This window comes from Micromonospora sp. C28ISP2-4, assembly GCF_030519385.1.
In the GTDB taxonomy this organism is placed as follows: Bacteria; Actinomycetota; Actinomycetes; order Mycobacteriales; family Micromonosporaceae; genus Micromonospora; species Micromonospora tulbaghiae.
In genome coordinates this window covers 115344-229332 of the sequence record NZ_JAUMKG010000005.1, presented here as the reverse complement: position 1 = coordinate 229332, position 113989 = coordinate 115344, and the positions used below count along the sequence as shown (strand labels likewise).

The following is a 113989-nucleotide window of genomic DNA, read 5'->3' as shown; positions in this document are numbered from 1 at the left end:
GACGATCACGGCGACGACGGTCACGTCGGTGCTCCTTCCAGGTCGACCGACCCGGACGGGCCGGTGGGTACGGATCGACGGATGAGGCTCAGCTCCTCGGCCGAGCCGACGGCGGCGACGATGCGCTCCTCCAGCTCCAGCACGCTCTGCCGGAAGCGCTCCACCTCGTCGAGGCTGCGGATGCCGATGACGTGCACGTAGAGCGTGCCGGTGCCCCGGTCGGCCTCCAGGATCAGGCTGCCCGGCACCAGCGACAGGGCCTCGGCGTTGAGGGTGAGGTTGAGGTCGGTGTTGACCCGCAGCGGCACCGCGATGATCGCCGACTGCGGGTGCTGGGACCGGACGGCCAGCCAGGCCACCTGCGCGGACGCCACCACCAGGTCGTACAGGAAGCGGACCACGAACCGCAGCAGCGGCACCGGCCGGATCCGGCCGGCGAACGTGACCGGGGGCAGCGGGAAGACCACCAGCAGCACGGTCGCGACCACGAGTCCGCTGAGCACGTTGGCCCAGCTGAAGGTGCCCCACAACAGCACCCAGACGGTGACCAGGCCGGTCACCGCGATGGCCCGGTTGCGCCAGCGGTCACGGCGGGTCAGTGGCGCTTTCGGCTGACTGGTCACGGCGGTCCCTCCGGGAACACGGCCTCGACGTACGGGGCGCGGCGCAACAGGTCGTCGGCGGCGTCGGTGCTGATGTCGAACAGCGGCCCGGCCACCACCGTCAGCGCCAGGCCGAGCACCACGAGGGCGGCGGTGGACACGGTCATCAGCCGGGGCAGCACCGCCCCGGCCGGCGCCGGGCCGTCGTGCGGCTGCTCGGCGCCGTCGGTGCGGGCCGCCTGGTCGGCGTCACCGGGTTCCGGCATGTCCGCGTGCGGGGCCCGCCAGAAGGCGAGGTTCCACACCCGGGCGATGGCGTAGAGCGTGAGCAGGCTGGTGAGCAGTCCCCCGGCGACGAGCGACCAGGCCAGGAACCCGCCGTCGTCGACGCCGGCCTGGACCAGGCCGAGCTTGCCGAGGAACCCGGAGAACGGTGGTATGCCGGCCAGGTTCAGCGCGGGCACGAAGAACAGCACGGCCAGCATCGGCGACAGCCGGGCCAGCCCGCCGAGGCGGTCCAGCGCGGTGCTGCCGCCGCGCCGTTCCACCAGGCCGGCGGCGAGGAACAGCGTGGTCTGGATGGTGATGTGGTGCACCACGTAGAAGATCGCCGCGGACAGGCCGAGCGGGGTGGTCAACCCGACCCCGAACAGCATGTAGCCGATGTGGCTGACCAGCGTGAACGACAGCAGCCGCTTGATGTCCGACTGGGCCACCGCGCCGAGGATGCCCACCACCATGGTCAGGGCCGCCACCACCATGAGCAGGTCGGCGGTGCGGCCCCCGGGGAACAGCAGCGTCTCGGTGCGGATGATTGCGTACACGCCGACCTTGGTGAGCAGGCCGGCGAAGACCGCAGTGACCGGGGCGGGCGCGGTCGGGTAGCTGTCCGGCAGCCACGCCGACAGCGGGAACACCGCCGCCTTGATCCCGAACGCGAGCAGCAGCATGCCCTGCAGCACCAGGCGGATGTCGTCGGGCAACGCGTCGAGGCGATCGGCGAGCTGCGCCAGGTTCAGCGTGCCGGTGGCGGAGTAGACCAGGCCGATCGCCACCAGGAAGATCAGCGACGAGAGCAGGCTGACCACGACGTACGTGGTGCCGGCCCGGATCCGCGTCTCGGTGCTGCCGAGCGTCAGCAGCACGTAGCTCGCCACCAGCAGGATCTCGAAGCCGACGTAGAGGTTGAAGAGGTCGCCGGAGAGGAAGGCGTTGCAGACGCCCGCCGTCAGCACCAGGTAGGTCGGGTGGTAGACCGACAGCGGCGTCTCCTCGTTGCCGTCGGCCATGCCCTGCCCGATGGAGTAGACGAGCACGCAGAGGGTGACCGAGGCGGACACCACGAGCATCAGCGCGGCGAGCTGGTCGGCGACGAGCACGATGCCCATCGGCGCCACCCAGCCGCCCACCTCCACCACGAGCGGGCCGTCCAGCGAGGAGCGGACCAGGAGCATCGCGGCCACCGCGACGGTGGCGGCGAGCACGATGATGCTCACCCACCGCTGGGCGCGGGCCCGGCGGGCGAGCAGCAGGGTGAGGGCGGCGCCGAGCAGCGGCATCACCACCGGCAGTGGAACGAGCCAGGTCATCGGACGGCCTCCGCCTCACCCGCGGCGAGCACCCGGGCCTCGGGGCTGCCGTCGGCGGCGTCGACGGTGTCCGAGTCCGAGGTGCCCGGGCCCTCGTCCCGGTCGGCCAGCTCCATGATCCGGCGGTCCTCGACGTCGTCCTGCACCTCGTCGTGCCCGTTGAGGTGCCAGCTCCGGTAGGCCAGCGCGAGCAGGAACGCGGTCATGCCGAGCGTGATCACGATCGCGGTCAGCACCATCGCCTGCGGCAGCGGGTCGGACATGTCCTCCTGGGCGGTGGTGCCGACGATCGGCGGGCCACCGGCCCGGCCGCCGGTGAGCAGCAGCAGGTTCGCGCCGTTGCCGAGCAGGATGACCCCCATCAGGACACGGGTGAGGCTGCGTTCCAGCAGCAGGGTGACGCCGGTGGCGAACAGGACGCCGATGACCACGACGTAGACCAGGTTGGGGATGTTCGGGCTCATACCAGCTCCTCTTCCCGTACGCCGGCCGGCTCGGTCTCCTGTTCGTCGACCTCCTCCTGGCGGTCCATCTCGGCGCCCAGGCTGCGCAGGATGTCCAGGACGAGGCCGACCACGATGAGGTAGACGCCGACGTCGAAGAAGACCGACGTCACGAAGTGCACGTGGCCCAGCAACGGCAGGTGGAAGTCGAGCGTCGCGCTCTGGAGGAACTCGCCGCCCAGCAGCATCGCGGCCACGCCGGTGCCGACCGCGACGAACAGCCCCGCGCCGAGCACCAGGCCGGCGTCCACGGGCGCGGCGCCGTTGAGTTCGGTACGCCCGCCCGCCAGGTACCGCACGGCGAGCCCCAGCCCGGCGACCAGCCCGGCGGCGAAGCCGCCGCCGGGGGCGTTGTGGCCGGAGAAGAGCAGGTAGATCGAGAACAGCAGGATGGCGTGGAAGAGCAGCCGGGTGACCACCTGGAGGATGACCGACTGCTGCCGGGAGGTCGCGCCGCTGGTCAGCCAGCGCGGACGCGACGAGTTCTGCCGGCCGACCCCGGGGATGCCGCTGCGCAGGTCGAGCGCGCGGGTGCGACGGAAGATCAGGCTGGCCACACCGGTGGCGGCCACCACCAGCACGGCGATCTCGCCCATCGTGTCCCAGGCCCGGATGTCGACGAGCGTCACGTTGACCACGTTCTTGCCGCCGCCGTAGGACACGGCCTCGTCCGGGAAGCCGACCGAGATCGGCGTCGCGGTCCGGCTGCCCGCGGCCACGTACGCCATGCCGGCGGTGACCACGCCGACGGCGACGCCGAGCGCGACGCGGAACCGCCGCGTGGCGCGGATCGGGCGGGCCGAGAACCGGCGCGGCAGCCGGCGCAGCACCAGCACGAACATCACGATCGTTACGGTCTCCACCAGGAACTGGGTGAGCGCGAGGTCGGGCGCGCCGTGCAGGATGAACATCAGCGCCGTGCCGTAGCCGGTCACGCCGACCAGGATCATCGCCGTCAGCCGGCGGCGGGCACGCGCGGCCACCAGCGCCGCGACGACGATGACCGCGCCGGCGACGGCCTGCAACGGGGTGTCCCAGAGCTGGAACCGCCGGGCCCACGGCGCGCCGGCGAGCAGCGCGCCGCCCGGCAGCACGACCAGGACCAGCAGGATGACGCCCAGGTAGAACGGCAGCGAGCCGCGCTGGGTGGCGCCGGTCAGCTCCACCGCCGCGCGGTCGACCGCGCCGGCCAGCCGGTCGTAGCCGCTGGCGCCGTCGAAGGGCAGCCGCGGCAGGTACGGCCGGCGCCGGTGCAGCAGCAGGAACAGCCCGAGGCCACCCGCCACGGCGAGCGCCGACAGGCCGAGCGCCGGGGTCAGCCCGTGCCAGAGGGCCAGGTGGTAGCCGGGGTCGGCGGCCGGGAACTGGTCGGCGTACGGGGCCAGCACCCGGTCCACCGCCGGGGCGAGGACACCGACCGCGAGACCGGCGAGGGCGAGCACCGCCGCGGGGCCGATGAAGGCCGGCTCGATCCGGTGCGGGCGGGTCTCGGCCACGCCGGGCTTCGCGGCGAACGCGCCCCAGAGGAAGCGCGCGGTGTACGCGACGGTCAGCGCCGAGCCGGTCACCACTCCGGCGAGCACCAGCAGTTCGGTCGTGCCGCCGTGCAGGAACGCCTCCAGGGCGGCCTCCTTGGCCACGAAGCCGATCAGCGGCGGCAGGCCCGCCATGGATGCGGCCGCGAGTCCGGCGACCGCCGCCAGCACCGGTGCGCGGCGGCCCAGGCCGCTGAGCTCACGCAGGTCGCGGGTGCCGGTGACGTGGTCGACGACGCCCACGACGAGGAACAGTGTGGCTTTGAACAGGGCGTGTGCGAGCAGCATCGCGGCGCCGGCCAGTGCGGTGTCGCGGGTGCCCGCGCCGAGGACGACCATGAGCAGGCCGAGCTGGCTCACGGTGCCGTACGCCAGCAGCAGCTTCAGGTCGACCTGCCGCAGCGCCGTCCAGCCGCCGAGGAACAGGGTGATCAGGCCGCCGGCCAGCAGGACGCCGCGCCACACGGTGGCCTGGCCCACCGCGGGGCCCATCAGCGCGGCCAGGAACACGCCCGCTTTCACCATGGCCGCGGCGTGCAGGTACGCGCTGACCGGCGTGGGCGCGGCCATGGCGCGCGGCAGCCAGAAGCTGAACGGGAAGATCGCGGACTTGCTGGTCACGCCGAGCAGGACGAGCACCAGCGCGACGGTGAGGTAACCGCCCTCGGGCAGGTTCCCGGCGATCTCCGACCACCGGTACGAGCCGGCGTGCTGGCCGAGCATGACGAAACCGGCGAGCATCGCCAGGCCGCCCAGTGTGGTCACCAGCAGGGCCTGCATCGCCGCGCGGCGGCTGGCCCGTTTGGTCGGGTCGCTGCCGATCAGCAGGTAGGAGAAGACGGTGGTGAGTTCCCAGAACACGTAGAGCAGCAGCAGGTCGTCGGAGACGACCAGGCCGAGCATCGCGCCGGCGAACGCGACGAACACCGCGGCGAACCGGCCGAGGCCGGGATCGTCGGAGCGGAAGTAGCGCGCGCTGTAGGCCAGCACGAGGGCGCCGACCCCACCGACGAGCAGCACCAGCAGCCAGGACAGCGTGCCCATGCGCAGCGCGAGTTCCAGACCGAGCTGCGGCACCCAGGTGACGGTCTCGACGACGGGCTGGCCCGCGCGGACCGGCTCGGTACGGGTCACCGCCCAGATCAGCGCCGCCGCCGGGACGGTCGCCAGCAGATAGAGAGCCCGCCGACCGAGTAGTCGTACCAGCACGGGGGCGGTCAAGGCTGCGAACGCATGGACCGCCACCAGAACCAGCACACACACTCCTCAAGATCGACCTGCGGTACGTCAACCCTAACCGGCGATGTGGCGAGGCGGTATGTCGAGAGAATCACGCGAACGTGTCGTGTCGGCTCCGCTCTGTTTCGGGTAAGGAGTGAGATTCACTCTGCCCGGTACACGATCGGCGTCCGGCGGGCGCCCCGATAGGGTGGTCGGCGTGCTGCCGATGCGAGCCGCCCTGGCGGGCACCACCGGGAACGCGATGCTGATGGGCCTCGCCGAGGTCAGCACGCCGCTCGGCTGGGTGCTGCTGCCCGGCCTGCTCGGCGTCTCGGCCCGGCCCCGGACGGCGGCCCTGGTGTCGGCCTGGGCGGGCGTGCTGGTCGCGCTGTCAGTCGTCGTACCGGTGATCCCCGGCCACCGCAGTGATCCGCAGGCGCTGCTCGCCTCGGCGGCCAGCCTGGCCGCGGTGCCGGTCCTGGCCTGGGCCCGCCGCCGGACGCGGACCGCCACCGTGGCGCGGGCCGCCGCGCCGCCGGACGTCGCGGTGTTCACCGTGCCCGCCGGTCCCCGGAGCGCCGCGCTGGCGATCTGCGGCACCGCCGGGGAGATCGGCGCCGCCGTCCCGGTCCGCGGCGGCGGGCTGCGCGTCCTGCTCGGCACCGTCACCGGCGCCGCGCTGGACACGCCCGCCGCACGCCGGGCGATCGAGCAGGCGTTCCACCGGGCCGCCGCCGGACCGCGGCGCACAGTGCCGCACCTGGTCGACGCGCTGGAGAAGGTGGTCCGCGACCTCGCCCCGGCGGGCCACCTGCGCGCCACGATCCTCGACGTGGACCGAGCCGGGTCGGTACGGGCGGTGCGGTGCGGCTCGCCGGATCTCGTCGTCGCCGCCGAGGGCCGCGCCGAACCTGCCGGAGTGCCCGAGGGACCGGCGATCGGGTCGACGGATCCGGGCGGTCACGCCGCGCCCGGCACGGTCATCGGCCGCCGGATCGCCGTCGTCGGCACCGGCTTCACCGACGCCCACGGGGAGCGCTGGCTGCGCGTACTCGATCAGGTGGCCGCCGGCGACGACCCGGCACGGACGGCGCAGCTGCTGACCCGCGGCGTCCGGGGCGGGCCGCGGACCGGCCCGGCGCTGGTGATCGACGGCGGAACCACAGTCGCGGGGATGACCGGCGGCGCACGCGGGCCGGCCGCCTAGGCTGTTGCGGTGGGCCGGCGTCCGGTGCCGGCCCCGTCCGGGGAGACCGCGATGACCGACAGCGTCCGCCGGCCGGCACCGGTCGCGGGCGGCGAGGACGAGCAGTGGCTGGCCGAGGTGGCCCGCGAGGCGGGCGCCGACGCCGGCGGCGTGCCGGTGGAGCTGCTCGGCGACTACCTGCGGCTGCTGACCGACGCGGCGGTGACCGGCCGCCGCCCGCGCCGCGCCGAACTCGACGCGGTCGGCGCCCTGGGCCGGCGCGCGGCCGAACAGGGGATCTCCGCCGGCCGCGCGGTGCGCCTCTACCTGTCCGCGGCGCGTCGCGTCTGGCGGCAGCTTCCGCACCTGGACCGATCCGACGACAGCGAGGCGGTCCGCGCCGCCGCCGACGCCGTCCTGCACGTCGTCGACACCGCGGTGGCCACGCTCGCCGAGGGGTACGCGGTGGCCCGCCGGGAACTGGTCCGGCGCGAGGAGTCGCTGCGCCGGGAACTCGTCGACGACCTGCTGCGCGGCGACTCCGACCTGGGCGGGCTGGTGGAGCGGGCCGAACCGTTCGGCCTGGACCTGGCCCGGGTGCACCAGGTCGCGCTCGCCGCGCCCGGCCGCCGGCTGCCGGACACGGAGGCGGCGATCAGCGCGCTGGAGCGGGTCATCTTCGACCGGCTCGGTGACCGGGACGTGCTGGTCGCCACCAAGGAGGGGCTGCTCGTGGTGATCGCCCCCGCGGATCCGGTGGCCGCCGGCCTGGGTCGCGGCGCCGGCCCGACCGGCAACCTGGGCACGCTGATGCACGGCGAACTGGACCGGCTGGTGCGGGGCCGGCCGTGGCAGGTGGCGGTGGGCCGCCCGCACCCGGGCGTCTACGGCATCGCCCGCTCGTACGAGGAGGCCCGGGAGGCACTGACCACGGCGCGGCGCCTGCACAGCGAGGCGTCCGTGATCGACGCGCACGACCTGCTGATCTACCGCGTCCTGCTGCGCGACCAGCCCGCCATGGTCGACCTCGTACGGGCGGTGCTGACGCCGCTGGCCCAGGCGCGCGGGGGCGCCGAGCCGCTGCTGGACACGCTGAACGAGTACTTCGCCTGCGGCGAGGTCGCCACCGAGGCCGCCCGCCGCCTGCACGTGTCGGTGCGCACCGTCACCTACCGGCTGGCCCGGATCCGGGCGCTGAGCGGGTACGACCCCGCCGACGCGCGGGACCGGTTCACGCTGCACGCCGCCGTGCTCGGCGCGCGGGCGCTGGACTGGCCCCGCCGGCCGCTCCCGGCGTAGGCCGCCGCCGGTGTGACCGGCGGCTCAGGCCGGTACGGCCACCAGCTCCGGGAAGCCGAGCAGGTTGGCCAGGGCCGACGCCTCGTCCCGGGTGAGGGTGAGCGTGACCATACGGTCCGGGTCGTCCGGGTCGTCGTGGACGACGTCGCGCCGGCCGCCCACCTGGTAGTCGATCACGCCGATCCGGCGGCCCTCCTCCGTGGTCAGCGTGTGCCGGACCCCGATGCCGGGGAGGGTCGTACGTTCGATGATCACGGGGACCTCCTTCGGACGGGTCGCCGAGGGCCCGCCGGAGCCGGCCGGCGTCAGGGCGACGCGATGGGCGTTCGAGCTGAGCTCGCGTTCTCCATGTGTCAACCATAGCCACGGGGTATGGGCGGATCCGGGTTCCGGCCACCGGCAATCATCGCGCCCTTTGTTGGCCGGTGGCGTGCACTGCCGCGCGTGCTGTTCCCGGCGACGCTGGAGGTCCGAGGCGGTACCCGAGCAGCGAGGAGGTGGTGGGCATGACCCGCGCGTCGACGACTCCACCACCGGTGTTCGCCGGACTCGTCGCGTCCCGATCTGCGAGCGGCGACCAGAAGCGCGTCTGAGCCCCCGGCCGCCGGCGTCGTCGAGTGAATCCGACGCCCGCGGCCCCGGCCACGCCCCTTCCCCGCACCGTCCACCGCCCGGTTGGGCACCCTGATCCGAGAGAGGTCGGTATGCCGCACCCCGTCACCGCCGTTCGTCCTCCGGTCCGCACCGGCATGCTGATCGGCCGCTCGCACGGCAGCCGCCCGTCGGTCACCGTCGACGCGGCGCCGATCGCCGTGGACCTCGGCAGCAGCCTGCTGCGGATCTGGCTGGGACCGGGCCGGACGCTGAGCGTCCCGCTCGGCCACGGCCTGCGCAGCCCGGTCGTCCGGCGCGGCCGGATCGTCGACGGTCCGGCCTGCGTCTCCGAGCTACGGCAGATCCTGCGCGACCACCGCACCCCGGTCCCGGTCGGCGCGCTGGTCGTGGCCTGCCGTCCGGTGCTCGCCGCGCCGGCCGAGCAGGAGGCGACGCGCCGCGTGCTCACCGCCGTGCTCGCGCCGTCCCGGCTGCTGTTCCTCGACAGCGTCCGGGCGGGCGCCATCGGCGCCGGGGCCGCCGCCGGCACGCTGCTGGTCGCCGACATCGGCGCCCAGCTCACCGAGGTGGCGCTGCTGGAGGACGGCCGGGTGGTGGCGGCCCGCCGGGCCGACGTCGGCACCCGGGACCTGAACCACGCGACGACCGCCGCCATGCTCGCCGACACCACCGCCCGGCTGGTACGCGAGCTGCGTCAGGACGCGGCGCTGCGGCCACTGGTCCGCGCCGCGCTGGCCCGTGGCCCGATCGTCATCGGTGACGGCGCCACCCGGCCCGACGTGACCGCCCGCCTGGTCGCCACGCTCGGCGCGACCGTGCACCGCGCCGCGTCACCCCGTACCGCCGCGCTGACCGGCGCCGGCATGGCCGCCATCTCGGCCCTGCGACACCCGCACGACACCCAGCGCCGCCCGGAAAGGAGCGCCTGATCATGACGCACGCCCTCAACCGCACCGACACGCTGCGCGAACTGCTGGACCGGCAGTTCGACGAGTACACCGACCAGCTCACCGAGCTGACGCTGCACACGCGGCAGCCCGACCACGGCGGGCACGACCCGGACACGTTGCGCCGGCTGATCGAGACCGCCCGGCAGGGCGTCGCGGACACCGCCGGAGCGCTGAAGCGGATGTCCGAGGGCACGTACGGCGTCTGCGAGCGGTGCGGACAGGACATCCCGACCGCCCGCCTGGAGATCCTGCCCTCGGCCCGCTTCTGCGTGCCGTGCCAGCAACGGCGCTGAGCACCGCACGGGGCTGTCGGGCCGGGCGCCGGCCGGTAGCGTCACCGCCATGGATGTCGATGACGTCGCCGGCCGGCTCGGCGTGCCCGCCGAGGAGGTCGACCGGGTGCACCGGCTCGCCGGTGACCTGCCCTCCGCGCCGCTGCCCGAGAGGGCGGAGGCGCCAGCGCTGCTGGCCCGGCTCGCGGTCCGCCCCGACGACGCCGCCGAGATCCTCGCGGGCTGGCCGGAGCCCGGCTCACCACTGTGGACCCCGGAGCTGCGGTGGCTGCTCGACCGCTCGATCGCCCTGGTCCGCGCCGACCTCGGCGGCCACGCCTGGCTGACACCGGGCCCGGCGCTGCCCCGCGACCGGGGCCCGGCCTGGCGGCACCTCTACGTCTACGCGTACCTCGCTCTGGTCGACGCCGTCCGGGCCTACCACAGCGACCACGGCGTCCCCGACGACGTGTCCTGGGCGACGCTCGCCGACCTGGGCAACAACCTCGCTGTCGACCGGCGGATGAACGGTGACGGCTGGCCCGTCATGCAGAGCTGGCTGACGCTGCACGTGCGCGGCGGCCTCTACGAGCTGGGCCGGCTCCAGCACCAGCGCGGCGACAGCGGCGCGATCGACCTGCACATCCCGGACGCGGGACCGCTGACGCCGGAGGCGGTCGACGCGTCGCTGGAACGGGCCCGCGCGTTCTTCCCGCGCCACTTCCCCGGCGAGCACTACGCCGCGTTCTCCTGCGGCTCCTGGCTGCTCGACCCACAGTTGCGCGAATACCTGCCGGCGGACTCCAACATCATCCGGTTCCAGCGACGGTTCACGCTGGAGCCCCACCAGGAGCAGGACACGCCGGACGGCGACGTCGAGATGCTGCGGTTCGTGTTCCGCAGCCTCAGCACGCCGCTGGACCGGCTGCCGCGGCGTACCGTGCTCCAGCGCGCGGTGATCGACCACCTCCGGGCCGGTCGTCACTGGCAGTGGCGCCGGGGCCGCTTCCCGATGTAGTCACGTCAGCGGCCGCAGGCCGCCCCGGTCCGGCCCGGCATGCGGTGTCACAGGTGCTCCGCGCGCCAGCCAGTCGTCGAGAGCGGCCGGGTCGTCGAACAGCAGCACCCGTGGCCCGGCCGGGTCGGCCGCCCAGGCCCGCATCCGCCGCCGCGCACGGCCGAACCCGGTCAGGTGCCACACCAGCACGGAGTCCCGGGACAGCACGCTGCCCAGCGTCTCCCGGTTGCCGTTGCAGATCTGCTCCCCGCTGGCCAGGCGCCCGAGCGTGCGCCGCAGCAACCGCCGGAACGAGACCCCGCGCGGATAGTCCAGGCCGATCACCAGGTCGGCGCGGCCGAGGACCACGTCCCGCCAGCCGTGGTACGCGCCGTCGACGATCCACCTGTCGCGCCGGCAGATCGCCTCGATCCGGCGGCGCTGCTCGGCCACCGGCACCTCGACCCAACCGGGCTCCCACAGCAGGTCGTCGACCGGATACCAGGGCAGGCGCAACCGCTGCGCCAGATGCGCGGCGAGCGTCGACTTGCCGGAGCCGTGGATGCCCTCGACCAGGATGCGGGCCGGGGCGTTCATGGCAGCAGCGTAGGCACCACGCGCACCCGGCGCGATCCGGGCGGCCCGGTCAGTGCGCGACGGCGACCGCCGGCGCCGCCTCCAGGCCGGCGAGCTGGGACGGCCGGACGACGACCAGCAGCACCACCAGCGCCGCCACCATCCCGCCGGCCACCACCAGGGCCATCGCCACCGCCCCGGTGCCGAGCACGCCGACCAGCGGCGCGGCCACCGCACCCACACCGAACTGCACCGCGCCGAGCAGGGCGGACGCGGTGCCGGCGGCCTCGCCGTGGCGGGACAGCGCCAGCGCCGGAGCGTTCGGCATGGCCAGGCCCGCCGCCGCCAGCACCAGCCACAGCGACACCAGCAGGGCGGGCAGCCCACCGAAGCCGGTCGCGGCGAACACCACCAGTGCCAGCCCAGCCACCGTTCCCGCCGCCAGCGAGGTCACCAGGATCCACTGCGACGGGTAGCGGCGCAGCAGCCGCACGTTGTACTGGGTGGCGCCGATCAGGCCCACCGCGCCCGCGCCGAACGCCAGGCCGAACTCCTGCTCGTCGAGCCCGTAGGTGTCCTGAAGGACGAACGACGAGCCCGCGACGTACGCGAACAGCGCGGCCATGGCCAGGCCGGCGACCAGGACCAGGCCGACGAAGACACGGTCCCGAAGCAGCCCGCCGTAGTTCATCACCGTCGCCACGACTCCGCCGCGCTGGCGGCGCGCGGGCGGCAGCGTCTCGGGCAGGCCGAGCGTGGCCAGCACGACCAGCAGCACCCCAAAGACGGCCAGGACCACGAAGACGCCGCGCCAGTCGGTCCATCGCAGCACGCCGCCGCCCAGCGTCGGGGCGAGGACCGGCGCCGCGCCCATCACCAGCAGCAGCCGGGACAGCATCGTGGCAAACGCGGACCCGCTGAACAGGTCACGCACCACAGCCATCGCCACCACGGCGGTCGCTGCGACACCGAGGCCCTGGACGACGCGCAGGACGCCGAGGACGGCGACGTTCGGGGCGACCACGCACAGCGCCGACGCCAGGATGTGCAACAGGAGACCGGCGATCAGCGGACGGCGCCGCCCGATCGCGTCCGACAGCGGCCCGATCAGCAGCTGCCCGACGGCCAGCCCGGCGAGCGTGCCGGTGAGCGTCAACTGGACCGCAGCCGACGTGGTGCCGAAGTCCGTGACGATGGCGGGCAGCGCGGGCAGGTACATGTCGATGGTCAGCGGACCCACAGCGATCAGCGAGCCCAGGACCAGCACGAGCTTCAGCCGCCGGCCCCGGCTCATCAGGTCACCCGGGGTGGGCGTCGGGGTGGCATCGGTCGTCTGGGGCGTCCCGGCCCGGTCGGCGTGCGACCGGGCGCGAGAGGGTGCGGCACTCACACAGTGAGTCAAATGCGCTCCCGGTGATCACATTCCCGTCTCGGCGAGAGGTAACGCAGGTCACGTGCCCCGGGCGCGAGGTGCGGGAGGCCGATGACGGCCGGCGGGCCCGCCGACGGCACCGGCCGGTGCTACCGTGGGACCTCGGACGATCCGGCCGTGGACGTCCGAGCGTGAGATCGCACAGGGAGACCAGACATGGCGGGTGACGACGACATCTCCGGGTGAGACCGGACATGTGACCGACCGCAGGCAGAAGCCGTGGTCGCTTCGTCGTATCCCCAGCCCGTGTCCCCCGCCGGGCGGCTGAGGTCCGCCCGCCCTCACTCCGAGGTCGTCTTCCCGATGTCCGAATCCTTCATCGTCTGCTCGAACCTGACCTTCTCCTGGCCGGACGACACCCCGGTCTTCCAGAACCTCTCCTTCACCCTCGGCGGCGGCCGGACCGGACTGGTCGCGCCGAACGGCGCCGGCAAGAGCACGCTGCTCAAGCTGATCGCCGGTGAACACCGGCCCACCGCCGGGTCGATCACCGTCAACGGCCTGCTGGGCTACCTCCCGCAGAGCCTGCCGCTGTCCGCCGACCTCACAGTGGCCGGGGTGCTGGAGATCGCCCCGCTCATCACGGCGCTGCACGCCATCGAGGCCGGCGACGCCGACGAGAAGCACTTCACCACCATTGGCAGCGACTGGGACATCGAGGAACGCACCCGCGCCCAGCTCGACCGGCTCGGACTCGGCGACCTCGCCTTCGACCGGCGCCTGGACACGCTCAGCGGCGGGCAGGCGGTCTCCCTCGGCCTGGCGGCGCAACTGCTCAAGCGGCCCGACGTGCTGCTGCTGGACGAGCCGACGAACAATCTCGACCTCGACGCCCGGCACCGGCTCTACGAGGTGCTGGAGCAGTGGCACGGCTGCCTGCTGCTGGTCAGTCACGACCGGGCGCTGCTGGACCGGATGGAGCGCATCGCCGAACTCGACCGCGGTGAGATGCGCTTTCACGGCGGCAACTTCACCTCGTACGAGGCGGCGGTGCGCGCCGCGCAGGACGTGGCGGAGAAGAACGTCCGCAGCGCCGAGCAGGAACTCAAGCGGGAGAAGCGGGAGTTGCAGGAGGCCCGCGAGCGGGCGGCCCGGCGGGCCGGCAACGCCGCCCGCAACCTGAAGAACGCGGGTCTGCCGAGAATCGTCGCCGGCGGCATGAAGCGGGACGCCCAGGTGGCCGCGGGCAAGGCGAACGAGATGCACTCGGGACGGGTCGACGACGCCCGGGCGCGGCTCGACGAGGCCGAGCGGGCGCTGCGCAACGAGCAGACGATCACGGTGGAGCTGCCCGCCACCACAGTGCCGGCCGGACGCACGCTGCTGACCGCCGAACGGGTCCGGGTCCGGCACGGCGAGCGGCACCTGTTCGCCGCCGACGGTGTCGACCTGACGATCCGCGGTCCCGAGCGGATCGCCCTGCTCGGCGCCAACGGCGCGGGCAAGTCCACGCTGCTGCGCCTGATCGACGGCGACCTGGAGCCGGAGAGCGGCCGGATCACCCGCGCCGACGGCCGGATCGCGTACCTGTCGCAGCGGCTGGACCTGCTGGACCTGGACCGTACCGTGGCGGAGAACCTCGCCGTGTTCGCGCCGCAGGCCCCCGATGCGCAGCGGATGAACCTGCTCGCCCGCTTCCTGTTCCGCGGCCCGCGAGCGCACCTGCCGGTGAGGGTGCTCTCCGGCGGTGAGCGGCTGCGCGCCACGCTCGCCTGCGTGCTGGGTGCCGAACCGGCCCCGCAGCTCCTGCTGCTCGACGAGCCGACGAACAACCTCGACCTGGTCAGCGTCGGCCAGTTGGAGAGCGCGCTCAACGCCTACCGGGGCGCGCTGCTCGTGGTCAGCCACGACGAGCGGTTCCTGGCCGCGATCAACGTCGGCCGCTGGCTGCGCCTGGCGGAGGGACGCCTGGTGGAGACCGGTCCCCCGGACGCCGGCTGAGCAGCCCGCCGCGTCCGCCGGCGGCGAGCGGCCCGCCCGGTGAGCCGGGCCGGTGGTCAGACCGCCGGCAGGCGGACGACGAACCGGCACCCGCCGCTGACGTTGTGCGCGTGCACCCGCCCGCCGTGCGCCTCGACCAGGCCGCGCACGATCGCCAGGCCCAGCCCGCCGCCGGCCGGCGCCGCCTCGTCGGCGCCGGCCGGTGCGGGGGTACGGGCCCGGGTGCCCCGGAACGCCACGTCGAACACCCGGGGCAGGTCCGCTTCGGGGATGCCACCGCAGGTGTCGGAGACGGCGAGCCACGCGTCGTCGTCGTCCCGTCCGGCGTCGATGCGCACGGTGCCGTCCGGTGGCGTGTACCGCACCGAGTTGACCAGCAGGTTGGTCACGACGCGGGCGAGTTCGGCCTCGGCGGCCCGGACGGTCGGCCAGCCGCTCTCCGGGGCGAGCACCCGGACCCGCCGGTCGGCGGCCAGCGGCGCGGTGGCGGCGATCGCGTCGGACACGACGTCGCCGAGCGGCACCGGGGACAGCGCGGGCCGCAGCGCTCCGGCGTTGATGCGGGACAGCTCGAACAGGTCGTCGACCAGGCGCGTCATCCGGTCCGTCTCGACCCGGATCCGGCGGTGGTACTCGGCCACCGCCGCCGGCTCGTCGACCACCCGGTCCTCCAGCGCCTCCGCCATCGCCCGCAGGCCGGCCAGCGGCGTACGCAGGTCGTGCGAGACCCACGCGACGAGCTCACGGCGGCCGGCCTCCAGCTGCCGTTCCCGCTGCCTGGCCTGGTCGGCCCAGACCGCCGCCTGCGCCAGCCGGCGGGCGAACGCCACCCCGACGGCCAGGCTGACCGCCGCGGACGCCGCGACCGTCACGAGGACGACCTGGAGGTCGTGCGCGGACAGGAACATGGCCTGGGCGACGGCCGTGACGCCCGCCGTCACCGAGGCGATCGTGACCGCGAGCAGCACCGCGATGTGCGCGAGGATCGACCGGTGGCGCACCAGCCGCAGCGCGCCGACGCCGAGCGCGCCGACGACCGCCCCGGCGAGCAGGGCGTAGAGCCCGATGACCAGCAGCTCGTTCACCGGGGCGGGTCCGACGGCTCGTACCGGTAACCGACGCCCCACACGGTGACGATGCGGCGGGGCTGCGCCGGGTGGTCCTCGATCTTCTCCCGCAGCCGCCGGACGTGGACTGTGACAGTGGACTGGTCGCCGAACCGCCAGCCCCACACGCGGTCCAGCAGCTCGGCTCGCGACCAGGCGTGTCCCGGGTTCGCCAGCAGGAACGCGAGCAGGTCGAACTCCCGTACGGTCAGCGACAGCGGCTGTCCGCCGCGCTCGGCGACGCGCCGGCCGGTGTCCGCGGTGAGGTCGCCGTCGCGCAGCACCCCGGCCGGTCCCCGGTCCTGCGGGGCCGCGCGCCGGAGCACCGACCTGATGCGCAGCACGAGTTCGCGCGGCGAGAACGGCTTGGTCACGTAGTCGTCCGCGCCGACCTCCAGCCCGGCGACCCGGTCGGCCTCGTCGCCGAGCGCGGTGAGCATGACCACCGGCAGGCCGGGCAGCCGGCGACGCAGCCGCCGGCACACCTCGATACCGTCGAGGCCCGGCATCATCAGGTCGAGGACCACCAGGTCGGGCGGCTCCTCCTCGGCCGCGGCGAGCGCGTCCGGCCCGTCGAAGGACAGCCGGACCCGGCAGCCGTCCTGTTCCAGGTAGCGCCGGACGACGTCGCTCACCGTCCGGTCGTCGTCGACGACGAGCACGTAGCGGCCCATGGTCCAGACGCTACCCACCGGCGGCCCGGCGCGGCGGCCCGCGGTCGGCCCGTAAGCGGATGGAAAGATCTTTCCGCCGGGTCCGCCCCTACCGTCGGAGCATGGGCAGAAGACGTGTGGTGTTGTCGGTGCTCGCCGTCGTGGCCGTCACCGGTCTCGGGGTGAGCCTGTACCTGTTCCAGCCGTGGCGGCTGGTGACCGACCGCGAGGTACGCGAGGCGCTGCCCACTGTGGCGGAGCCGCAGCCGGCCGGAACGACCGGCCCGCCGGCTTCCGGCACGACCGGCCCGCCGCCGTCCGGCGCGGCGCCCGCCGACGTGGTTCTCGCCGCCGGTGACTTCGTCACCCACGAGCACGACACGTCCGGCCGGGCGCAGCTGGTCCGCCTCGCCGACGGCCGCCGGCAGCTTCTGCTGCGGGGACTGGACACCTCGGACGGACCCGACCTGCGGGTGTGGCTCACCGACCGGAAGGTGCTGCCCGGCCGTGCCGGCTGGCAGGTGTTCGACGACGGCCGCTGGGTCGAGCTGGGCCGGCTCAAGGGCAACGTCGGCGACCAGGCGTACGACATCCCGGCGTCGGTGGACCTGGACGGGTTGCGCAGCGTGTCGATCTGGTGCAAGCGGTTCGCGGTGTCGTTCGGCGCGGCCCCGCTTGCCGCTGTGACGGGATCGGCGCCGGCCTGACACCTGTGCCGCCGGCCTCGGGCGCTGGGCTACGCTGCGGGAAGCGCTGGTTCACCCGGTCGGCGACGGCCGGGTGTCGTAAGAGGGAACCCGGTGGAAGTCCGGGACTGCCCCGCAGCGGTGAGTGGGAACGACCGCCGTCAACAGCACTGGGCCACGGCCTGGGAAGCGACGGCCAGTAGGCGACCTCGTGTCGGGCCCGCGAGTCCGAAGACCTGCCCGCGTCGCGCGTACCACCGGTGCGCGCCGCCGTCGACCTCGCGGGTGGGTCGGGCGGGTGACACGCCGTACGGTGCGCCGTCGGCGTGCCCTCGACGTGCACACCCCCGCTGGTCGGCGGTCCGCTTCTGCGAGGACGGAACCGCACAGTGCCCGACACCATCACGCTCACCGGCCGACCACCGTCGGCCTCGCACCTGACCCTGTCGCAGATCATGGACCAGCACCACACCAACCTGATGGGCACGGTCCACGGCGGGCGCATCCTCAACCTGATCGACTCCGTCGCCGGGGTGGTCGCCGCCCGCCACTCCGACGGGCCGGCCGTCACCGCCGCCATCGACGAGACCGCGTTCCTGCGCGCGGTACGCGTCGGGGACGTGGTCCACGTGGACGCCCGGATCACCTGGGCCGGCCGCAGCTCGATGGAGGTGGCGGTGAAGGTCAGCGCGGACCGGTGGGACCGCGCGGTGCCGCCGGTGGACGTGGCGACCGCGCACCTGGTGATGGTGGCGGTCGACGACGAGGGGCAGCCCCGGCCGGTGCCGCCGCTGCGTACCGAGACCGACGGCGACCGGCGGCGCTACCGGGAGGCGCAGATCCGGCGCGAACACCGGCTGGCGCTGCGCCGGGCGCTGCTCGACGGCGCCGGGGAGGGCTGAGCGGTGCTCGGACTGTCAGCGGCCACGCTCGCGGGTTACCTGGCCGCGATCGTGGTGCTCATGCTCACCCCGGGGCCGGACATGATGTTCGTGCTCGCGAACGCCACCCGGTACGGGGCACGGGCCGGGGCGGTGGCGGCGCTGGGTGTCGCGGCCGGGGAGGCGGTGCACGTCGCCGCCGTGGTGGCCGGGCTCGCCACCGTCATCGCCGCGTCCCCGGTGCTGTTCACCGCGATCCGGTGGGGCGGTGCGGCGTACCTCATCGTGCTGGGCCTGCGGGCGCTGCGCGGCGCCGGCCGGCCCGGCGCCCCGGCGGACCGGCCGGACGGCGGCGCCGGGCGGGCGTTCCGGCGCGGGCTGCTGACGAACCTGCTCAACCCGAAGATGATCCTGTTCAGCGTGGCGTTCCTGCCGCAGTTCGTCCACCCCGAGGCGGGTCCGGTGGGGGCGCAGCTGGTGCTGCTCGGCGCGCTGTTCGTCGCGGTGCAGCTCACAGTGGACCTGGCGCTCGGGGTGGGCGCCGGTCGGTTCGCGAGCCGGTGGGGCGACAGCCGCTGGTCGCGGCGCGTCGACCGGCTCTGCGCTGTCGCCTTCGTCGCGCTCGGCGTCCGGCTGGCCGCCGGCTGACGGGCGGCCCAGGCTCCGGCTCAGCCGGGGTGCGCGGCCGGCTCCCGGGGCGCCGCCGCGACCGGCGCCCCGGGCGCGGCCGGTCGCTCGCGGTCCAGGTGCAGGCGCAGCAGCACCCAGCCCAGTGACACGCCGCCGATGAACACGTACGCGGGCTGCGTGCCGAACGTGTCCCAGCAGGTGTGCAGCGTGACGGCGGCGGCGAAGGTGAGCAGGAACGCCGCCAGCCTGCGGCCGCCGGGCGCGGCGGCGAACGTGAACAACGCGGCGGCGGTCAGCCCGGTCCACGCCAGGTGCGCGGCGGGCGCGGTGAGACCGCGCACCAGCAGCGTCCGCTCGACCGCGCCGAGGCTGCCCTCCGACCCGACGAACGCGGCGAACGCGTAGCCCATGGTCTCCAGCGCGGCGAACCCGGCGCCGGAGGCGACACCGATCACCAGTCCCTGCGCCGGGGACGGGTGCCGCAGCCACAGCAGCAGGATGCCGGCCGGCACGATCAGCTTGGCGGTCTCCTCGGCCAGGCCGACGAGCGCCATCGGCAGGACGCCGAGGCGGTGCAGCGTGCCGTACTCCAGCCAGCCGGCGGCGACCACGCCGATCACGCCGCCGAGGAGCGCGGCGACGCCGACGACGGAGCCGGGGACCGGGCGGCGGGCCGGCCGCCCCTGGGCGAAGGCCAGGAACGTGGCGGGCGCGACGGAGGCGCCGAGCACGATCAGCGCGGGCACGAACGTGACGGTCCCGGTGCCGGCGAGTGTCTCCAGCACCAGCAGGTGGAGCCCGACGCCGACGAGCAGGACCGCCACCCACGCCCAGCGGCGCCCGGTATTCCCCATACGCCGAGTATCGCGCCCGCCGCGACGCGCCGGAATCGGGGGTGGGCACTGTGGACGGTGAGATCCATCCGACACGCCGACACGACATGTGGTGTTGCCTAATCCCCCGCACCGCCATATATGGTGGTGCCGCAGCTGGTTCGGCCGAGCCCTCCCGGGCGGAGCCGAGGCAAGAGGGAACCCGGTGCAAGTCCGGGACTGCCCCGCAGCGGTGAGTGGGAACGACAGCCGTCAACAGCACTGGGCCACCGGCCTGGGAAGCGACGGCCGGTAGGCGACCGGCGACCCCGGTCTGGCCCGCGAGTCCGAAGACCTGCCAGCGCGCCGTACGCCTCCGCGTACGGCGGTCGGAGGTCGCGCGGGACGACCGACGCCAGCAGCCGGGCCGGCCGTGCGCCGCGCCCGTTGGCGTCTCCCGCCGTCTCCAGACGGTGACAGCGAGGAGAGGTCATGACTGTCGTGCAGGAGAGCCCCCCGCCCGGGGCCGCCGGGTCCGAGGCCCGCCGGCCGGCGATGCGGGTACGCAAGCGGGACGGCGACACCGAGCCGGTGGACGTCGGAAAGATCGTCCGGGCGGTCGAGCGCTGGGTCGCCGACCTGGACGAGGTGGACCCGCTGCGGGTGGCCACCAAGACGATAAGCGGGCTCTACGACGGGGCGAGCACCGCCGAGCTGGACCGGTTGTCGATCCAGACCGCGGCGGAGCTGATCGGCGAGGAGCCGCAGTACTCGAAGCTGGCAGCGCGGCTGCTGGCCGCATACGTGGACAAGGAGGTCCGCGGTCAGGGCGTCGCGAGCTTCAGCCAGTCGATCGCGTACGCGCACGGGCTGGGGCTGATCGGCGACGAGACGGCTGCCTTCGTGGCCCGGCACGCCCGCAAGCTCGACGACGCCGTGGACCCGGGCGGCGACAGGCGGTTCGAGTACTTCGGACTGCGTACGGTCGCGGACCGCTACCTGCTGCGGCACCCGCAGTCGCGGCTGGTGGTGGAGACGCCCCAGTACTGGCTGCTGCGGGTGGCCTGCGGGCTGTCCCGCACCCCGGGCGAGGCGGTCGGCTTCTACCGGCTGATGTCCAGCCTGGCCTACCTGCCCAGCTCCCCCACGCTGTTCAACTCCGGCACCCGGCACACCCAGATGTCGTCGTGCTTCCTGGTCGACTCGCCGCGCGACGAGCTGGACTCGATCTACGAGCGGTACCACCAGGTGGCGAAGCTGTCCAAGTTCTCCGGCGGCATCGGCATCTCCTGGTCGCGGGTGCGCGGCCGGGGCGCGCTGATCCGCGGCACCAACGGCCGGTCCAACGGCATCGTGCCGTTCCTCAAGACGCTCGACGCCGGGGTCGCGGCGGTCAACCAGGGCGGCCGGCGCAAGGGCGCGGCCTGCGTCTACCTGGAGCCGTGGCACCCGGACGTCGAGGAGTTCCTGGAGCTGCGGGACAACACCGGCGAGGAGTCGCGGCGTACGCACAACCTCAACCTGGCCAACTGGATCCCGGACGAGTTCATGCGCCGGGTCGAGGCCGACGGCGAGTGGTCGCTGATCGACCCGTCGGACGCCCCGGAGCTGCCCGACCTGTACGGCGAGGCGTTCGACGCCGCGTACCGGGCGGCGGAGAAGAACGCGGTGCGCACGGTGAAGGCCCGGGACCTGTACGGGCGGATGATGCGCACGCTCGCGCAGACCGGCAACGGCTGGATGACGTTCAAGGACGCCGCGAACCGGCTGTCCAACCAGACCGGTGAGCCGGGCAACGTGATCCACCTGTCCAACCTGTGCACCGAGATCCTGGAGGTCAACGACGACGCCGAGACGGCGGTGTGCAACCTCGGGTCGGTGAACCTCGGCGCGCACGTCACCGCCGACGGCGTGGACTGGGAGCGGCTGCGCGACACCGTCCGCACGGCTGTGGCGTTCCTCGACCGGGTGATCGACATCAACTACTACCCGGCCGAGCAGGCGGCGGCGTCCAATCCGCGCTGGCGGCCGGTCGGGCTCGGGCTGATGGGGTTGCAGGACGCGTTCTTCACGCTGCGCCTGCCGTTCGACTCCGCCGAGGCGAAGGAGCTGTCCACCCGCGTGCAGGAGGAGATCCTGCTGACCGCGCTGGAGACCTCCGCCGGGCTGGCCGAACGGTTCGGGCCGCATCCGGCGTACCCGCAGACCCGGGCCGCCAAGGGTGACCTGCACCCGGACCTGTGGGGCGCGGAGCCGGCGCAGACCGGGCGGTGGGCGGCGCTGCGCGAGCGGATCGCCGCCCACGGGCTGCGCAACTCGCTGCTGGTGGCGATCGCGCCGACCGCCACCATCGCCTCCATCGCCGGCTGCTACGAGTGCGTCGAGCCGCAGGTGTCCAACCTGTTCAAGCGCGAGACCATGTCCGGGGAGTTCCTCCAGGTCAACACGTACCTGGTGCGGGAGCTGAAGGCGCGCGGGCTGTGGACGCCGCAGGTCCGCGACCGGATCAAGCGGGCCGAGGGCTCGGTGCAGGACATCACCGAACTGCCGGCGCCGGTGCGGGAGCTGTTCCGCACCGCCTGGGAGCTGCCGCAACGGGCGCTGATCGACCTGGCCGCCGCACGGGCGCCGTTCGTCGACCAGTCCCAGTCGCTGAACCTGTTCCTGAGCGCGCCGACCATCGGCAAGCTCTCCTCGATGTACCTGTACGCCTGGAAGGCCGGGCTGAAGACCACCTACTACCTGCGTTCCCGTCCCGCCACCCGCATCCAGCAGGCCACCGTCGCGCCGGTGCTCGCCCCGGTCTCCGGTGTGGTCTCCGCCGTGAGCGACGACGAGGCGCTGGCCTGTTCCCTGGAGAACCCCGAGAGCTGCGAGGCATGCCAGTGACCACCACCGCACCGACCCGGCACATGCTGCTCGACCCCGGCATGGACCTGACCCTGCGGCCGATGCGCTACCCGCGCTTCTTCGACCGGTTCAAGGACGCCATCAAGAACACCTGGACGGTCGAGGAGGTGGACCTGCACTCCGACCTGGCCGACCTGGCCGAGTTGTCGGCGGCCGAGCGGCACCTGGTGTCGCGGCTGGTGGCGTTCTTCGCCACCGGCGACACCATCGTCGCCAACAACCTGGTGCTCAACCTCTACCAGCACGTCAACTCCCCCGAGGGCCGGCTCTACCTGTCCCGGCAGCTGTTCGAGGAGGCGGTGCACGTCCAGTTCTACCTGAACCTGCTCGACACGTACGTGCCGGACGAGAAGGAGCGGTTCGCCGCGTTCGCCGCGGTGGAGAACATCCCGTCGATCGCCCGTAAGGCCGAGTTCTGCTTCCGGTGGATCGACTCGATCTTCGAGCTGCGGGAACTGCGGACCCGGGCGGACCGGCGCGCGTTCCTGCTCAACCTGATCTGCTTCGCCGCGTGCATCGAGGGCCTGTTCTTCTACGGCGCGTTCGCCTACGTCTACTTCCTGCGGTCCCGGGGCCTGCTCAACGGGCTGGCCTCCGGCACCAACTGGGTGTTCCGGGACGAGTCGATGCACATGGCGTTCGCCTTCGACGTGGTGGAGACCGTACGCGCCGAGGAACCGGACCTGTTCGACGACGAGATGGAGCGGCAGGTGAAGGAGATGCTGGCCGAGGCGGTGGAGTGCGAGGTGAGCTTCGCCGAGGACCTGCTCGGGCAGGGCGTACCGGGGATGTCGCTGGCCGACATGCGCGAGTACCTCCAGCACGTGGCCGACCGGCGCCTCGCCGTGCTCGGCATCGCGCCGATGTACGGCAGCGGCAACCCGTTAGCGTTCATGGAGTTGCAGGACGTGCAGGAGCTGTCCAACTTCTTCGAGCGCCGGGTGTCGGCGTACCAGGTCGGGGTGACCGGCTCGGTCACCTTCGACGACGACTTCTGACCGGCGCCCCCGCCCCGGCCGTCACGGCCGGGGCGGGACCGGGCTCTCACCGGGCAGCGCCGTCGCCCGGACCCGCCCGATCAACGCCACCACGGCGATCGCCATCACGGCCACCACCACGAACGCGCTGCGCAGGTCCAGCGCGCCGGCGAGCAGGCCGATCACCGGCGCCGCGAGCAACGCGCCCGGCCACTGGCCCATCGCCACCACCGAGACGCCCTCACCCGAGGTGAGGCCCGGCTGCTCGCCGGCGAAGCCGAGCACCGTCGGGGTCACGCACGCCAGGCCGAAGCCGAGCAGGCCGAAGCCGGCCATCACCGCGGCCGGATGGGGGTACGCCACCGGCAGCGCCACGCCGACCGTGGCGACGAGCGCGGACAGCCGGACGAAGCGGATCCGCCCGAACCGGCCGGCCAGCCGGTCGCCGACCAGCCGGGCGACGGTGGCGGCCAGCGACAGGCAGGTGTACGTGGCCGCTGCGAGCACCGCGGCGGCGCCGGCCACCTCGGTCGCGTACAGCGCGCTCCACTGTGCGCCGGCCATCTCGATGAACGAGGCGAGGAAGGCGATCACCGCGAGCAGCAGCAACTGCGGGGTGAACCGGTCGCGCAGGCGCCGCCGGTCCTCGCCGTCCTTAGTCTCCTGCCGGGGCGTGTCGGGCAGCCAGCGGTGCGTGCCGACCAGCAGCGCGCCCAGCAGGACGCTGGTGACGGCCATCTGCGCCGACGGGGACATGCCGATCGCCGCGGCGCCGGTGCCGCAGAGTCCACCGACCAGCATGCCGATGCTGAATCCGGCGTGGAAGGTGGACAGGATGGGCCGCCCGTACCGCTTCTGCACCTCGACCGACTGGGCGTTCATCGGCGTGGCCAGCAGGTTCGCCGCGAAGCCCCAGACCGCGAGCCCGCCGACCAGCGCCACCACGGTGGTGGACGCGGCCAGCAGCGGCGCGTTGACCAGGATCAGCGCGGCCCCGGCCAGCGCCAGCCGGCGGGTGTTGATCCGGCTGATCAGCACCGCCACCACGACCAGCGAGACCAGCTCCCCGGCGTTCGTGGCGATGTTGGCCAGGCCCCAGCCGGTGTTGCCGACGCCCACCGCGTCCCGCACCTCCGGCACGCGTGCCGACCACCCGCCGATGGCCAGGCCCATGATGACGAAGAGCAGCGCCACCGACCAGCGGGCCCGCACGGCCGAGCGTGGCACCGGCGGCGCGGGCTGCTCCGTCGTGTGCTGGTTCGTCGAGGTGTCCGTCATGGTCGTCGTACCTCTCTCGATCGGTCCGTCGGAACTCCTACCCGATCGCGTGGTCGAGGAAGCACGCACCGTCAGGAAGGCGTACCCGTTCCGGGGTGGTGCCCGGGTCGGTGACGAGCGCCGAGACCACGGCGACGTAGTCGTCGATCAGCCCGCGTACCAGGTCGTCGCCGAAGACGCCCCGGTTGCGGATCACCACGCCGCCGGCCCGGTCGTCGTCCACCACGACGATCGGTGAGCCCCGCTTGACCCAGACGGGCAGGCACTCGGGCGGCACGTCGGCGGCGACCACCGGCGGCGGCGTGCCGGGCGCGGCCCGCGCGGTGATGTCGACCGGCTCCACCCGCAGCTGCGGGCAGTGCAGCACCGGCGACGCCGACGCGGCGGACTGGAACCAGGCGTCGAACAGGTGGTTGTCCGGCCAGGGGCGGATCGCCGCGAAGTCGGGCCGGACCGCCCGGGCCAGCCGGTGGAACGCGGTGGCGTGCGCGACGGCCCCGGCCAGCGAGGCGTGCGCGGCGTCGACCACGGCGCTCATCGGCGCGTCCGGCGCGACGTCGACCGGCAGGTAGACGTTGTTCGTGAACTGACCGACGAGCTGCCGGGACAGCCGGCTCTCCCGGCCCAGCGTGGTGGTGCCGAGCACCACCCGGGACCGGCCGGCCCGCCGCGACAGCAGCACCAGGTACGCGGCGAGCAGCAGCACGTACGGGCTGGTGCGGGCCCGCCGGGCGGCCGGGCGCAGCCGCGCGGTGATCTCGGGTGGGAACGCGAAGCGGGTGGCCACCTCGGCGCTGAGCGCGACGTCCGGCGCCGGCGGCGACGCCGGGAAGAGCTGGTACGGCTCCACCGGGCGCAGCCGGTGCCGCCAGTACGCGGCCCGGGCGGCGGCGTCGACGCCGTTGCCGGCCTGCTCCGCCTCCTGCAGCGCGGCGAGCGCGGTGGGGTCCACGCCCAGCGGCGGCTGCGGATCGGCCGCGCCGAGCCGGGCCGCGTACGCGTGGCACAGGTCCTCCACCACGACGCGGCACGACCAGCCGTCGGAGACCATGTGGAAGAAGCACAGCGCGAGCACGTGCTCGGTCTCGGAGAGCCGGACCAGCGCGGCCCGCCACAGCGGCGCCCGGCCGGGGTCGAACGCGTCGTTGCGGTGCGCGTACGCGATCCGCTCGACGCGGGCCTGCTGCTCGACCGGCGGCAGTCCGGACAGGTCGACGTACTCCAGCGGCGACTCCACGTGCGGCAGGATCCGCACCTCGGGCTCCACGCCGATACGGTCGAACCGCATCCGCAGCGCGTCGTGCCGGTCCACCACGTCCTGCATCGCCTGCCGCAGCACGTCGACCCGCAGGGTGCCCCGCAACCGGCGGAACTCCACCACCACGAGCCGTGAGGCGCCGGGGTGAGCCGGGTCGAGCGCGGTCATGAACTCCCACATCATCTGCTGGCCGGGGGCCAGCGGGAACGTCGTCGGCACTGCCACTCCCCCCGTCAGGCCGCCACCGGCGGCGCGGCCACCGGCGGGACCGGTCGACGGTCCACCTCGTCCGGTCGGTGGTCCGCCGCGTCCGGCTGGTAGTCCGCCTCGTCCGGCGCGCGGAAGCCGGTGAAGAGCAGGTCGGGGCGGCCGAGCCGGAGCGAGGTGACGAACGCGGCACCGTCGAAGAGCGTCTCGACGGCCGCGCAGGCCATCGACTCGGCCACCGCGCGCGGCCCCCGGTCGCCGCCGAGCCGGCCGGGTGTCTTCGCGGCGATCACCGCGGCCGCGACGGCCGGCACCGCGAGCAGGCTGCGCCCCCCGCTGCGCCGTGCGGTCAGCAGCCCGGCCAGGGCGGTCACGGCGAGCGTGCTGGCGGTGTTGAGCACGAACCGGCGCCGGTGCGGGTGGGCGAGGCAGAGCCACTGCTCGGAGCGCCCGTACGTGGTGAACCGGTAGGCGACCGCGCGGAACGTGTCGGCCACGCCGGTGTCGTGGGTGACCACCCCGTCCGGGTCGGCGAGCAGCGCGTAGCCGGCGTCGGTGAGGAGCAGACCGAGGTGCAGGTCCTCCCCGCCCAGCGGCATCGGGGAGTCCTCCGGGAATCCGCCGACCGCCTCGAAGACGGAGCGCTTCACCGCCAGGTTCGCGCTGGCGCCCCAGGACACGCGCTCGTAGTGCAGCGGCCGCGTCAGGTCGCCGAGCAGCAGGTAGGAGCGGCGCATCACGCGGAAGAACGCACTGTCGCCGGGCTCGACGATCACCGGGCCGGTGACGCCGGCGACCTCCTGGCCGGAGGCGCGCAGCCGGGCCGCGTACCGGGTGATCAGGTCGGCCGGCACGCGGCAGTCGGAGTCGGTGAACAGCAGCAGGTCGTAGCGGGCCTGCCGGGCGCCCAGGTTCCGTTTGGCCCCGACGTGCCGGGGCCCGCGCAGGTAGCGGGCGCCGTACTCGGCGCAGGCGGCGCGGTGCGCGGCGGCCGCCGCGGGCGCCGAGTCGTCGACTACCACCACCTCCACCGGCTCGGGGCAGTTCGGGGCGGCGTCGCGCAGACTGCGGAGCTGGCGGCGCATCTCCGCCACCCGGTCCTTGACCGGGATGACGACGGAGACGCCACGCGCGACGGCGCGAGGTTCGGTCGGTTCGCCCACAGGCGATGCGGATCGGCTCATGCCCCGAGGTTCGACCACCGGGATACAACACCGATACACGGCGCCGGCCGTGCCGGCTATCGCGTGTGTACCGCCGATGTATCGATGGGCATCAAGGTCGAAGGCATGACGACCTCCATCCCCCTCGACCGGCGGCTCGCCGTGGACGGTGGCCGGCCGGTCCGCCCACCGGACCGCCCGTGGCCACGCTGGCCGATCCCCGCGCCGGACGCCGCCGGCAATCTCTCCGCGGTGCTGACCGGCGGCCGGTGGGCGATCAGCAGCCCGTCCGTCGGCGACACCGCCCTGTTCGAGCGACGCTTCGCCGCCGACTTCGCCCGTTACGTCGGCACCCGCCACTGCGTACCCGTCGACCACGGGTCGAGCGCCCTGGTGGTGGCCCTGGAGTCACTCGGCCTCGGCTACGGCGAGACGGTGCTCGTACCGGCGCTGACCTGGACCGCCTCCGCGACCGCCGCGCTGCGCGCCGGCCTGGTCCCGGTGCTCGTCGACGTCGACCGGGACACCGGCTGCGTCGGGCCGGACGACCTCGACCTGTCGGTGGGCCCGCGTGCCGTGGTCGCCGTGCACTGGGCCTCCAACATGGCCGACGTGCCGGCGCTCGACGCGGTCACGAAGCCGCGCGGCATCTCCGTCGTGGAGGACTGCGCGCAGGCCCACGGCGCCACCTGGGAGGGCCGTCAGGCCGGCTCGCTCGGCCGGCTCGGCTGCTTCAGCTTCCAGCACGGCAAGGTGCTCACCTGCGGTGAGGGCGGGGCCGTGGTCACCGACGACGACACGCTCGCGCCGGTGCTCCAGGAGCTGCGGGCCGACTCGCGCCGCTACCGCGGCGACCGGACGCCGGCCGGCGAGCTGGACCTGGAGGAGAGCGCCGGCGTGCAGGGCGCCAACTTCTGCCTGAACGAGTTCTCCGCGGCGGTGGCGTGCGCGCAACTGACCACGCTGGACGAGCAGCACGGCATCCGCAACCACAACTACCGCCTGCTCGGCGAGATGCTGACCGACGTCGACGGCGTCCGGCTGCTGCGACCGGCGGCGGGTCAGACCCGCATCTCGATCTACGAGGGCACGATCGTCTTCGACGAGTTGCCGGCCGGCATGGACAACGCCGCCGTGGCCGCCGCGCTCACCGCCGAGCTGGGCCGGCGCTTCTACTGCACCGACGAGCCGCTGCACCGCAGCCGGCTGCTCCAGCCGTGGACGAAGCCGCTGCTCGCGCCGCTGGCCGAACGCTTCGCGGCGATCCACCGGGAGCGCACGTACCCGAACACCGAATGGCTCGCCGCCCACACCGTCCAGACGCACCACAGCACCTTCCTCGGCACCGAACAGGACATGGAGGACATCGCCGCCGCCGTGGCCAAGGTGCTCGCCCGCTGATCCGCGCCGCCACCGGCGCACCCAGAGAAGGAGTCTTCCCGTGACCGTCACCCATCGCGAGACCTCGCACGCCCCGACCTCGTCCCCCGAGACGGACGCGCCCGTCGGCGTGTGGCTCAACGGCGCCCGCGGTTCGGTCGCCACCACCGCGATCACCGGTCTGCTGGCGCTGCGCGCCGGCATGGCCGACTCGACCGGCTGCGTCACCGACACCGGCATGCTGCGCGACGCGCCGCTGGCGAGCTGGAACGACCTGGTCGTCGGCGGGCACGACATCGTCGACACGCCGCTGGAGAAGAAGGCCGAGTCGCTCGTCGACTCCGGGGTCATCCCGGCGCCCGTGCTGGCCGCCGTGCGGGGCAGCCTGCCCGAGGTCGAGCAGAACCTGCGCACCGGTTACGACGCGCGTACCGAGACCGCGCCGCTGGCCGAGGTGGTCGACCGGCTGGCCGGCGACATCGAGGAGTTCCGCGACCGCCACGGGCTGTCCCGGGTCGTCGTCATCAACGTGTCCTCGACCGAGCCGCCGGCCGACCACCGGCCCGAGCACGACGACCTGGACGCGCTGACCCGCGCCATGGCCGACCCGGACGACAAGGCGCTGCCGGCGAGCTCCGTGGTCGCGTACGCGGCGTTCCAGGCCGGTTGCGGCTTCGTCGACTTCACCCCGTCCACCGGTGCCCGGCTGCCCGCGCTGGAGATGATGGCGCAGCGGGAGCGCGTGCCGTTCGCCGGCTCCGACGGCAAGACCGGGGAGACGCTGCTGCGTACCGCCCTGGCGCCGATGTTCACCTCCCGCGCCCTGCACGTGCTCTCCTGGGCCGGGGTCAACCTGCTCGGCGGCGGCGACGGCGCGACGCTGGAGGATCCGCGCAACGCCCGCAGCAAGCTCAGCTCGAAGTCGGGCGTGCTGCCCGCGCTGCTCGGTGAGGACGTCACGGCCCCGCTGCACATCGACAACGTGCCGGACCTCGGCGACCACAAGACCGCGTGGGACCACGTCTCGTTCGAGGGGTTCCTCGGCGTCCGGATGTCCATGCAGCTGACCTGGAGCGGGGTGGACTCGACGCTGGCCGCGCCGCTGGTGCTCGACCTGGCCCGGCTGACCGCCGCCGCGCACCGCGCGGGGCACGTCGGCCCGATCGAGGAGCTGGGGTTCTTCTTCAAGGACCCGATCGGCACCGACGAGCACGCGCTGACCGAGCAGGCGCAGGCGCTCGCCGCCTGGGCCAACGGGCTGGACGGCCGCGGCGACAGCTGACCTTCGCACCGGCCGCCGGCGCGGCACCGTCCGCGCCGGCGGCCCCGCCCCACGTATCCGCATCGAGGAGTCCCCATGTCCCACCACGTCCCGAACGCGCCGGACCGGCCGAGCACGGATCCGGTGTGGACACCGATCCTGACCGGTCTGCACGCGACCGCGCTGGACTGTCTCCAGACGAGCTTCGCCCTGCTGGCCGACCACGCGAACGGATCCGGCAGCCACCTCGCCCTCGGCGCCCGCTACGGGTTCCGCACCCGGGACCAGGACGGCCTGGTCACCGTCGAGGCGACCTCGGACGACCGGGCCACCGAGGCGGTCGACCTGCTCGGCCTGCGGGTCGAGGGCCGGTGGATGCAGCTCGACGGCCCGCAGGTGCGCCGGCTGTGCGCGCCGGGCCAGCCGCTCTACGTCACCGCCGACGCGTACGACCTGCCGTGGTGCCCCTACCACGAGCACGAGCACATGCGGCACAGCTTCCTCGTCGCGGCCGCCGGGCCGGACGAGGTCACAGTGGTCGACGCGTACCACAACGACACCGCCTGGGGACCCGCGCGGCCCGGCGTGTGGCGGCTGCCCGACGCCGCGTTCGACGCGGCGCTGGCCGGCGGCGCGCACACGCTCGCGGTGACGGCGCACCCGGCCCCGGCGATCGACGTGCCCGCCATGCTCGCCGGCAACGCCGCCCGGGCCGGACGGGCCCGCCCGGAGATCGACAGCTACCTGGCCCGCACCGCCGCCGCAGTGGACACGGTGGCCGGGCTGCACCGCTTCGTGCTCGACGTCTGGCTGCTGGCCCGTGCCCGCGACCTGCACGAACGCTGGCTCGCCGCGGTCGCGCCGGAGGCCGCCGCCGCGCTGGCCGGGCAGGCCGCGCGCTGGCAGCAGCTCGCCACGCGCAGCTACGTGGCGCTGCGGCGGGCCCAGGCGGGCCGGCCGGCCGCGCCGGAACTGGCGGACGCGCTCGGCGCGCTGATCGCCGAGCACCTGGCCGCGCTGGAGTCGATCGCCGGACCGGCCGCCGCGCCCTGCGACGACGCCGCGCCGTGCGCGCCGGACAAGGCCGGTGACGACGGTGTACGCGCGGCGGTGCTCGGTGCGCTCGGCGACACCCTGGACCTGGACGGCTCGACCCTGCGCACCACCGACGTGCTCCGCGAGCTGCCCGGCTTCGACTCGTTCCGGCTGGTCGACGTGATCGACCGGGTCGAACGGCGGCTCGGCGTCGAGGTTCCGGCCACCGCGCTGTCCGCGGCCGACCTGCGCGACGTCGGCTCCCTGTGCGCCATGTTCGGCGCCGCCACCGGAGGTGCCCGATGAGTACCGAACTGCTGCACGACCTGCTGGACCGCACCGCCGACGCGCGCCCCGACGCGCCCGCCGCCGGGGACGGGACCGTCGAGCGCACGTACCGTCAGGTGCGGGCCGACAGCCTGCGCCTGGCCGGCTGGCTGCGCGGGCAGGGCGTCCGGCGCGGCGACCGGGTGCTGGTGGCGCTGCCCACCGACGCGACCCTGCCGGCGCTGCTGTACGCGGTCGCCCGCACCGGCGGTGTCTTCGTCGTCCTGCGCACGCCGGCCCCCGAGGTCGCCCTCGCCCACGTGCTCGACGACGCCGAGCCCGGCCTGGTCCTCACCGACGACCCGGTCCTGGCCGGCCTGTCCCGCGCCCGCGGGGTCCCGGTGCGCGGCGCGGCCGAGGCACGCCGCGCCGCGTCCGCCGCGGCGATCGGCGCCGCCGCCGACGGCCCGGCCCCGCTCGCTGTCGACCCGGTCTGCCTGATCTACACCTCCGGCAGCACCGGCATGCCCAAGGCCGTGGTCTCCACGCACGCCCAGGTCACGTTCGCCGTCCGGGCGATCCAGTCGGAACTGCGCTACCGGCCCGACGACGTGGTGCACGTCCTGCTGCCGCCCTCGTTCGACTACGGCCTCTACCAGATCTTCCTCAGCACCGTCGCCGGTGCCCGGCTGCGCCTGGGCGACGCCGGGGACACCGGTGGCCGCCTGCTGGCGACACTTGTCGAGTCCGGCGCCACGGTGCTGCCCTGCGTACCGTCGCTCGCGATCAACCTGCTGCGGCTGCTCGGCCGGACGGGCGCGCCGCGCCCGCCGCTGCGCCTGCTCACCAACACCGGGGCCGCCATGCCGCCGGAGGTGCTGGCGGGCCTGCGCCGGCTGCTGCCCGGCCTGAGCGTCCAGCTGATGTTCGGCCTCACCGAGTGCAAGCGTGCCGCGATCATGCCGCCGGACGCCGACCTGCGCCGCCCCGGCGCCTGCGGCCGGGCGCTGCCCGGCACCGAGATCTTCACAGTCGACGCCGAGGGGCGGCGTCAGCCACCGGGCGTCCGCGGCGAGCTGGTGGTCCGCGGCCCGCACGTGATGGCGGGCTACTGGCGGCGGCCCGAGCTGACCGCGCAGCGGTTCCGCCGCGCGCACGGGCTGTTCCCGCAGCTGCACACCGGCGACCACGGTCACGTGGACGCCGACGGGTACGTCCACTTCGCCGGCCGGCGCGACGACGTCTACAAGGAGAAGGGCACCCGGGTCAGCGCCACCGAGGTGGAGGCCGCCGCGTACCGGGTCGACGGCGTGGACGCGGCCGGGGTGCTGCCGCCGGCCGACGGCCGCGACGGCGCGACGCTGTTCGTGGTGGCCGAGCTGACCCCCGCCGACGTGCTGCGCCGGCTGCGGGAACAGCTGGAGGAGATGAAGGTGCCGGCGCGCTGCGTCGTGCTGCCCGACCTGCCACTGACCGGCAACGGCAAGGTGGACCGGCGGGCGCTGGCCCGGCTGGCGGGTGAGCACAATGGCTGACCTGCCCTTCGACACCCCGGCGTACCGCTACGACCTGGCCCGGGTACGCGCCAACCACGCCACCCTGGTCGCGGCGCTGCCCGCACCGAGCCGGCTGTTCTACTCGCTCAAGGCCAACCCGCACCCCGCGCTGGTGGCGGCGCTGCACACGGCCGGCTGCGACGCGGAGATCTGCTCCGAGGGCGAGCTGGCCGCGGCGCTGCGGGCCGGCGTGCCGGGCGACCGGATGCTCTACACCGGACCGGGCAAGCGCGACGCCGAGGTGGCCGAGGCGGTACGCGCCGGTGTCCGCTGGTTCTCCGTCGACTCGCCCGAGGGCCTGGACCAGGCCGACCGGATCGCCGCCGCACACGGCGTGGAACTGCGGTGCCTGCTGCGGGTCAACGACCGGGTGCCCAACCCGGGCCAGGGGCTCACCATGACCGGCGTCGCCTCCCAGTTCGGCGCCGACGCCGACTGGATCGAGCGGGAACCCCAGCGGTTCCGCTCCCGCCCGTCGGCCCCGGTACGCGGATTCCACCTCTACACCGGCAGCAACGTCGACTCGGTGGACGCGCTGGTGGCCCAGTTCACCGCCGCGGCGCGTACCGCCCGGCGGCTGCGGGACCTGCTCGGCATCGACCTGGCCCTGCTCGACCTCGGCGGCGGCTTCGGCGCGCCGTTCGCCCGGCCCGGCCACAACGCGGACCTGACCGGTCTCGCCGACCGGGTCGCCACTGCGCTGGACGACCTCTTCCCCGGCTGGCGCGACGGCGCGCCCGCTGTGGCCTTCGAGTCGGGGCGTTTCCTCACCGCCACCGCCGGCACGCTGCTGACGCGCGTGCTGGACGTCAAGCGGTCGCAGGGCACGCCGGTAGTGGTGCTGGAGTCCGGCATCAACCACCTCGGCGGGATGTCCGGCCTGCGCCGGCTGCCGCCGCTCGTACCCGCCCTGCACGCCGCCGACGGCCGCGACGGCGCGCCGCTGGAGGCCGCGATAGTCGCCGGGCCGCTGTGCACGCCGCTGGACACCTGGGCCCGCGCCGCGAACCTGCCCGCCGTACGCCCGGGCGACGTGCTCGCCGTGCCGAACGTCGGGGCGTACGGCCTCTCGGCGAGCCTGCTGGCCTTCCTCGGCCACCCGGCGCCGGTCGAGGTCGTCTGCGACGGCGACCGCGTCGTCGAGACGTCCCGGCTGACCCTGACGCGGCACCCGGTCGACACGCCGGGCGCCACTGCCGAACCCCGAGAAGAAAGGTGACGTCATGAACGCCGAATTCACCGAGTTGCTCCGCCCGTTCCTCAAGTTCGCCGGCCCGGACGAGATCACCGAGGAGTCCCGCCTGCGCGATCTCGGCCTGGACTCCATGCGCGAGATCGAGCTGCTGTTCGCCATCGAGGACACCTTCGGGGTCGCCGTTCCCGACGACAAGCTGGTCGACTCCACCTTCGCCACGGCCGGCGGGCTGTGGGGCGTGGTCGAGGAGCTGCGCGCCCCGGTCGGCGGTGGTTCCCGATGACCGCGCCCGCCGGGTACGCCCCGGCCGTCGAGACCGTCGCCGACGTGGCGGCGGAGCACGCCCGCGAGGCCGACGAGAACGCCGCCTTCCCGACCGAGGCGCTGGCCGCCATGCGCCGTACCGGGCTGCTGGGGCTGCTGGTCCCGGCCGCCGAGGGTGGCGCCGGCGGCACGCTGCCGGACCTGGTCGACGTCACGCTGACGCTGGGCCGGGTGGACATGTCGGTGGCGATGGTCTTCGCCATGCACTGCCAGCAGGTCGCCGCGATCACCGCGTACGGCGGGGAGAAGCTGCGCGCCGAGGTGCTGCCCGCGGTGGCCCGGGGCGAGCGGTACCTCGGCTCGGTCACCACCGAGGCCGGCAAGGGCGGTCACCTGATGACCGCCGAGTCGACGCTGGAGCACGACGGCGAGATGCTGCGCGTCGACCGGCAGGCGCCGATCGTCACCGGCGGCCCGTACGCCGACGCCTTCCTGATCACCACCCGCGCCCCGGGGGCCGACTCGGCCGCCCAGGTGGACCTGGTCTACGCCGACCGGGACCAGGTGGAGATCGAGGTGACCGGCGGGTGGCGCCCGCTGGGCATGCGGGCCACGCACAGCGTGCCGATGCGGCTGCGCGGCGCGGTGCCGCAGTGGCAGGTGGTCGGCGAGCACGGCGGGTTCCGGGAGATCGCCACCACCGTCTTCGCGCCGCTGGCGCACGTCGGCTGGGCGGCGGCCTGGATCGGGGCGGCGGCCGGCGCGTACGGCCGGGTGCTGCGGCACGCCCGCAGCGAGGCGGGACGGCGGCAGTTCGCCCCCTCCTCCGAGCTGGTGCTGCTGCGGCTGGCCGGCGTCCGGGCCCGGCTGGACGCGGCGCACGCGCTGCTGCGCCACACCGTCTCCGTCGTCACCGGCGCGCCGGACATGTCGGCCGCACCTGTGCAACTGCTGCTCAACACGCTGAAGATCCGTGCGGCCGAGGAGTCCTTCGCCGCCGCGCACGAACTGGTCGAGCTGGCGGGCCTGCGTCACGGCTACCTGACCGACTCGCCGCTGACGCTGGAGCGCACGTTCCGGGATCTGCGCTCGGCCTCGCTGAACTACGCGAACGACCGGCTGCGCCTGGCCAACGGGGCGCTGTCGCTGCGCGACCCGGGGGTGCGTCTTGCCTGAGCCGACCCCGACCCCGACGCCGACCGGCGGGGACCGGGCCGCCTCCGTGCGGGCTGCCCTGTCCGGAGTGGACAGGGCCGACCCCGGCGCCGTGTGGCGCGCGCTGGGCGCCGCCGGGATCGTCGAGGCGCTCTACCCGGACGGCGCGCAGCCGGACCCCCGGCGGCTGTCGGCGCTGCTCACCGAACTGGACGCCCGGTGCCCGCTCGGCGTGACGCTGTCGGTCTGCGTCCAGGTCGCCACGGTGCTGCCGCTGCTGGCCGGCGCGACCGGGCCGGCGGAGCGCGTGCGGCGCGGGATGCTGCGCGGCGAGACGGTGGTGGCGCTGGCCGTCACCGACGCCGCCGGGTCCGGCTCGGACCTGCTCGACGCCGCGACCCGGGTGAAGCTGGGCGACGACGGCGCCGTCCTGGACGGCGGAAAGGACTGGATCACCAACGCGACGAGCTGCGACGCGGCGCTGGTGCTGGCCCGGCACCGCGAGGCGCGGCACTTCACCAGCTTCTGCTGGCTGCTGGTGCCGGCCGACGCGCCGGGCGTGACAGCCGGGTCCGCCGGCCGGGCGTTCGCCGGATCCGGTGTCGGCCACCTGCGCTTCACCGGCGTGGAGCTGGGCCCGGATGCCGTGCTGGGCCGCCCCGGCCGGGCGCTGGCCGGGTTCGCCCGGCAGGTCGGCGTCGAACGGGTCGCCGGTGCGCTGTGGGCCCGGGCGATGTGCCACCGGATGCTGGCGGGCCTGCGGGACTGGCTGCGGCGGCGACCGGCCGGGGCGGGCACGCTGTGGGACCGCCCGGCGGTCCGCGAGCGGTACGCCCGATGCCTGGTCGCCACGCACCAGCTCGACGCGCTGTGCGCGCCGCTGCTGGACGCGCCCGCCGCCGTCCCGTCCGCGGTCACCGGGATGCTGCTCAAGGTCAGCGCCGCCGAGACCGTGGACCGGGTCGCCGCCGAGGCGGTGCGGCTGCGCGGCGCGGACGCGTTCCGCGACGGCGGCGAGGCGCAGCTGCGCACCGAGGCGGCCATGTTCGGCATCGCCGGTGGCGCCACCGGCGCGATGCTCGCCGGCATCGCCGACCACGCCGACGAACTGGCGGGCGCGGTGACCTGAGCGTCCCGTGCCGGCGGTGCCGGAAGACCGATCGACGACAGCACAGTGAAGGGAGCAACGCCGTGAGTCTCTACTCCTGGTTCGAGCGGACCGTGGCACGCGTGCCCGAAGCGGTCGCGCTGGAGGTCGGCGGGGAGCCGGTGACGTACCGCCGGCTGCGCGACCTCGCCGACGGCCTCGCCGGGCGGATCCACGCCGAGGTGGGCCGGCGCCCCCGTGCGGTCGGCCTGCTGGCCGCCCGCGGCCTGCCCGCGTACGCCGGTTATCTGGCCGCGCTGCGCGCCGGAGCGGTGGTGGTGCCGCTCAACCCGGCGTTCCCGCCGGCCCGCACCGCCCGGCTGTGCCGGGACGCGGGCGTGGACGCGCTCGTGGTCGACGACGCGGGCGCCGCGACGGCGGCGCAGGTCGCGGGCGACGCCGTGACGGTACGCCTCGACGGCGCGCCGGCCGTCCCGCCTCCGGCCGCCCCGGTGGCGCCGGACGACGTGGCGTACCTGCTGTTCACCTCCGGCTCGACCGGGCGGCCCAAGGGCGTGCCGATCCGCCACCGCAACGTGGACGCGTTCCTCACGCACTGCCGGGAGCGCTACCCGGTCGGCCCGGGCGACCGCCTGTCGCAGACCTTCGACCTGACCTTCGACCCGTCCGTGTTCGACATGTTCGTCGCCTGGGGCGGCGGCGCCACGCTCGTGGTGCCGCAGCCGGACGAGGTGCTGACGCCGGTGCGGTTCGTCAACGAGCGGCGGATCACGCACTGGTTCTCGGTGCCCTCGGTGGTCTCGCTGGCCCGCCGGATGCGGATGCTCTCCCCCGGCGCCATGCCCGGCCTGCGGCACAGCCTCTTCGCCGGTGAGGCGCTGACGCTGGAGCAGGCGCGGGCGTGGGCCGCGGCGGCGCCGGGCAGCGTGGTGGAGAACCTCTACGGTCCCACCGAGCTGACAGTGACCTGCACCGGTCACCGGCTGCCGGCGGATCCGGCGGCCTGGCCGGTGACCTCGAACGGCACCGTGCCGATCGGCGACACGCACCCCCGGCTCGACGCGATCCTGCGCGCCGAGGACGGCACGGTCGGCGGTGACGACGGCGAGCTGTGCGTGCACGGACCGCAGCGGTTCGACGGCTACCTCGACCCGGCCGACGACGAGGACCGGTTCGTCACGTACGCCGGCCGCCGGTACTACCGCACCGGTGACCGGGTCCGCCGCGAGCACGGCACGCTCGTGCACCACGGGCGCCTGGACGACCAGGTGAAGCTGCGCGGCTACCGGATCGAGCTGGGCGAGATCGAGATGGTCCTGCGCGGCCACCCGGGCGTGCAGGACGCGGTGGTGCTGGCGTTCGGCGCGGGCGACGACGTCTCCCTGCGGGCGGTCTACACCGGCGCCGACGGGATCACCGACGAGCTGACCCGCCGGTGCGCCGACCGCCTGCCCGGCTACATGGTGCCGGCCCGAATCCACCACGTGGCCGCCCTGCCCACGAACGCCAACGGCAAGACCGACCGGCGCCGGACCGCCGACCTGGTCGGCAGCGCGACGAGAGGAGCACGGTGATGACCAGCACAGGGAACGGACAGGACCAGGAACGGGCGTTCCGCTCGGTGGCCGGGCGCTTCGCCACCGGCGTGGCCGTGGCGACAGCCGTCGGACCCGACGGCCCGGTGGGGATGACTGTCAACTCCTTCACCACCGTGTCGCTGTCCCCACGGATGCTGCTGGTCTGCCTCCGGCGGGACTGCCGGCTGCTCGGTGCGGTGCGGCGTACCGGCCGGTTCGCGGTGACGGTGCTCGGCGACGACCAGCGCGAGGAGGCGGCCTGGTTCGCCAGCCGGGGCCGGCCGGCGGGCGCCGACGGATTCGCGGGTGTGGCCTACGACCACGAGCGGGCGACCGGCTGCCCGCGCCTGACCGACGGGGTGGCGTACTTCGGCTGCGAGGCGGTCTCCGCCGACCCGGCCGGCGACCACGCGGTGCTGATGGGCGCGGTCCGCTCCGCGGGCCTGCTGCGGCCGACCCCGCCACTGCTGTTCGTCGACGGCGACTACGCGCGGGTCGCCGCGCCGCGGGAAGCGCAGGTGGCGCGATGAGCATCGGCGCCGCTCCCGGCGACCTGCGCCACCTGAGCCTGCGCGCGGCGCGGGCCGGTGCGGACGCGATCCGCGAGGCGCGGGGCCGGGGCTTCCAGACCGAACACAAGGGCGGAGCGGCCCAGGACCCGGTGACCACCGCCGACCACGCCAGCGAGCGGGCCATCCTCGACCTGCTCGCCCGGGACCGGCCGCAGGACGCCGTCCTGGCCGAGGAGTCCGGGGCCAGCGCCGGCTGCTCCGGCCTGCGCTGGATCGTCGACCCGCTCGACGGCACGCTGAACTTCAGCCACGGCGCGAGCCGGTACGCGGTCAGCATCGCGGTGGCGACCGGCTGCGACGTGGGCGACGGGCAGGTGGTCGCGGCCACCGTCCTGCAACCGGCCACCGGCGCCTGCCTGGTGCTCGACGACGGCGGCGCGCTCGACGGCGACGCGCCGGTCGCGGTCAACCAGGTGGCCGAGCCGGGCCACGCCCTGGTGGCGTTCGCGGTACCGAACGCGCCCGGTCCGCGACGGCGGGCGTACCAGGCGCTCGTCGGCGTCGCGCCCCGCGTCGCCGACCTGCGCAACACCGGCTCCACCGTCTGTGACCTGGCAGCGGTGGCCCGCGGGGAACTGGACGCGTTCGTCAGCTTCGACCCCGCACCGTGGGACATCGCGGCCGGCGCCGCGCTGGTCGAGGCCGCCGGCGGTGTGAGCCGGCGGTGGCGCCACGACGGGTTCGAGGTCTTCGGCACCGGCGCGCCGGCCGTGGTGGCCGCGCTGGCCGGCTGGCTGGGCGACAGCGACACGGACGGCCGCGACGGCCGCTACCGCACCGACGGCCGCGACGGGAGCGACGGCAGCGACGAGGAGAGGGGAGCCGACGATGACCGGCAGCGATGAGTTCCGGCTGGCGCTGGTGGGAGCGGGCCGGATGGGCCACCACCACCTGCGGGCCCTGGCCGACCACCCGACGGTCCGGATCCGGCACGTGGTCGACCCGGTCCCGGCGGCACGGGAGGCGGTCGCCGCGGTCGGGCTGCCGGCGTACCCGAGCGTGGAGGACCTGCTCGCGGACGCCGTGCCGGACGGTCTGCTGGTGACGGCGCCCACCGGGCGGCACGGCGCGCTGGTCGCGGCCGCCGCCAAGGCCGGCCTGCCGGTGCTGTGCGAGAAGCCGGCCGGGCTCGACCCGGCCGGCGCGGCCGAGGCGGGGCGGGTGGCCGCCGCCGCCGGGATCCCGTTCCAGGTCGCCTACTGGCGCCGGTTCGTCCCGCGGTTGCGACAGCTGCGGGAGCGGATCGCCGGCGGCGAACTCGGCGACGTGCTGTTCGTGGCCTCGGCGCAGTGGGACGGCGAGCCTCCGGCGGCGGCGTTCCGCACCGGCAGCGGCGGGATCTTCGTGGACATGGGTGTGCACGAGTTCGACCAGATCCGGTGGCTGACCGGGCAGGAGGTCGACCGGGTCGCGGTGCAGCCGGCCGGGCCGGTCACCGACCCGGCGGTACGCGGCTGGGACGTGGACAGCGCCCAGGCGTTGCTCGGCCTGTCCGGCGGCGGCACCGCGCTGGTCTCGCTCGGCCGGCACCACCGGGGCGGCGACATGGCGACGGTGGAGGTCTTCGGCACCCGGGACCACGAGCGGGTGACCTTCCTCGACCCGGCCGACGGCGACGCCACCATGTACGCGGCCCTGGCCCGCCAGGCGAAGGACTTCGCCGGGCTGGTCCGGAAAGGACAGTCGGCGGGTGCCGGGGTGGCGGACGCGGTGGCGGTGCTCGACGCGGCGCGGCGGGCGACAGCGCAACTCACCCGGGGTCACGAAGTACACACCGATCGGTGACTACTTGCACCATCTGGGAGCGCGGTATTCCCCAGCCGAAGGTGGGAAATTCAGCCCTACACCACACTGTGGACGGTAATTCGGAGCGGGGGAATGCATCGATGCAGTTCAGTGTTCTCGGCCCGCTGACCGTTCATGTGGACGACCGCCCGGTCACGCTCACCGGCACCAAGCCCCGCCTCCTGCTCGCCGTGCTGCTGCTGAGCCCGGGGCGCACGGTCGCCACGTCCCGGCTGGTCGACGGCCTGTGGCCGGAGTCGCCGCCCGCGTCGGCGGTACGCAACCTGCGCACGTACGTGCACCGGCTGCGGCAGACGCTGGACCGCGGCGGTGACTCGGCCGGCCGGCTGGTCCACGACGGCACCGGCTACCACCTGCGGGTCGACGAGGACGAGCTGGACCTGTTGCGGTTCCGTCGTCTCGCCGACGAGGCCCGCCGGGCCGCACGGGGGGACCGGCCGGAGGCCGCCGCCGACCTGTTCGACCGGGCGGCCGAGCTGTGGGGCGGGCATCCGCTGGAGGACCTGACGGATCTGGGCACCGACCTGGGCGCGACCGTGACGGCGCTGCGGGAGCAGCACCGGGAGATGACGACCGAGCTGGTCGACCTGCGCCTGCGGCTGGGCCAGCCGGCCCGGGTCATCCCGTCACTGCGCCGGATGGTGGCCGAGGAGCCGCTCGACGAACGCCGGCAGGCGCAGCTTGTGACCGCGCTGACGCAGGAGGGACGCGTGGCCGAGGCGCTGGCCGTCTACCAGCAGGCCCGGCGGGGCATCGTCGACGAGCTGGGCGTCGACCCCGGTCCCACGCTCCAGGGCGCCCTCCAGACGGCGCTGGACGCGGACTCCGCCGAGGTCCGCCCACCGTCCGGCCGGCCGGCGAGCGTCGGCGCCGGGCCCGCGTCGCCGCCCGGCCCGCCGACGAGCCCGCAGGCCCTGCCGATGAAGCCGCCGTCCCTGGTGGGCCGGGACACCACTGCGGGCCAGCTGCGCGCCATCGCCGAGGGGATCGCCGACCCGGCCGACGCCGACGAGCACGCCGGGGTCGTGCTCGTCTCCGGCGCGCCGGGCGTCGGCAAGTCCTCGTTCTCCGTGGCCAGCGGGTACGACCTGGCCGACCTCTTTCCCGACGGTCAGCTCTTCGTCAGCTTCGACAGCGGCGACGAGCCGCCGCGCGGCAGCGGCGAGCTGATCCGGGAGCTGCTGGTCGAGCTGGGCGTGCCCCTGACCGACGTGTCCGAGGACATCCGGGAGCGCTCCGCCGTGCTGCGCTGCGCGCTCGCCGGCCGGCGGCTGCTGCTCATCATCGACGACGTCGACTGCGCGCAGCAGGTGCGTCCGCTGCTGCCCGGGGCGGGCCGCAGCCTGGTGCTGATCAACAGCCGGCAGCGCCTGCTGGACCTGGACGTGGGCTGGCGGTTGACGCTCGGCTCGCTCGACCGGGCCGACGCGGTGGAGCTGCTGGCCACGATCGCGGGCGAGCGCCGGGTACGCGAGCAGCCCGAGGTGTTCGGCCGGATCGCGGCGGCCTGCGACCAGCTGCCGCTGGCCCTGCGGATCGTCGGCAGCCGGCTCGCCACGCAGCCCGACGTCGCCCTGCCGGGCTTCGCCGCGCATCTGGAGGACGAGGAGAACCGGCTGTCGGAGCTGTCCGTCGGGGACATCTCGGTGCGCGACAGCCTCTCGGTCAGCTACCAGGCGCTGGACGTGGACGCCCGCCGGGCGCTGCACGCGCTGGCCCGCGCCGACTCGTTCATCACCGCGTCGAGCGCGGTGGAGATCCTGCGCCTGCCCCGGCGGCAGGCCGACCGGATGGTGGAGCACCTGATCCAGCACAACCTGCTGGTGCCTGCCGACTCCGGCGCCCCGGGCGAGCGTTTCCACCTGCCGGAACTGCTGCGGATCTTCGCGCGTGAGTGCGTGGACGCGCACGGCCGGCCGCTGCCAGCGGCCTGAGCCGCCGTCCGCGGTGCGCGGGCCAGGCCGACCCGCGCACCGCGATCCGGGTGTCGCTACTTGAGGAAGCGGTCCAGCGCGGCCTCGATGGTGCCGCTGTCCGGCGAGGCGTACGACTTCATCGTCACCTTGTTGTAGGAGATGAAGCTCGGGCACCGGGCGGCGGGCGCGGTCACCGTGCCGCCGTCGCCGACCTTCTCGCCGGTCTTGGCGGCGTGGAAGGTCAGGGTGTAGCGCGAGGAGATGTAGTCGACCGTGACGACCTTGTCCTCGCTGTTCTTGTACTGGCACTTCTTCGGCGTGCCCTCGCTGCCCTCGACCATCTTGAGGCAGCCGATGACGGACACCGTGGCGAAGTCAGCCGACTTCGCGTAGTACGGCTTGGCCGAGCTGATCGTCTTCTGCGACCAGAACGACGGCCGGTCCGGGGAGTTGGAGAAGACGTACGCCTTCGAGCCCGCCGGCGCGGTGTACGGCGCGGCGTTGAGGATCGCTCCCCCGTCGCAGACCGCCGACATCTCGCTGGCGTAACGCGCGGTCAGCGAGTTGTTGTTGGACCCGTCCGGCCCGCTCGACTCCGGCCCGCCCGCGCTGGGGGTCGCGGACGGACTGTTGTCCGGCCCGGGGGTGGCGCTGCCCGACGCCGCCGGCTTCGGGTCCTCCTCGTCGCCGTTGAAGGCGACGTAGGCGAGGCCGCCGCCGCAGCACAGCAGCGTCAGCGTCACCGCGCCGGCGGCGAGGCCGACGATGAGGCCCTTGCTCTTGCCGCCGCTCGGGGGCGGGGTGGGCGCGTACGGCGCCGGCTGCCCGGGGTAGCCGGGCTGGCCGGGGAACGGCGCAGCGGGCTGCGCGCCGTAGGGGGCGCCCGACGCGGGCTGCGCGCCGTACGGCGCACCCGACGCGGGCTGGGCACCGTAGGGAGCGCCCGACCCGGGCTGGGCGCCGTAGGGGGCGCCCGACGCCGGCTGCGAACCGTAGGGCGCACCGGAGGCCGGCTGCGCGCCGTACGGGGCGTTCGGGTCGGGCTGGTTGCCCCACGCTCCGGCGTTCGGGTCCGGATAGCCTCCGTAGGGAGGGTGATTGTCACTCATCTGAGGTTCTTCCACCTGTCGTCCGTGGTTCCGGCGATCAACCACCCCGCAGCGTAATGACGCCTGCAAATTCACGATCGCCGACGCTCGATACGTCCTTCACCAGCCGTGCCGGGGTCACTCCGGTGCGTGCGTGCCCGGATCCGGCATTCGGCCGCCTATCAGGCGTGACGCACCGGGGACCGTTGTGACGCAAGGGATCGACCGTTCGGCGCCCGACCTGTACCCGACATCGGCGACGCCGAAAAGTGTGACGTACGCGACACCTTTGATCGTCCGGCCGGACGGCGGTGGACCACATCCCGGACCGTCATTTAGTGAGGTTCATCGATATTGACGCACACCACGGGCGCGGACAGAATCCCAGCACCACCACCAGGACCCCTCCGGGAGGGCCCCATGAACCGTCCCCGCCTGCCGCTCCTGCGGACCGCCGGCCGGATGACCGCGCTCGTCGCGGCCGTCGCCGGCGTGCTGCTCGCCGCCGCCGCACCCGCCGTCGCCGCCGCACCCGCTGGGCGCTACGTAGCGCTCGGCGACTCCTACACCTCCGCCCCGCTCGTGCCCACCCAGGTCGACCTGAACTGCCTGCGCTCCAACCGCAACTACCCGGCCCTGGTCGCGGCGTCCGCCGGGTCGGCGTCGTTCGCCGACGTGAGCTGCTCCGGCGCCACCACCGAGGACATCCTGTACGGCGGCGACGGCGCGCTGGGCATCGCGCTGCCGCCGCAGGTGAACGCCGTCACCTCGGCGACCGCGCTGGTGACCGTCCAGATCGGCGGCAACGACATCGGCTTCGCCGGCATCATCGGCGACTGCGCCGAGGCGAGCGTGAGCAGCCCGCTCGGGTCGCCCTGCAAGGACCGGTTCACGGCGGGCGGCACCGACCAGTTGCGGGCCCGGATCGCCGCCACCGCGCCGAAGGTGACGGCGGTGCTGCGGGCGGTCCGCCAGGCCGCGCCGAACGCGCGCGTGGTGGTGCTCGGTTACCCGGCGATCCTGCCCGACAGCGGATACGGCTGCTGGCCGGTGGTGCCGATCGCCTACCAGGACGTGCCGTACCTGCGCGGCGTCCAGAAGGCCCTCAACACGATGCTCGCCGACACCGCGGCGGCGGGCGGCGCCAGCTACGCCGACGTCTACACGCCGTCGATCGGCCGGGACGCGTGCAAGAGCAGCGGCACCCGCTGGGTGGAGGGGTTGGTGCCGCAGAACGCGGCCGCGCCGTTCCACCCGAACGCCCGGGGCGAGCAGGGCATGGCCACCGCCCTGCTGGCGCACCTGAACTGAGCCGGCCGGGGTGAGCCGGTTCCGCCGCGGCGGAACCGGCTCACCGCCGGTAGGGCGACGGGTCGGCGAACCGGTCGGTGGTCGTGACGAACCCCCAGCACTGCTTGGCGTTGAACACGACCGCGTCCTTGCAGTACGCCGGGCTGGACGTCGCGGTGGCGTCGGCGACCAGGACCGGGTTGTAGTCGCGGAAGTAGGCGCTCTCGATCGTGGTGCTGACGCACTGGTCGACGTTGACGCCGCAGACGAACAGCGTGTGGATGCCCTGGGTGCGCAGCACCTGGTCGAGGTGGGTGCCGTAGAAGCCGCTCATCCGCACCTTCTCGATCATGACGTCGTCGTCGCGGATCAGCGGCTTCAGCTCGTCCACCATCTCGGCGCCCCACTCCCCGGCGGTGAGCACCCGCCCGTGGTCCAGCCGCTGGCCGATGCCGGCCTGGTCGGGCGTGTGCTTGAACGAGTGCAGCGTCGGCGCGCCCAGGTTGCGCAGGTCGGGACGGTTGTGCCAGTACACCCAGATGACGAACATGTCGTGGCGGCGGGCGGCCTCGACCGCGCGTACCACCCCCGGGATGGCCTCCCGGCACGCCTGGTAGTCCAGCCCTGAGCGGTGGGTCCAGCCGCCCTCGGCGCAGAAGTCGTTCTGCATGTCCACCACCACGAGCGCGCCCCGCCGCGGGTTGTCGGCGAACGGCATCAGCTCCGCGTCGAAGCGGAGCAGATCCTCCGGCGGATCGTCCGGGGCGAGCAGGACGTGATCCGGATAGAGGTGCCACCTGTCGGTGCTGGCGGCGAGCTGCACGCCGCCGTCGCCGGTGTCGCCGTAGATCGCCCGTCGCCCCGCCATACCGTCCGTTCTAGCCGCCCGGCGGACCGGCCGGGCGGCGACGGCCGACAGTGCATCCGTACGGGTGCGGGCATCAGACCCGGGTGATGCGGACCGCGTCGGCGACCACGTAGCCGGTGCCGGCGCTCCAGCGGCTCACCCCGACCTTGTCCCCGGTCCCGGCGGCCAGCGTGAACACGCCGAGCGAGACCCAGCGTCCGCCGCCGGTGCGCTGGTCGACAGCCACCGACCGGTTTCCGGTCGTGGTGGCCACCAGGTACGGGGTGCGGTCGTTGTAGCCGGGGTCGGCCGGGTACCACACCGAGACCTCGTAGGAGCCGGTCGCGGGCAGGGTCGTCCGGAACCAGGCCACGTCGCTGGCCGCCACCGGCGCGGCGAAGCGGTAGTCGGTGCCGTGGCGCTGCCCGGAGTACGCGGAGGTGCCCCAGGCCGCGCCGGCGGTGAATCCGCCCGCGGTGGCGTTGTCGACTGTGACGCTCCACGACGCGGGCGGCGTACCGGCGCGTACGTCCAGGTAGTTGCGGTCGATCTTCATGGTCACGCCGCCCCACGTCTCGGTGACGTCGCCGGCGTACTGGTGCAGGCGCTGCTGGTCGGCGTAGCGGTCGTCGGCGCAGTACGTGCCCGCGTCGGTGTCCGCGACGCCGTTCCACCAGGCGATCCAGATCTGGTCCAGCCGCAGGTACCGGGTGTCGTGGTAGGCGTCGCAGACGTCCCTGATGCCGGACGAGCCGCTGGAGTACATGCCGGCGAGGTAGCCGCGCGCGTGCAGGCGCTCGACCCAGCCGGAGAGGAACGAGAGCACCGCGGCCCGGCAGGCGGTGGTCGTCGGGTACTGCTCGATGTCGTTGTAGAGCGTGCTGCCGGCGCCGATGCCGAGGGCCGCCGCCGCCCCGGCCGCGCTGTCCGCCGCGGTCCTCCCCTGCCCGCGTGCGGTGGCCGGGTCGGCGGACATCTTCGGCGTCCGGGTGCCGCACGGCGCCTGGTAGCCCAGCTCGATGGGGATGAGCCGCCAGCCCTTGCGGGTCTGGTCGGCGACCCAGGTGGCGGTCAGGTTGGGCTGGGAGCACGTCCGGCTGCCGCCGCTGATGTAGACGCCGACCGCGCGGTACGGCGAGGCGGCGAGCCAGGCGTCCATCGCGGCCTGCGACGGAGCGGTGCAGGTGTCGAAGCCCTTGCCGGTGAACGTGCCGGGCTGCGGGCCGACCGCGGCCAGGGCGGACTGCGGCTCGGCGGCGGGCTGCGACTCGGCGGCGGGCTGCGACTCGGCGGCAGCCGGTGTCCCGGCGGCGGCCGGTGTGCCGGTCCGGGCCGGGACGGCCGATGCCGTCGCCGGGACGGCCGTGGCCGCGACCACGGTGAGAAACGTCAGGGCCGTGGCGATCGCTCTCATCGGCGCCCCTCCTGTGCGGGATTCCTCGCCCGACGGCGAGACATGGGCAGGATTTCTACCACGCATCGACGGATGACGACAGATGATCGTGGCGAAAGTTTTCACCGAAGAAACGATCAATGAAGGGTATCGACAAGACGCCGGAAGCCGGTATAGCGTTCCCGCACTCACATCTGTCGATCGGTGAAGCGCCGTCACCCGAGGAGCGCCATGCCCACGTCACGATCCCCCCGTCTGCGACGCCGAGGTCTGCTCGGCGTACCCGCCCTGGTGGCCGCTGCCCTCGCCGTGGCCGTCCGGCCCGGCACGGCGCTCGCGGCGCCGAAGGCCGAGTGCCTCGCCGACCTGCTCCGGGAGCAGTGATGGCCACCATCCCCTGGCTCGTGGACGTGCTGCGGGCCGCCGGCGTGCAGGTCGTGGTCGAGGGCGACTGGCTCAACCGGATGCGCCCCGGCTCGTTCGACCCGATCGGTGTGCTCTGGCACCACACCGCGGCCACCTCCAGCGCCACCAACCCGCACCCGGCGCTGAACATCTGCATCAACGGCCGTTCCGACCTGCCCGGCCCGCTCTGCCAGGCGCTCGTGGACTACAACGGCGTGTTCCACGTGATCTCCGCCGGCCGGTGCAACCACGCCGGCACCAGCGGCGGCAGCGGCCCGATCCCGGCCGGGGACGGGAACACGCTGATGATCGGGTGGGAGATCGACTACAACGGCGTCGACCAGCGGATGACCACCGCCCAGTACAACGCCAGCATCGCTGCCACCGCCGCCGTGCTCAAGCGGCTCGGCCGGGACTCCAGCTATGCCCGCGGGCACCGGGAGACCAGCACCACCGGCAAGATCGACCCGTCCTTCATCGACCTGAACACCATGCGTGCCGACGTGGCCGCCAAGATGGCCGGCGGCGGCACCGGCTGGACGTCGATCGTGGACAACGCCACCGCGGGCCGGTTCACCGCGAGCGCCAGCTGGGGCACCTCGACGTACTCCGGGCAGCGCTACGGCGCCGACTACCGCTACGCCGACCCGGTCGCCGCGAGCGACGCGGCCTGGTACAAGTTCAACGTCCCGCGTACCGGCAACTACCGGGTCGAGGCGTGGTGGCCGGCGAACGCCGGCTACAACGCGGCCACGCCGTACATCGTCGCCACGACCACCGGCAACCGGACGGTCGTGGTCGACCAGCGGGCGACCGGCGGGCAGTGGCGCTCGCTCGGCACGTTCACGCTGCCGGCCGGGGACGCCAACCGCGTCGCGGTCAGCCGGTGGAGCTCCGCCGCCGGCCTGGTCATCGCCGACGCGGTCCGGCTGACCGAGGTCTGACCCCGGACGCACCGATGCGGCCGGGTGGCATCCCACCCGGCCGCATCCGTCCGGAGTCAGCGCAGCGGCCGGAAGGCCGCCCGCATCTCCTGGGCGAACAACTGCGGCTGCTCCCAGGCGGCGAAGTGCCCGCCCCGCTCCACCTTGTTGTAGTGGATCAGGTTCGGGTACGCCCGCTCGGCCCAGCTGCGCGGCGCGAGCAGGATCTCGTCCGGGAACTGGCTCACCGCGGCCGGCACTCCGACGCCCTTGGCGGCGAAGAACGACAGCGCGTTCTGCGCGTACAGCCGGGCCGAGGAGACCCCCGTGTTGGTCAGCCAGTAGAGCGTGACGTTGTCCAGGATGTCGTCGCGGCTCAGCCCGCCGGGCCGGCCGGCGAACGCGGCGCAGATCAGGTCCAGGCTCGCCGCGTCGTGGTCGAGCATGAACGTCGCCAGCCCGACCGGCGAGTCGGCGAGCGCCGTCAGCGTCTCCGGGCGGGTCGTCATGATCAGCGCGTACGCGGAGTGCTTCCAGAAGAAGTCGATCCGCTCGCAGGCGGCCCGCTCCTCGGCGGAGAGCCCGGCCGGCAGCTCCGCGAGCGGGTTGTTGACACCGGTGATGCCGCGCTGCAGCAGCGCGTCGATCTCCGGCGGCACCACGCAGGGCATGTTCGTGTGGATGCCGGCCAGCTCGGGCGGCGCCTGCACGCCGAGCATGTCGGTGATCAGCGCGCCCCAGTCGCCGCCCTGGGCCACGAACCGGGTGTAACCCAGCCGCCGCATCAGCTCCGTCCAGGCGCGGGCGATGTGCTGCGGATCCCAGCCCGGCCGGTCCGGCTGACCGGAGAAGCCGTAGCCGGGCATCGACGGGATCACCAGGTGGAACGCGTCCGAGGCGCTGCCGCCGTGCGCCGTCGGGTCGGTGAGCGGACCGATGATCTTCAACTGCTCGATCACCGACCCCGGCCACCCGTGCGTGACGATCAGCGGCAGCGCGTCGGCGTGCGGCGACCGTACGTGGATGAAGTGGATGTCCAGGCCGTCGATCTCGGTGACGAAGTTCGGCAGGTCGTTGAGCCGCGCCTCGACCCGGCGCCAGTCGTACTCGGTCGCCCAGTAGCGGGCGAGCGCCTGACTGGTCTCCAGCGGCACGCCCTGCGACTGGTCGTCCACGGTCTGACGCTCCGGCCAGCGGGTGGCAGCGATCCGGGCCCGCAGGTCCTCCAGGTCCGCCTCCGGCACGTCGACGCGGAACTCGCGGATGCCGGCGCCGGTACGCGTCGGCGTCATGGTCTTGACGGCCACGGGTTGTCCTCCTCGGGTCGGGTCAGGGACCGAACGTGAAGACGTACGCGCGGAAGCCGGGCCGCTCGGCGCGCAGAGTGAGCCGGTGCTCCCCCGGCGTCGCGCCGTCGACCAGCCGGATCATGGCCGCCCGGTCGACGAGGGTCCGGCCGTCCGGGCCCACGTCGGCGCCGCGCGCGTCAGCGGCCGGTTTCCCGTCCAGCAGCACCCGAATCCCGGCCGGTCCCTCCGGTCCCGGGTCGGCCACCAGGTTCACCTCACCCGCGGTGAACGGCAGGACCAGCTCGGCGGCGGCGTCGCCGGCCTCGACGTACTCGCCCTCGACCCGCCAGTCGCCGGTCAGCGCGTACGTGCCGGGCACACCGCGGTCGGCGCCGAGGTAGGTCTCCGGGGTGATCCCGGCGTACGTGGGCTGCGGGCTCGTCACGAACGCGCTCACCTCCGGGGTGACCGGCGGCAGCGCGGTCGCGGGCGCGGCGGCCTCGACCAGCCGCCGGATCAGTGCCTCGGTGCGGTCGTAGTCGCCCTCGCCGACCCAGCGGTCGGCCAGCCGCCCGTCGGCGTCGAAGAGGTACTTCGCCGGCCAGGCGTCGTTGCGCAGGGCACGCCAGAACGTGTAGTCGTCGTCGATCGCGATCGGGTAGGTCAGCCCGTGGTCGCGGATCGCCCGGTCGATGTTCTCCGGCAGCCGGCCGAACGCGAACTCCGGCGTGTGCGCGCCGATCACCGTCAGCCCCAGGTCGCGGTAGTCGCGGTGCCACGCCCGCACGAACGGGGCGGTGCGGATCCAGTTCACGCACGTGTACTCCCAGACGTCGACCAGTACCACGCGTCCGCGCAGATCCCGCGGCGTCAACGGCGCGGAGTTCACCCAGCGCCGGACGTCGATCGGCGGCAGCCGGGGCTCGGCCCCGTCCACGTGGCCGGTCATACGGGTTCCCTTCGTCGACGTCCGCCGGCGGTTACCCGGAGGGCGCGGCTTCGAACTGGCCGCCCGGCCGGGCCGCGGCGTTTGCCCCCGGCCCGGCCGGGTAGGACCGTGCGCCACCCGAGGGCGGGCCGTGCCGGGCGGCGTGGGCAGCCGGGACGTCGCGGAGGGTCGATGACGGCTGGACCAGGGCGGGCACAGGCGCCCTCGGGCGAGGTGGTGGAGCTGCGGGTGCACGGCGTATCCGCGGCCGGCGCCGCCCAGGTGCTGGGCCGGCCGCTGGTCCGGCAGGTCGCGGGCGACCGCAGCGCCGGCTTCTACCGGCCCCGCCCCGGACATGCCGACGAGTACGGGGCGAGCGGGGTGACGCTGGAGGCGTACCGGTGGAACGACCTGCCGTCCGGCACCGCGCTGCGTACCCTGTCGCTGCTGTTCCTGATGCCCTTCATGCTGATCAACGTGGCCGTATGGATGCGGCCGGGGGACGCGGTCGGCGGCGCGGTGGTGCGGGCGCTGTGCCGGGTGCTCGGGTTGAGCCTGACCGCGCTGTACGTGCTCGCCGGTGCCGGGGTCGCACTGGATCTGGTGGCCTGGCAGTGCCTGTCGGTCCCGGCCTGCATCTCCGACCGCGAGTGGCTGTCCTGGATGGGCGGGCGGCCGGTGGGTCTGCGGCTCGTGGTGCTGGCGCTGGTCCCGGCCGCCGCGGTGAGCCTGGTCTGGTGGGGTGCGCGGCGTCCGGGACGCTCGTTCACCGCGTTCCGGGCGCCGGAGCGGGCATCCGCCGGGCCCCCGCTGAGCACGATCGGCCAGTGGGACACCGAACCGCTGATGGGCCGGCTGCGTTCGATCCACATCGCGGCGGCCTTCGCCACCCTCGACGCCTGCCTTCTCGCCGCCCGCGCCGCGCAGGGCGTCCCGCCCACTGTGGCGGCGCTGCTGGCGGTCACCGGCGCGGTCCTGCTCGCCTGCGTGGTCCTGGTCTGCGTGCCGCCGCTCGTCGACCGGGCGCCCACCGATCCGCGACGCGACCGGGTCGCCCGGGTGCTGCGCGCCACCGCTGTCGGGCTCACCGTCGTGGTGGCCGGGTACCTGCTGTTCGCCCCGGTCCGCTGGCGTACCGGCGGGGGCCTGCCCGGCTACGGTTCCATCCTGACCTGGCTGCTGGTGACGCACGCGGTCCTGCTGGGCGGCCTGGCCGCCGTGCTGCTCTGGCACCGGCTGCGGGTACGTGGCCACCAGCCGCCGAACGGGCTCGGCGCGCTCGTGGTCGCGGCGGCGGCGGGCGGGCTCGCGGTGGCGTACTCCGCCGAGCTGGTCCAGCGCATCGCCGACCTGCTGGACCGGGGCATGTCCCCGGCGGACGAGATACCGGGTCCGGCGCGCGCGTACACCTGGGCGATCTACGGCTTCTTCCGCGCGTTGCTGGTCACGCTGGCCGCCGCCGCCGTGGTGGCGCTGGTGTCCCGGCGTGGCCGCATCCGGGCCGCCCAGGCGATCGTCGAGCGCGACTTCCCGGCGCCGCCGGCCGAGGCGGCGCCCCGGCTGCGGCAGGTCCGGACGATGATCGTCCGGGCCCGGTTCACCGACCTGCTGGTGCCCCTGGCGGTGTTGTTCGCCGTCATGGCCGGCGCGGGCGCAGCGACCACCGCGATGGCGCTGGTCCGCCCCGAGCCGGGTGAGGCCCTGGAACGGCGCACGCACGTCCCGGCCGAGCTGGTCATGTTCGGCATCGAGGTGGGCGGGGTGGTGATCTCGGCGGCGGTGCTGGCCCTGGTCGTGGCCGGGATCTTCGCCTACCGCAGTCCGGGGTTCCGCCACCACGTCGGCGTGCTCTTCGACCTCGCCACGTTCTGGCCACGGGCCGCGCACCCGTTCGCGCCGCCCTGTTACGCCGAGCGGGCCGTGCCGGAGCTGGCCCGGCGCATCACGTACCTGGTGCGCAGCGGCAACGGGGTGCTGCTCTCCGGCTACAGCCACGGCTCGGTGCTCGTCGCCGCCACCGTCCTGCAACTGCCGGCGGAGGTCAGCGAGCGGGTCGCCCTGCTCACCTACAGCTCGCCGCTGCGCCGGCTCTACGCCCGGCTGTTCCCCGCCTACGTCGGCGACGAGATGCTGCGCGGGATCGGCGGCCGGGTCGGCTGGCGGTGGCGCAACCTGTGGCGGGACACCGACGCGCTGGGCGGATGGATCTTCTCCCCGCACCGCGCGGACGAGCCGGCCCGCGTCACCGGCCCGGAGGCGACTGTGGACCGCCGTCTCCGGGACCCGGACGGCCTGGTGGCACCGCCCTGGGACAGCGTCCCGCCGCCGATAAACGGTCACCTCCCGTCCGAGGACGACCCGGCGTACGCCGAGACGGTGCGGGACCTGGCCGGGCGGCTGCGCGCCCCGGGCCGGGACGCCGTCGAGCCGTGACGCGGGCGGGGCGTCACGCCGCCGGGTGGTCCGCCTCGAACCGCTCGCGGGTCAGGAACGCCAGCCGGGCCCGCTTGTCCGGCATGTCGACCTCGTCGCCGAACGTGAACCCCTCGATCCGCAGCCGGTGCAGCATGGCCTCGTTGCGCACGTCCGGCTCGACCACCACCCGGCGCGCGGCCGGGTCGCGCAGCAGGAACCGGACCAGGGCCGGGAAGACCGCACTGGTCACGCCGCGCGGGTACCGCCGGGGCGCGTCCAGCAGCAGGTGCGTCCCCACGTCGCCGGGCAGCACCGGGTAGCGCTCGCCGACCGGGTCCGCCTCCGGCTGGTAGGTCTGGAACAGCCCGATCGGCTCACCGTCGAGCCGGATGAGGTACGCGTGGTGGGTGTCCAGCCCGTCGACGAACGCGTAGATCTCGCGCACCTCGTCGACCGTGTGCGAGCCCATGCCCCAGAACCGGTTGCGGGGCCGGACCACCCAGCCGTGCAGCAGTTCGGCGTCCCGGTCGGGGCGTACCGGCTCCAGCGCCAGCTCGCCGAGGCCGGGGATCCGTTCCAGGTGGATCACGTCGTCTCGTCTCCCGTCAGTGGGCCGGCGGGCACCGGGACCAGCGTCCCGGCGGCCCAGTGGGTGAGTTGGTCGGCGAAGTGCGCGTCGCCGGGGCGCCCGGAGGCGCCGAACGGGACGATCCAGCGGCTGGCCGCCCGGTCGGTCAGGTCCCACACATAGCGGGCCACCGGGCCGCGCCAGCAGGCGTCGGAGACGCCCGGCACGCTGGACGTGGCCAGCACGCAGTCGGTGTCACCGGCCAGCGCCACCCGCTGCCGCATCGCCGCGACCGCGTCGGTGACCGCCGGGGCGACACCGAGGTGCACCGGGTGCAGCAGGTGCCGGCTGCCCCACCCGCCGGGCGCCGGGCCGGCGGCCACCTCGGCAAGCGCCTCGGCCGCCGGTGCCGCGAGGTCGGCGCCGAACTCGGCGGCGAGGTGGTCCAGCGCCAGGCCGATCCGGGCGGCCGGGTCGGTCCAGGGGGTGAACAGCTCGTCGAAACCGCACGGCTCGTCGAGGGCACGCAATCTCGGGTGTACGCGCAACCGCCGGGCGAGCGCCGCCCGCCACGCCGCATACGCGCCGGCCTCGGCCGAGCCGGCCGCCATCGCGCGGTCCCATCCGCGCAGCCGCAGCAGCAGCGCGCGGGCGGGTTCGTCGAGCCGGCCCGGGTCGAGCCGGTCGAGCAGCCGGTAGAGCGGGCCGGCCGGGAGCCGGTCGTCGGTGTGCACACCGGACGGCTCGGTGCCGTCGGCGAGCAGGGTCCGGATCCGGCGGGCCCGGTGCGGTGGGGCGAAGTCGGCGCCGTGCGCGGCCACGTCGTCGCGGCGGTCGTTCGCGCACACCGCCACGCCGTCGACCGGCTCGTCGACGAGCGGCAGGTAGTCCCCCCGCCACCGGTACCGCGGCTCCCAGGCCGGCACGGGTTCCCGGCGGCACCGCTCGTCGCGTACCGGGACCAGGCCGGCGACCAGGCGGCGGACACTGCCCCCGGTGTCGGCGGCGAGCACGCTGTTGACCGGCTCGACCCAGTGGCGCAGCGCGTCGGCGACGTCGCTCGCGCGCCGGGCGCGCAGCAGTGGCAGCAACGCCTCGAAGCCGAGGCGGGCCTCGACCCGGCTCGGGGTGCGCAGCGCGATCGCCTCGCCGGTGACCCGGTCGTGGTCGATCACCGGGCCGCGCGGCGTCTCGATCACCTCGACCGTCTCGGTGGCGGCGCCGTGGACCTCGACCTCCTCGACGTGGCGCGTGGCGGGCGTCCAGCCGTCGGCGTCACGCACCAGCACCCGGTCGCCGTCGCGGCGCAGCCGTTCGCGGTAGAGGTCCTGGTAGTCGGCCATCGCGTTGGTGACGGCCCAGGCCACATGGCCGGTGTGGCCGAAGTGCGGCAGGCCGGGTACGCCGGGGAAGGCGAGGCCGATCACGTCGAACTCCGGGCAGGCGAGCCGGACCTGCTGGTAGACGCCGGGTAGTTCGAGCAGCCGGTGCGGGTCGCCGGCGATCACCGGGCCGCGCCCGGTGGCCGGGTCGGCGGGCAGCGCCCAGGCGTTGCTGCCCGCCGACGCCGGTCCCTCGACCGCGAACAGCCCGGCCGACTCGGGGCCGAGCGTGCGGGCCACGTGCGCGTGCCAGAGCTTGTTCGGGAACGTGGAGAAGAGCACGTGCTGGACGAGGAAGACGCCGAGCGGCGACCAGGGGCGCCAGGGTTCGGGCGCCGCGCCGGTGGCGGCGAACTCGGGCGCGTCGGCGGCGCCCTCGGCGAGTCCGGAGTTGACCCCGTCCACGTACGCCTCGACCCACCGCCGGGTGTCCGCGTCCAGCCGTTCGTAGCAGCGCCGGGCGGTGTCGTCCAGCCGTACGCGCCTGGCGAAGCGGTCCCACGCCAGCTCGGCCGGGCCCACGTGGGCGGCCAGCCGACCCTCGGCGCGCCACCGTTCCACGCTGATCTGCCAGGCCCGGTCCAGCGCGGCGACACGCCCCTGCAGACGCGCGAGCGCGTCGACGTCGGCGGCCCACAACCGGGGCACACCCCACTCGTCGCGATCGACGTACGTCATCGTCGCGCACCGCCTCGGCGCGCCCGGCGCCGGTTCCGTTCGACAGTCAACTTAGGATAACCTCCCCTAACCGAGGGCGACCTTACCGCGACGCGGGCGGAGTGCCAACGGCGGTACATGCGGGACAAAGCACCCCGAGTCGTGCTTGATAGTTAGGCGAGCCTAACCTAACCTGATCGCCGCGGCTGCCGCCGCGCGTCCTGTCCGTACGACCGCTGGGAAGTCGCATGAGTTCGATCGGGAGCCCGACCGGCGCCGCGCCCACCGACACCGGCCGCGCCGCCGCCACGGCACGCGACCACCTGTTCAACGCCGGCTCGCTCGGGCGGTACCGGGACGTGCTGGCGCGCGGCGTCGACCGGGTCGCCCGCCGGGTGGGCGAGGCGGACCGGCCGTTCACCGGCGTCACGCCCGACGAGCTGGCGCCACTCATCGGCGCCGTCGACCTGGACCGGCCGCTCGGCGACACCGACGCCGCCCTTGACGAACTGCACGACGTGTGGCTTCGCGACGCGGTCTACTTCCACCACCCGCGCTACCTGGCCCACCTGAACTGCCCGGTGGTCATCCCGGCGCTGCTCGGCGAGGCGGTGCTCAGCGCGGTCAACTCCTCGCTGGACACCTGGGACCAGAGCGCCGGCGCGACGCTGATGGAGCGACGGCTGATCGAGTGGACGGCCGGGCGCATCGGGCTGGGGTCCACCGCCGACGGGGTCTTCACCAGCGGCGGCACCCAGTCGAACCTCCAGGCGATGCTGCTGGCGCGCGAGGAGGCGTACCGCACGGTGGTGGGCGGCTCCGCCACCCGGCCGGACCGGCCGCAGGTGCTCTCCCGGCTGCGCATCCTCACCTCCGCGGCCGGACACTTCAGCGTGCAGAAGGCCGCCAAGCTGCTCGGCCTGGCCGCCGACGCGGTGCTCACCGTGCCCACCGACGCGACCCGCCGGATGCGCACCGACGAGCTGGCCCGCGCGATCGACCGCTGCCACCGCGACGGCCAGGTGGTGATGGCCGTCGTCGCCACCGCCGGCACCACCGACTTCGGCACCATCGACCCGCTTCCGGAGATCGCCGACATCTGCGCCACCGCGGGCGTCTGGCTGCACGTCGACGCCGCGTACGGCTGCGGGCTGCTGGTCTCCCCCACCCGTCGGCACCTGCTCGACGGCATCGAACGGGCCGCGTCGGTGACTGTGGACTACCACAAGTCGTTCTTCCAGCCGGTCAGTTCCAGCGCGCTGCTGGTCCGCGACGGCCGCACGCTGCGCCACGCCACCTGGCACGCCGACTACCTCAACCCGGCCCGCGCCCTGGAGCAGGGCATCCCGAACCAGGTCGACAAGAGCATCCAGACCACGCGCCGGTTCGACGCGTGCAAGCTCTGGCTGACCCTGCGGATCATGGGGCCGGACGCGATCGGCGCGCTGTTCGACCAGGTCGTCGACCTCGCGGCGCAGGCGTGGCGACGGCTCGACGCCGACCCGCGCTTCGAGGTGGCCGCGCCGTCGCAGCTGAGCACAGTGGTCTTCCGGTACCGGCCGCCCGGCCTCGCCCCCGACCTGGTCGACGAAGCCAACCTGCACGCCCGCGACGCGCTGGCCGCCTCCGGCGCGGCCCTGGTCGCCGGCACCAAGGTCGACGGCGCCCACCACCTGAAGCTCACCCTGCTCAACCCCGAGACCACAGTGGACGACGTCGCCCACGTGCTGGACCTCATCGCCGACCACGCCGCCTGGTACGCCCGGACCGCGGCCACCGCCGAGCTTTCCTGCCCGGTCTGACCCCCGTCGAGGAGAACGAGAACGCATGTCGACCCACGACTTCATCGCCGTCGGGCTGGGCCCCTACAACCTCGGCCTGGCCTGCCTCACCGCGCCGATCGACGACCTCGACGGACTGTTCCTGGAGGCCCGCGACAGCTTCGACTGGCACCCCGGCATGCTGCTGGAGTCCACCCGGCTCCAGACGCCGTTCATCGCCGACCTGGTCACGCTCGCGGACCCCACCTCGCCGTACTCGTTCCTGAGCTACCTGAAGGAGACCGGCCGGCTCTACCCGTTCTACATCCGGGAGAGCTTCTTCCCACTGCGTGCCGAGTACAACGACTACTGCCGCTGGGCGGCCGGGAAGCTGCCGAACCTGCGCTTCCGGCACGCCGTCACCGCTGTGGAGTACGACGAGGCCGACGACCGGTACGTGGTGCACGCGGACACGCCGGACGGGCCGGTCACGCACCGGGCCCGGCACCTCGTGCTCGGCACCGGCACCCCGCCGTACCTGCCGCCGGCCTGCGCCGGGCTGGGCGGTGACATGATCCACAACTCGCGCTACCTGGAGCACCGGGAGGCGCTGCGGGCCAAGGACAGCATCACGATCGTCGGCAGCGGGCAGAGCGCCGCGGAGATCTACCACGACCTGCTCGGCGACATCGACACGTACGGCTACCAGCTCACCTGGGTGACCCGCTCGCCCCGGTTCTTCCCGCTGGAGTACACCAAGCTCACGCTGGAGATGACCTCGCCGGACTACGTGGACTACTTCCACGCGCTGCCCGAGCCGACCCGCTACGCGCTGGAGGCCGCGCAGAAGCCCCTGTTCAAGGGCATCAACGCCGACCTGATCAACGACATCTACGACCTGCTGTACGCCAAGAGCCTGCACGGGCCGGCGCCGACGCGGCTGCTGACCAACACCGAGCTGGTCGAGGCGGCGTACGCCGACGGCCGCTACCGCCTCGGGCTGCGCCACACCGAGCAGGACCGCGCGTTCACACTCGACACCGCGGGACTGGTGCTCGCCACCGGCTACCACTACCGGGTGCCGGAGTTCCTCGCGCCGGTGCGCGACCGGCTGTGCTTCGACGCGCACGGCCGCTTCGACGTGGCCCGCAACTACAGCATCGACCACACCGGCCGGGGCGTGTTCCTGCAGAACGGCGGCACCCACACGCACAGCATCACCTCGCCCGACCTGGGCATGGGTCCGTACCGCAACTCGTGGCTGATCCGGGAGATGACCGGCCGGGAGCACTACCCGGTGGAGAAGGCCATCGCGTTCCAGGAGTTCGGCGCACCCGCCGGAGCGCCGGCATGAGCGAGCGCACCGAGCGGAGCGAGGGCCGCGAGCGCATGCCCAGCCGGCCCGGCATGAGCGAGCGCACCGAGCGGAGCGAGGGCCGCGAGCGCATGCCCAAACAGCCCAGCATGAGCGTGTTCAGCCGCGTCGACGACGCACTCGGCGAGTTCACGCTGCGCCCGCTGGACCCGGACGCCGACGCCGCGCTGCTGCACCGCTGGGTCACCCACCCCAAGTCCGCGTTCTGGCTCATGCAGGACGCCGACGTGGACGCCGTCGCCGCGGAGTACCGGCGCATCGCCGCCCACCCGCACCACGACGCGTACCTGGGATCGTGGCGCGGCACCCCGGCGTTCCTGGCCGAGCGGTACGACCCGGCCCGCGTCGAGCTGGTCGGCCTCTACGACCCGCAGCCCGGCGACGTGGGCATGCACTTCCTCTGCGCACCGGCCGACACGCCGGTGCACGGGTTCACCCGCGCCGTCATCACCACGGTGATGGCCTGGCTGTTCGCCGACCCGGCGACGCGCCGGGTGGTGGTGGAGCCGGACGTGCGCAACACCGCGGTGCACGCACTGAACGCGGCAGTCGGCTTCACAGTCGTCGGCCCGATCCGCAAGCCCGAGAAGGAGGCGCTGCTCAGCGTCTGCACCCGGGACCAGTTCCGGGCCGCCACCGGCGCGCTCATCAGCGAGGAAGGGGCACCGGCGTGAACGCCAGCGCATCCGTGGACCACCTGACCCCCGAGGCGTGGGCGACGGCCAACCGGCTGCTGGTGCGCAAGGCGCTCGCCGAGTTCGCCCACGAACGCCTGATCGCCCCCGAGCCCACCGGCCCTAACCGGTGGCTGGTGCGCAGCGACGACGGCGCCGTCGAGTACCGGTTCGCCGCGCAGCGGCTGGCACTGGACCACTGGCAGGTCGACGCGGACAGCATCGTGCGCCGCCGCGACGGTGCGGAACTGCCGCCCGACGCCGTGGACCTGTGCGTGGAGCTGCGCGGCGCGCTGGGCCTCACCGACGCGATCCTGCCGGTCTACCTGGAGGAGATCACCTCCACGCTGGCCGGGACCGCGTACAAGCTCGCCAAGCCCGCGCTGACCGCCGCCGAGCTGGCCGCCGCCGACTTCCAGGCGATCGAGACCGGCATGACCGAGGGACATCCCTGCTTCGTGGCGAACAACGGCCGCATCGGCTTCGGCGTGCACGAGTATCACGCGTACGCCCCGGAGGCCGCCGCGCCGGTACGGCTGCTCTGGCTCGCCGCGCACCGCGACCACACCACGTTCACGTGCGCCGACGACCTGGACTACGACACGCTGGTGCGGGCCGAGCTGGGCAAGGAGACGCTGGCCGGGTTCACCGCCACGCTCACCGACCTGGGCCTGGACCCGGCCGACTACCTGTTCGTCCCGGTGCACCCGTGGCAGTGGTGGAACAAGCTGGCCGTCACGTTCGCCGGTGAGGTGGCCCGGCGCCGGCTGGTCTGCCTCGGCGAAGGACCGGACGAATACCTGGCGCAGCAGTCGATCCGCACCTTCTTCAACATCAGCGACCCGGCCAAGCACTACGTGAAGACCGCGCTGTCGGTGCTGAACATGGGCTTCATGCGCGGGCTGTCGGCCGCGTACATGGAGGCGACGCCGGCCATCAACGACTGGCTGGCCGGGCTGATCGAGGGCGACCCGGTGCTCAAGCGCACCGGCCTGTCGATCATCCGGGAGCGCGCCGCGATCGGTTACCGGCACCGGCAGTACGAGGCGGCGACCGACAGGTACTCCCCGTACCGGAAGATGCTGGCGGCGCTGTGGCGGGAGAGCCCGGTCCCCGGGCTGGAACCCGGGCGGCGGCTGGCCACCATGGCCTCGCTGCTGCACCTGGACCGCGACGGGCGGTCGCTCGCCGCGGCGCTGATCGACGAGTCGGGGCTGGCCCCGGCCGACTGGCTGCGCCGCTACCTGGACGCCTACCTGGTGCCGCTGCTGCACAGCCTGTACGCCTACGACCTGGCGTTCATGCCGCACGGCGAGAACGTCATCCTGGTGCTGGACGGCGGCGTGGTGGAGCGGGTCGTGTTCAAGGACATCGCCGAGGAGATCGTGGTGATGGACCCGGACGCGGACCTGCCCGAGCGGGTCCGGCGGATCCGGGCCGCCATCCCGGAGGACGAGAAGATCCTGTCCATCTTCACCGACGTGTTCGACTGCTTCCTGCGGCACCTGAGCGCCGCCCTGCACACGCAGGGCGTGCTGGACCAGGACGGGTTCTGGCGCACAGTCGCCGAGTGCGCCGCCGGCTACGCCGCCACGGTGCCGCACCTGGCCGACCGGATGCGCCGGCACGACCTGTTCGCGCCGGAGTTCACGCTGTCCTGCCTCAACCGGCTCCAGCTGCGCAACAACCAGCAGATGGTGGACCTGTCCGACCCGTCGGCCGCGTTGCAGTTCGCCGGCACCCTGGTCAACCCGCTCGCCCCGTACGCGCCGCGCGACTGACGGAATGACGAAGAAGCGGGCCGGCGCAGCGCGCCGGCCCGCTTCTTCGGCGGTGCGGACGATCAGTTCTCCGCGCGACCGGCCCGCCAGTAGCCCATGAACGCCACCGCGCGCCGGTCCATGCCCCGCTCGGTCACCAGGTGGCGGCGCAGGCCGCGGATCATCGCCGCCTCCCCGGCCAGCCAGGCGTACAGCGCCGCGCCGTCGGGCCGCTCCGGCACCTCCCAGAGGATGTCCCGGTCCACGTCCACCTCGGCCAGCGGCGCGGCGCCCGCCGCGACCGGTGCCGGCACCAGCCGGCCGGCCACGCTCGTCACGGCCGGGGCGAGCCGGCTGCCGTGCGGGGCGCCGTCGCGGGGCAGCCAGGTCACAGTGACGCCGGCCGGCGCCGCGCAGGGCAGCTCGTCGCCGCTCTGCGGCACCTCCACCAGCGCGTGCCCGCGCGCGTCGGCGGGCAGCCGCTCCAGGATCGCGCAGATCGCCGGCGCGGCGGTCTCGTCGCCGGCCAGCAGCAGCGTCGCCCCGGCGGGCGGCTGGAACTCGACGCCGCCGTGCGGCCCGTCCCAGCCGGCATCCGGGCCGACCACTGCGATCCGGTCGCCGAGGCGGGCGCGCCGCGCCCACCGGGTGGCCGGGCCGCCGTCGCCGTGCAGCGCCATGTCCACGTCCACCTCGTACGCCTCCGGCCGGACGGCGCGGACCGTGTAGGTGCGGATCGGGCTGCGCAGCCCGTCCGGCAGCTCCCGCCACCGCGGGAACCAGTCCGGCCCGTCGGGCAGCTCCCCCGGCGCGCCGTCGACCGGCGGCAGGGCCAGCTTGATCCGCTGGTCGTACCCGTTGTCGGCGAACCGGTCCAGGTCCGGGCCGGTGAGCGTCACCCGCAGGAAGGACGGGCCGAGCCGGCGCAGGGCGCGGACCTCAACGGTGAAGACTCGCCAGGGCGCGACGGCCAGGGTGCTGGTCATGCGTCATTCCTCTCACGGCCGGTGGGCGGTGCGTCGGTGAACGGGCTAACGGGCGGCTGCCGCGGCGCGGGAACGCCACAGCAGCCAGACGAAGTACGGGGTGCCGATCAGAGCGGTGACCAGACCGGCGGGGACCTGGGCGGGTGCGATCACGCTGCGGCCGAGCGTGTCCGCGAGGCTGACCAGGGTGGCGCCGAGCAGCACCGCGACCGGCAGGACGCGGGTGTGCCGACCGCCGACCAGCGCGCGGGCCGCGTGCGGCGCGACCAGGCCCACGAAGCCGATCACGCCGACCGCCGACACGGCGGTGGCGGTGAGCAGCGCCGCCAGGCCGAGCGCGATCAGCCGGGCGCGTTCCAGCCGGACGCCGAGCACCCGGGGCGTGTCGTCGTCGAGCGCGAGCAGGTCCAGCTCGCGACGCACGGCGGCCACCACCGGCAGCGCGATCAGCAGCGCGATCGCCACCGGCAGCACCTGCGGGGCGGTACGCCCGTACGTGGAACCGGACAGCCAGGTCAGCGCCTTGCCGGTGTTCCACGGGTCGGACGAGACCACGATGAACGTGATGATCGCCGTACCGCCCTGCCAGACCGCGAACCCGATCAGCACCAGCCGGTCGGAGTTGAGGCCGTGCCGCCGCGCCAGGCCGTAGACCAGCGCGAACGCGGCGACCGCGCCGAGACCGGCGGCGCCGGACAGGGCGAGCACGCCGGCCATCGGCGCGAACGTCAGCAGCGACACCGCGCCGATGCCGGCGCCGCCGGTGATGCCGAGGATGCCCGGTTCGGCGAGCGGGTTGCGGCACACCGCCTGCACAGTGGTGCCGGCCAGGGCCAGCGCCGCGCCGGCCAGCAGCGCCGCGGCGACGCGCGGCCAGCGGGCGTCCAGCACGAAGGTGTACGCCGGTCCGGTGCGGCCCTGCACCCAGTTGACGACGTCGCCGAGCAGCACCCACGTGTCACCGGCGAGCATGCCGAGCACCAGCGCGGCGGTGACGACGACCGCGCAGGCCGCGACGACGACGGCGACGAAGCCGCGGGAGCGGACCGCGGCGTGACCGCCGGGCGCCTGCCGGGTCGGTCCGGCGTCGCGGTGGCGGCGGGCCAGCCAGACCAGCAGCACCGCGCCGAAGAGCGTGGTGACCACGCCGGTCGGCACGTCGACACCGGCCTGCCCGCCGAGCACGGCGCGCAGCAGCACGTCGGAGCCGAGCACGATGACGACGCCGACGATGCCGGCCAGCGGCATCAGGACGCGGTGCCGGTGCACCTCGGGCACCCAGCGGCCGAGCAGCCGTACGATCACCGGCGCGCCGAGGCCGACGAAGCCGATCGGCCCGGCCAGGGTGACCGCCGCGGCGGAGAGCAGCACGGCGAGCAGCACCACCGTCAGCCGGGTACGGCGCACGTTGAGCCCGAGCACGGTGGCGGTGTCGTCGCCGAGGGCGAGCAGGTCCAGCCGGTGCCCGAGCGTCACGAGCAGCAGCGCGGCGACCCCGATCACGGGGGCGAGCTGGGTGAACGCGACCAGGTCGCCCTGCACGAGCGAGCCGTTGCCCCAGGCGAACAGGCCGATGGTGGACTGCTCGAAGAGCAGCAGGAGCAGCATGGTCAGCGAGGCCAGCGCCATCGCGGTGGCCGAGCCGGCGAGGATCAGCCGGGTGGTGGCGGCCTGGCCGCCGGCCGAGAGCAGCATGACCAGGGAGGCGGCGGCGAGGCCGCCGCAGAACGCCAGCCCGCCCGAGGGCAGCGCGGGCAGCGCGATCCCGAAGGCCGCGGTGGCGACGATCGCCAGGTGCGCGCCCGCGTTCACCGCGAGCGTGTCCGGCGAGGCGAGCGGGTTGCGGGTGGTCGACTGCAACGCCGCGCCGGCGAAACCGAGCGCGACGCCGACGGCCAGGCCGGTGAGCAGCCGGGGCAGACGGGAGGCGACCAGCACCCGGGCGGTCTCGTCGTCACCGCCGGTGAGCAGCCGGAGCAGGTCCAGCGCCCCCACGGACGACGTGCCCTGGGTGAGGTGCACCGCGGTGATCGCGAGGAGCAGCGCGGCGGCGAGAGCGAACGCGCCGGCGACCCGGCTGCGCCGGGCGGGCGGCGGCCCGACCGGGGCCGGCCGGGTGGCCGGCCCCGGCGGGGCGGGGGCGGTCATCGCGCTCAAGCCGTGTAGACCTTGACGAGCTCGTCGATGTACTGCTTGCCGGACAGCGGGCCGCCGAAGGTCCAGATGCCGTTGGGCATCTTGTGCAGCTTGTTCTGCTGCACGAACGGCAGGGCGCGCCAGATCGCGTTGCCGGCGAGGCCGTCGGCGAACACGTCGTCGCCGTCGGAGGCGTTGTAGAAGAAGTGCAGGTCCTGGCTCTTGAGGACGTTCATGCCCTCGACGTCGGTCTGGCCCAGGCCCCACATCTCGTCGGTCTTGCCGGTCCAGGCGTTCTTGAGGCCGAGCTGGATGCCGAGCTGGGAGACGTACGCGCCCTGGCCGAACATCCGGATCGAGACGGTGCTGCCCTCCTTCCAGCCGTCGGCGATGGCGAACTGCTTGCCGGCCGCCCCGGCGTCGGCGATCTTCTTCTTGCCGTCGGCGATCGCGGCGTCGAAGTCGGCGAGCAGCTTGTCCGCCTGCGCGGTACGACCGGTGGCGGTGGCGATCATCTTCAGGTCCGCGCGCATCCGGCCGATGTTGTCGGAGGCGTCGCTGCCCTTGGTGACCAGCACCGGGACGTACTTCTCCAGCTGGGTGACGACGGCGGAGCCGCGCTCGGCCTCCATCACCACCAGGTCCGGCTGGAGGGCGACGATGGAGTCGACGCTCGGCTCACCCCGGGTGCCGACGTCCTTGACGCCCGCGTCGAGCGGGGCGGCGGTCACCCAGGTGGCGTACCCCTTCGGGTCGGCCACACCGACCGGCATCACGCCGAGGCCGACGAGCATCTCGACCTCGCCCCACTCCAGGCCGACGACCTTGGTGGCGGGGCTCTTGAGGGTGATGGTCTTGCCCCGGCTGTCGGTGACGGTGACCGGGCCGGTGGAGGCGGCGTCGGAGGGGGACGGCGCGGCGGCGGGCTCCTCGGTGGTGCCGCAGCCGGTGATCAGCAGCGCGCTCGCCGCGGCGGCGGCGAGCAGGGTCAGGCGGGTACGCAACATCGGTTTCTCTTCTGTGGGCAGGAGTCGGTCAGGCGGAGACGCGGGTCGTGTGCCGGCCGACGGGACGAGTGGAGAGCAGGTTGGTGACCGGGTCGACGCTCACCTCGACGCGGATGCCGTACGCCTCGGTGAGCGCCGCCTCGGTGAACACCTCGTGCGGCGTGCCGGCACCGCGGACCCGGCCTTCGTGCAGGAGCACCACCTGGTCGGCGACGGCCGCGGCCTGGTTGAGGTCGTGCAGCACCACACCGACGGCGACGCCGGCGGTGTCGGCGAGTTCGCGCATCAGGTCGAGGATCTCCACCTGGTAGCGCAGGTCCAGGAACGTGGTGGGCTCGTCCAGCAGCAGGATCGCGGTGTCCTGGGCCAGGCAGGTGGCCAGCCAGACCCGTTGCAGTTCGCCGCCGGACAGCTCGTCGACCGGCCGGCCGGCCATGCCGTCGACGCCCGTGACCCGCATGGCCCGGTCGATCGCGGCCGGTCCGTCGAGGTCGTTCGCGCGCCACCGCTGCCGGTACGGGTGCCGGCCGTACCCGACCACGTCGCGCACCGTCACCCCGCTGGGGGTGGGGCGGCTCTGCGCGAGCAGCGTGATCCGGCGGGCGAAGTCCCGGGCGGACAGCGCCCGGGCGGGCGTGCCGTCGGCCAGCACGATCTCGCCGTGCTCCAGCGGGTGCAGGCGGGCCAGCCCGCGCAGCAGCGTCGACTTGCCGCTGCCGTTCGGGCCGACCAACGCGGTCACGGCCGCGGGCCGAAGCGTGATGGCGGCGTCGTGCACCACCGTCGTGCCGTGGTAGCCCAGCCGCAGGTCGCTGCCGCTCAAGCCGTCGGCTCGCACCGTTCTGCTCGTCACGGAGGTTAGGCTAACCTAAGCGCTGATCACGCTGTCAAGCCGGTCCTTCGGTCGGAATCCGCGGCCCGCCGCACATTGACACCTCCCGCGTGACGCGCCGTCGCCTCGCGGTAGGCCGCGGCGACCCCGGCCAGCCCCCGTCCCAGCCCGGCGCCGCGCACCCCGGCGTACCCGATGACCAGCGCCGGTGGCCGGTCGTCGGCGCGCAGGGCGTAGAACCGGCCGCCGCGCACCAGCACGGACCGGCGCCGCGCGGCGGCCACCACGGACTCCTCCGCGCACCAGCGGGGCAGCACCAGGTACGTCTGGAGGCCGCCACTGGCGTCGAGCGGCGCCACGCCGGGCAGATGGCGTGCCACGTGCTGGCGTACCGCCTGGCCGCGGCGCTGGAACTCGGCGCGCAGCCGGCGCAGGTGCCGGTCGAACGCGCCGGTGTCCACGAGCCGGGCGAAGGCGAGCTGGTCCAGTCCGGAGCAGCCGATGTCCCAGCCGGCCCGCACCCGCTCGATCGAGGCGGCCAGCCCGGTCGGCGCGGCCAGCCAGCCGAGCCGCAGCGCCGGGGCGAGGACCTTGCTGGCGCTGCCCGCGTACACCACCCGGTCCGGCGCGACGCTCTGCAACGCGGGCATCCGCTGCGCCGGCGCCACGAACGCGGCGTCGAAGTCGTCCTCGACGACGTACCCGTCCACCGCCCGCGCCCAGTCGAGCAGTTGCTCCCGGCGCCGCCGGCTCAGCGGAGCGCCGGTGGGGAACTGACTGGCCGGGGTGGTGAGCACGGCGCGTACGCCGGTCGCGGCCAGATCGTCGACGCGGATGCCCTCCCGGTCCACCGGCACACTTACCGGCCGCAGCCCGGCGTCGGCGATGAACGCCCACTCCCCCGGGTGCCCGGGGTCCTCCACGCCGATCGCCTCGTGCCCCTGGTCGCGCAGCACCCGGCAGAGCAGCGCCAGCCCCTGGGCGAAGCCGGAGGTGATCATCAGGTGCTCGGGCCGGACGCGGACGCCCCGGACCCGGCCGAGATAGCCGGCGAGCGTGCGGCGGACCGGCGGCAGGCCGGACGGCGGCGCGTAGCCCAGTTCCCGGGGCCCGGCCGAGCGGAGCACCGAGCTGACGCAGCGGATCCAGTCCTGGCGCGGGAACGTCGACACGTCGGTGCCGCCGGCGCGCAGGTCCCACACCTCGGGCGCGGGCGTCTCGTCCGCGGTGAGCGCGGAGGCGACGCCGGCGTGCGCGGAGTCCGCCACCGAGGTGCCGGACCCGCGCTGCGAGGTCAGGTAGCCCTCGGCGCAGAGCTGCTCGTACGCCTCGACGACCACGGTGCGGGACACGCCGAGGTCCGTCGCGAGCTGCCGGGTCGACGGCACGCGCGTCCCGGGGCGCAGCGTGCCGTCGGTGATCCGGCCGCGCAGAGCGTTGCGGAGCTGCGCCGACAACGTTTCACGCGCGTCGCCGTCAATTGACAGATTCAGATGCCACACCGATTGGTCCTCTCCCCGGTCTCCGAAGTGGTATGGACAGCGGGAACGCACTTGGTGAAAGTGTTTCCCGGGACCGCAACCCATTCCCGGCCGAACCCGGGGGGGTGCCGCGCGTCCTTTTCAACGGGGGAAGTCCGATCTGTCACCGAACGCGGCCAAGCCGGTCCGCGTCGGGGCATCCGGGCTGCTCAAAGGGGGGTTCCACAGTGTCCTCATGGTCGACCACGGTGGGCGCGAAAACCGCAGACCGCCGTTCGGAGACGCCGGGACGCACGACGCCGGCCGACCGCATTCCGATTTCCGTGACCTCAATCACACTGCCGTCGATCAATCCGCTCGCGTTGTACAGCGCATTGACACAAAGCCATGCCGCGCACGACGCGTACCTCTTCGAAAGCCTGGACGGGCCGGTCGCCGACCGGCAGGCCGCGGCGGTGGGCTGGGGCCGCCTCGCCGAGCTGCGGTTCCTGGCCGACAGGTGCGAGCTGACCGCCGCCGGGCCGCTCGGCGACGCGCTGCGCGCGGTGGTCACCGCCGTCCTCGGCGCGCCGGCCGGGCAGCGCGGCACCACGTCCGCCTGGCACGTGCCCGGCCCGGCGCAGCTGTGGTCGGTGGTCCGCGCCGTGCAGCGCGCCTTCACCGTCGAGACGCCAGTGCCGGCCGACCGGTTCGCCTTCGGTTTCCTCACCACCCTGGCCTACGAGGCCGCCCGCGACATGGACGAGCTGACCCTCGGCCGGGTCGACGACGACCTCCCCCGGTGCGCGCTGACACTGTTCCGGCACACCGTCTGGTGGGACCTGCGCGCCGGGACGGCACACCAGCTGCACGCCACCGGCCCGCACCTGCCGCCGCAGCCGGCGCCACAGGTGACGCGGCTGCTCACCGGCACGCCCGGCGACCAGCCGCCGCCACCCGCGCCCACGCCGTCCCGGATACGTGACACAGTCGACGAGGAGACGTTCGCCGAGCGGGTGCGGCGCTGCCTGCGGCACATCCGGGTCGGCGACAGCTACCAGGTGCAGATCGGCCACCGCATCGAGGTGGAGACCGCCCTCACCCCGCTGGACGTCTACCGGCGCCTGCGGCACCGCAGCCCGTCGCCGTACATGTACCTGGCGCCCTGGGCCGGGCGCACCGTGATCGGCGCCAGCCCGGAGCTGTTCCTGCGCCTGGACGGCGACCGGCTGTCGATGCGCCCGATCGCCGGCACCGCGACCCGCTCGGCCGACCCGTTGACCGACCGCCGCCGGGTGGCCGAGCTGCGGGCCAGCGAGAAGGAGCGCGCCGAGCACGTCATGCTCGTCGACCTGTGCCGCAACGACATCGGCCGCGTCTGCGAGCCGGGCACGCTGTCGGTCGACGCGATGCTCGACGTCGAGCCGTTCGCGTACGTGCACCACCTGGTCTCCACCGTCTCCGGTCGCCTCGACGACGGCGCCGACGTGTGGGCGGCGATCCGCGCGGCGTTCCCGGCCGGCACCATGACCGGCGCGCCGAAGCTGCGGTCGATGGAGATCATCGACGGGCTGGAGGCGGACCCCCGGGGCATCTACGCGGGCGCGATCGGCCTGGTCGACGTCCGCGGGTTCGCGGTGCTCGCCCTCTGCATCCGCACCGTCGTGCACGACGGCCGGCGCTACCACACCCAGGCGTCCGCCGGCGTGGTCGCCGACTCCACGCCGGCCGCCGAGTGGCGGGAGACGCTGGCCAAGATGAGCGCCGCCTACTGGGCGCTGACCGGCGAGGAGCTGCTGCCGTGAAGGTCCTGCTCGTCGACGCGTACGACAGCTTCACCCACATCATCGACCAGTACCTGCGCACGCTCGGCGCCCGGACGGTGGTGATCCGGTCCCGGGTACGCAGCCCCCGGCAGCTCGCCGCGTTGCGCCCGGACGCGGTGGTGCTCGGGCCCGGGCCCGGGCACCCCGGCGACTCCGGTCACGTCGAGCTGGTGCACGCCTTCGCCGGCCGGGTGCCACTGCTCGGCGTCTGCCTCGGTCACCAGGCGATCGGCCTGGCGTACGGCGGCACGATCGCTGTGGCCCGGCACCTGATGCACGGCAAGACCAGCGAGGTCACGCACGACGGCCGGGGCGTCTACGCGGGTGCCCCGGCGCCGCTGACCGTCACCCGGTACCACTCGCTCGTCGTCGCCGACCCGGTGCCGCCCCCGCTGGAGGTGACCGCCCGCTCCGGCGACGACGGCTACGTGATGGGCCTGCGCCACCGCACGCTCGCCGTCGAGGGGGTGCAGTTCCATCCGGAGAGCGTGACGACTCAGGACGGGCTGCGGTTGTTCGACAACTTCCTGCGCGGCGTACCGGCGGCGCTGCCGGTCGCCGGCTGAGCGGCGGGGACGGATCATGTCCGATCCCGTACCCCGGCTGGCCGTGGTCACCGGCGGTGCCGGCGGCATCGGCCGGGCCGTCACCGCGGCCCTGACCCGGGCCGGGCACCGGGTGCTCAGCGTCGACCGCGAGCCGGCCGCCGACCCGTCCGCGTACGCGGCGCTCGTCGCCGACCTGGCCGTGCCGGAACAGGCGCAGCGGCTGCTGGACGACGTGCACGAGCGGCACGGCCTGCCCGCCGTGCTGGTCAACAACGCCGGCGTCTACCCGGCCCGGGACTTCCTCGACTACGACCCGCGCACGTACGCCGAGGTGCTGGACACCAACCTCGGCGCGACGTTCTTCGGCACGCTCGCGTACGCCCGGGCGCTGGTGGCCGCCGGACGTCCCGGCACCGTGGTCAACGTCGCCTCGATCAGCGGGCGGATCGGCAGCCCGGACGCCGCGTACGGCGCCTCGAAGGGCGCTGTCGTCGCGCTCACCCGCAGCCTCGGCCGGGCGCTGGCCACGCACCGCATCCGGGTCAACGCGGTCGCCCCCGGGCTGGTCGAGACGCCGATGGCCGACCGGATCCCGGCGGCCCGCCGGGACGACTACCGGGCCCGCATCCCGGCCGGCCGCTTCGGCGCCCCGGACGAGATCGCCGCCGCCGTCGCCTGGCTGGCCGGCCCGGACAGCAGCTACGTCACCGCCTCCGTGCTGGACGTCGACGGCGGCCTGCACTGACGCACACCGAGAGGACCCCGATCCATGTGGCTTCCCACCACCGGCCCGGCGGCCGGCTTCGCCGCCGACTACCTGCGCCTGCACCGCGCGTTCTACGACCGCACGCTCACCGGGGCACAGCTCGGTGACTGGCGGGACCGGCAACTGCGGCGGGTGCTCGACCAGGTCAGCACCGGCTCGCCGTTCTACGCCCGGCAGCTCGCCGGGATCGACCTGACCACGATCACCCCGGCCACGCTCGACCGGCTGCCCTTCACCACGAAGGCGCACCTGCGCGAGGAGATGCTCGACGTGCTCAGCCGGCCGCTGGCCGAGGCCGTCTTCTTCTACGAGACCACAGGCACGACCGGACCCGCCACGCCGTGCCCCCGCGACGGCCGCGAGGTGGTGGCCAGCAACGCCCACGTCACCGAGTCCTGGGCGTCGATCTTCCGCCACCACTTCGGCGACCACGCGCCCCGGATCGGGCTGATGGGCCCGACGGAGGTGCACTCGTTCGGCGACACGCTCGGCGACGTGGCCCGCAACACCGGCGCGATGAACGCCAAGATCTGGCCGTACTCGCCGGTGATCGGGTTCGCCAAGGCCCTCCAGCTGATGCGGGACCTGGACCTGGAGGTGATCTGCTGCACGCCGGGCGTGGCGCTGATGCTGGCCAAGGCCGCCGAGCACCACGGCTACCGGCTGCGCGAGGACTTCGGGGTCAGGCTGCTGTTCGTCACCGGCGAGATGTGCACGCCGGCGCTGGCGCGCAACCTGGAGTCGGTCTGGGGCGCCGACGTCTACAACATCCTGTACGGCTCGCAGGAGGCGTTCGTGATCGCCACCGCCTGCCGCAACAAGCGGATGCACCTGTCGCAGACCAACTACCTGATCGAGGTGGTCGACCCGGAGACCGGCGCGTCGCACGGCCCGCGCGGCACCGGCGAGCTCACGGTGACCATGCTGGTCGACGGCGTGAAGCCGCTGATCCGCTACCGCACCGGCGACGCCGTGGTGGTCGGCGCGTCGGACTGCGACTGCGAGATGCCCGGCGACCTGGTGCAGATCGTCGGGCGGACGCTCGACCGCATCGACCTGGGCGGGCAGCGGCGTACCGCCGGGCAGATCGAGAGCGCGGTGCTCACCGGCGTCACCGGCTCGGCCGGCTACCAGGTGGTGATCGACAACGACCCGGGCGGCGGCGACCGGCTCACCGTCCGGCTGGAGCTGCTGAAGGACCTGGTGGACGACCCGGCCGCGGTGGCCGACGGGGTACGCCGGCGGGCCTCCGCCGCGCTCGGCGTGCCGGTGGAGGTCGAGCTGAGCGACGGGCTGGACCCGATCGTCAGCACCGGGGCGTTCGTGAGCTGGAAGGCCGCGCGGATCGTGGACCGGCGGGTCGCCGACGACCACGAGACCCGGGTGGCCCGGCGGATGGCGGGCAGGCGTGGCTACGACACCTGACACCACAGCCGCCGAGCCGGTGCCCGCGCTGCCCGGGCCGCTCGCGGGCGCGTACGGGCGGCGGTGGCGGGCGGTGGTGGACCGGTGGTCGAGCCACCCCGGCACGGCGGTGGCGACGCTCGGCCCGGCCGGCACGTCCAGCCACCTGACCGCCACGTTCCTGGCCGAGCGGCACGGGCTGCGCATCGAGCTGTGCGACACGTTCGACGCGGTGCTCGGCGCGGTCGTGGAACGCCGCGTGGACCAGGCCCTGGTGCCGAGCGCGTACCAGGGCGCCACCCGCTTCCACTGGCACCGCGACCTGCGCCTGGACGCCTACTTCGCGCAGGCCACACCGGAGTACGGCATCGCGACACGGGAGCGGGACGCGCCCCCCGGTGACGGTGAGGTGACTGTGGCCGCGCTCTGGGAGGTCCGGCGGATCTTCGCCGACCTCGCCCCGCCCGCGCTGCGCGACCGCCCGATGCGGTGGCTCGACGCCGAATCCACCCAGCACGCCGCCGAGCTGCTCGCCGCCGGGGCCGCCGACCTCGCGGTGACGAACGCCCCGGGGGTACGCCGGTACGCGCTGCGCTGGGTGGTCCGCCGCCCCGGCGCGGAGATCGTCTGGCTGCTCTTCGGCCACCGCCGCCCGCACCTTCGACCAGAACCGGAGTGACAGTCGTGTCCCGACGAACGTTGCTGCACCGCGCCACCGTCCAGGAAGGGCTGGGGGTGGCGTCCCGGCCGCACCACAGCGTGCTGCTCGACGGGGAGCGGATCGTCGCGGTGCTGCCCGAGGCGCAGGCGCCGCTGCACGACCCGGACGTCGACGTGCTGGACCTGGACGGGCGGACCGTGATGCCGGGCATGACGCTCGGCCACACCCACATCGCCTACCTGAACGTGCTCGACGGCCGGGAGACGCTGTTCAAGTACTCGATCCCGGAGGTGACGCTGGGCGCGGCGGCGAACGCGGCGGAGATGCTCCGGCTGGGCTACACCGCGTTCGTCGGCGCCGGCTCGGTGGCCGGCATCGACATGGCGCTGCGCCGGGCGATCGACGCCGGGCGGCTGCCCGGACCGCGGATCACGCCGTGCAGCCGGGACCTGATGGTCTCCGGGCCGCCGCAGCGGCGCAACCCGGCGGTCAAGCAGCGCATCCCCACCGACCTGATGCGGCTGGCCGACACCCCGGAGGAGCTGGTCGAGTACGTCGACACCGAGGTCGCCCAGGGCGCGGAGATCATCAAGGTGTTCTCCACCGGCGACGACACGTTCCCCAACGGCCGCTCCCACGAGCTGCTGTTCACCGCCGAGGAGCTGGTGGTCGCGGCGCGCGCCGCACACGAGCGGGGGGTACGGATCCGGGCGCACTCGCGCGGGCTGGGCGGCATCCGCAACGCCATCGCCGCCGGGGTGGACGTGATCGACCACGCCACGTACGCCGACGACGCGGCGCTGGAGGCGATCGCCGAGCGCGGCATCTTCGTGGTGCCGAGCCTGCACCAGCCGCACCGGCTGCTCACCACGGGCACCGCGCACGGCAAGACCCCGGAATACCTGGAGACGCTGGAGTTCCGGGCCGAGGTGGAGAACACGCTGCGGATCCTGCCGCTGATGGTGGAGATGGGCATCCCGATCGTGGCCGGTGACGACTTCGGGTTCGCCTGGACCCCGCACGGCCGGTACGCCGAGGAGCTGGAGACGTACGTGAGCATGGCCGGCATCCCCGCGCCCACGGTGCTGACCTGGGCCACCGCCAACGGCGCGCGGCTGGCCGGGCGCGGCGACGAGGCCGGGACGGTGCAGCCGGGCCGGCTGGCGGACCTGGTGGTCACCGACGGCGACCCGGCGCGGGACATCACCGTGCTGGGGCGGCCGGAGGCGATCGAGATGGTGCTGCTGGGCGGACGGGTGGTCGCCGGGGACGCCGCCGCCTACCGGGACCGCCGGCCGGCCGGGGTGGCCTGATGCCGCCGGCGGCGCGGACCGGGGTGCGGGGCCGGATTGGCCTCACCGGATCGGCGGGGATTGGCCACAACCGGTGGCCGCGCCGCTTCGTACGGTCGGGGCGACCGTGTGAACCGAACCGACGGGGATGACGATGACCCAGCTCAGCGACGGCGCCGACCGGCTGTCCGTCCGGATCGACGACCGGGTGACGGCGAGCGTGCCGGACTACGTCCTCGGCCTGCTCGCCGCGCCGGCGATCGAGGTCGGGCCGGCCCACCCGGCCGTCGCGCAGCGGCTGACCGCCGTCGAGGACGCGCTGCACCGGGCCGGCCTGGACAAGGCCGGGGTGTCCGAGCTGCCGGGCATCGCCGGGTGGCGGGCGGCGTACCGGGCGGTGGGGGTGAACCCGAACCGGTTCCCGTGCGCCGCCGAGTCGATCTCCCGGCGGGTCGCCCGGGGCGACCGGCTGCCCCGGATCAACGCGCTCGTGGACCTCTGCAACGCCGTCTCGCTGGACTCGGCGCTGCCGGTGGCCTCGTGCGCGGTTGACGACATCGCCGCGCTCGTCGTCCGGCCGGCCGACGGCACGGAGACGTACCTGCCGCTGGGCGCGCCCGACGCGCCGGAGCGTCCCGAACCGGGCGAGGTCGTCTACGCCGACGACCACGGGCGGGCCCACTCCCGGCGCTGGAACTGGCGCCAGGGCCACCTGGTCCGCACCGACCTGGGCCGGCGGCGACTGCTGCTCACCGTCGAGGCGGCCCACCCGGACGGCCGGGCGCAGGTGGAGGCGGCGCTGGACCGCCTCGACGCCGTGCTCGGCGAGCTGACCGCCGCGCCCCGGCACCGGGCGGTGCTGGACCGGCACACCGGCGACGCCGTGTTCGCCGTCGAGGCGCCGCTGCGCCCCGCCGGCACCCCGGGGGGCCGCTCGTGAACCGCGCGATCCTGATCGTCTACCGGCCCGCGGCCGGCCGCTACGCCGCCCAGTTCCGCAGCGTGGTCGCCGCCGCCACCGACCTCGGCGTGGACAGCGTGGTGCTGCTGCCCACCGGCCAGCCGGCTCCGGAGACCGCCGGGCTGTCCTACCACCGGGCCGACCTGGACGACCCGGACGCGGTCCGGGCGGCGGTCGCGGCGATCGTCGCCGGCCGCCCGATCGAGCGGATCTTCCCGCTGTTCGAGGGCGACGTGCTGACCGCCGCGCGGTGCCGGCGCGACCACGGCATCCCCGGCCTGGACCCGGAGCAGGCCCTCGCCTTCCGGGACAAGAACGTGATGCACCGCCGCGCCGTCGAGCTGGGCGTGCCGGTGGCCCGCTCCTGCCGCCCGGACACCGTCGGCGCGGTGGCCGAGTTCGCCGCCGAGGTGGGCTGGCCGGTCGTGGTCAAGCCGTACGCCGGCTGGGCCTGCGGCGACACCCACCGGGTGGACTCGGCCGACGACCTGGCCCGGGTGTGGCCGTTGGTCGCCGACGCACGCCACGACTACCGGGTCGAGGAGTACGTCCGCGGCGCGGAGTACCACGTCGACTCGCTGCTGCGCGACGGCGAGGTGGTCTTCGAGCAGCTCTCCCGTTACACGTACTCGGTGCTGGAGTTCCGCGACGAGCCCGGCGGCACGATCTCCCGCAAGCACGACCTGAGCCCCGCGGAGCGGCGCATCCTCACCGCCAACGCCGGGCTCCTGCGCGGCTTCGGCATGCGTACCGGGGTCGCGCACGTGGAGTTCTTCCTCCGCGACGACGGCGAGGTGGTGTTCGGCGAGGCGGCGGCCCGGGCCGGCGGCGGGTCGATCGTCCCGGCCATCGAGGCCGGGCGCGGCATCAACCTGGCCGGCGAGTGGTGCCGGCTGGAACTGGATCCCGGGCACCGGCCCGCCGCCGTGCTGGGCGCGGAGACGGGCACCGAATACCTCTGCTCCGACCGGTACGGCCGCATCACCGCGATCACCACCGCCGAGGAGTTGCGGGCGCTGGACTCGGTCCTCGACGCCGACGTGTGGAAGGGCGTCGGCGACGTGCTCGCCCCGCCGACCGCCTCCAACGACGTGCTCGGCTGGTACGTCTGCGAGGGCCGGGACTTCGACGACGTACGCGCCCGGTTCAAGACCATCCGGGACGCCTTCCAGGTGCGTACCGAACCGGCCGGGGAGGCGTCATGTGGCTGAGCCGGTTCCGGGCGCTGCCGCGCCCGCTGCGGATGCTGGTGCTCGCCTCGTTCATCAACCGCGCGGGCATGTTCGTCTTTCCGCTGCTCGCTGTCTACCTGGTGCGCAGCCGTGGCCTGAGCACCGGCGAGGCGGGTGTGCTGATCTCGGTCGGCAGCACCGGCCTGCTCGCCGGGAGCCTGCTCAGCGGCCCGGTCTGCGCCCGCGCCGGCCGGCGGGCCGCGCTGGTGTCCAGCCTGCTGCTCAACGCGGCCGGCTACCTCGGGCTGGCGGTGCTGGACGGCCCGCCGTGGACGTACGCGGCGCTGCTGTTCGTCGCGCTCGTCGGCATGGGCATGTTCGCGCCCGCCGCCAACACGCTGATCGCCGACCTGGCCGAGCCGGAGCAGCGGCCGTTCGCGTACACGGTCAGCTACATCGCCAACAACCTCGGCATGGGCGTCGGGCCGCTGCTGGGCGGCCTGGCCGCGGCGTACTCGTACGGGCTGATGTTCGCCGGGAACATCCTGCTCGGGCTGCTCGCGGCGCTCACCATCCGGCTCAGCGTACCCGCCGACACCCGCCGCGACGCGGCCGGGACACCGGCGACGGCCGGGCTGCGCCGGGCGGCCCTGCGGCGCGACCTGGACGTCGCGGTGCTGGTGGTGCTCTCGTTCTGCTACGTCGCGCCGCTGATCGGCCTGGAGTACACGCTGCCGCTGGCGGTCACCGGGGTGCTGAACTCGTCGGTGGCGGTGGTCGGCGCGGTCTACACCATCAACAGCATCGTCGTGGTGGGCGCCGGAATGCTCATCGAGAAGCGGATCAAGGCGTACCCGACCCGCACGCTGCTCGTCGTCGCCGGCCTGCTCTGGTCGGCCGGGATGGCGGTGCTGGTGTTCGCGTTCTCGCTGCCCGCGGTGCTGCTGTCCACTGTCGTCTGGACGCTCGGCGAGATCATCGCCTCGGTGGTGGTGCCCACCTACATCGCCGACCACGTCGAGCCGCGCCGGGTCGGCGCGTTCATGGCGCTCAACGGTTTCGTGCTCAGCTCCGCCCGGCTGGTGGTGCCGATGGGGCTGGGCTTCGTCTGGCAGGCGCACGGGCACCGGCCCGTGCTGCTCCTGCTGCTGCTGACCCCGCTCGCAGGCGTCCTCGCGTTCGCAGCGCTGCGAATCCGACCCGAGGCCCGGCCGGTGCCGGAGCCCGCCGCGCCGGCCCCCGCCCGTCCCTGACCCGCCCGACCCCTCACCGGAAGAGGCCCATGACCGCCACGAAGTTCGTCCTGCCCGAGAGTGACATCCCGACGACCTGGTACAACGTCGTTCCCGACCTGCCCAAGGGGCTGCCGCCGATGCTGCACCCCGGCACCCGGGAGCCGATCACACCGGCCGACCTGGCGCCGCTGTTCGCGTCCGAGCTGATCGCGCAGGAGTTCTCCACCGAACGGGACGTGGACATCCCCGGCCCGGTGCTCGACATCTACCGGCAGTGGCGGCCCAGCCCGCTGATCCGGGCCCGCCGGCTGGAACGCGACCTGGACACCCCGGCGCGGATCTACTTCAAGTACGAGGGGGTCAGTCCGGCCGGCAGCCACAAGCCGAACACCGCCGTCCCGCAGGCGTACTACAGCAAGCTCGACGGCGTACGGCGGCTGACCACCGAGACCGGCGCCGGCCAGTGGGGCAGCTCGCTGTCGATGGCGTGCGCCTACTTCGACCTCGAGTGCGAGGTCTTCATGGTGCGGGTCAGCTACGACCAGAAGCCGTACCGGCGCGGCCTGATGGAGACGTTCGGCGCCTCGGTCACCGCCAGCCCCAGCGACCGTACCGAGGCCGGCCGGGCGGTGCTGGCCACCGACCCGGACTCCACCGGCAGCCTCGGCCTGGCCATCTCCGAGGCGGTGGAGGCCGCGCTGCACAGCGGCGGCGCCGCCCGGTACGCGCTCGGCTCGGTGCTGAACCTGGTGCTGATGCACCAGACGATCATCGGCCAGGAGGCGCTGGCCCAGATGGGGCTGGCCGGCGACTACCCGGACGTGGTGGTCGGCGCGGCCGGCGGCGGCTCCAACTTCGCCGGCCTCGCCCTGCCGTTCCTGCGCCGCCAGCTCGACGGCGGTCCCACCGTGCGGTTCCTGGCCGCCGAACCGTCGTCCTGCCCGTCGCTGACCCGGGGCAGCTACGACTACGACTTCGGCGACACCGCCGGGCTCACCCCGCTGGCCAAGATGCACACGCTCGGCCACGACTTCCGGCCGCCCGCGATCCACGCCGGCGGGCTGCGCTACCACGGCATGGCGCCGATCGTGAGCGCGCTGCGCGAGGTGGACCTGATCGAGGCGCGGGCGGTGCCGCAGACCGCCTGCTTCGAGGCGGGCGTGCGGTTCGCCCGCAGCGAGGGGATCGTGCCGGCGCCGGAGTCCAGCCACGCGGTTCGGGTCGCCGTGGACGAGGCGCTGCGCTGCCGGGAGACCGGCGAGGAGAAGGCGATCCTGTTCTCCCTGTCCGGGCACGGCCACTTCGACATGCAGGCGTACATCGACTACTTCGCCGGAAAGCTGACGGACTGACACCGGGCCGGGACGCGGCGCGGTGCGGCGCCGCGCCCCGCCGACGAGCCCTCGGGGGTGCGATTGCCCAGCGAAGCAGCCACCATCCTGGCCATCAACGGATCCGAACGGGCGGGCGGCAACACCGATCTCGCGGTCGCGCACGCCGGACGCCTGATCGCCGAGCGCGGGGCCGTCCTGCGCACCATCCGGCTGCGCGAGCACCGGATCTCGCCGTGCAGCCCGTGCGGCGACTGCAACAGCCGTACGCTGCCGTGCACAGTGGACGACGACGTCCCCGCCCTGGTGGAGCAGATGGTCGGCGCCGACGGCCTGATCTATGCCGCGCCGGTGCACGGCTTCGGCCTGGCCCACCTGATGCAGATCTTCATCGAGCGCGCCGGGGTCGGCTACCTGCGCTTCACCCGCCCCCTGGCCGACAAGGTCGGCGGCATCATCGTCACCGGCCGCCGCTACAGCGACTCGTCGGTGCACAACCAGATCGTCAACAACCTGCTGCTCAACCGCATGATCCTGGTTGGCAGCGGCTTCCCGGTCCTGCTGCGCAACACCACCGGCACGCCCGGCCTGACCGACCCCGAGGGCGTGGACGCGCTGGAACGCATGGTGCACCGGATGGTCGACATGGTGCAGCTGCTCAAACGCCACCAGCGGGTCACCGGCGGCCCGGTCCTGCCCCGGCGGGACCGCAACGAACGCGTACCGCAGCCCCGCCGCGCCGAAGCCCTACCGACCAGAGGAGACACCGAGAATGTCCACTGAGCAGGCGACCGTCCCGGTCGGCATCGACTTCCCCGCCACCGAGTGGGAGAAGTGGGACAAGCCCGGCGCCGAGGGCCGGGTCAAGATCGCGTACGTCGGGGGGCAGCGGCTGCGCCTGCTGGAGCTGCCCGCCGGGTTCGACGAGCACCACTGGTGCCTGCGCGGGCACACCGGCTACGTGCTGCGGGGCGAGTTCACCATCCACTTCCGCGACCGCTCGGTGCCCTGCCGCCCCGGCATGGGCTTCGTCATCCCGGACGACGAGGAGCACCGCTCGCAGGGCAGCGCGGACGAGCCCACAGTCGTGTTCGTGGTCGACCGGGTCGACCAGCCGTGAGCGACGCGCCCGCCGGGTCCGACGGCGCCGCCCGCATCACCGAGCTGCGGGCCGCCGTGGACCGGCTCGACCAGCGGATCGTCGAGTTGCTGGCGGTCCGTACCCGGGTGGTCCGGGAGCTGACCGCGCACAAGTCCGACGAGGCGGCCGTACGGTCGCCGGACCGGGTCCGGCAGGTGCTCGACCGGGTCGCCGAGCTGGCCGGCCGGCACGGCATGCCACCGGAGGTCGCGGTGGCCACGTACCGCACGCTGATCGAGGAGCTGACCCGGATGCAGCAGGAGATGCTGGCGGACCGCCGTGCCGCCGGGGCGGCGCCGGCCGCCCCGGCGGCGCCGGAGCGGCGATGACCGGCGGCCGAGCGCACGTCGACCTACGGCACGCGCTCGCCACGCTCGACCCGCTGCCCGGCGAGCTGGTCCGCGTCGCCGAGGAGCTGCCCGCCCGCTACGGCGTCTCCGCGCACTACGCCCGCTGGGCCGGCGCGCCCGCCGCGCCACCCACCGGGCCCGGCCCGGCGGTGCTGTTCGACCGGGTACGCCCCGAGCACGGCCCCACCCGCGCCGTGCTGATGGGCCTCTACGGCACCAGGCGCCGCGCCGCCGGACTGCTCGGTGTCACCCCGGCCGAGCTGCCGCACCGGCTGCTCGACGCGGTGGCCGCGCCCCGGCCCCCGGTGCCCGCCGCCGACCCGGCGCGCTGGCCCCGGCACCGGCTGCCGCCGGACCTCACCGCGCTGCCGGTGCCGGTGCTCACCGACGAGGACGCCGGCCCCTACCTGACGCTCGGGGCGGTGCTCGCCACCGACCCGGACACCGGGGTCCGCAACCTGTCCGTGCACCGGATGTGCGTGCAGGGCCCGGACACGCTGACCATCTGGATGGTCCCCGGCCGCGACCTGGAACTGGCCCACCAGGCCGCGTTGCGCCGGGGCACGGCACTGCCGGTGGCGATCCACCTCGGGCTCGGCCCGGCGGTGCTGCTGTCGTCCTGCTGCCCCACCTCGCTCGTGCCGCCGGACCTGGACGAGCTGGCGGTGGCCGGGGCGCTCGCCGGCCGGCCGGTCGAGCTGCTGCCCTGCGCCACTGTGGACGCCGAGTTCGTCGCGCACGCCGAGTACGTCATCGAGGGCGAACTGCTGGCCGAGCACGCTCCGGAGAGCCGGCACGGCGCGGTCGCCACCCCGGAGTTCCTCGGTTACCAGGGTCGCGCGCACCCGTCGCTGCCACTGATCCGGGTCACGGCGATCACCGCGCGGGAGAGCCCGATCCTGCAGGCCGTCTCCGGCCCCGGGCACGAGCAGTCGGTGCTGCTCGGCTTCGGGATGGAGGCCGCGGTGCTGGACCTGCTGCGCCGCCGGGGCACGCCGGCGCTGGCCGCGCACTGCCACACCGCCGGCGGCGGCCAGCTCATGGTGGTGCTCCAGTGGCCGGCCAAGCGCGGCCCGGCCGACGACGACGCGGTACGGGACGCGGCGGAGGCGGTGCTGGACGGCTTCCGGATGGCCAAGCTGGTGCTGTGCGTGGACGAGGACGTCGACATGGAGTCCGACCAGGACCTGTGGTGGGCCATGGTGACCCGGTTCCAGGCGGACCAGGACCTGCGTGTGCTGGCCGACCGGGAGGGCTTCCCGCTGGACCCGAGCCAGCACACCGGCTACTCCCGGTCGCTGTCCGCCGACGGGCGCACCGCGAAGGCGGTGTTCGACTGCACGGTGCCGTACGCCCAGCGGGACCGGTTCCGCCGGCCCCGGTTCACCGAGCCGTCGCTTCCCGTGCCGCGCCGGCCAGCAGCGCCACTCCCTCGCTGATCCGGTTGGTGGGCAGCGCCGCGTACCCGATCAGGAACGTCGGCTCCGACGGCGGGTGGGTGACGAAGTAGCCGGAGGCGGGGTAGACCCGGACGCCGCGCGCGGCGGCGGCTCGCACGATCGCCGCCTCGCCGGCGCCGGGCGCGCCGCCGAGCGTGACCAGCACGTGCAGCCCGGCGGCGGCGCCGGACACGCGTACCCCGGCGCCGAAGTGCTCGTAGAGCGCCTCCAGCAGCCGGGCCCGTCGCTGCCGGTAGAGACGGTCCATCCGGGCGATGTGCCGGGCGTACGCGCCGGAGTCGATGAACTCGGCGAGCGCCTCCTGGGTCAGCGTCGGGGTCAGCCGGTCGGTGATCCACTTGATGCCGAGGAACGGCCGGACCAGGTGCGGGGGCAGCACCGCGTAGCCGATGCGCAGCGACGGGAACAGCGTCTTGCTGAAGCTGCCCACGTACGCCACGTCCGCGCCCTGCGGGTCGGCCGCCAGTGACGGCAGACGCTCGGCGGCGAAGGTGAACTCGTTGTGGTAGTCGTCCTCCAGCACCGTGACGGCGTGCTCGCGCGCCCAGCGCAGCAGCGCCCGCCGCCGCCGCTCGGACATGACGAAACCGGTCGGGAACTGGTGCGACGGCGTGACGTACACCAGCCGGACCCGGGCCGGGTCCAGGCCGTGGCCGCGTACCCGGTCCTCGATCTCGCCGACGCGCAGCCCTTCCTCGTCGACCGGCACCGGCACCACGGCGGCCCGCGAGTAGCCGAAGATCTGCCGCAGCACTGTGTGGCTGGGGTCCTCGATCACCACCACGTCGTCCGGGCCGACGAGCAGCCGGACCAGGATGTCCATGGCCTGGGTGGCGCCGCTGGTGACGATGGTGTGCTCGCGGGCGACGTCGAGCGCCCGGCTGCGGCGCAGCAGCGCGGCGATCTGGGCGCGCAGCGCCGGGGAGCCCTCGGCCGGGCCGTAGCCAAGCGCCACCGCGTCGGCGCGGCTCACCGCCGCGGCGAGCGACTGCCGCCAGCGCGCCACCGGGAAACTCGCCAGCGCCGGGGTGCCGTGCCGGAAGTCGTACGCCCCGTCCGGCCGGTGCATGGGCGCCGGCTCCCACGGTCGCCACAGCGGGCTGCCGGCGTCGGTGGGCAGCGGCGGTTCCGGTCGCAGCGGGGTGCGGGCCGGCGGGTCGCGGTGCGGCAGGTCGGGCAGGGCGTCGCTGACCCGGGTGCCGGAGCCGCGCCGGGAGGTGAGGACGCCGTTGGCGCGCAGCAGCTCGTACGCGCGGGTGACAACGGTGCGGGAGACGCCGAGCTGGTGGGCCAGTTCCCGGCTGGGCGGCACCGGGTCGCCGGGGCGCAGCCGGCCGGCGCGGACGGAGCCGCTGATCTGGTCGCAGAGCTGCTGCTGCAACGGCACCGGGCTGTCCCGGTCGAGCACCACGAGCAGCTGCGACGACCCCACCCGCGACGCTCCCCCACCTAGCCGCCCCTGCCCGCGATCCTAGTCCCACCCCACCCCCGCACCCCGCCGATCATGAAGTTGACGGCGTTGTCGATCTCCGATTCGGCCGCCAACTTCATGATCAACCGGGTGGGTGCGGGGTCAGAGGGAGACCGGGCGGCCTCCCAGGGTCACCGTCAGGCGGCCGTCGGTGGTGAAGGACCAGGCCAGTGCGCCGGAGTACGTGGCGCAGCGGGAGCCGTTAGTGCCGGACCAGAACTGGTTCGAGCCGTCCACGTTGCCGACCGTCTTGTCGTTGGAGCCGCTGCCGGCGAAGCGGCAGGAGGTGTTGCTCCGGAACACCGAGGTGCCGGCGTCGAACGAGAAGTTGCGTTCGGTGTTGTCGATGCTCAGGTTGTTCGAGATCGTCATGGTGCCCGGGTTGCGGTTGTACGTGAACCCGTGCTTGCCGTTGCGGTACGCGATGGTGCGCCGGACGGTGTGGTCGACCGCGATGTCCTCGCCGCCGAGCTTGAAGCCGTTGCGGTCGCCGTTGCCGTTCTGCGTGCCGTTGCTCAGCGTGCCGTTGCTGTACGCGAGCGAGTCCTCGATGGTCACCGCGCCGATCGCTCCGGTGTCGGACTTGGTGTAGAGGTCCCACCCGTCGTCGATGTTGTGGTGCGACACCGCGTACCGGAAGACGTTGCCGCCGCCGACGGTGAGCTTGGCCGCGAAGCCGTCGGCGTCCTCGCCGTCGGAGTCGGCGTTGTCGTGCGACTCCACGCTGACCATCAGGTTGTTCGCGGGCCACTGGTCGCGCGGCGTGCTGGAGGCGATCCGGGACAGTTGCAGCCCGGTGTCGCGGTTGAAGCGGGTCACCGTCCGCTCGATGATGTTGTTGCTGCCGCCGACGAAGATGCCGTTGTCACCGGCGCGCTCCACCACGAGCCCGCGCACGTGCCAGTACGAGGCGTTGAGCGCCAGTCCCCGGTCGGCCGGGTCCTCGCTCATCGCCGAGAAGTTCAGGATCGGCGTCTCGCCCGGGTAGGCGTACAGGTTCTTGCGGGCGCTCGACGTGCCGTTGTTCCCGGCGGCGACGGTGACCGTCTGGGACAGGTTGTACGTGCCGCCGCGCAGGTAGATCGTGCCGCCCGCGCCGACCCGGGTGATCGCCGCGGCGATCGTGGTGGGGCTGGCCTGGGTGCCGGCCGCCCCGGCGGTGCCGTTCGGCGCGGCGTAGATCGCGCCGCCGGACGGCGGAGGCGTGCTGGGCGGAGGCGTGCTCGGGGGCGGGCTGCTGGGCGGAGGCGTACTCGGCGGCGGGGCGCTGGTGGGCGGCGTGCCGGTGGTGGGGGTGACGCCGCCGGTGCAGGTGACGCCGTTGACCGCGAACGCGGACGGGACCGGGTTGCTGCTGTTGTTCCAGGTGCCGTTGAAGCCGAACGACGTGCTCGCGTTGGTTCCCAGGCTGCCGTTGTAGCTGACGTTGGCGGCCCGCACCGAGGCGCCGCTGGCGGTGATCTCGGCGCCCCAGGCATGGGCGACGCTCTGCCCGGCGCCGAAGGTCCAGGTGACGACCCAGCCGGTGAGCGGGTCGCCGAGGTTCGTCAGGTTGACGTTGGCGGTGAAGCCGCCGCCCCACTGCGCCGTGACGGCGTAGTCGACGCGGCAGCCGGCGGCCGCCTGGGCGGCGGTCGCGCCGACGGCCAGGCCGGACGCGGCGAGCGCGGCCGTCGCCGCGGCGGACGTCCACAACACCGTACGGCGGTGTCGGTTGATCATTCTGGTCTCCTGCGGGTGGTGGTGCCGTGCCCACGCCGGCACCGATGCCCGGTCGGTGTCGGGGGTGGGCCTTGATACCCGGACGCCAGTGCCATGCCGAACGCTCACGTCTCCCGCGCAGTAAGCGCTTTCAGCGCAGCCTAACGACGGACATCGATGCGGTCAAACCTCCGCACGCGCTGAACGATCCGGCGGTCGCGGCGCGCATCCCGCCGGGCCGCGACCGCTGTCACAGCGGGCCGAACACGTCGCCCGGTTCGGCGTCCAGCGAGAGCGTCTCCAGCACCGTCAGAAGCTGCCGTTCCTCGTACCGGAAGTGCGACTCCATGATCGCCCACACGCCCTCCAGGTGCCGGGCCAGCTCCCCCGGTGCGGCGTCGCGGGCCACCGCCGCGCTCAGCCCGGACAGCAGGTACCCGATCATCGAGTGGTCCTGCCGCAGCCGGTCCAGCGTGTCGCGCAGCCCGGGATGCCGCGCCGCGATCGCCGGAAAGAGACTGTGGTCCTCGCCCTCGTGATGCGCGGTCAGCGCCGCGCAGAACCCGTGGCAGAACAACAGCAGGTCACGCGTCACGGGACGCGCCGGCTCACCCTCGGCCAGCGCCCGCCGGGTCACCTCCAGCGCCTCGCGCAAGCGCTCGTGGACGGCGCGCATCTCGCGGCTCCAGGCCACCAGCCTGGTCTGTCCGCCCTCAGCCATGAGGCGAGGGCGAAGGGACGACGAGTGTCATCGTCGTGCTCCCTTCGATCCGGCGCCTCCATGCCTGACACGGTCTGCCACCGGCACGCGACGCTGGGCGGAGCCTAACCGGCGGCACCGACGCCATCAAGTAGTGCCAGCGCTACCCCGGTCCGGCAGCTGGCGGGATGGAGCGCGGGGCCCGGTTCCGACGAGGCTTGAAGCCGTACCCGTTCACCTCCGTCGAGGAGTTCCCATGACCCGCCGTACCTTCCCGTTCGCCGTCGGCGCCACGGCCCTGCTCACCGTCACCGCGCTGGGTGTGCCCGCCGCGTCCGCCGCGACCACCGACGCCCGGCGTCCCGCCGCCGACGCCGTCCAGCAGCGACTGGACGGCCTGGTCGCCGAGCAGGGCTTCCCCGGGGCGCTGGCCTCGGTACGCCGCGACGGCCGGGTGCGCGACTACACCGCCGGCGTCGGTGACCTGCGCACCGGCGCGGGTGTCCCCCGCGACGCCCGGGTGCGTATCGGCAGCAACACCAAGACGTTCACCGCCGTGGTCGTCCTCCAGCTCGTCGGCGAGGGCCGGATCGACCTGGACGCCCCGGTCGAGCGCTACCTGCCCGGCATGGTGCGCGCCAACGGCAACGACGGACGGCGGATCACCGTACGCCAACTGCTGCAGCAGACCAGCGGCCTGCCCGACTACGACGACGTGGTGTTCAGCAAGGCGCAGGACCTGGTGGACCGCCGCAGCGACTACTTCGACCCGCGCCGGCTGGTGGACGAGGCGCTCACCCAGTCCCGCCGCTTCCCGCCGGGCGAGAGGTGGGAGTACAGCAACACCAACTTCGTCCTGGCCGGACTGATCGTCGAGCGGGTCACCCAGCGCCCGGTCGGTGAGGAGATCACCCGGCGGATCATCGAGCCGCTGCGGCTGCGCGACACGTACTGGCCGCAGACCGGCGAGCAGGACCTGCCCGGCCGGCTGCCGCGCGGGTACGTGGCGGTGGAGCCGGGCGCGCCGTGGGTCGACGTGACCCGGATGGACCCGTCCCTGGGCTGGGCCGCCGGCCAGCTCGTCTCGACCCCGTCGGACCTGCGGACGTTCTTCGAGGCGCTGCTGGCGGGCAAGCTGCTCAAGCCGGCCCAGCAGGCCGCCCTGACGCGCACGGTGCCGGCGCCCGACTTCGAGCCCACCGGCGTCTGGGAGTACGGCCTGGGCATCGCCCGACACGAGCTGCCCTGCGGCGGTCACGCCTGGGGACACGGCGGTGACATCCAGGGCTTCGAGACGCGCAACCTGTCCACCGCCGACGGGCGCAGCGCTGTGGTCGCGGTGACCGGGCTGCCGACGAGCACGGAGATGCTGGAGGCGGTGACCAGCACGGTCGACGCGGCGCTGTGCGGCACCCGCCGCTGATCCGGGTCACCGGTACGCGCGCCGCCTCCCCGCGAGGCGGCGCGTGTCTGCGTGGGTCTACCGCCGGCCGTCGAGGTAGCGCAGCACGGCCGTGACCCGGCGGTCGGCGCGGTCGTCAGGCGGCAGGCCCAGCTTCGCGAAGATGTTGCGGATGTGCTTGTGCACCGCGCCCTCGGTGACGAACATCCGTTCCGCGATCGCGCTGTTGCCGAGCCCTTCGGCCATCAGGGCCAGCACCTCGTGCTCACGCGGCGACAGCTCGGACAGGGCGGTGTCCGGCCGCCGGTTGCGGGCGAGCAGCTGCCCGACCACCTCGGGGTCGATCACGCTGCCGCCGTCGGCGACGCGGTGCAGCGCGGCGAGGAACTCCTCGACCCGGCCCACCCGCTCCTTGAGCAGGTAGCCGAGCCCGGAGGCGCCGACCGAGAACAGCTCGGTGGCGAACGCCTGCTCGACGTACGCGGACAGCACCAGCACCGCGAGGCCGGGCCGGCGGCGGCGGGCCTCGACCGCGGCGACGATGCCCTCGTCGGTGTGGGTGGGCGGCATCCGCACGTCGACGATCGCCACGTCCGGCCGGTGCTCGTCCACAGCGGTCAGGAACTCGCCAGGTGTGCCGGCGGTGGCTACCACGTCCAGGTCCTCGGCGCGCAGCAGCAGCGCCAGCCCTTCGCGCAGCAGCGCGTCGTCCTCGGCGATCACGATCCGCATGGCAGCTCCACGTGCATCCTCGTCGGTCCTCCCGGTGGGCTGGTCAGCGTCATCCGCCCGTCGTACGCCTCGACCCGCCGGCGAATGCCGGTCAGACCCGAGCCGCGCGTCTCGTCGGCGTCTCCGCGCCCGTCGTCGGTGACGGTCACCAGCAGCCGGTCCCGCTCCCGGCGCACGGCGACGTCCGCGGTGCTCGCGCCGCTGTGCCGGACCACGTTCGTCAGCGCCTCGGCCACCACGAAGTACACGGTGGCCTCGACCGCCGCCGCGCAGCGTACGTCGACGTCCACCGACAGGCGGCACGGCACCGCGCACTCCGCGGCGAGCCCGGCGAGCGCCCCGGCCAGGCCGCGGTCGCCGAGCACCGGCGGCAGGATGCCGCGCACCACCGTACGCAGCTCCCCGAGCGCCTGCTCGGCCGCGTTCTGCGCGCGTTCCAGGATCTCGTCGGCGCGGGCCGGGTCGCGGCGCACCGCCCGCCGCGCGGCGCCGAGCAGCACGTTCACCGCGACCAGCCGGTTCTGGGTGCCGTCGTGCAGCGAGCGTTCGATGCGGCGCAGCTCCACCGCGTGGGCGTCGAGAGCCGCGGCCCGGGTGGCGGTGAGTTCGGCGACCCGCAGCGACAGGTCGACCCCGGGTGGCGGGGGCAGCAGCCGGCGGCCCGGCCGGGCCTGGATCCGCGCCAGCGCCGGGCCGGTGGTGACCGCGAGGACCAGCCAGCCCACACCGAGCAGGCCGACAGTCAGCGCGTCGCCCAGCCCGTCGATGTGCCACCAGCCGAGGCCGGGCGCGCCGGCTTCCGGCGGCACCAGCCGGTACCAGAGCGGGAACGTCATGTCCTGCACGGCGTAGAGCGGAAGCACCAGCGCGAGCAGCCCGGCACCGAAGCCGAGCGTCCCGTGGGCGGCCACCCAGCGCAGCTCCCGCCGCACGACCGGGTCGCGCAGCGCCGGGCACAGACCGGCCGGCACCGGGCCGGGCGACGGGATCGGCGTTCCCCACCGGGACAGCCGGGCGCGTTCGCGGTCGGCCACCGACCGCACGGCCTGGAGCATCCCGGGTACGAGCAGCAGTCCGACCCCGCCGACGCAGGCCGCCGCCACGACGACCGTCCCGAGCAGCACGCCCAGGGCCAGCACGGCGGTGCCGAGCCCGCCGACGAGGTGCTCCAGCGCGTCCACCGCGGCGCGCAACCGCCTGCGCACGTACTCCATCCCGGCCCACCCCCGGGCGAAACGATAGGTCACCGCGGGCGCCGCCCGGCAGGGCCGGGCGCGGAAAGTACAGCCTGCTGTACCCCGGCCGTCGTGCTGACGGGATCGTCCCCGGCGGGCCGCGCGCCTAGCGTCGGTCGTGGAACGAGAACCCGAGGAGGCAGCCGTGAACGACCTGGACCGTACCGCCGAGCACACCGCCGCGACGACGACCGTCACCCGGATGCGCCCGCTGCTCTGGCTGGTGCTCATCGTCAGCGTGGTGGCGAACGTGACGCTGTCGGGAGTCCTGGACAACCCGTGGGCCGGTTCGGCCTTCGGCGCGCTGGCGCTGGCGTGCGGGGTGATCCTGGCCCGGAACCACTACCGCAACCGCTGACCAGCAGCGGGGCGGGCCGTGACGACGATCGGCCCGCCCTGCCGCGTTCGCCCGCGCGACCCCGTGCCCGGCTGGTACGACTGGTGTCGTCGACGGCGGGTACGGAAGGGACCGGATGGCGAGTGGGCTGCGAGGTCACCTGCTGCGGCCACGTGCGGCCTCCCACCGGGCGTCGTTCCTGGAGCTCTTCTTCGACCTGGCGTTCCTTCTCGCGCTGAACCGGCTGTCCCTGACACTGGAGCACGATCTCAGCCTCGGCGGGGCCTTCCGGGCCGCCCTGCTGCTGGCGCCGATCTGGTGGGTGTGGTTCGTGACCGCGTGGTCGACGGACTGGTTCGACCCGCGCTCCCCGGTGATCGTCGCGCTGCTGATCTGGGTGATGTTCGGCGGCCTGCTGATGGCGGCCTCGGCGCCCACCGCGTACACCGGGCACGCGCTCGTGTTCGCCGGCGCGTACGTGGCGATCCACCTCGGCCGGCCCGCCCTGCTGCTGCCGGCGCTGCGCGGGCATCCGCTGCGGCTGCGGAGCCTGCGGGTGGCGGTCTGGTTCGCGGTCTCCGGGGTGCTCTGGGTGACCGGCGCGCTCGCCGGTCCGGCGCAGGTGGCGTTCTGGACCGCGGCGGTCGTGCTGGATCTCGCGCTGGCCCGGCTGCGCTGGCCGACGCCCGGGCTTGGCCGCGCGACGTGGAGCGACCTCCAGATCGTCGGCGAGCACCTGGCCGAGCGCTACCAGCAGATCTACATCATCGCGCTGGGTGAGCTGATCCTGTCCGCCGGGATCGTCTACAGCGCCACCGGCTTCGACAGCTACCGGACGATCGCGTTCGCGCTGGTGTTCGTCAACGCGGTCAGCATCGGCGCGCTCTACCTGGTGCCGGGCGGCATGCGGCTGGGTACGGCGATCGACGCGCTCGGGCCCGCCGGGAGCCGGCTGGGCCTGCTGGCCGGCTACCTGCACCTGCTGATGGTGGCGGGCGTGGTGGCCGCCGCCGTCGGCGCGAAGGTGATGATCGCCGAGCCGCTGTCCCGCGACCCGGCCGCGTTCCTGGTGACGCTCAGCGGCCCGGCGCTGTTCCTGATCGGCTGGATCCTGCTCGCGGCGGCAGTGCATCACCGGGTGTCCTGGCACCGGCCGGCCGGGCTGGTGGCGCTTGTGACGTTGGGACTGCTGGCCCACCGGCTGCCGCTGCTGGCCGGCTCCGCGCTGATGGCCGCGCTGCTGATCGCCGTCGTGGTCGCCGAGACCGTCGCCGTCCGGCGGACGGGCCGGCCGCGTTAACGCTGCGAATTGATTGACAGCTAGCTATGTAAACGCCAGGCTGGAGGGCGTTGTTAGCGTTAACGCGGCCGACACCGTCTTCCGTCGCACCGCCGGCCTGGCCGGCGCCACGTTCCGGGTCACCGCGTAACCGTCCCCACCACCACCGTCCCCACCCACCGTCCCCCGCCACGGAGGCCGCCATGCCCGCTCCCCTGGTGAACCGCCGCTTCGTCCTGCGCACCACCGCCGCCACAGCCGTCGCGGCCACCGCCGGCGCCGCCGCCGGTTCCCTCGCCGCAGGCGGTACGGCGCGCGCCGCGCTGCCACCCGCCCGCCCCGACATCGGCGTGTCCGCGTACGCGTTCGACAGCGGCCAGGTGCGGCTGACCGCCGGCCGCTGGCAGGACAACCAGAACCGTACGGTCGCCTACCTGCGCTTCGTCGACGTGAACCGGCTGCTCTACAACTTCCGGGCCAACCACCGCCTGTCCACCGGCGGCGCCGCCGCCAACGGCGGCTGGGACGCGCCCACCTTCCCGTTCCGCACCCACGTGCAGGGGCACTTCCTGACCGCCTGGGCGCAGGCGTGGGCGGTCCTGGGCGACACCACCTGCCGGGACAAGGCGCTCACCATGGTCGCCGAACTGGCCCGCTGCCAGGCGAACAACGGCGCGGCCGGGTTCAGCGCCGGCTACCTGTCCGGCTTCCCCGAGTCCGACTTCACCGCGCTGGAGGCCCGGACGCTCAGCAACGGCAACGTCCCCTACTACTGCATCCACAAGACGCTCGCCGGGCTGCTGGACGTGTGGCGGCTGATCGGCAGCACCCAGGCCCGGGACGTGCTGCTGGCGCTGGCCGGCTGGGTCGACCAGCGCACCGGCCGGCTCACCTCGGCCCAGATGCAGGCGATGCTCGGCACCGAGTTCGGCGGCATGAACGCGGTGCTGACCGACCTCTACCAGCAGACCGGCGACGGGCGGTGGCTCACCGTCGCCCAGCGGTTCGACCACGCCGCCGTGTTCAACCCGCTGGCCGCGAACTCCGACCAGCTCAACGGCCTGCACGCCAACACCCAGGTGCCCAAGTGGATCGGCGCGGCCCGGGAGTACAAGGCCACCGGTGCCACCCGCTACCGCGACATCGCCGTGAACGCGTGGGCCATCACCGTCGGCGCGCACACGTACGCCATCGGCGGCAACAGCCAGGCCGAGCACTTCCGCGCACCGAACGCGATCGCCGGCTACCTGCGCAACGACACGTGCGAGGCGTGCAACACGTACAACATGCTCAAGCTGACCCGGGAGCTGTGGCAGCTCGACCCGGACCGGGTCGCGTACGCCGACTTCTACGAACGCGCGCTGCTCAATCACATGATCGGCCAGCAGAACCCGGCCGACTCGCACGGCCACGTCACGTACTTCACCCCGCTCAACCCGGGTGGCCGGCGCGGTGTCGGCCCGGCGTGGGGCGGCGGCACGTGGAGCACCGACTACAACTCCTTCTGGTGCTGCCAGGGCACCGGGCTGGAGACGAACACGACGCTGGCGGACGCGATCTACTTCCACAACGACACGACGTTGACGGTCAACCTGTTCGTCCCCTCGGTGCTCACCTGGAGCCAGCGCGGCATCACCGTCACGCAGGCCACCTCGTACCCGATCGGCGACACCACGACGCTCACCGTCACCGGCTCGGTGGGCGGCTCGTGGACCATGCGGATCCGGATCCCGGCGTGGACCAGCGGGGCGAGTGTCAGCGTCAACGGCGTCGCGGCGGGTATCGCCACCACGCCGGGCACCTACGCTGTCCTGACCCGCGCCTGGACCTCCGGCGACACGGTCACGGTACGGCTGCCGATGCGGGTGACCGCAGTCGCCGCCAACGACGACGCCGCGGTGCAGGCCGTCACGTACGGGCCGGTGGTGCTCTCCGGCAACTACGGCAACACCACGTTGAGCGGCCTGCCGACGCTGGACCTCGGCTCGGTCACCCGTACCGGCACCGGCAGTCTCGCGTTCACCGCGCGGGCCGACGGCGCCACCGTGAACCTCGGCCCGTTCTACGACGCCCACGGGCACAACTACACGGTCTACTGGCGGGTCGGCGCGGGCGGTGGCGGCGGTGAGGCGAGCTTCCGGCTCGCGAACGCGGCCAGCGGCCTGGTGCTCGGTATCCAGAACATGTCCACCGCCGACGGCGGGCTCGCGCTGCAGTGGGGCGACACCGGCACCGCCGACCACGACTGGCAGCTGGTGACCGACGGGTCGGCGCTGCGGCTGCGCAACGTCAACAGCGGCAAGGTGCTGGGGGTGGAGAACATGTCCACAGCCGACGGCGCCCGGATCCTCCAGTGGGCGGACAACGGCACCGCCGACCACCTGTGGACAGTTGTCGACGTCGGCGACGGCAGCCACAAGCTGCGCAACGTGCACACCGGCAAGCTGCTCGGCATCTCCGGCGGTTCGACCGCCCAGGGCGCGTTCGCCGTACAGGACCCGGACAACGGCAGCCTGGACAACCAGTGGCGGTTCCTGCCCAACGGGGCGCGGCGGATCCAGAACCTCGGCAGCGGGCTGGTGCTCGGCGTGCAGAACATGTCCACCGCCGACGGCGGGCTGGTGATCCAGTGGGGCGACACCGGCACCGCCGACCACCTCTGGACCGCCCTGGTGGACACCGGCGGCTACCTGCGTCTGCGCAACGGCAACAGCGGCAAGGTGCTGGGCGTCGAGGGCGGCTCGACGGCGGCGGGTGCCCGGATCGTGCAGTGGGCCGACAACGGCACCGCCGACCACAGGTGGCGGCTGCGGCACGGTGGGAGTGGCTGGTTCCGCATCCAGTGCGCGAACGGGGGCCGGGTGCTCGGGCTCAGCGGCGGCTCCGGCGCCCAGGGCGCGCAGGCGGTCCTCGCCGACGACACCGGGGCGGCGCACCAGCGCTGGCGGTTCCTGTAGATCAGGCGGTGACGGTGGGAGCGGCCCGCCCGCTCCCACCGTCACCGGGTCGTTCCCGGGGTCAGGGCGCCAGGGCGTCCAGGGCGGGCGTCCAGGTCGCCTCGTCCCGCACGTCGTCGGCGACGGTGATCCCCTCGGCGATCCGCAGCAGCTCGGCCTGGGGCAGCCGGCCGCCGACGCCCTCGGAGCTGACCTGGACGACGACGGTGCCGTCGGCGCTCCAGATGTTGCAGAACCCGCCTCCGCGGGCCGCCCCCGGATAGCACTTCGTCGCACCGGGCTCCGGTGACTGGTTGGAGCTGGTGCTCGGCGTGACGAAGATGTGGAACCCGTCCCTGATCCCGCCCTCGACCGAGTCGAACGGCGCGGTCAGGCCCGAGGTACGCAGGGGCGGCCTGGTGTACGTCGCGCCGCCGTAGTCACCGGCGCGGGCGGTGGCGATGCCGCTGAGGCCCGGCATGGCGTGCGTGCCGATCTGCAGCGGCACGTAGCCCTTCGGCACGTAGCCCACAGTGAACGGCAGCGGAGCCGGCGTCGGCCCGGCCGGCTTGAGGCCCGCGACCAGCCGGCCCAGGTCCTCGAAACTCGGCGTCGCCGCGTCGCGGGAGATCGACGTGACGGCCGCCCAGGCGTTGTGGGCGTACTCCCAGGCGAACAGCTTGTTGCCCGGGTGCACCGGGTTGCGCGGGTCGAGCCCGAACGGCAGCGTCGCCCGCACCGCCCTGCGGCCGGCCACCGTGACGCTGCGTCCGTCCTTGATCCCGGCCGGATCGAAGGCGCCGGGCCGGTAGACGGTCAGGTAGGCCCACAGCGTCGGCTTCGCCCCGGCGGGCGGATTGTTCTGCTCGCCCGTGGCGCCCGGCGCCTCGGCCTCGTCCGCGCTCACCGGTTTGTCGTTCGAGGTGTGGCGATCGGAGTAGACGGGGGCGATCTGGTACGCGGTCGACACGACGATCGGGTCCTGCACGTGCAGCGTGCCGGCGTCGTACCCGGTGAAGGTGAAGGTGAAGGGCGAGGCGTCGGGCCAGGGGCTGACGCCCGGACGCGGCGCCCCGGACAGCGCCGAGGTGTCCCCGGCGGCGCGCTTCGCGCTCAGGGTCGGCACCGCCACCGCGCCGGCGACAGCGACCGCGACGAGGCCCGCGGCGCCGACGGTGGCGAACCGGGTCCGGCGTCGCCGTTCCGCGCGCCGCCCGGCCGCGACGATGTCGTCGACGGTACGGCCCATCGGCGGCTCGTCGCCGGTCACGGCGTCCACCAGTTCACGCAACTGCATGTGTCCACTCCCCTATCGGCCTGCCGGTGAGATTGAGATGTTCGCCGCCGAGTGCCTCGCGCAGCTTCGCCAGCCCACGGGAGACCTGGCTCTTGGCCGTGCCCACCGTGCAGTCGAGGACGGCGGCCGTGTCCTCCAGACTCAGGTCCAGGTAGTGCCGCAGCACCACGGCGGCGCGCTGCCGCGCCGGCACGGTTTCGAGCGCCGCCCACAGGCGCATCCGCTCGTCCGTCGTCGCAGCCGTGTCCCGCACCGTGACGTCCGGCATGGCGTCGCCGGCCGACCGTTCGCGCCGCCAGGGCCGGCGGGTCTCGTCGACAGCGGCCCGGTAGACCATGGTCTTGACGTAGAGGTCGGGCCGCTCCAGCTTGCGCCAGCGCGGATAGAGCTTCACCAGCGCGTTGGCCACGGCGTCCTCCGCGGTGTGCCAGTCGCCGCAGGTCATGTACGCGAGCTTCCGCAGCGACGCCATCTGTGACGTCACGAACTCGCGGAACGCTTGCTCGTCTTCGGCTTTCAATCGACTGCCTCCTCGTGACGGAGGTAGAACGGTGACGCCCGCCCGGGATGTTGCACGGGCGGGCGGACGATTACGCCGCGCGTCCCCCGATCCGGGTCAGTACCGTCCCGGCGGCGGCGGGGACCACGAGCGGATCATGGTCGCCACCAGCGCCGGATGGTCGGTCGTGCCGCGCATGTCCACCGCGCGGCGGCAGCAGATCGTCACGCCGCTCGACGCCACGATCTGCTGCCGGGCGCCGTCGTCGATCCGCCGGTAGCCGGGCGGAACGCACGATCGCACGTCCGGCGTGCCACCGGCGCGCAGGTTGAGGTCACCGCCGACGACGGCCGGCGCGCTCGCGGCGTCGCCCCGGACGCCCGGCACCACCGCACCGAGCAGATGCCCGCACTGGGCGAGCGCGACCTGGGCGCTGGTGTTCGCCAGATGCGTGGTGCACGCGTGCAGGCCGGCGGCCCGTACGCACAGCCACACCCGTTCCTCCGGGTCGGCGAGGTCCTGTGCCGGATAGGTCCCCCGGTGCACCGACGGCCGGGCGTCACGGCCGTCGAGGCGGGTCAGCAGCCCGATGCCGTACGGCTCGCCGTTGTTGCACCGGGTGGAACCGCGGGAGGGGCGGTCACCGGCGGCCTGGAACGCGGACACCACAGTGCCGCCGGCACGGGCGGCGCGCAGCGCCCGCTCCAGCGTCACCACGTCGTCGCGGCAGATCTCGTTGAGCGTGACCACGTCGGGCGCCTCGGCGCTGATCACGTCGGCGGCCTGGCGGACGGCCCGGCCGGTGTAGCAGCCGGCCCGGCCGCTGTTGCAGAGGTTCATCTGGAGCACCCGCAGCGTTGCCGTGCCGGTGTCGCCGGCACTCGACGACCCGGCGGGCAGCCCGGCGACGAGGAGCAGGCACACCGTGGCCAGCACCCGGCGGACCCGGCGGACACGCCGGGCGGGGTGGGTGGCCGGCTGCGCTGACAGCTGGGCTCCAACGGGTGCGGGCGGCGGCGGGCGCCGGTGATCCTATCGCCGCGACGCTCCCGTCGCCGCCCGGCGCGGCCTACCTCGGTACGGCCCGGAACCACGCCTCCCGGTCGGCCGGGTCGGGTCCGCGCCGGGGCAGCCTCGGCGGCTCCTCGCCGGTGACCGGCGCGTAGTGGTCGAACGTGGTGGTCAGGACCGCCTCGCCGCCGGTGAGGTCGGGCAGGGCGGCGACTACCCGCGGCACCCGGGCGGACGGCAGGATGCCGCTCACCTCCAGGTAGCCGCCCGCGACGGCGGTGTCGTGGACGACCGCCCCGAGCCGGCCGAGCAGCGCCAGCACCGTCTCCACAGCGTGCCGGGGCAGGTTGACGTCGAACCGCTCGATCGGCTGGCACACCCGCGTACCTGCCTGCCGCAGCGCGGCGGCGACCACGACCGGGGCGAGGTTGCGGAAGTCCGCCGCCACCGTAGAGATGGACTTGTCGAACTTCTGGTGCGGCCGGCTCTGCCGGGGCCAGTACCGGGACGCCGTCATGGTGACGGTGCAGTCGGTGACCGGCCAGCCGTGCCGGCCCTGCCGCAGCGCCGCCCGCACGCCCTCCTCGGTGGCGGCGACGAACGCGGGCGGCAGCCGGCCCGGCTCGATGCCGGGACGGAACTCGATGCCGTGCCCGGCCGGGGCGGCCTCGATCCGCAACCCCAGCCCGGCCAGGTACGGGTTGCCGCGCTCCCGTACCCGCTCCTCGGCGCTGCCGGTGCCGGCGACCCGTTCGATGCAGGCGGTGAGCGTGCCGGAGAACCGCACCCGGACGCCGTACCGGTCCTCCATCAGTGCGGCCAGCACCTCCTTCTGGACCTCGCCGTGCAGGCGGATCACCGCCTCGGCCTGCTGCTCGTCGAGGCGAAGGTCCACGAGCGGGTCCTCGTCGGCCAGCTCGGCCAGGCCGGCGAACATCGCCAGGCGCTGCGCCGGGTCGACCGGCTCGACGACCGCCTGCCGGGTCGGTGGCGGGAACCGGTAGCCGTGCCGCCGCGGCGGGTCGCCGATGTGCTGACCGATCCGGGCCGACACCCCGCGTACCGCCGCGATCTGCCCGGCGGAGACCGACCGGCGTACCAGCACACCCTCGGGCTCGATCACAGCGATCTCGGTCACCGGCTCCGGGGGGCCGCCGCTGAGCCGCACCCGGTCCCGCACCCGCAGTCGCCCGGACCACAGCCGCAGCCAGACGCGCCGGCCGTGCCCGTCCCGGTCGACGGCGAAGACAGTGCCCGCCGGCGGGCCGTCGGGCGTCTCGCCGTACGGCAGCAGGTCGGCCAGGACGTCGCACAGCTGACGCACCCCGGCGCCGGTGATCGCCGAGCCGCACACCGCGGGGACCAGCTCGGCGCGGCGGACCGCGCGGCGCAGCGCCCGCCGGACGTCACGGGCGCGTACCGGCCGGTCGGTCAGCCAGCGCGCCGCCACCGCGTCGTCGACCTCCGCCACCTCCGCCACCACGGGCTCGGCGTCGAGGTCCAGGGCCTGCACCTGGGCCTCGCGACGGCCCTGGCCGGTGACAGTGGTGAGCGGGACCGGACGCGCGCCGAGCCGCTGCCGCACCTGCGCCGTCACCCGGTCGACGTCGGCGCCGCCGCGGTCGACCTTGTTGAAGAAGAACACGGTCGGTACGCCGATGCGGCGCAGCGCCCGCCAGATGGCGACGGTCTGCGGCTGGACGCCCTCCACGCTGGACACCACGAGCACTGCGGCGTCGAGGACGGCAAGGGAGCGCTCGACCTCCGCGATGAAGTCGGGGTGGCCGGGGGTGTCCAGCAGGTTGATGCTCAGGTCGCCGATGGTGATCGACGTGACGGCCGCCCGGATGGTGATGCCACGGCGGCGTTCCAGCTCCATCGAGTCGGTCCGCGTCGTGCCGGCGTCGACGCTGCCGGGCTCGGCCACGGCGCCCGCCTCGTAGACCAGGCGTTCGGTCAGGCTGGTCTTTCCGGCGTCAACATGGGCGACGATTCCGAGGTTCAACGAGGCCAAGGCGGAGCTCCACGGTAGGACGGGCAAGGGTCCGAAGCGTGGAAGCTGCTCGCATCGTCTCTCCTGGTGGTAGTCGTCGCGGCGGCGCTCGCCGCCGGTGTGCAGTCCCACCTTGCACCCCGGCCGCGACCGCCACCACCGAATTCTGGGCCGGCTACCTCGTGCGGGCCGCCACGGCGGGGTGCTGCCGGGACCGGACGGGGAACCGCACGCCGGTGAGGTCCTCGGACACGGCCCAGAGCCGCTGCTGGACGGCGACCTCGTACGACTGCGGGCTGGAGGTGACCAGCCGCGGGTGGCCCTTGATCTCGTGGCGTCCGCCGGGACCGTAGTACTGGCCGCCGAGCACGGCGGGGTCGGTGGCGGCGCGCAGGGTCGGCAGCGCGCCCATCGCCGGCGTCTGGGTGATCAGCGGCGCGAGCCAGGTGAGCGGAAGCCGCAGGGCCGCCGGGGTGTTGCGGGCGAGTTCGGTGCTGGACATGCCGGGGTGCGCGGCCACCGCGACTGTGGTGCCGTGCGGGGTGAGCCGGCGTTGCAGCTCGTACGTGAACATCAGGTTGGCCAGCTTGGACTGACCGTAGGCGGCGGCCCGGCCGTACGAGCGCTCGAAGTGCAGGTCGTCGAAGTGGATCGCGGCCCGGATGCGGTGGCCGGTGCTGCTGACGGTCACCACACGCGAGCCGGGCACCGGCAGCATCAGGTCCAGCAGCAGCCCGGTGAGCGCGAAGTGGCCGAGGTGGTTGGTGCCGAACTGCAGCTCGAAGCCGTCCCGGGTGGTCCGCTTCGGTGTGTACATCACGCCGGCGTTGTTGATCAGCAGGTCGATCCGGTCGAGGCGGGACCGCAGCGCCGCCGCGGCGGCGCGGACGGAGTCGAGCGAGGTCAGGTCGAGCGCCTGCACCGTCACGTCGCCGGGCATGTCGGCCGCGGCCCGCTCCCCCTTCCCGACGTCGCGGACGGCGAGCACGACCGAGGCGCCGCGCTCGGCGAGCGCCCTGGCGGTCTCGTACCCCAGTCCGGTGTTCGCCCCGGTCACCACCGCCACCCGCCCGCGCTGATCCGGGATGTTCGTAGTCGTCCATTTCTCGCCCATGTCACGCCTCCAACTAAAGTACCGGAAGTATCTTGTACTCACGACGGTAAAGTACCCCCGGTACGTTGTCAACGTACCGGGGGTACTTAAGTTAGGCTGGCGAGGTGACATTCCAGCGGGCGCGAACCGAGGAGCAGCGGGAGGTCCGTCGGCGGGCGATCCTCGACGCGGCGTCGGCGATGCTCGACGAGATGCCGGTGGCCGCCGTCACCCTGAACGAACTCAGCCGCCGGGTCGGCCTGGCGAAGCCGAACGTGCTGCGCTACTTCGAGTCCCGCGAGGCGGTGCTGCTGGAGCTGCTGGACCGCTACCTGCGGGAGTGGCTGACCGAGCTGGCGGACGAGCTGGCCGACGGCGTCGACGCGAACCTGCCGATGGCCGAGCGGGCGACGGCCGTGGCCGGGATCCTCAGCCGCTCGCTCGCCCGCCGGTCGGTGATGTGCGACCTCTTCGGGGCGCAGGGCAGCGTCCTGGAGCACAACGTCTCCGTCGAGGTCGTGGCCCGCTACAAGCGCGCCTCCCTGGACCGCCTGGCGGCCATGACCGCCCTGGTGCGCAAGCACCTGCCGGAGCTGGGCGAGAACGCGACGCTGTTCAGCCTCCAGACCATGGTGCTGGCGGGCGCGCTGTCGGCGTACAGCACGCCCCCGCCGAGCCTTGCGGCGGCCTACCGGGCCGAGCCCGACCTGGCCCGCCTGTACCTGGAGATGGCGGACTCCCTGACCATGGCCCTGACCGCGACGCTTCTGGGCGTGCTGCCCCGCGACTGACCGGCTGCCCCGCGGACCACACGCCCCGCAGGCCACACGCCCCGCGGGGCCGCCGGATCGTCAGCACCAGGTCAGCGTCGAGTTGACCCGCGTGACGTTGCTGATCGTGTTGTTCGCCCCGCCGCACGGGCTCTGGGTGATGTTCGTGTCGGTGACAGTCAGATTCTGGAAACGGATGCCGGAGGAGATCGGGAACTCGGTCCGCGAGGCGATCCGCACCTCGCCGCCGCCCGTCACCGTGCCGGACACCCCGGCGATGGTGACGTTGTAGCAGTTCTCCACGAGGATCGAGTTGTTCCCGGTGTTCGAGATGGTCACCCGGTCGATGACCGCGCCGCCGGACTCCGACACGCAGAAGATCCCCCGCCCGCCACCGGACGCGATCACGGTGCCGACCCGGATGTTCGTCGGGTACGAGCTCCCGATCCGGCCGTTGCGGTTGGCCATCCGGAACGCCGCGTACCCGGTTCCGGTGCCGGCGCCCTGCGCGTCGACGGTGCCGACTGTGGCGTTGATCGTGTCGTTGAGCAGCAGACCGGAGTAGCCGGTGTTGCGCGCGGTGACGGTGCCGATGGTCAGGCCGTCCACACCGTACGTCTCCACGCCGTGCGCGCCCGTGCCTGACACGTACACGGTGTCGATGCGCACGTTGCGCACCTTGACCGCCCGGTCGCCGCCGTGGTTGTCGATGCGCACGCCCAGGCCCCCGGACAGCCGCATGTCGATCTGCCCGAGGGTCAGGTTGTTGACGTTGCGCATGAAGATCCCGTACAGCGGCGCGCCGGTGAGCGTCAGGTTCTGCACCTCGACGTCGGTGGTGCCGCGCGAGTAGACCGGCGCGTAGTCGCCGGATCCCGAGCCGGTCACGTTGATCGTGCCGCAGACCGCCAGCGTCGTGTACGACGGCAGCGACAACCGCGAGCCGGCGCTCATCGACCCGGAGCCGCGGACCACCACCCGCTGCTTGGCGGTCCGTCCGGCCGGCAGCGAATTCACCGCGGCCTGCATCGCCGACAGCATGTCCGAGCCCGAGTACACGGTCGACGATCCGTTGCGGGCCGTCCAGGTGCCGCCGTTCAGCACCGCCTCGGCCTGGTAGGAGCCGCTGCCACACCCGGTGGACGGCGGCGGCGTGGTCGGTGTGCCGCCGGTGCCCACGCGGACCATCTGCCACTGCTGGTTGGTGCCGTTGAGGTCGGCGTACTGGCTGACCCGGGCACCGTCGGCGGTCGACCTCTCCCAGACCTCCAGTGCCTTGCCGGAGTGCCTGTTGATCAGCCGGATGTAGCCGCCGTCCGAGTCGCGCACCTGGAACTGCTGGTTGGCGGCGTTGAGGTCGGGCCACTGCCGGTACTCCGCGCCGTCGGCGACGTTCCACTCCCACAGGTCCACCACCTTGCCGCTGTGGCGGGCCCGCAGCCGGTAGTAGCCGCTGCCGGAGGACACGAACTGGAACTGCTGCCACTCGCCGTCGTTGCGGGACCACTGCTGGATCGCCGCGCCGTCGCTGGTCGAGGTGTCCCGGACGTCGAGGACCTTGCCGCTGTTGCGGTTGACGAGGACGTACCAGGCGCTGGTGTCGATGGTGGCCGCCTGCGCCGAGGGCGCGGCCACCACTGCGGCGCCGGCCACGGCGGCCAGCGCCGCCACCAGGACAAGCGCCAGGCCGGCCCGGCGCCGGCCCCGGCCTCGGGCGGGCGACGTCACTGCGGGGTTGAGCATCGTTCGACCTCCGGGAAGGGGGTACGCCGGGTCCGGCGCAGCGGTTGTCGGGGCGCCTACTCCAGGTGGAAGGTGGCCGCGGCCCGGTCGGCACTCGTGCTCACCGTTTCGAGCTGGAGCAGTCCGTCGCGGTGGCGGACGTACCGGCCCGGGTAGTTGTGCGATTCGAGCGAGATCGCCTCGGCTGCGGCCAGGCCGGAGCGACGCTGGAAGCTCGCGTCGTTGTCGAACAGGGCCGAGCCGTCGTCGCGTTCGACGTAGAGCGCGAAGGCCCGGTGCCGCAGGTAGTAGCCGGGGAAGTTCGTCGACTCCAGGGACACCGATCCGGCGCCGGCGAGGCCGGGGACGATGCGGAACTGCGAGTCGGCCAGGTTCGTCACGTTCGGCTCGACCCGGGCCCGGTAGTCGTAGTGCCGGACGTAGCTCGCGGTCAGGTCGTGCGACCGCAGCCGGACCGGGGTGGCCCCGTCGGGTACGGGGATGCCGAGGTTCGGCGTGCCGTCGGCGTTCCAGTACAGCTTCTGGATCCTGGTCCGCCGGTTCGGGTCGTCGAGCGGGTCGCCGCTGATGTCCCGGTAGTTGCGGTCGTGGTAGACCAGGATGTCGCTCTGCCCGTCCTCGGAGACGGTGAAGGAGTTGTGCCCGGGGCCGTACTGGCCGGTGGCAGCGTTACTGGCGAACACCGGGACCGGGCTCTTGCTCCAGGAGGCGGCGTCGAGCAGGTTCGCGCCGGCCGAAGCGGTGAGCATGCCGAGGCAGTAGTTCGCGTCGGTGGCGCTGGCCGAGTACGTGAGGAAGACCCGGCCGTTGCGCTGGATCACCGCCGGACCCTCGGCGACCCGGTAGCCGCGGGTCTCCCAGTCGTACGCCGGCACGACCAGCCGGGCCACCGGGCCGGTGATCTGCCACGGCTCGGCGCCCATCCGGGCGAGGTAGACGTTGGAGTTGGTGGAGATGCCCGGCTCCTGCTGGGCCCAGGTCAGGTACCGCACCCCGTTCACCACGAACGTCGAGGCATCCAGGCTGAACGTGTCCCACGGCGTGGTGATCCGGCCGCGTTCGGTCCAGGACCCGGTCAGCGGGTTGGCGCTCGCGTTCTCCAGCACGTACATCCGGATCCGCCACACGTCGTCGGTCCGCCCGGCGGCGAAGTAGACGTACCATCTGCCGTTCATGAAGTGGATCTCCGGAGCCCAGATGTGGGCGCCCATCTCGCCGCTCGTGTGCCGGCGCCAGATCGTCGTCTCGGTGGCGGTGGCCAGCCCCTGCAGCGTGGTGGCCCGCCGCAGCACGATCCGGTCGTACTGCGGCACCGTCGCGGTCATGTAGTAGTAGCCGTCGGTGTGCCGGACGATGTGCGGGTCGGCCCGCTGGTTCACCAGTGGGTTGGTGTGGTTCACGGCCGGCGCCGCCTGTGCGGGGCCGGGCACGGCGAGGCCGGCCGAGGTGGTGAGCAGCGCGAGCGCCGCGGCCAGGATCGGCCGCAGACGCCGGCGGGCCGGTTCGCCGGTACGGCGGCGGGCCGGGTGGAGGAAGTGCCGAGGCGACATGTGCGCCCTCCCAGGTGGGCGGTTCAGTACACGTAGGGCCAGGCAGCGACGTCGTAGCCGATGCGGTTGACGCCGAGCAGCGACGCGCCGTCGTCGGCGTAGTAGTGGTAGAAGAGGACGTCGCCGTCGGTGTCCGCGAGGACGGCCTGGTGGCCGGGGCCGTGCACGCTGCCGTGCGAGGCCAGGATCTGCGTGCCGCCCCCGGCGAGCATGTCCCGGCCCGCGCGGTCCACGAACGGCCCGGTGGGGCTCGCCGAACGACCGACCATGATCCGGTACGTGCTGGCGGCGCCCTGGCAGCACCTGTCGAACGAGACGTACAGGTAGTACCAGGAGCCGCGCTTGACCAGGACCGGCGCCTCGATGCCGGGACCGTAGTTCGCGAGCGCGTACATGGCGGTGCCGAGCCGGCGCCCGGTGGCCGGGTCGATCGGGATCATCTTGACGCCGGACCAGAACGAGCCGAAGCTGAGCCACCAGCGGCCCTGGTCGTCGACGGTGAGGTTCGGGTCGATGGCGTTGAAGTCGTCGGTGGTCCGCGACTCGACGACCAGCCCTTCGTGGGTCCAGCTCCCGGCGTTCCCGGTGGTGCTGGTGGCCAGGAAGATCGCCGAGCGGTTGGAGCCGAACGTCGACGCCGAGTAGTACAGGTGGTAGCGCCCGTTGCGGTACGACAGGTCCGGGGCCCACAGGTTGCGGGCTCCCCCGGTGTACGTGGTGGTCCACGGCGCGCCACCGGGGAAGACGGCACCCGCGTTGCGGAAGGTGACCCGGTCGGCGGAGGTCTTCAGCGCGACGTTGTCACCGGTGTGCGCGACGAGGTAGGTGCCGTCGGGCCGCTTGACCACGGTCGGGTCGTGGACGCCGATGTCGCCGGACACCCGGCCGGGCTGCGGGTAGGCCGGTGCCGGGGTGGTCGGCGCCGGGGTGGGCGTGCCGCCGCCCAGCCGGATCAGCTGCCACTGCTGGTTGGCGGCGTCGAGATCGGCGTAGCCGGCCAGCCGGCCACCGTCGGCGGTCGACCACTGCCACACGTCGACGACCTTGTTCCACTGCCGGTTGACGAACCGCACGAACCCGCCCGCGGAGTCCTGCAACCGGAACTGCTGGGTGGCAGACGAGCGGTCGGTGCTCTGCACGAGCTGGGTGCCGTCGCCGCCGGCCGGCAACTCCAGCACCTTCCCGCTGTGCCGGGACCGCACCTTGTAGAACCCGCCGCCGGCGTCCACGAACTGCCACTGCTGCACCGCGAGGTCGTTGCGCGTCCACTGGTTCACCGGCGCGTTCTCCGCCGTCGACCAGTCGTACAGGTCCATCGCCTTGCCGCTGTGCCGGTTCACGAACACGTACGCCGCGGACGTGTCGACCGTCGCCGCCGACGCCGGGGGCGTCCCGGCCACCACCCCCGCGGCGAGGGCCAGCGCCGCCGACACCACGACCGCCGCCGTACGCGTTCTCCGAGCGCTCCCTGTCACCGAGAACCTCCTGCGCCTGGTCGTCACCGGCCGGCCGCGGCGGCTCGCCTCACCCGTGACACTCGTGGCAACGGCATTACCTGAAAGTTACGGCAATGTTCTCGTTAACATCGACGAGTGTCAAGGTATTCACTCCGGGGCGGCCGTCGCGTCCACGATGGAGACGGGCGTGCCCAGCTCAACCGTCCGGGACACGGTGCAGAGCCGGTCGTGCGACTGCCGCAGGGAACGTGGCAGCATCTCCCGGGCCCGGTCACCGTCCGCACCGTCCGGGAACGTCACCGCGAACGTGACGGTGAGGTTCTCCATCCGGTTCCCGCTCTCCGGGTCGCGGATCTTGTCGCCGCTCACCGTGACGGCGAACCGGGTCGGCTCGGCGCGCCGGCTGGTCACGTGGTCGACGTCCACGGCGGTGCAGCCGCCGAGGGCCGCCAGCAGCAGCTCCACCGGCGTGAAGGTCGCGTCCTCCCCCGTACCCATCGCAAGCTCGCCGCCGCGGGCGTTGCGCGCCACGTATCTGCCCACGCTAGTGCGCTCGATCTCCACCGACCGGAAGGTGTCGTCACTCATGCGACGAACCTACCGAAAAGCGTTCCGCGAACGTGCGGTACACCGGACACCGACAAGCGCTCCGGGCCCGAGGCGGCGGGCGGCCCGCGACCTCGGCTCGTACGTCACCTCCACGTCGGCGGCGATCCAGTGCGGAGGGCCGTCGCCGCTCCCGGGGGCGGGTCGCGCGACCCGTCCGACACAGGGCATAGTGGCCCGCGGCTCCATCGACCGATGTTGCCCGCTCTCGGCGAAGGTGGTGGGAAGTGACGACGCGCTCACGTTTCCGACGGGCCCGGGCGGCCGTACCGGCCGTGCTGGCCGTGCTGGCCGTGCTGGCCGGAGGGACGCTCGCGGTGGCGGCGACACCGGCGACGGCCGCGCCGGAGACGGTGAGCATCCTGAGCGTGTCGGCGGAGAACGTGAAGCCCCGCGAGACGGTACGCGTGCAGTTCCGCGTCACCAACAGCGGACGCCGGGCCGAGACGGCGATCGTGGTGGTGGGCGGCGGCCTGCAGTGCGCCACCGGCTGCCGGGTCGAGCCGAAGCTCGGTCCCGGCCAGAGCCAGACCTTCGGCGCGACACTCGTCGCCCCGGATGCCCACCCGGGCGAGACCACCGGCCTCAACATCTCGGTCGGCGTGCGGCTCGCCGGGCAGAACAGCTACGCCTACAAGATGGTCTACGTCCACGGGCCGGGCGCCTCGCCCACCGGCGGGGCCGCACCGGCGGCCGGGGTGAGCGGGGTCACCGGCCGGGTCCGCGACGCCGACGGAAAGGCGATCGGCGGCGCGGAGCTGACCATCCGGGACAGCGCCGGTCACGAGTACCGGACGACCAGCAACCGCAGCGGCCAGTTCTCGATCACCTCGAAGGCCGGCCGGACGATCGCCGAGGGATCCATCACGGTCCGTGCGGCCATGGACGGCTACCGCACCGCCCGCGCGACCGTACGGGGCAGGGCCGGTGACGTCGCCACCGTACGGCTGACCCTTGCCGCGGTGGCCACGCCGGCCACGACGTCGCCGTCGCCCACCGCGGAGGCGAGCCCTCTCGCCGCGGCGGCCGAGGACGACGTCCCCGCGACGACGCCGCCCACGTTCAAGGCCGCCGGCGAGGAGAGCGGCAGTACGTCGATGTTCCTCCTGGGCGGCCTGCTGGTCGCTGCGGGCCTGGGCGCGCTCGCGCTGGTGCTGGTGCGGCGGAGGAACGCGGCCGGCGCGGTGGCGGATGCGGCGGCTCCCCCGGCGGCCTGGCTGCCGGCGCCGCCCGCTGGAAGCATGGCCGATGCTCCGACGGCGATCCTGCACATCGGTCCGGCCGCCGACGGCTCCCCGCACTCGTACTCCCCGCATTCGTACGGCACGCCCCCGCAGGGCGCCGGCCACCAGCACGGCTACCGAGGCTGAAGACCGTCGCCGGCCGGGGGGCTCGCTCCGGTGGCGGCCACTGTACCGGTCGAGTAGGCTCGGGCTATACCGGTCCAGGAGCCTGCCCAATTCTCGTTGAGAAGTCTCCTCCGATGAGCCCTCTCGCGGAGCCGTCGCAACATCGATCCCAGCGACGGCCAACCTCCAATAATGGCGATCCGCGATTCCGCGCGCTGCCTGGTCACATCGCTCTCCGCCAATTTCGCGACCTCCTGAAGCGCCGAGGATCGTTTACGCAGTTTTAACCGAGCGCCCCGACGGACCGCCCTTTCCGAGCCGTTCGGCACCGCCCGACAGCGCGTCTCCTCGTCGGCCTGATGCCTGTTCAGGGCCGCTTCGGCCGCCCATACGACAGAAGACGTAAAACCGGTTTCGGATCTGTTAACAGCTCGCGTTCACGCCGCTGGTTCACATCCCTGAAGATCAGCATGCGCCGATGAAATGTTGCAGGCCCTCCGGCCACATGCTCTACTGAGCGCAGCCTCAGTGCGAAATCCTGTCAACGAATGCCTTCTTATCGGAAGGATTTTGCTTTGACGTCTATCTATCTCGACTCCGGCGACTCCGAGCAGATACGGGCCGCCGCCGAGGACTGCCTCATCAGAGGTTTCACGACCAATCCCACACTGCTGCGGCAGGTGACCGACGATCCGCTCCGTCACTGCTCCGAGCTTCTCGGCAAGTACGACCGGCTGGAGGTCTTCTACCAGCCGACCGGGGCGTACGGAGACCTCGAGGCGGAGAGCTGGGCGGCCTGGCGGCTGGACCCGCACGGATGACGCTGAAGCTGATGTCGACACCCACCGGCATCGCGCTGGCCCGCCGGCCGGGCCGACGACGCCGGCCGGGCCGACGACGCCGGGCAGGACGACGGCACCGGGCGGACCGACGACCGGCCCGTCGCCGGTCCGGCGGTGCGCTGACCAGGACCGCCCGACGACAGCGGCAACGGCCCAGCGGCCCGCGCTCACGTACCGGCTCCGAGTTGCCGCATCCGACGGTGCCCGATCCACGCGGTCCTGCCCGTCAGGCCCGGCGATCGTGTCATGGGAAGGCGCACGGTGAAGCGGGCTCCCCGCCCCGTCCGGCCCTCGGCCTCGATCGTGCCGTGGTGACTCGTCACGACCTCCTGGAGCAGGGCCAGTCCCAGGCCGAATCGGCGGTCGCCGGCGCCCGCGCCCCTGTGGAACCGGTCGAAGATCCGGCGGGCGTCCGCCTGGTCGAAACCCTTCCCGGTGTCGGCGATCACGATCTCGGCGACGTTCTCGACGGCACGGAGCGTCACGTCGATCCGGCCGCCCGCGGGGGTGTGGGCCAGCGCGTTCGCGAGCAGTTCGCCGACGACCCGGCGCAGGGCCGATTCGACACCCGGCACCGGCAGCGGAGCGGCGGGGGTGTCCAGGGTGAGTGTCACCGCGCGCTCGGCCGCGCGTTCGGCCTCGGCGGCGAGCGTCGCGCCGATCAGCGAGGTGAGGTCGACCGGCGGGTCCGGTTCCCGGTCGGCGGGAGCGGCGGCGAGACGGGCCGAGAGCAGCAGGTCGTCGACGATCTCGCCGAGCCGGCGGGTGGTGCCGATCAGTCGCTCCAGGTCGTCCAGGTTCGTGGCGGCGCCGTCGTGGCGCGCCCGCCGCGCGATCAGCTGGGCCCGGGTGTGCACCTGGGCGATCGGGGTCCGCAGCTCGTGGCTGGCGTCCGCGACGAAGCGGCGCTGCCGAGTCAGGGCCTCCGCGAGTGGCGCGACGGCACGCCGGCCGACGACCATGCCGGTCAGCACGGCGGCGAGCAGCCCGACCACAGCCGCGAGGCTGAAGGCGAGCAGGAGGTGCCGGCGGTCGGACAGCTGGAAGCGGGCGTCGAACACCGCCTGGACCACACCGTCGCCGCGGGCCTCGGTGCGCACGTGGTAGGTCGTCCCGTTACGCGTGACAGTGGTGATCTCGGTGGCCCCGGTGGCCGCCACCGTGGCCAGCGCGTCGTGCAGCGGGAAGCCCGGTGGTGGCGGGTTCGCGCCGGTGTGCACGGTGGCGCCCTCGTACTCGAAGATCCAGCTACAGGCGGGCGGGCCGGCGATGGTGCCGTGTTCGGTGCCCCACGCCAGCTCACGCTGGATCTGCGCGTCCTGGCCGCGGACCAGGACCGCGTAGGAGATGCCGCCCGCCAGCAACAGCAGGGCGCCGATAGTGAGGCCGACGAACAGGCCGATCCGGAGCCGGGTCCGCCGCACGATCGTCTGCTCGACCGCCTCCATCAGAGCGTTCCGAGGCGGTAGCCGAGGCCGTGCACGGTGCGTACCGCCGCACGGCCGAGTTTGCGCCGCAGGTAGTAGACGTAGGTGTCGACTATCGACGCCGCCGCGGCCTCCTCGAAGACCTTGCGGCGCAGCACCGCGCGGGGATGCACCGTGTTCGGCCGGGCCGCCAGCACACGCAGCAGCTCGAACTCACGGGTGGACAGGGCCACCCGGGTGCCGTCGGGCAGCACCGCTTCGCGTGGCCCCAGGTCGAGCACCCCGGCGCCGATGCGCAGCACGTCGGTCGGCTCGGGCGTACGCCGGCACAGCGCCCGCACCCGCGCGCTCAGTTCGTCGAGGTCGAAGGGCTTGACCAGGTAGTCGTCGGCGCCCGCGTCGAGCCCGGCGATCCGGTCGTCGACGGTGCCGAGCGCCGTGAGCATCAGCGTCCGGGACGGCACCGCCCGGGCGCGTAGCCGGGCGACCAGGTCGAGGCCGTCGAGCGCCGGCAGCATCCGGTCGATGACCATCACGTCGTACGAGCGGGTCAGCCCGAGATGCAACCCGCGCTGGCCGTCGAAGGCCCGGTCCACCAGGTAGCCTTCATGACCCAGTGTCTCGGTGAGCATCTCGGTCAGATCCGCGTCGTCCTCGACCAGCAGCAGCCGGTTCGATCTTCCGCCCCGCATATGTTAACGATCCCATAGATGAGGACCGATGGAAGCGTCGGTATTTGCATCTTCAACTATCTGAAACCGCCAGCGCGGGGGTGCGGACGCTGTCGGGCCGTTGCGCCTCCCGGCGCTCGATCCAGCTCAGCGCCGGCGTCGTCATCAGCGTCGTGACCAACGCGACCAGCACCAGCACCGTGAACAGGGACGGGTTCACGATTCCCGCCTCCAGTCCCACGTTCAGCGCGATGAGCTGCATCAGGCCGCGGGCGTTCATCAGCGCGCCGACCCGCAGCGCGACACCCTGCGGCTCACCGCGGAACCGGGCCGCCGCCCAGCAGGCACCGAACTTGCCGGCGATCGCCGCCGTCACGCAGGCCAGCGCGAACAGCAGCACCGGCAGGGAACCGAGCAGCCCGAACTCCGTGCGCAGACCCGAGTACGTGAAGAACAACGGCAGGAAGAGCGTCGCGGCGACCGGAGTGAGCGTGCCCACCACCTTGTCGGTGTTGTCGGTGCGGGGCATCACCACGCCGACCGCGAACGCGCCGAAGACCGCGTACAGCCCGATCTCGTCGGTGTACCAGGCGACCAGGAACAGCAGGGCGACGGTGCCGAGCAGCCGGGCGCGGTCGTTGAGGGCGCGGTGGGTCATCAGCGTCGAGGTGACCGCACGCCCGCCGAGCCAGAGCACCAGTCCGAAGAGGAGCGCCCCGCCCGCGGTGACGATGGCGGGGCCGGCCTCGCCGGAGGCGAAGGCCAGGACGGCGGCCAGCATGATCCAGGCGGCCATGTCGTCGATCGCGCCGCTGGCCAGGGAGAGCGTGCCGTGCCGGGTGCCGGCGTGCCCGTGCTCGGTGATGATGCGGGCCAGCATCGGGAACGCGGTGATGGCCAGCGCGACGCCGACGAACGCGGCCGAGACCCCGAGCGACGTGCCGTCGGCCCGGATCGGCACGGCGCCCGCCGTCACCAGGACCAGCAGCACCCCCAGCACGAGCGGCGCGGTGACCCCGGCAAGTGAGATCACTCCGGCGGTGCCGGCCAGTCCGGTGACCCGGTGGGCGCTGAACGCGTACCCGGCCTGGAACATGAACAGCACCAGGCCGACCTGACCCACCACGTAGAGGACCGGCAGCAGCGGGGCGGGGAAAAGGGCGTTCTGCACGTCCGGCAGGAGAAGCCCGAGCAGCGACGGGCCGAGCAGCACGCCGGCGAGCATCTCGCTGACCACGGCGGGCTGGCCCGCCTTGCCGAGAAGCCAGGCGACCCCCTTGCAGAAGATCAGGATCACGGTGACCGCGATGAAGAACCGCGGCGCCAGCTCCGTTGGTGTCATCGGGCAGCCCTCTCGAAGTAGTCGGTGCACAACCGTTGCCGGCGGGCGTCGATCACCATCCAGGTGCCGAACACCAGTTGCCGCACACTGCGGCCCGCGTCTGCCCACCGGTCCCGTGACCGCATCGCGGCCAGCCGCAGCCGCCCCGGACCGGTGCACCCGGCCGGAGTCAGATACGCCGGACCGCGGCTGGGCAGCGAGCGGGTGTGCGAGGCCGAGGAGGTCAGGACGTACCGGCGCAGCACCTCGCGGGTCGCGGCGCGCAGCATCACCGGCGCGACGCCGCGGGCCGGGCAGGCCCGGTTCGCGGTGACCCCGTACGGGATGAAGTGCGCGTCGCCGCGCTTGAGCGTCAGCCACCGGTCCGGGTCGAACCGGTCGTCCCCGGCGGCTCCGCCGCGGTGGAACGCCAGGTAGTTGAAGAGCAGCACCGTTCCGGCGGGCAGGGAAACGCCGGTGGGCAGCGTGATCGGCGCCGACGTGATCCGGTGCGCCACGCCGAAGAGCGGGTGCACCCGCAACGTCTCGTCGATCACCCGGTCCAGCGCCTCGTCGTCGTCGAGTCCCCGCTGGAGATCGGGATGTGTGGCGAGGGCGAGCAGCACGTGCGCCATCGCCTCGGACATCTGCACCACAGCGGTGTTGAAGAAGGCGCCCTGGAGATACCAGGCCGTCTCCTGGGCGGTGAACGGCGGCGGCAGCGTCACCGGGCAGGTACCCGCCTCGATCCGGTCGTGCAGATAGGCGGTCAGCCGGTCGCGCCGCCGCATGTGCCGCAGGCCGGTGCACTTGAGCCCGTTGACCACGTCGTCGGCGTTGGCGACGATCAGCGCCCGCGCGTCATCGGGGCACGCCTCACCGAAGACGAGTTCGTAGTAGACCTCGGCCCAGACCGGCATCATCAGGTCGCGCAGCCGTACGTGGCTGGTCCGGCCGGCCGGCAACCGGTCGAGCACCCGCCGGGTGGCGGCGGTCGCGAGGTCGTCGCAGCGCCCGCGGCGTACCGCCAGCACCCGCCGGGTCGTCGCGGCCACGGTCCGGTAGCGCTCCCCCGGCTCCAGATGTTCCTGGTGCATGTGCGGTCCGGGCGCCAGCCAGTACCAGAACAGGTCCGACAACCCGGCCCCCCGGCTACGCCCGTCCGCCGCCGGATCGGAGTACACCCGCTCGAAGTGCTCCACCCCGACTGCGGGGCCCGGCACCGGTACGCCCTCGACGCCGTTGACCTTGACGAACACCCACTCCCGCAGCCGGACCACGGTCCGGGGCAGCCAGTACGGGACGGTCCACGCGATCCCCGCCAGGACCAGCAGGACGATCAGGGCGCTCATCCGCACGCCACCGTGGCGACCAGATCACCGCGCAGGTCGGCCGGACCGGTGGCGCCGGCCAGCGCCAGCGCCCGGTCGAGGTCGGCGTGCAGCAGGTCGAGCACGTGGCGTACCCCGGCGGCGCCGCCCACCGCGAGCCCCCACAGCACCGGGCGTCCGACCAGCACCGCGCTCGCGCCGAGCGCCAGCGCCACCAGGACGTCGGCTCCCCGGCGGACACCGCCGTCGAGCAGCACCGGCAACCGCCCGCCGACCGCCTCGACGACCGCCGGCAACGCGTCCAGGGTGGCGAGCGCCCCGTCGAGCTGCCGGCCGCCGTGGTTGGAGACCAGCAGACCGTCGAGACCGTACGAGACGGCCAGCGCCGCGTCAGCGGGATGCAGCACCCCTTTCAGCAGGATCGGCAGCGTGGTGACCTCGCGCAGCCAGGCGATCCGGGCCCAGTCCAGCCCGGCGTCCATCCCGATGTCGCGTACCCGGCCGCTCGCGTCGCGCATGTTCTCGCAGACCAGCCCGGGCGGCAGGTCGACGAAGCCGTGCCGCAGGTCGCGTTCCCGCCGGCCGAACACGGGCGAGTCGACGGTGACGACCAGGGCCGAGCAGCCGGCCGCCTCCGCCCGCCGCACCACCGACGCGGTGAAGTCGAGGTCCGCCTGCGGGTAGAGCTGGAACCACAGCGGCCCGCCGGCGGCGGCGATCTCCTCGACCGGCCGGGTGGCCGCCATGCTGACCACCATGATCGTGTCCGCCTCGGCGGCGGCGCGCGCGGTGGCCACCTCGCCCTCGGGGTGGGCCAGCCGGTGGAACGCGGTCGGCGCGATCAGCACCGGCATCGAGATCCGCGTGCCGAGCAGCGAGGTCCGCAGGTCGCGCCGGCCCGCGCCGCGCAGGACGCGGGGCACCAGGTAGCGCCGCGCGAACGCCGCCTCGTTGGCGCGGACGGTGCGTTCCTCGCCGGACCCACCCGCGAAGAAGTCCCAGTGCACCGGGTCCAGGCGGCCCCGCGCGTCGGCGGCCAGCTCGGCCAGGTTCAGCGCCGGGCCGTCCAGCGCGGTGCCGTCCAGCGGACGCATCTCAGCCCTCGACGCCGCTCAGGCAGCGGTCGACGAACGCGACCAGCGGCGCGACGTGGGTCTCCGGCCGATCCCATCGGTTCTCCAGGTTCTCCGCCAGGTGGTGGGTGGCGACGACCCGGCCCGCCCGGTGGTGGCGGACGACCGGGTGCAGGTAGGCCGCGTCGTGGGCCTGGCCGGGGACGTCCTGGGCGACCCGGCTGACCGTGACGTCGAACGGATCCACCCGGTCGTGCTCGGGGCCGTACTCCAGGGTGACCACGAAGGCGTCCGTGTAGTCGTGGTCGGGGGTGCGCAGGCCGGTGCCGGTGAAGTACTCGACCGGCACCTCGTCGTGGTAGCGCGCGTCGGTCCCGGCCACCGTGACCACGTCGCCGAGGAAGCCGAACTGCTGCCACAGGGCGGAGGTGCGGTTGACCCGCGCGACGACGGCGTCGGCGATCGACTCG

The 113989-nt window shown here is 73.8% G+C and carries 99 protein-coding genes and 2 riboswitches (2 of these 101 only partly in view); of the genes, 53 read left to right on the top strand and 46 right to left on the bottom strand.

Annotated elements, in window-relative coordinates; genetic code table 11:
• The 5 genes in view from Q3W68_RS19885 to Q3W68_RS19865 are tightly spaced (each overlapping or abutting the next) and all read right to left on the bottom strand, a layout consistent with a single transcriptional unit that may run on beyond the window.
• Positions 1-24, bottom strand: the start of a protein-coding gene (locus Q3W68_RS19885; RefSeq protein WP_302906873.1) for a monovalent cation/H+ antiporter complex subunit F. Its footprint begins 240 nt before the window's first position; 24 of the gene's 264 nt are visible here — the first part of the coding sequence; it begins with the start codon at positions 22-24; its stop codon lies beyond the left edge, outside the window.
• Positions 21-623 carry a Na+/H+ antiporter subunit E gene (locus tag Q3W68_RS19880; RefSeq protein WP_302906872.1) on the bottom strand — a complete coding sequence of 201 codons (603 nt, stop codon included), beginning with the start codon at positions 621-623 and terminating at the stop codon, positions 21-23. Before Q3W68_RS19880 ends, Q3W68_RS19885 begins: the two co-directional genes overlap by 4 nt.
• Entirely contained in the window at positions 620-2191 is a 1572-nt protein-coding gene (locus Q3W68_RS19875; RefSeq protein ID WP_302906871.1) for a Na+/H+ antiporter subunit D, read from the bottom strand. Before Q3W68_RS19875 ends, Q3W68_RS19880 begins: the two co-directional genes overlap by 4 nt.
• A complete protein-coding gene (locus Q3W68_RS19870) occupies positions 2188-2655 on the bottom strand; it encodes a Na(+)/H(+) antiporter subunit C (protein WP_302906870.1) in 468 nt (155 codons plus the stop codon). The genes Q3W68_RS19875 and Q3W68_RS19870 overlap by 4 nt, the downstream gene beginning before the upstream one ends.
• Positions 2652-5486, bottom strand: a complete 2835-nt coding sequence (locus Q3W68_RS19865; RefSeq protein WP_302906869.1) for a Na+/H+ antiporter subunit A — start codon at positions 5484-5486, stop codon at positions 2652-2654. Before Q3W68_RS19865 ends, Q3W68_RS19870 begins: the two co-directional genes overlap by 4 nt.
• A gap of 181 nt (positions 5487-5667) precedes the next feature.
• Here Q3W68_RS19865 and Q3W68_RS19860 point away from each other — a divergent pair, with 181 nt between their 5' ends.
• Both Q3W68_RS19860 and Q3W68_RS19855 read left to right on the top strand, forming a co-directional pair.
• The gene (locus tag Q3W68_RS19860) at positions 5668-6657 is read left to right on the top strand and encodes a hypothetical protein (RefSeq protein WP_302906868.1); all 990 of its coding nucleotides are present in this window, start codon (positions 5668-5670) and stop codon (positions 6655-6657) included.
• A gap of 51 nt (positions 6658-6708) precedes the next feature.
• Entirely contained in the window at positions 6709-7935 is a 1227-nt protein-coding gene (locus tag Q3W68_RS19855; protein ID WP_302906867.1) for a CdaR family transcriptional regulator, read from the top strand.
• A 24-nt stretch (positions 7936-7959) separates the two neighbouring features.
• Here Q3W68_RS19855 and Q3W68_RS19850 read toward each other — a convergent pair whose 3' ends face one another.
• On the bottom strand, positions 7960-8190 hold the full coding sequence (locus Q3W68_RS19850; protein ID WP_013285820.1) for a hypothetical protein: 231 nt from the start codon (positions 8188-8190) through the stop codon (positions 7960-7962).
• Between the two features lie 449 nt (positions 8191-8639).
• Between Q3W68_RS19850 and Q3W68_RS19845 the strand changes: the two genes are divergently transcribed.
• Genes Q3W68_RS19845 through Q3W68_RS19835 form a run of 3 tightly spaced genes read left to right on the top strand, consistent with a single transcriptional unit; the run spans position 8640 to position 10790 of the window.
• On the top strand, positions 8640-9479 hold the full coding sequence (locus tag Q3W68_RS19845; RefSeq protein WP_302906866.1) for a rod shape-determining protein: 840 nt from the start codon (positions 8640-8642) through the stop codon (positions 9477-9479).
• A 2-nt stretch (positions 9480-9481) separates the two neighbouring features.
• Positions 9482-9793 (top strand): TraR/DksA C4-type zinc finger protein, encoded by a 312-nt coding sequence (locus Q3W68_RS19840; protein WP_302906865.1) that lies wholly within the window; start codon positions 9482-9484, stop codon positions 9791-9793.
• 49 nt (positions 9794-9842) lie between these two features.
• Positions 9843-10790: an acyltransferase domain-containing protein gene (locus Q3W68_RS19835; protein WP_302906864.1), complete on the top strand. Its 948-nt coding sequence runs from the start codon at positions 9843-9845 to the stop codon at positions 10788-10790.
• On the opposite strand, the gene Q3W68_RS19830 is transcribed toward Q3W68_RS19835, so the two are convergent.
• Entirely contained in the window at positions 10791-11366 is a 576-nt protein-coding gene (locus Q3W68_RS19830; protein ID WP_302906863.1) for an adenylate kinase, read from the bottom strand. It lies immediately after the preceding gene.
• A 49-nt stretch (positions 11367-11415) separates the two neighbouring features.
• Positions 11416-12639, bottom strand: a complete 1224-nt coding sequence (locus Q3W68_RS19825) for a multidrug effflux MFS transporter (protein ID WP_302907149.1) — start codon at positions 12637-12639, stop codon at positions 11416-11418.
• Between the two features lie 441 nt (positions 12640-13080).
• Between Q3W68_RS19825 and Q3W68_RS19820 the strand changes: the two genes are divergently transcribed.
• Positions 13081-14718: an ABC-F family ATP-binding cassette domain-containing protein gene (locus Q3W68_RS19820; RefSeq protein ID WP_302906862.1), complete on the top strand. Its 1638-nt coding sequence runs from the start codon at positions 13081-13083 to the stop codon at positions 14716-14718.
• 56 nt (positions 14719-14774) lie between these two features.
• On the opposite strand, the gene Q3W68_RS19815 is transcribed toward Q3W68_RS19820, so the two are convergent.
• Together Q3W68_RS19815 and Q3W68_RS19810 are read right to left on the bottom strand one after the other, a co-directional pair.
• Positions 14775-15803, bottom strand: coding sequence for a sensor histidine kinase KdpD (locus Q3W68_RS19815; RefSeq protein ID WP_302906861.1), 1029 nt, complete (start codon positions 15801-15803; stop codon positions 14775-14777).
• A complete protein-coding gene (locus tag Q3W68_RS19810; protein ID WP_302906860.1) occupies positions 15800-16498 on the bottom strand; it encodes a response regulator transcription factor in 699 nt (232 codons plus the stop codon). Before Q3W68_RS19810 ends, Q3W68_RS19815 begins: the two co-directional genes overlap by 4 nt.
• Before the next feature lie 101 nt (positions 16499-16599).
• Between Q3W68_RS19810 and Q3W68_RS19805 the strand changes: the two genes are divergently transcribed.
• From Q3W68_RS19805 to Q3W68_RS19795, 3 genes are all read left to right on the top strand, one after another.
• Positions 16600-17184 carry a DM13 domain-containing protein gene (locus tag Q3W68_RS19805; protein ID WP_302906859.1) on the top strand — a complete coding sequence of 195 codons (585 nt, stop codon included), beginning with the start codon at positions 16600-16602 and terminating at the stop codon, positions 17182-17184.
• Positions 17185-17214: 30 nt separating this feature from the next.
• Positions 17215-17422: riboswitch (cobalamin riboswitch) on the top strand.
• Between the two features lie 130 nt (positions 17423-17552).
• A complete protein-coding gene (locus tag Q3W68_RS19800) occupies positions 17553-18065 on the top strand; it encodes an acyl-CoA thioesterase (RefSeq protein WP_302906858.1) in 513 nt (170 codons plus the stop codon).
• A 3-nt stretch (positions 18066-18068) separates the two neighbouring features.
• A complete protein-coding gene (locus tag Q3W68_RS19795) occupies positions 18069-18692 on the top strand; it encodes a LysE family translocator (protein ID WP_302906857.1) in 624 nt (207 codons plus the stop codon).
• A 20-nt stretch (positions 18693-18712) separates the two neighbouring features.
• Here the strand turns inward: Q3W68_RS19795 and Q3W68_RS19790 are convergent, their stop codons facing one another.
• Entirely contained in the window at positions 18713-19528 is an 816-nt protein-coding gene (locus Q3W68_RS19790) for a PrsW family glutamic-type intramembrane protease (RefSeq protein WP_302906856.1), read from the bottom strand.
• A 119-nt stretch (positions 19529-19647) separates the two neighbouring features.
• A riboswitch (cobalamin riboswitch) is annotated at positions 19648-19864 on the top strand.
• Between the two features lie 177 nt (positions 19865-20041).
• Between Q3W68_RS19790 and Q3W68_RS19785 the strand changes: the two genes are divergently transcribed.
• Both Q3W68_RS19785 and Q3W68_RS19780 read left to right on the top strand, forming a co-directional pair.
• Positions 20042-22375 (top strand): ribonucleoside-diphosphate reductase subunit alpha, encoded by a 2334-nt coding sequence (locus tag Q3W68_RS19785; RefSeq protein WP_302907148.1) that lies wholly within the window; start codon positions 20042-20044, stop codon positions 22373-22375.
• Positions 22366-23394 (top strand): ribonucleotide-diphosphate reductase subunit beta, encoded by a 1029-nt coding sequence (locus Q3W68_RS19780; protein WP_302906855.1) that lies wholly within the window; start codon positions 22366-22368, stop codon positions 23392-23394. The genes Q3W68_RS19785 and Q3W68_RS19780 overlap by 10 nt, the downstream gene beginning before the upstream one ends.
• 21 nt (positions 23395-23415) lie before the next feature.
• Here Q3W68_RS19780 and Q3W68_RS19775 read toward each other — a convergent pair whose 3' ends face one another.
• Genes Q3W68_RS19775 through Q3W68_RS19765 form a run of 3 tightly spaced genes read right to left on the bottom strand, consistent with a single transcriptional unit; the run spans position 23416 to position 27300 of the window.
• Positions 23416-24651 carry an MFS transporter gene (locus tag Q3W68_RS19775; RefSeq protein WP_302906854.1) on the bottom strand — a complete coding sequence of 412 codons (1236 nt, stop codon included), beginning with the start codon at positions 24649-24651 and terminating at the stop codon, positions 23416-23418.
• 37 nt (positions 24652-24688) lie between these two features.
• Entirely contained in the window at positions 24689-26128 is a 1440-nt protein-coding gene (locus Q3W68_RS19770) for a condensation domain-containing protein (RefSeq protein ID WP_302906853.1), read from the bottom strand.
• Between the two features lie 14 nt (positions 26129-26142).
• A complete protein-coding gene (locus tag Q3W68_RS19765) occupies positions 26143-27300 on the bottom strand; it encodes a glycosyltransferase (RefSeq protein WP_302906852.1) in 1158 nt (385 codons plus the stop codon).
• Between the two features lie 105 nt (positions 27301-27405).
• Here Q3W68_RS19765 and Q3W68_RS19760 point away from each other — a divergent pair, with 105 nt between their 5' ends.
• From Q3W68_RS19760 to Q3W68_RS19700, 13 genes are all read left to right on the top strand, one after another.
• Complete coding sequence (locus tag Q3W68_RS19760) at positions 27406-28680, top strand: DegT/DnrJ/EryC1/StrS family aminotransferase (protein WP_302906851.1); 1275 nt, start codon at positions 27406-27408, stop codon at positions 28678-28680.
• 40 nt (positions 28681-28720) lie between these two features.
• Positions 28721-29941, top strand: a complete 1221-nt coding sequence (locus Q3W68_RS19755; protein ID WP_302906850.1) for an inositol-3-phosphate synthase — start codon at positions 28721-28723, stop codon at positions 29939-29941.
• A 75-nt stretch (positions 29942-30016) separates the two neighbouring features.
• A complete protein-coding gene (locus Q3W68_RS19750; RefSeq protein ID WP_302906849.1) occupies positions 30017-31261 on the top strand; it encodes an acyl carrier protein in 1245 nt (414 codons plus the stop codon).
• Entirely contained in the window at positions 31258-32757 is a 1500-nt protein-coding gene (locus Q3W68_RS19745; RefSeq protein ID WP_302906848.1) for a class I adenylate-forming enzyme family protein, read from the top strand. Before Q3W68_RS19750 ends, Q3W68_RS19745 begins: the two co-directional genes overlap by 4 nt.
• On the top strand, positions 32750-33997 hold the full coding sequence (locus Q3W68_RS19740) for an alanine racemase (RefSeq protein ID WP_302906847.1): 1248 nt from the start codon (positions 32750-32752) through the stop codon (positions 33995-33997). The genes Q3W68_RS19745 and Q3W68_RS19740 overlap by 8 nt, the downstream gene beginning before the upstream one ends.
• A gap of 4 nt (positions 33998-34001) precedes the next feature.
• On the top strand, positions 34002-34256 hold the full coding sequence (locus tag Q3W68_RS19735) for a phosphopantetheine-binding protein (protein WP_091425090.1): 255 nt from the start codon (positions 34002-34004) through the stop codon (positions 34254-34256).
• The gene (locus Q3W68_RS19730; RefSeq protein ID WP_302906846.1) at positions 34253-35413 is read left to right on the top strand and encodes an acyl-CoA dehydrogenase family protein; all 1161 of its coding nucleotides are present in this window, start codon (positions 34253-34255) and stop codon (positions 35411-35413) included. The genes Q3W68_RS19735 and Q3W68_RS19730 overlap by 4 nt, the downstream gene beginning before the upstream one ends.
• The gene (locus Q3W68_RS19725) at positions 35406-36521 is read left to right on the top strand and encodes an acyl-CoA dehydrogenase family protein (RefSeq protein ID WP_302906845.1); all 1116 of its coding nucleotides are present in this window, start codon (positions 35406-35408) and stop codon (positions 36519-36521) included. Before Q3W68_RS19730 ends, Q3W68_RS19725 begins: the two co-directional genes overlap by 8 nt.
• A 62-nt stretch (positions 36522-36583) precedes the next feature.
• Positions 36584-38074, top strand: coding sequence for an amino acid adenylation domain-containing protein (locus Q3W68_RS19720; RefSeq protein WP_302906844.1), 1491 nt, complete (start codon positions 36584-36586; stop codon positions 38072-38074).
• Positions 38074-38607, top strand: coding sequence for a flavin reductase family protein (locus tag Q3W68_RS19715; RefSeq protein WP_302906843.1), 534 nt, complete (start codon positions 38074-38076; stop codon positions 38605-38607). The genes Q3W68_RS19720 and Q3W68_RS19715 overlap by 1 nt, the downstream gene beginning before the upstream one ends.
• Positions 38604-39494, top strand: coding sequence for an inositol monophosphatase family protein (locus tag Q3W68_RS19710; protein ID WP_302906842.1), 891 nt, complete (start codon positions 38604-38606; stop codon positions 39492-39494). The genes Q3W68_RS19715 and Q3W68_RS19710 overlap by 4 nt, the downstream gene beginning before the upstream one ends.
• A complete protein-coding gene (locus Q3W68_RS19705; protein WP_302906841.1) occupies positions 39478-40434 on the top strand; it encodes a Gfo/Idh/MocA family oxidoreductase in 957 nt (318 codons plus the stop codon). Before Q3W68_RS19710 ends, Q3W68_RS19705 begins: the two co-directional genes overlap by 17 nt.
• A 101-nt stretch (positions 40435-40535) precedes the next feature.
• Positions 40536-42389 (top strand): AfsR/SARP family transcriptional regulator, encoded by a 1854-nt coding sequence (locus Q3W68_RS19700; RefSeq protein ID WP_302906840.1) that lies wholly within the window; start codon positions 40536-40538, stop codon positions 42387-42389.
• Positions 42390-42445: 56 nt separating this feature from the next.
• Here the strand turns inward: Q3W68_RS19700 and Q3W68_RS19695 are convergent, their stop codons facing one another.
• On the bottom strand, positions 42446-43480 hold the full coding sequence (locus Q3W68_RS19695) for a hypothetical protein (RefSeq protein ID WP_302906839.1): 1035 nt from the start codon (positions 43478-43480) through the stop codon (positions 42446-42448).
• 399 nt (positions 43481-43879) lie between these two features.
• On the opposite strand from Q3W68_RS19695, the gene Q3W68_RS19690 reads away from it, so the two are divergent.
• Positions 43880-44770, top strand: a complete 891-nt coding sequence (locus Q3W68_RS19690) for an SGNH/GDSL hydrolase family protein (protein WP_302906838.1) — start codon at positions 43880-43882, stop codon at positions 44768-44770.
• A gap of 40 nt (positions 44771-44810) precedes the next feature.
• On the opposite strand, the gene Q3W68_RS19685 is transcribed toward Q3W68_RS19690, so the two are convergent.
• Together Q3W68_RS19685 and Q3W68_RS19680 are read right to left on the bottom strand one after the other, a co-directional pair.
• Complete coding sequence (locus Q3W68_RS19685; RefSeq protein ID WP_302906837.1) at positions 44811-45617, bottom strand: cysteine hydrolase family protein; 807 nt, start codon at positions 45615-45617, stop codon at positions 44811-44813.
• 73 nt (positions 45618-45690) lie between these two features.
• On the bottom strand, positions 45691-47010 hold the full coding sequence (locus Q3W68_RS19680) for a glycoside hydrolase domain-containing protein (RefSeq protein WP_302906836.1): 1320 nt from the start codon (positions 47008-47010) through the stop codon (positions 45691-45693).
• Positions 47011-47220: 210 nt separating this feature from the next.
• Here Q3W68_RS19680 and Q3W68_RS19675 point away from each other — a divergent pair, with 210 nt between their 5' ends.
• Both Q3W68_RS19675 and Q3W68_RS19670 read left to right on the top strand, forming a co-directional pair.
• Complete coding sequence (locus Q3W68_RS19675; protein ID WP_302906835.1) at positions 47221-47373, top strand: hypothetical protein; 153 nt, start codon at positions 47221-47223, stop codon at positions 47371-47373.
• Complete coding sequence (locus Q3W68_RS19670) at positions 47373-48338, top strand: N-acetylmuramoyl-L-alanine amidase (protein WP_302906834.1); 966 nt, start codon at positions 47373-47375, stop codon at positions 48336-48338. The genes Q3W68_RS19675 and Q3W68_RS19670 overlap by 1 nt, the downstream gene beginning before the upstream one ends.
• A 56-nt stretch (positions 48339-48394) precedes the next feature.
• On the opposite strand, the gene Q3W68_RS19665 is transcribed toward Q3W68_RS19670, so the two are convergent.
• Positions 48395-49624, bottom strand: a complete 1230-nt coding sequence (locus Q3W68_RS19665) for an epoxide hydrolase family protein (protein ID WP_302906833.1) — start codon at positions 49622-49624, stop codon at positions 48395-48397.
• A 22-nt stretch (positions 49625-49646) separates the two neighbouring features.
• Positions 49647-50555, bottom strand: a complete 909-nt coding sequence (locus tag Q3W68_RS19660; protein WP_302906832.1) for a redoxin — start codon at positions 50553-50555, stop codon at positions 49647-49649.
• Positions 50556-50726: 171 nt separating this feature from the next.
• On the opposite strand from Q3W68_RS19660, the gene Q3W68_RS19655 reads away from it, so the two are divergent.
• Positions 50727-52967 (top strand): hypothetical protein, encoded by a 2241-nt coding sequence (locus Q3W68_RS19655; protein WP_302906831.1) that lies wholly within the window; start codon positions 50727-50729, stop codon positions 52965-52967.
• Positions 52968-52980: 13 nt separating this feature from the next.
• Here the strand turns inward: Q3W68_RS19655 and Q3W68_RS19650 are convergent, their stop codons facing one another.
• Positions 52981-53538 (bottom strand): GNAT family N-acetyltransferase, encoded by a 558-nt coding sequence (locus Q3W68_RS19650; RefSeq protein ID WP_302906830.1) that lies wholly within the window; start codon positions 53536-53538, stop codon positions 52981-52983.
• The gene (locus Q3W68_RS19645; protein WP_302906829.1) at positions 53535-55577 is read right to left on the bottom strand and encodes a penicillin acylase family protein; all 2043 of its coding nucleotides are present in this window, start codon (positions 55575-55577) and stop codon (positions 53535-53537) included. Before Q3W68_RS19645 ends, Q3W68_RS19650 begins: the two co-directional genes overlap by 4 nt.
• 227 nt (positions 55578-55804) lie before the next feature.
• Here Q3W68_RS19645 and Q3W68_RS19640 point away from each other — a divergent pair, with 227 nt between their 5' ends.
• The 4 genes from Q3W68_RS19640 to Q3W68_RS19625 all read left to right on the top strand — a co-directional run bounded on the left by Q3W68_RS19640 (position 55805) and on the right by Q3W68_RS19625 (position 61146).
• Positions 55805-57358 (top strand): aspartate aminotransferase family protein, encoded by a 1554-nt coding sequence (locus Q3W68_RS19640; protein WP_302906828.1) that lies wholly within the window; start codon positions 55805-55807, stop codon positions 57356-57358.
• A 25-nt stretch (positions 57359-57383) separates the two neighbouring features.
• Entirely contained in the window at positions 57384-58670 is a 1287-nt protein-coding gene (locus tag Q3W68_RS19635) for a lysine N(6)-hydroxylase/L-ornithine N(5)-oxygenase family protein (protein WP_302906827.1), read from the top strand.
• 110 nt (positions 58671-58780) lie between these two features.
• Positions 58781-59365, top strand: a complete 585-nt coding sequence (locus Q3W68_RS19630; protein ID WP_302907147.1) for a GNAT family N-acetyltransferase — start codon at positions 58781-58783, stop codon at positions 59363-59365.
• Complete coding sequence (locus tag Q3W68_RS19625; protein ID WP_302906826.1) at positions 59362-61146, top strand: IucA/IucC family siderophore biosynthesis protein; 1785 nt, start codon at positions 59362-59364, stop codon at positions 61144-61146. Before Q3W68_RS19630 ends, Q3W68_RS19625 begins: the two co-directional genes overlap by 4 nt.
• A 62-nt stretch (positions 61147-61208) precedes the next feature.
• Here the strand turns inward: Q3W68_RS19625 and Q3W68_RS19620 are convergent, their stop codons facing one another.
• The 5 genes from Q3W68_RS19620 to Q3W68_RS19600 are packed head-to-tail and all read right to left on the bottom strand — an operon-like array spanning position 61209 to position 67543.
• Entirely contained in the window at positions 61209-62111 is a 903-nt protein-coding gene (locus Q3W68_RS19620) for a siderophore-interacting protein (RefSeq protein ID WP_302906825.1), read from the bottom strand.
• A gap of 45 nt (positions 62112-62156) precedes the next feature.
• Positions 62157-64259 (bottom strand): iron ABC transporter permease, encoded by a 2103-nt coding sequence (locus tag Q3W68_RS19615; RefSeq protein ID WP_302907146.1) that lies wholly within the window; start codon positions 64257-64259, stop codon positions 62157-62159.
• A gap of 5 nt (positions 64260-64264) precedes the next feature.
• A complete protein-coding gene (locus Q3W68_RS19610) occupies positions 64265-65254 on the bottom strand; it encodes an iron-siderophore ABC transporter substrate-binding protein (RefSeq protein WP_302906824.1) in 990 nt (329 codons plus the stop codon).
• A gap of 28 nt (positions 65255-65282) precedes the next feature.
• The gene (locus Q3W68_RS19605; protein ID WP_302907145.1) at positions 65283-66092 is read right to left on the bottom strand and encodes an ABC transporter ATP-binding protein; all 810 of its coding nucleotides are present in this window, start codon (positions 66090-66092) and stop codon (positions 65283-65285) included.
• Between the two features lie 41 nt (positions 66093-66133).
• Complete coding sequence (locus Q3W68_RS19600; protein ID WP_302906823.1) at positions 66134-67543, bottom strand: PLP-dependent aminotransferase family protein; 1410 nt, start codon at positions 67541-67543, stop codon at positions 66134-66136.
• Between the two features lie 347 nt (positions 67544-67890).
• Between Q3W68_RS19600 and Q3W68_RS19595 the strand changes: the two genes are divergently transcribed.
• From Q3W68_RS19595 to Q3W68_RS19530, 14 genes are all read left to right on the top strand, one after another.
• Positions 67891-69351, top strand: a complete 1461-nt coding sequence (locus tag Q3W68_RS19595) for an anthranilate synthase component I family protein (RefSeq protein WP_302906822.1) — start codon at positions 67891-67893, stop codon at positions 69349-69351.
• The gene (locus Q3W68_RS19590) at positions 69348-69938 is read left to right on the top strand and encodes an aminodeoxychorismate/anthranilate synthase component II (RefSeq protein WP_302906821.1); all 591 of its coding nucleotides are present in this window, start codon (positions 69348-69350) and stop codon (positions 69936-69938) included. Before Q3W68_RS19595 ends, Q3W68_RS19590 begins: the two co-directional genes overlap by 4 nt.
• A gap of 16 nt (positions 69939-69954) precedes the next feature.
• Positions 69955-70665 carry an SDR family NAD(P)-dependent oxidoreductase gene (locus Q3W68_RS19585; RefSeq protein ID WP_302906820.1) on the top strand — a complete coding sequence of 237 codons (711 nt, stop codon included), beginning with the start codon at positions 69955-69957 and terminating at the stop codon, positions 70663-70665.
• Positions 70666-70689: 24 nt separating this feature from the next.
• Entirely contained in the window at positions 70690-72111 is a 1422-nt protein-coding gene (locus Q3W68_RS19580) for a phenylacetate--CoA ligase family protein (protein WP_302906819.1), read from the top strand.
• Positions 72095-72769: a prephenate dehydratase gene (locus Q3W68_RS19575; protein WP_302906818.1), complete on the top strand. Its 675-nt coding sequence runs from the start codon at positions 72095-72097 to the stop codon at positions 72767-72769. Before Q3W68_RS19580 ends, Q3W68_RS19575 begins: the two co-directional genes overlap by 17 nt.
• A gap of 5 nt (positions 72770-72774) precedes the next feature.
• Positions 72775-74064 (top strand): amidohydrolase family protein, encoded by a 1290-nt coding sequence (locus Q3W68_RS19570; RefSeq protein ID WP_302906817.1) that lies wholly within the window; start codon positions 72775-72777, stop codon positions 74062-74064.
• 133 nt (positions 74065-74197) lie between these two features.
• A complete protein-coding gene (locus Q3W68_RS19565) occupies positions 74198-74983 on the top strand; it encodes a B3/4 domain-containing protein (protein ID WP_302906816.1) in 786 nt (261 codons plus the stop codon).
• Positions 74980-76215 (top strand): ATP-grasp domain-containing protein, encoded by a 1236-nt coding sequence (locus Q3W68_RS19560; protein WP_302906815.1) that lies wholly within the window; start codon positions 74980-74982, stop codon positions 76213-76215. The genes Q3W68_RS19565 and Q3W68_RS19560 overlap by 4 nt, the downstream gene beginning before the upstream one ends.
• Positions 76206-77429 (top strand): MFS transporter, encoded by a 1224-nt coding sequence (locus Q3W68_RS19555; protein WP_302906814.1) that lies wholly within the window; start codon positions 76206-76208, stop codon positions 77427-77429. The genes Q3W68_RS19560 and Q3W68_RS19555 overlap by 10 nt, the downstream gene beginning before the upstream one ends.
• 29 nt (positions 77430-77458) lie before the next feature.
• A complete protein-coding gene (locus tag Q3W68_RS19550; RefSeq protein ID WP_302906813.1) occupies positions 77459-78763 on the top strand; it encodes a TrpB-like pyridoxal phosphate-dependent enzyme in 1305 nt (434 codons plus the stop codon).
• 57 nt (positions 78764-78820) lie between these two features.
• Positions 78821-79525 (top strand): flavodoxin family protein, encoded by a 705-nt coding sequence (locus tag Q3W68_RS19545; RefSeq protein WP_302906812.1) that lies wholly within the window; start codon positions 78821-78823, stop codon positions 79523-79525.
• Positions 79515-79862 (top strand): cupin domain-containing protein, encoded by a 348-nt coding sequence (locus Q3W68_RS19540; RefSeq protein WP_013477221.1) that lies wholly within the window; start codon positions 79515-79517, stop codon positions 79860-79862. Before Q3W68_RS19545 ends, Q3W68_RS19540 begins: the two co-directional genes overlap by 11 nt.
• A complete protein-coding gene (locus Q3W68_RS19535) occupies positions 79859-80212 on the top strand; it encodes a chorismate mutase (RefSeq protein WP_302906811.1) in 354 nt (117 codons plus the stop codon). Before Q3W68_RS19540 ends, Q3W68_RS19535 begins: the two co-directional genes overlap by 4 nt.
• Positions 80209-81672 (top strand): UbiD family decarboxylase, encoded by a 1464-nt coding sequence (locus Q3W68_RS19530; RefSeq protein WP_302906810.1) that lies wholly within the window; start codon positions 80209-80211, stop codon positions 81670-81672. Before Q3W68_RS19535 ends, Q3W68_RS19530 begins: the two co-directional genes overlap by 4 nt.
• Here the strand turns inward: Q3W68_RS19530 and Q3W68_RS19525 are convergent.
• The 3 genes from Q3W68_RS19525 to Q3W68_RS19515 all read right to left on the bottom strand — a co-directional run bounded on the left by Q3W68_RS19525 (position 81617) and on the right by Q3W68_RS19515 (position 85586).
• Complete coding sequence (locus Q3W68_RS19525) at positions 81617-83125, bottom strand: PLP-dependent aminotransferase family protein (protein WP_302906809.1); 1509 nt, start codon at positions 83123-83125, stop codon at positions 81617-81619. The two genes, Q3W68_RS19530 and Q3W68_RS19525, sit on opposite strands and share 56 nt — an antisense overlap.
• Before the next feature lie 141 nt (positions 83126-83266).
• Positions 83267-84886, bottom strand: coding sequence for a cellulose-binding domain-containing protein (locus Q3W68_RS19520; protein ID WP_302906808.1), 1620 nt, complete (start codon positions 84884-84886; stop codon positions 83267-83269).
• Between the two features lie 229 nt (positions 84887-85115).
• Positions 85116-85586, bottom strand: a complete 471-nt coding sequence (locus tag Q3W68_RS19515) for a hemerythrin domain-containing protein (RefSeq protein ID WP_302906807.1) — start codon at positions 85584-85586, stop codon at positions 85116-85118.
• Between the two features lie 235 nt (positions 85587-85821).
• Here Q3W68_RS19515 and Q3W68_RS19510 point away from each other — a divergent pair, with 235 nt between their 5' ends.
• Positions 85822-86988, top strand: a complete 1167-nt coding sequence (locus tag Q3W68_RS19510) for a serine hydrolase (RefSeq protein ID WP_302906806.1) — start codon at positions 85822-85824, stop codon at positions 86986-86988.
• A gap of 57 nt (positions 86989-87045) precedes the next feature.
• On the opposite strand, the gene Q3W68_RS19505 is transcribed toward Q3W68_RS19510, so the two are convergent.
• Together Q3W68_RS19505 and Q3W68_RS19500 are read right to left on the bottom strand one after the other, a co-directional pair.
• Positions 87046-87699: a response regulator transcription factor gene (locus tag Q3W68_RS19505; protein WP_302906805.1), complete on the bottom strand. Its 654-nt coding sequence runs from the start codon at positions 87697-87699 to the stop codon at positions 87046-87048.
• Positions 87687-88913 (bottom strand): sensor histidine kinase, encoded by a 1227-nt coding sequence (locus Q3W68_RS19500; protein WP_368045757.1) that lies wholly within the window; start codon positions 88911-88913, stop codon positions 87687-87689. The genes Q3W68_RS19505 and Q3W68_RS19500 overlap by 13 nt, the downstream gene beginning before the upstream one ends.
• Before the next feature lie 166 nt (positions 88914-89079).
• On the opposite strand from Q3W68_RS19500, the gene Q3W68_RS19495 reads away from it, so the two are divergent.
• From Q3W68_RS19495 to Q3W68_RS19485, 3 genes are all read left to right on the top strand, one after another.
• The gene (locus tag Q3W68_RS19495) at positions 89080-89292 is read left to right on the top strand and encodes a hypothetical protein (RefSeq protein ID WP_302906803.1); all 213 of its coding nucleotides are present in this window, start codon (positions 89080-89082) and stop codon (positions 89290-89292) included.
• Positions 89293-89407: 115 nt separating this feature from the next.
• Positions 89408-90571: a low temperature requirement protein A gene (locus Q3W68_RS19490; protein WP_302906802.1), complete on the top strand. Its 1164-nt coding sequence runs from the start codon at positions 89408-89410 to the stop codon at positions 90569-90571.
• 182 nt (positions 90572-90753) lie between these two features.
• Entirely contained in the window at positions 90754-93507 is a 2754-nt protein-coding gene (locus tag Q3W68_RS19485) for a beta-L-arabinofuranosidase domain-containing protein (protein ID WP_302906801.1), read from the top strand.
• 61 nt (positions 93508-93568) lie between these two features.
• Here the strand turns inward: Q3W68_RS19485 and Q3W68_RS19480 are convergent, their stop codons facing one another.
• The 5 genes from Q3W68_RS19480 to Q3W68_RS19460 all read right to left on the bottom strand — a co-directional run bounded on the left by Q3W68_RS19480 (position 93569) and on the right by Q3W68_RS19460 (position 99400).
• A complete protein-coding gene (locus Q3W68_RS19480) occupies positions 93569-94783 on the bottom strand; it encodes a hypothetical protein (RefSeq protein WP_302906800.1) in 1215 nt (404 codons plus the stop codon).
• Positions 94770-95303, bottom strand: a complete 534-nt coding sequence (locus tag Q3W68_RS19475; protein WP_302906799.1) for a SigE family RNA polymerase sigma factor — start codon at positions 95301-95303, stop codon at positions 94770-94772. Before Q3W68_RS19475 ends, Q3W68_RS19480 begins: the two co-directional genes overlap by 14 nt.
• A gap of 96 nt (positions 95304-95399) precedes the next feature.
• On the bottom strand, positions 95400-96218 hold the full coding sequence (locus Q3W68_RS19470; RefSeq protein ID WP_302906798.1) for an endonuclease/exonuclease/phosphatase family protein: 819 nt from the start codon (positions 96216-96218) through the stop codon (positions 95400-95402).
• A gap of 133 nt (positions 96219-96351) precedes the next feature.
• Complete coding sequence (locus tag Q3W68_RS19465; RefSeq protein WP_302906797.1) at positions 96352-98307, bottom strand: translation factor GTPase family protein; 1956 nt, start codon at positions 98305-98307, stop codon at positions 96352-96354.
• 154 nt (positions 98308-98461) lie between these two features.
• On the bottom strand, positions 98462-99400 hold the full coding sequence (locus tag Q3W68_RS19460) for an SDR family NAD(P)-dependent oxidoreductase (RefSeq protein WP_302906796.1): 939 nt from the start codon (positions 99398-99400) through the stop codon (positions 98462-98464).
• Between the two features lie 104 nt (positions 99401-99504).
• Here Q3W68_RS19460 and Q3W68_RS19455 point away from each other — a divergent pair, with 104 nt between their 5' ends.
• Positions 99505-100170: a TetR/AcrR family transcriptional regulator gene (locus Q3W68_RS19455; protein WP_302906795.1), complete on the top strand. Its 666-nt coding sequence runs from the start codon at positions 99505-99507 to the stop codon at positions 100168-100170.
• Between the two features lie 60 nt (positions 100171-100230).
• On the opposite strand, the gene Q3W68_RS19450 is transcribed toward Q3W68_RS19455, so the two are convergent.
• The 4 genes from Q3W68_RS19450 to Q3W68_RS19435 form a co-directional block, all read right to left on the bottom strand.
• On the bottom strand, positions 100231-101892 hold the full coding sequence (locus tag Q3W68_RS19450) for an RICIN domain-containing protein (RefSeq protein ID WP_302906794.1): 1662 nt from the start codon (positions 101890-101892) through the stop codon (positions 100231-100233).
• A gap of 56 nt (positions 101893-101948) precedes the next feature.
• Complete coding sequence (locus Q3W68_RS19445) at positions 101949-103442, bottom strand: family 43 glycosylhydrolase (protein WP_302906793.1); 1494 nt, start codon at positions 103440-103442, stop codon at positions 101949-101951.
• A gap of 23 nt (positions 103443-103465) precedes the next feature.
• Entirely contained in the window at positions 103466-104917 is a 1452-nt protein-coding gene (locus Q3W68_RS19440) for a family 43 glycosylhydrolase (protein ID WP_302906792.1), read from the bottom strand.
• A gap of 129 nt (positions 104918-105046) precedes the next feature.
• Positions 105047-105487, bottom strand: coding sequence for an OsmC family protein (locus Q3W68_RS19435; RefSeq protein WP_302906791.1), 441 nt, complete (start codon positions 105485-105487; stop codon positions 105047-105049).
• 245 nt (positions 105488-105732) lie between these two features.
• Between Q3W68_RS19435 and Q3W68_RS19430 the strand changes: the two genes are divergently transcribed.
• Both Q3W68_RS19430 and Q3W68_RS19425 read left to right on the top strand, forming a co-directional pair.
• A complete protein-coding gene (locus Q3W68_RS19430; RefSeq protein WP_302906790.1) occupies positions 105733-106875 on the top strand; it encodes a carboxypeptidase-like regulatory domain-containing protein in 1143 nt (380 codons plus the stop codon).
• 554 nt (positions 106876-107429) lie between these two features.
• The gene (locus tag Q3W68_RS19425; RefSeq protein ID WP_302906789.1) at positions 107430-107675 is read left to right on the top strand and encodes a transaldolase family protein; all 246 of its coding nucleotides are present in this window, start codon (positions 107430-107432) and stop codon (positions 107673-107675) included.
• A 188-nt stretch (positions 107676-107863) separates the two neighbouring features.
• Here the strand turns inward: Q3W68_RS19425 and Q3W68_RS19420 are convergent, their stop codons facing one another.
• The 6 genes in view from Q3W68_RS19420 to Q3W68_RS19395 are tightly spaced (at most 52 nt apart) and all read right to left on the bottom strand, a layout consistent with a single transcriptional unit that may run on beyond the window.
• Positions 107864-109144, bottom strand: a complete 1281-nt coding sequence (locus Q3W68_RS19420) for a HAMP domain-containing sensor histidine kinase (protein WP_302906788.1) — start codon at positions 109142-109144, stop codon at positions 107864-107866.
• Positions 109144-109815 carry a response regulator transcription factor gene (locus tag Q3W68_RS19415; RefSeq protein WP_120570405.1) on the bottom strand — a complete coding sequence of 224 codons (672 nt, stop codon included), beginning with the start codon at positions 109813-109815 and terminating at the stop codon, positions 109144-109146. Before Q3W68_RS19415 ends, Q3W68_RS19420 begins: the two co-directional genes overlap by 1 nt.
• A 52-nt stretch (positions 109816-109867) precedes the next feature.
• Positions 109868-111136, bottom strand: coding sequence for a cation:proton antiporter (locus tag Q3W68_RS19410; protein ID WP_302906787.1), 1269 nt, complete (start codon positions 111134-111136; stop codon positions 109868-109870).
• Positions 111133-112467, bottom strand: a complete 1335-nt coding sequence (locus Q3W68_RS19405) for a cytochrome P450 (RefSeq protein ID WP_302906786.1) — start codon at positions 112465-112467, stop codon at positions 111133-111135. Before Q3W68_RS19405 ends, Q3W68_RS19410 begins: the two co-directional genes overlap by 4 nt.
• Positions 112464-113540 (bottom strand): alpha-hydroxy acid oxidase, encoded by a 1077-nt coding sequence (locus Q3W68_RS19400; protein ID WP_302906785.1) that lies wholly within the window; start codon positions 113538-113540, stop codon positions 112464-112466. Before Q3W68_RS19400 ends, Q3W68_RS19405 begins: the two co-directional genes overlap by 4 nt.
• Before the next feature lies 1 nt (position 113541).
• Positions 113542-113989, bottom strand: partial view of an NAD(P)-binding domain-containing protein gene (locus Q3W68_RS19395; protein ID WP_302906784.1) — the final stretch only. 1118 nt of this gene lie beyond the right edge of the window; 448 of the gene's 1566 nt are visible here — the last part of the coding sequence; the start codon falls outside the window, past its right edge; it ends in the stop codon at positions 113542-113544.

Coding starts and splice junctions, on each gene's coding strand:
- Q3W68_RS19875 (WP_302906871.1), bottom strand. CDS start 2,191: ATGACCTGGCTCGTTCCACTGCCGGTGGTGATGCCGCTGCTCGGCGCC.
- Q3W68_RS19870 (WP_302906870.1), bottom strand. CDS start 2,655: ATGAGCCCGAACATCCCCAACCTGGTCTACGTCGTGGTCATCGGCGTC.
- Q3W68_RS19855 (WP_302906867.1), top strand. CDS start 6,709: ATGACCGACAGCGTCCGCCGGCCGGCACCGGTCGCGGGCGGCGAGGAC.
- Q3W68_RS19845 (WP_302906866.1), top strand. CDS start 8,640: ATGCCGCACCCCGTCACCGCCGTTCGTCCTCCGGTCCGCACCGGCATG.
- Q3W68_RS19840 (WP_302906865.1), top strand. CDS start 9,482: ATGACGCACGCCCTCAACCGCACCGACACGCTGCGCGAACTGCTGGAC.
- Q3W68_RS19835 (WP_302906864.1), top strand. CDS start 9,843: ATGGATGTCGATGACGTCGCCGGCCGGCTCGGCGTGCCCGCCGAGGAG.
- Q3W68_RS19830 (WP_302906863.1), bottom strand. CDS start 11,366: ATGAACGCCCCGGCCCGCATCCTGGTCGAGGGCATCCACGGCTCCGGC.
- Q3W68_RS19825 (WP_302907149.1), bottom strand. CDS start 12,639: ATGAGCCGGGGCCGGCGGCTGAAGCTCGTGCTGGTCCTGGGCTCGCTG.
- Q3W68_RS19820 (WP_302906862.1), top strand. CDS start 13,081: ATGTCCGAATCCTTCATCGTCTGCTCGAACCTGACCTTCTCCTGGCCG.
- Q3W68_RS19810 (WP_302906860.1), bottom strand. CDS start 16,498: ATGGGCCGCTACGTGCTCGTCGTCGACGACGACCGGACGGTGAGCGAC.
- Q3W68_RS19805 (WP_302906859.1), top strand. CDS start 16,600: ATGGGCAGAAGACGTGTGGTGTTGTCGGTGCTCGCCGTCGTGGCCGTC.
- Q3W68_RS19790 (WP_302906856.1), bottom strand. CDS start 19,528: ATGGGGAATACCGGGCGCCGCTGGGCGTGGGTGGCGGTCCTGCTCGTC.
- Q3W68_RS19785 (WP_302907148.1), top strand. CDS start 20,042: ATGCGGGTACGCAAGCGGGACGGCGACACCGAGCCGGTGGACGTCGGA.
- Q3W68_RS19780 (WP_302906855.1), top strand. CDS start 22,366: ATGCCAGTGACCACCACCGCACCGACCCGGCACATGCTGCTCGACCCC.
- Q3W68_RS19775 (WP_302906854.1), bottom strand. CDS start 24,651: ATGACGGACACCTCGACGAACCAGCACACGACGGAGCAGCCCGCGCCG.
- Q3W68_RS19765 (WP_302906852.1), bottom strand. CDS start 27,300: ATGAGCCGATCCGCATCGCCTGTGGGCGAACCGACCGAACCTCGCGCC.
- Q3W68_RS19760 (WP_302906851.1), top strand. CDS start 27,406: ATGACGACCTCCATCCCCCTCGACCGGCGGCTCGCCGTGGACGGTGGC.
- Q3W68_RS19750 (WP_302906849.1), top strand. CDS start 30,017: ATGTCCCACCACGTCCCGAACGCGCCGGACCGGCCGAGCACGGATCCG.
- Q3W68_RS19745 (WP_302906848.1), top strand. CDS start 31,258: ATGAGTACCGAACTGCTGCACGACCTGCTGGACCGCACCGCCGACGCG.
- Q3W68_RS19740 (WP_302906847.1), top strand. CDS start 32,750: ATGGCTGACCTGCCCTTCGACACCCCGGCGTACCGCTACGACCTGGCC.
- Q3W68_RS19735 (WP_091425090.1), top strand. CDS start 34,002: ATGAACGCCGAATTCACCGAGTTGCTCCGCCCGTTCCTCAAGTTCGCC.
- Q3W68_RS19730 (WP_302906846.1), top strand. CDS start 34,253: ATGACCGCGCCCGCCGGGTACGCCCCGGCCGTCGAGACCGTCGCCGAC.
- Q3W68_RS19715 (WP_302906843.1), top strand. CDS start 38,074: ATGACCAGCACAGGGAACGGACAGGACCAGGAACGGGCGTTCCGCTCG.
- Q3W68_RS19710 (WP_302906842.1), top strand. CDS start 38,604: ATGAGCATCGGCGCCGCTCCCGGCGACCTGCGCCACCTGAGCCTGCGC.
- Q3W68_RS19705 (WP_302906841.1), top strand. CDS start 39,478: ATGACCGGCAGCGATGAGTTCCGGCTGGCGCTGGTGGGAGCGGGCCGG.
- Q3W68_RS19700 (WP_302906840.1), top strand. CDS start 40,536: ATGCAGTTCAGTGTTCTCGGCCCGCTGACCGTTCATGTGGACGACCGC.
- Q3W68_RS19695 (WP_302906839.1), bottom strand. CDS start 43,480: ATGAGTGACAATCACCCTCCCTACGGAGGCTATCCGGACCCGAACGCC.
- Q3W68_RS19690 (WP_302906838.1), top strand. CDS start 43,880: ATGAACCGTCCCCGCCTGCCGCTCCTGCGGACCGCCGGCCGGATGACC.
- Q3W68_RS19685 (WP_302906837.1), bottom strand. CDS start 45,617: ATGGCGGGGCGACGGGCGATCTACGGCGACACCGGCGACGGCGGCGTG.
- Q3W68_RS19680 (WP_302906836.1), bottom strand. CDS start 47,010: ATGAGAGCGATCGCCACGGCCCTGACGTTTCTCACCGTGGTCGCGGCC.
- Q3W68_RS19675 (WP_302906835.1), top strand. CDS start 47,221: ATGCCCACGTCACGATCCCCCCGTCTGCGACGCCGAGGTCTGCTCGGC.
- Q3W68_RS19670 (WP_302906834.1), top strand. CDS start 47,373: ATGGCCACCATCCCCTGGCTCGTGGACGTGCTGCGGGCCGCCGGCGTG.
- Q3W68_RS19660 (WP_302906832.1), bottom strand. CDS start 50,555: ATGACCGGCCACGTGGACGGGGCCGAGCCCCGGCTGCCGCCGATCGAC.
- Q3W68_RS19655 (WP_302906831.1), top strand. CDS start 50,727: ATGACGGCTGGACCAGGGCGGGCACAGGCGCCCTCGGGCGAGGTGGTG.
- Q3W68_RS19645 (WP_302906829.1), bottom strand. CDS start 55,577: ATGACGTACGTCGATCGCGACGAGTGGGGTGTGCCCCGGTTGTGGGCC.
- Q3W68_RS19640 (WP_302906828.1), top strand. CDS start 55,805: ATGAGTTCGATCGGGAGCCCGACCGGCGCCGCGCCCACCGACACCGGC.
- Q3W68_RS19635 (WP_302906827.1), top strand. CDS start 57,384: ATGTCGACCCACGACTTCATCGCCGTCGGGCTGGGCCCCTACAACCTC.
- Q3W68_RS19630 (WP_302907147.1), top strand. CDS start 58,781: ATGAGCGTGTTCAGCCGCGTCGACGACGCACTCGGCGAGTTCACGCTG.
- Q3W68_RS19620 (WP_302906825.1), bottom strand. CDS start 62,111: ATGACCAGCACCCTGGCCGTCGCGCCCTGGCGAGTCTTCACCGTTGAG.
- Q3W68_RS19615 (WP_302907146.1), bottom strand. CDS start 64,259: ATGACCGCCCCCGCCCCGCCGGGGCCGGCCACCCGGCCGGCCCCGGTC.
- Q3W68_RS19610 (WP_302906824.1), bottom strand. CDS start 65,254: ATGTTGCGTACCCGCCTGACCCTGCTCGCCGCCGCCGCGGCGAGCGCG.
- Q3W68_RS19585 (WP_302906820.1), top strand. CDS start 69,955: ATGTCCGATCCCGTACCCCGGCTGGCCGTGGTCACCGGCGGTGCCGGC.
- Q3W68_RS19580 (WP_302906819.1), top strand. CDS start 70,690: ATGTGGCTTCCCACCACCGGCCCGGCGGCCGGCTTCGCCGCCGACTAC.
- Q3W68_RS19565 (WP_302906816.1), top strand. CDS start 74,198: ATGACCCAGCTCAGCGACGGCGCCGACCGGCTGTCCGTCCGGATCGAC.
- Q3W68_RS19555 (WP_302906814.1), top strand. CDS start 76,206: ATGTGGCTGAGCCGGTTCCGGGCGCTGCCGCGCCCGCTGCGGATGCTG.
- Q3W68_RS19550 (WP_302906813.1), top strand. CDS start 77,459: ATGACCGCCACGAAGTTCGTCCTGCCCGAGAGTGACATCCCGACGACC.
- Q3W68_RS19540 (WP_013477221.1), top strand. CDS start 79,515: ATGTCCACTGAGCAGGCGACCGTCCCGGTCGGCATCGACTTCCCCGCC.
- Q3W68_RS19530 (WP_302906810.1), top strand. CDS start 80,209: ATGACCGGCGGCCGAGCGCACGTCGACCTACGGCACGCGCTCGCCACG.
- Q3W68_RS19520 (WP_302906808.1), bottom strand. CDS start 84,886: ATGATCAACCGACACCGCCGTACGGTGTTGTGGACGTCCGCCGCGGCG.
- Q3W68_RS19515 (WP_302906807.1), bottom strand. CDS start 85,586: ATGGCTGAGGGCGGACAGACCAGGCTGGTGGCCTGGAGCCGCGAGATG.
- Q3W68_RS19510 (WP_302906806.1), top strand. CDS start 85,822: ATGACCCGCCGTACCTTCCCGTTCGCCGTCGGCGCCACGGCCCTGCTC.
- Q3W68_RS19505 (WP_302906805.1), bottom strand. CDS start 87,699: ATGCGGATCGTGATCGCCGAGGACGACGCGCTGCTGCGCGAAGGGCTG.
- Q3W68_RS19500 (WP_368045757.1), bottom strand. CDS start 88,913: ATGGAGTACGTGCGCAGGCGGTTGCGCGCCGCGGTGGACGCGCTGGAG.
- Q3W68_RS19490 (WP_302906802.1), top strand. CDS start 89,408: ATGGCGAGTGGGCTGCGAGGTCACCTGCTGCGGCCACGTGCGGCCTCC.
- Q3W68_RS19485 (WP_302906801.1), top strand. CDS start 90,754: ATGCCCGCTCCCCTGGTGAACCGCCGCTTCGTCCTGCGCACCACCGCC.
- Q3W68_RS19480 (WP_302906800.1), bottom strand. CDS start 94,783: ATGCAGTTGCGTGAACTGGTGGACGCCGTGACCGGCGACGAGCCGCCG.
- Q3W68_RS19460 (WP_302906796.1), bottom strand. CDS start 99,400: ATGGGCGAGAAATGGACGACTACGAACATCCCGGATCAGCGCGGGCGG.
- Q3W68_RS19450 (WP_302906794.1), bottom strand. CDS start 101,892: ATGCTCAACCCCGCAGTGACGTCGCCCGCCCGAGGCCGGGGCCGGCGC.
- Q3W68_RS19445 (WP_302906793.1), bottom strand. CDS start 103,442: ATGTCGCCTCGGCACTTCCTCCACCCGGCCCGCCGCCGTACCGGCGAA.
- Q3W68_RS19435 (WP_302906791.1), bottom strand. CDS start 105,487: ATGAGTGACGACACCTTCCGGTCGGTGGAGATCGAGCGCACTAGCGTG.
- Q3W68_RS19420 (WP_302906788.1), bottom strand. CDS start 109,144: ATGGAGGCGGTCGAGCAGACGATCGTGCGGCGGACCCGGCTCCGGATC.
- Q3W68_RS19415 (WP_120570405.1), bottom strand. CDS start 109,815: ATGCGGGGCGGAAGATCGAACCGGCTGCTGCTGGTCGAGGACGACGCG.
- Q3W68_RS19410 (WP_302906787.1), bottom strand. CDS start 111,136: ATGACACCAACGGAGCTGGCGCCGCGGTTCTTCATCGCGGTCACCGTG.
- Q3W68_RS19405 (WP_302906786.1), bottom strand. CDS start 112,467: ATGAGCGCCCTGATCGTCCTGCTGGTCCTGGCGGGGATCGCGTGGACC.
- Q3W68_RS19400 (WP_302906785.1), bottom strand. CDS start 113,540: ATGCGTCCGCTGGACGGCACCGCGCTGGACGGCCCGGCGCTGAACCTG.